Source organism: Pseudomonas sp. WC2 (assembly GCF_050586545.1).
Classification (GTDB): domain Bacteria; phylum Pseudomonadota; class Gammaproteobacteria; order Pseudomonadales; family Pseudomonadaceae; genus Aquipseudomonas.
This window is the reverse complement of sequence record NZ_JBOBDR010000018.1, coordinates 1-113,321: the sequence shown is the minus strand read 5'-3', so window position 1 is coordinate 113,321 and position 113,321 is coordinate 1. Positions and strand designations below refer to the sequence as shown.

General features: G+C 60.0%; 93 protein-coding genes and 1 other RNA gene. 53 read left to right on the top strand and 41 right to left on the bottom strand.

Going from position 1 to position 113,321, the window contains the following annotated elements; genetic code table 11:
- Window positions 1-65: 65 nt before the first annotated feature.
- From ACQ4OE_RS21300 to ACQ4OE_RS21285, 4 genes are all read left to right on the top strand, one after another.
- Complete coding sequence (locus tag ACQ4OE_RS21300) at window positions 66-866, top strand: glucose 1-dehydrogenase (protein ID WP_430947807.1); 801 nt, start codon at window positions 66-68, stop codon at window positions 864-866.
- Window positions 859-2,685 carry a glycoside hydrolase family 15 protein gene (locus ACQ4OE_RS21295; protein ID WP_430947803.1) on the top strand — a complete coding sequence of 609 codons (1,827 nt, stop codon included), beginning with the start codon at window positions 859-861 and terminating at the stop codon, window positions 2,683-2,685. The genes ACQ4OE_RS21300 and ACQ4OE_RS21295 overlap by 8 nt, the downstream gene beginning before the upstream one ends.
- Before the next feature lie 254 nt (window positions 2,686-2,939).
- Window positions 2,940-3,329 carry a hypothetical protein gene (locus ACQ4OE_RS21290; RefSeq protein WP_430947802.1) on the top strand — a complete coding sequence of 130 codons (390 nt, stop codon included), beginning with the start codon at window positions 2,940-2,942 and terminating at the stop codon, window positions 3,327-3,329.
- A gap of 13 nt (window positions 3,330-3,342) precedes the next feature.
- Window positions 3,343-3,975 (top strand): BRCT domain-containing protein, encoded by a 633-nt coding sequence (locus ACQ4OE_RS21285; RefSeq protein ID WP_430947801.1) that lies wholly within the window; start codon window positions 3,343-3,345, stop codon window positions 3,973-3,975.
- 164 nt (window positions 3,976-4,139) lie between these two features.
- Here ACQ4OE_RS21285 and ACQ4OE_RS21280 read toward each other — a convergent pair whose 3' ends face one another.
- Both ACQ4OE_RS21280 and ACQ4OE_RS21275 read right to left on the bottom strand, forming a co-directional pair.
- Window positions 4,140-5,240 (bottom strand): hypothetical protein, encoded by a 1,101-nt coding sequence (locus ACQ4OE_RS21280; RefSeq protein WP_430947800.1) that lies wholly within the window; start codon window positions 5,238-5,240, stop codon window positions 4,140-4,142.
- A gap of 54 nt (window positions 5,241-5,294) precedes the next feature.
- Window positions 5,295-6,266: a GlxA family transcriptional regulator gene (locus ACQ4OE_RS21275; RefSeq protein ID WP_430947799.1), complete on the bottom strand. Its 972-nt coding sequence runs from the start codon at window positions 6,264-6,266 to the stop codon at window positions 5,295-5,297.
- An 89-nt stretch (window positions 6,267-6,355) separates the two neighbouring features.
- On the opposite strand from ACQ4OE_RS21275, the gene inhA reads away from it, so the two are divergent.
- The 4 genes from inhA (at window position 6,356) to ACQ4OE_RS21255 (ending at window position 10,598) form a co-directional block, all read left to right on the top strand.
- Window positions 6,356-7,042: an isonitrile hydratase gene (gene inhA / locus ACQ4OE_RS21270; protein WP_430947798.1), complete on the top strand. Its 687-nt coding sequence runs from the start codon at window positions 6,356-6,358 to the stop codon at window positions 7,040-7,042.
- A gap of 232 nt (window positions 7,043-7,274) precedes the next feature.
- Complete coding sequence (locus tag ACQ4OE_RS21265; RefSeq protein ID WP_430947797.1) at window positions 7,275-8,066, top strand: lysostaphin resistance A-like protein; 792 nt, start codon at window positions 7,275-7,277, stop codon at window positions 8,064-8,066.
- Window positions 8,067-8,168: 102 nt separating this feature from the next.
- The gene (locus ACQ4OE_RS21260; protein WP_430947796.1) at window positions 8,169-9,734 is read left to right on the top strand and encodes a methyl-accepting chemotaxis protein; all 1,566 of its coding nucleotides are present in this window, start codon (window positions 8,169-8,171) and stop codon (window positions 9,732-9,734) included.
- Window positions 9,735-10,124: 390 nt separating this feature from the next.
- Window positions 10,125-10,598, top strand: a complete 474-nt coding sequence (locus ACQ4OE_RS21255) for a hypothetical protein (RefSeq protein WP_430947795.1) — start codon at window positions 10,125-10,127, stop codon at window positions 10,596-10,598.
- 56 nt (window positions 10,599-10,654) lie between these two features.
- Here ACQ4OE_RS21255 and ACQ4OE_RS21250 read toward each other — a convergent pair whose 3' ends face one another.
- Window positions 10,655-11,020 (bottom strand): DUF6124 family protein, encoded by a 366-nt coding sequence (locus ACQ4OE_RS21250; protein ID WP_430947794.1) that lies wholly within the window; start codon window positions 11,018-11,020, stop codon window positions 10,655-10,657.
- Window positions 11,021-11,983: 963 nt separating this feature from the next.
- Window positions 11,984-12,661 carry an alpha/beta family hydrolase gene (locus tag ACQ4OE_RS21245; protein WP_430947806.1) on the bottom strand — a complete coding sequence of 226 codons (678 nt, stop codon included), beginning with the start codon at window positions 12,659-12,661 and terminating at the stop codon, window positions 11,984-11,986.
- A gap of 95 nt (window positions 12,662-12,756) precedes the next feature.
- Between ACQ4OE_RS21245 and ccoN (ACQ4OE_RS21240) the strand changes: the two genes are divergently transcribed.
- The 16 genes from ccoN (ACQ4OE_RS21240) to hemN all read left to right on the top strand — a co-directional run bounded on the left by ccoN (ACQ4OE_RS21240) (window position 12,757) and on the right by hemN (window position 27,824).
- The gene (ccoN, locus tag ACQ4OE_RS21240) at window positions 12,757-14,181 is read left to right on the top strand and encodes a cytochrome-c oxidase, cbb3-type subunit I (protein ID WP_217850964.1); all 1,425 of its coding nucleotides are present in this window, start codon (window positions 12,757-12,759) and stop codon (window positions 14,179-14,181) included.
- A 10-nt stretch (window positions 14,182-14,191) separates the two neighbouring features.
- On the top strand, window positions 14,192-14,800 hold the full coding sequence (gene ccoO, locus ACQ4OE_RS21235; protein ID WP_430947793.1) for a cytochrome-c oxidase, cbb3-type subunit II: 609 nt from the start codon (window positions 14,192-14,194) through the stop codon (window positions 14,798-14,800).
- 5 nt (window positions 14,801-14,805) lie between these two features.
- On the top strand, window positions 14,806-15,021 hold the full coding sequence (locus ACQ4OE_RS21230) for a cbb3-type cytochrome oxidase subunit 3 (protein ID WP_430947792.1): 216 nt from the start codon (window positions 14,806-14,808) through the stop codon (window positions 15,019-15,021).
- Window positions 15,018-15,971 carry a cytochrome-c oxidase, cbb3-type subunit III gene (gene ccoP, locus ACQ4OE_RS21225; RefSeq protein WP_430947791.1) on the top strand — a complete coding sequence of 318 codons (954 nt, stop codon included), beginning with the start codon at window positions 15,018-15,020 and terminating at the stop codon, window positions 15,969-15,971. The genes ACQ4OE_RS21230 and ccoP (ACQ4OE_RS21225) overlap by 4 nt, the downstream gene beginning before the upstream one ends.
- A 481-nt stretch (window positions 15,972-16,452) precedes the next feature.
- A complete protein-coding gene (gene ccoN, locus ACQ4OE_RS21220) occupies window positions 16,453-17,895 on the top strand; it encodes a cytochrome-c oxidase, cbb3-type subunit I (protein WP_034152833.1) in 1,443 nt (480 codons plus the stop codon).
- The gene (gene ccoO / locus ACQ4OE_RS21215; protein ID WP_122592537.1) at window positions 17,895-18,503 is read left to right on the top strand and encodes a cytochrome-c oxidase, cbb3-type subunit II; all 609 of its coding nucleotides are present in this window, start codon (window positions 17,895-17,897) and stop codon (window positions 18,501-18,503) included. The genes ccoN (ACQ4OE_RS21220) and ccoO (ACQ4OE_RS21215) overlap by 1 nt, the downstream gene beginning before the upstream one ends.
- Before the next feature lie 5 nt (window positions 18,504-18,508).
- Window positions 18,509-18,694, top strand: a complete 186-nt coding sequence (locus ACQ4OE_RS21210) for a CcoQ/FixQ family Cbb3-type cytochrome c oxidase assembly chaperone (RefSeq protein WP_003175465.1) — start codon at window positions 18,509-18,511, stop codon at window positions 18,692-18,694.
- Complete coding sequence (gene ccoP, locus ACQ4OE_RS21205) at window positions 18,691-19,674, top strand: cytochrome-c oxidase, cbb3-type subunit III (RefSeq protein WP_016983131.1); 984 nt, start codon at window positions 18,691-18,693, stop codon at window positions 19,672-19,674. The genes ACQ4OE_RS21210 and ccoP (ACQ4OE_RS21205) overlap by 4 nt, the downstream gene beginning before the upstream one ends.
- 161 nt (window positions 19,675-19,835) lie before the next feature.
- Window positions 19,836-20,090, top strand: coding sequence for a type II toxin-antitoxin system Phd/YefM family antitoxin (locus ACQ4OE_RS21200; RefSeq protein WP_430947790.1), 255 nt, complete (start codon window positions 19,836-19,838; stop codon window positions 20,088-20,090).
- Window positions 20,091-20,498: a type II toxin-antitoxin system VapC family toxin gene (locus ACQ4OE_RS21195; RefSeq protein WP_430947789.1), complete on the top strand. Its 408-nt coding sequence runs from the start codon at window positions 20,091-20,093 to the stop codon at window positions 20,496-20,498.
- A 307-nt stretch (window positions 20,499-20,805) separates the two neighbouring features.
- Window positions 20,806-22,221, top strand: a complete 1,416-nt coding sequence (ccoG, locus tag ACQ4OE_RS21190; RefSeq protein WP_430947788.1) for a cytochrome c oxidase accessory protein CcoG — start codon at window positions 20,806-20,808, stop codon at window positions 22,219-22,221.
- 11 nt (window positions 22,222-22,232) lie between these two features.
- Window positions 22,233-22,772, top strand: a complete 540-nt coding sequence (locus ACQ4OE_RS21185) for a FixH family protein (RefSeq protein ID WP_034152840.1) — start codon at window positions 22,233-22,235, stop codon at window positions 22,770-22,772.
- A 135-nt stretch (window positions 22,773-22,907) separates the two neighbouring features.
- Window positions 22,908-25,358 carry a heavy metal translocating P-type ATPase gene (locus ACQ4OE_RS21180; RefSeq protein ID WP_430947787.1) on the top strand — a complete coding sequence of 817 codons (2,451 nt, stop codon included), beginning with the start codon at window positions 22,908-22,910 and terminating at the stop codon, window positions 25,356-25,358.
- A gap of 24 nt (window positions 25,359-25,382) precedes the next feature.
- Window positions 25,383-25,595 carry a cbb3-type cytochrome oxidase assembly protein CcoS gene (gene ccoS, locus ACQ4OE_RS21175; protein WP_122592544.1) on the top strand — a complete coding sequence of 71 codons (213 nt, stop codon included), beginning with the start codon at window positions 25,383-25,385 and terminating at the stop codon, window positions 25,593-25,595.
- On the top strand, window positions 25,588-26,271 hold the full coding sequence (locus tag ACQ4OE_RS21170) for a sulfite exporter TauE/SafE family protein (protein WP_430947786.1): 684 nt from the start codon (window positions 25,588-25,590) through the stop codon (window positions 26,269-26,271). Before ccoS ends, ACQ4OE_RS21170 begins: the two co-directional genes overlap by 8 nt.
- A 170-nt stretch (window positions 26,272-26,441) precedes the next feature.
- Complete coding sequence (gene hemN, locus ACQ4OE_RS21165) at window positions 26,442-27,824, top strand: oxygen-independent coproporphyrinogen III oxidase (RefSeq protein WP_122592546.1); 1,383 nt, start codon at window positions 26,442-26,444, stop codon at window positions 27,822-27,824.
- Here hemN and ACQ4OE_RS21160 read toward each other — a convergent pair.
- Complete coding sequence (locus ACQ4OE_RS21160; RefSeq protein ID WP_430947785.1) at window positions 27,821-28,303, bottom strand: hypothetical protein; 483 nt, start codon at window positions 28,301-28,303, stop codon at window positions 27,821-27,823. The two genes, hemN and ACQ4OE_RS21160, sit on opposite strands and share 4 nt — an antisense overlap.
- 154 nt (window positions 28,304-28,457) lie before the next feature.
- Between ACQ4OE_RS21160 and fnr the strand changes: the two genes are divergently transcribed.
- Together fnr and ACQ4OE_RS21150 are read left to right on the top strand one after the other, a co-directional pair.
- The gene (gene fnr / locus ACQ4OE_RS21155) at window positions 28,458-29,192 is read left to right on the top strand and encodes a fumarate/nitrate reduction transcriptional regulator Fnr (RefSeq protein WP_122592548.1); all 735 of its coding nucleotides are present in this window, start codon (window positions 28,458-28,460) and stop codon (window positions 29,190-29,192) included.
- A 78-nt stretch (window positions 29,193-29,270) separates the two neighbouring features.
- The gene (locus ACQ4OE_RS21150) at window positions 29,271-29,819 is read left to right on the top strand and encodes an adenine phosphoribosyltransferase (RefSeq protein WP_007918333.1); all 549 of its coding nucleotides are present in this window, start codon (window positions 29,271-29,273) and stop codon (window positions 29,817-29,819) included.
- A gap of 110 nt (window positions 29,820-29,929) precedes the next feature.
- Here ACQ4OE_RS21150 and ACQ4OE_RS21145 read toward each other — a convergent pair whose 3' ends face one another.
- The 5 genes from ACQ4OE_RS21145 to dnaX form a co-directional block, all read right to left on the bottom strand.
- Window positions 29,930-31,078, bottom strand: coding sequence for an acyl-CoA dehydrogenase family protein (locus ACQ4OE_RS21145; RefSeq protein WP_430947784.1), 1,149 nt, complete (start codon window positions 31,076-31,078; stop codon window positions 29,930-29,932).
- A gap of 194 nt (window positions 31,079-31,272) precedes the next feature.
- Window positions 31,273-31,875: a recombination mediator RecR gene (gene recR, locus ACQ4OE_RS21140; RefSeq protein WP_122592551.1), complete on the bottom strand. Its 603-nt coding sequence runs from the start codon at window positions 31,873-31,875 to the stop codon at window positions 31,273-31,275.
- Between the two features lie 66 nt (window positions 31,876-31,941).
- Window positions 31,942-32,976 (bottom strand): NADP-dependent oxidoreductase, encoded by a 1,035-nt coding sequence (locus ACQ4OE_RS21135; RefSeq protein WP_122592552.1) that lies wholly within the window; start codon window positions 32,974-32,976, stop codon window positions 31,942-31,944.
- A 275-nt stretch (window positions 32,977-33,251) separates the two neighbouring features.
- On the bottom strand, window positions 33,252-33,590 hold the full coding sequence (locus ACQ4OE_RS21130; RefSeq protein WP_003223337.1) for a YbaB/EbfC family nucleoid-associated protein: 339 nt from the start codon (window positions 33,588-33,590) through the stop codon (window positions 33,252-33,254).
- A gap of 67 nt (window positions 33,591-33,657) precedes the next feature.
- Window positions 33,658-35,754 carry a DNA polymerase III subunit gamma/tau gene (gene dnaX, locus ACQ4OE_RS21125; RefSeq protein WP_430947783.1) on the bottom strand — a complete coding sequence of 699 codons (2,097 nt, stop codon included), beginning with the start codon at window positions 35,752-35,754 and terminating at the stop codon, window positions 33,658-33,660.
- 145 nt (window positions 35,755-35,899) lie between these two features.
- On the opposite strand from dnaX, the gene ACQ4OE_RS21120 reads away from it, so the two are divergent.
- Window positions 35,900-36,649: a substrate-binding periplasmic protein gene (locus tag ACQ4OE_RS21120; RefSeq protein ID WP_430947782.1), complete on the top strand. Its 750-nt coding sequence runs from the start codon at window positions 35,900-35,902 to the stop codon at window positions 36,647-36,649.
- A gap of 18 nt (window positions 36,650-36,667) precedes the next feature.
- Here ACQ4OE_RS21120 and ACQ4OE_RS21115 read toward each other — a convergent pair whose 3' ends face one another.
- The 8 genes from ACQ4OE_RS21115 to ACQ4OE_RS21080 all read right to left on the bottom strand — a co-directional run bounded on the left by ACQ4OE_RS21115 (window position 36,668) and on the right by ACQ4OE_RS21080 (window position 48,625).
- Window positions 36,668-38,638, bottom strand: a complete 1,971-nt coding sequence (locus tag ACQ4OE_RS21115) for a hypothetical protein (RefSeq protein WP_430947781.1) — start codon at window positions 38,636-38,638, stop codon at window positions 36,668-36,670.
- 35 nt (window positions 38,639-38,673) lie between these two features.
- Window positions 38,674-39,213 carry a hypothetical protein gene (locus ACQ4OE_RS21110; protein WP_430947780.1) on the bottom strand — a complete coding sequence of 180 codons (540 nt, stop codon included), beginning with the start codon at window positions 39,211-39,213 and terminating at the stop codon, window positions 38,674-38,676.
- Window positions 39,214-39,430: 217 nt separating this feature from the next.
- Window positions 39,431-39,527: signal recognition particle sRNA small type (gene ffs / locus ACQ4OE_RS21105), an RNA gene on the bottom strand.
- A gap of 134 nt (window positions 39,528-39,661) precedes the next feature.
- The gene (locus ACQ4OE_RS21100) at window positions 39,662-40,825 is read right to left on the bottom strand and encodes a zinc-binding metallopeptidase family protein (RefSeq protein ID WP_430947779.1); all 1,164 of its coding nucleotides are present in this window, start codon (window positions 40,823-40,825) and stop codon (window positions 39,662-39,664) included.
- An 81-nt stretch (window positions 40,826-40,906) separates the two neighbouring features.
- Window positions 40,907-43,264 (bottom strand): NAD-dependent DNA ligase LigA, encoded by a 2,358-nt coding sequence (gene ligA / locus ACQ4OE_RS21095; RefSeq protein WP_430947778.1) that lies wholly within the window; start codon window positions 43,262-43,264, stop codon window positions 40,907-40,909.
- An 87-nt stretch (window positions 43,265-43,351) separates the two neighbouring features.
- Window positions 43,352-44,215: a cell division protein ZipA gene (gene zipA / locus ACQ4OE_RS21090; protein ID WP_105707903.1), complete on the bottom strand. Its 864-nt coding sequence runs from the start codon at window positions 44,213-44,215 to the stop codon at window positions 43,352-43,354.
- A 259-nt stretch (window positions 44,216-44,474) separates the two neighbouring features.
- Entirely contained in the window at window positions 44,475-47,963 is a 3,489-nt protein-coding gene (gene smc / locus ACQ4OE_RS21085) for a chromosome segregation protein SMC (protein WP_401046921.1), read from the bottom strand.
- Between the two features lie 2 nt (window positions 47,964-47,965).
- Window positions 47,966-48,625 carry a GntR family transcriptional regulator gene (locus tag ACQ4OE_RS21080; RefSeq protein WP_158955207.1) on the bottom strand — a complete coding sequence of 220 codons (660 nt, stop codon included), beginning with the start codon at window positions 48,623-48,625 and terminating at the stop codon, window positions 47,966-47,968.
- Between the two features lie 289 nt (window positions 48,626-48,914).
- Here ACQ4OE_RS21080 and xdhA point away from each other — a divergent pair, with 289 nt between their 5' ends.
- The 4 genes from xdhA (at window position 48,915) to guaD (ending at window position 55,057) form a co-directional block, all read left to right on the top strand.
- Window positions 48,915-50,369, top strand: a complete 1,455-nt coding sequence (gene xdhA / locus ACQ4OE_RS21075; RefSeq protein ID WP_430947777.1) for a xanthine dehydrogenase small subunit — start codon at window positions 48,915-48,917, stop codon at window positions 50,367-50,369.
- Window positions 50,362-52,755, top strand: a complete 2,394-nt coding sequence (gene xdhB / locus ACQ4OE_RS21070) for a xanthine dehydrogenase molybdopterin binding subunit (RefSeq protein WP_430947776.1) — start codon at window positions 50,362-50,364, stop codon at window positions 52,753-52,755. The genes xdhA and xdhB overlap by 8 nt, the downstream gene beginning before the upstream one ends.
- A gap of 126 nt (window positions 52,756-52,881) precedes the next feature.
- A complete protein-coding gene (xdhC, locus tag ACQ4OE_RS21065) occupies window positions 52,882-53,739 on the top strand; it encodes a xanthine dehydrogenase accessory protein XdhC (RefSeq protein ID WP_430947775.1) in 858 nt (285 codons plus the stop codon).
- A 13-nt stretch (window positions 53,740-53,752) separates the two neighbouring features.
- Window positions 53,753-55,057, top strand: coding sequence for a guanine deaminase (gene guaD, locus ACQ4OE_RS21060; RefSeq protein WP_430947774.1), 1,305 nt, complete (start codon window positions 53,753-53,755; stop codon window positions 55,055-55,057).
- Window positions 55,058-55,236: 179 nt separating this feature from the next.
- On the opposite strand, the gene ACQ4OE_RS21055 is transcribed toward guaD, so the two are convergent.
- On the bottom strand, window positions 55,237-56,001 hold the full coding sequence (locus tag ACQ4OE_RS21055) for a GntR family transcriptional regulator (RefSeq protein ID WP_105707893.1): 765 nt from the start codon (window positions 55,999-56,001) through the stop codon (window positions 55,237-55,239).
- Between the two features lie 252 nt (window positions 56,002-56,253).
- On the opposite strand from ACQ4OE_RS21055, the gene ACQ4OE_RS21050 reads away from it, so the two are divergent.
- On the top strand, window positions 56,254-57,450 hold the full coding sequence (locus tag ACQ4OE_RS21050) for a benzoate/H(+) symporter BenE family transporter (protein WP_430947773.1): 1,197 nt from the start codon (window positions 56,254-56,256) through the stop codon (window positions 57,448-57,450).
- Between the two features lie 37 nt (window positions 57,451-57,487).
- Here ACQ4OE_RS21050 and ACQ4OE_RS21045 read toward each other — a convergent pair whose 3' ends face one another.
- Window positions 57,488-57,832 carry a YggL family protein gene (locus ACQ4OE_RS21045; RefSeq protein ID WP_007916365.1) on the bottom strand — a complete coding sequence of 115 codons (345 nt, stop codon included), beginning with the start codon at window positions 57,830-57,832 and terminating at the stop codon, window positions 57,488-57,490.
- A gap of 234 nt (window positions 57,833-58,066) precedes the next feature.
- Here ACQ4OE_RS21045 and dacB point away from each other — a divergent pair, with 234 nt between their 5' ends.
- Window positions 58,067-59,527 carry a D-alanyl-D-alanine carboxypeptidase/D-alanyl-D-alanine endopeptidase gene (gene dacB, locus ACQ4OE_RS21040; protein WP_430947772.1) on the top strand — a complete coding sequence of 487 codons (1,461 nt, stop codon included), beginning with the start codon at window positions 58,067-58,069 and terminating at the stop codon, window positions 59,525-59,527.
- 137 nt (window positions 59,528-59,664) lie between these two features.
- Here the strand turns inward: dacB and ACQ4OE_RS21035 are convergent, their stop codons facing one another.
- Together ACQ4OE_RS21035 and rlmKL are read right to left on the bottom strand one after the other, a co-directional pair.
- On the bottom strand, window positions 59,665-62,046 hold the full coding sequence (locus ACQ4OE_RS21035; RefSeq protein ID WP_430947771.1) for a sensor domain-containing diguanylate cyclase: 2,382 nt from the start codon (window positions 62,044-62,046) through the stop codon (window positions 59,665-59,667).
- A 144-nt stretch (window positions 62,047-62,190) separates the two neighbouring features.
- Entirely contained in the window at window positions 62,191-64,461 is a 2,271-nt protein-coding gene (rlmKL, locus tag ACQ4OE_RS21030) for a bifunctional 23S rRNA (guanine(2069)-N(7))-methyltransferase RlmK/23S rRNA (guanine(2445)-N(2))-methyltransferase RlmL (protein WP_430947770.1), read from the bottom strand.
- 532 nt (window positions 64,462-64,993) lie between these two features.
- Between rlmKL and rmf the strand changes: the two genes are divergently transcribed.
- Window positions 64,994-65,209: a ribosome modulation factor gene (gene rmf, locus ACQ4OE_RS21025; RefSeq protein WP_003223300.1), complete on the top strand. Its 216-nt coding sequence runs from the start codon at window positions 64,994-64,996 to the stop codon at window positions 65,207-65,209.
- A 166-nt stretch (window positions 65,210-65,375) separates the two neighbouring features.
- Here rmf and ACQ4OE_RS21020 read toward each other — a convergent pair whose 3' ends face one another.
- Window positions 65,376-66,395: a quinone-dependent dihydroorotate dehydrogenase gene (locus tag ACQ4OE_RS21020; protein ID WP_430947769.1), complete on the bottom strand. Its 1,020-nt coding sequence runs from the start codon at window positions 66,393-66,395 to the stop codon at window positions 65,376-65,378.
- A 222-nt stretch (window positions 66,396-66,617) separates the two neighbouring features.
- Between ACQ4OE_RS21020 and ACQ4OE_RS21015 the strand changes: the two genes are divergently transcribed.
- The 8 genes from ACQ4OE_RS21015 (at window position 66,618) to cobA (ending at window position 78,311) form a co-directional block, all read left to right on the top strand.
- Window positions 66,618-67,829 (top strand): CmpA/NrtA family ABC transporter substrate-binding protein, encoded by a 1,212-nt coding sequence (locus tag ACQ4OE_RS21015; protein WP_430947768.1) that lies wholly within the window; start codon window positions 66,618-66,620, stop codon window positions 67,827-67,829.
- 15 nt (window positions 67,830-67,844) lie between these two features.
- Window positions 67,845-68,420, top strand: coding sequence for an ANTAR domain-containing response regulator (locus ACQ4OE_RS21010; RefSeq protein ID WP_007916390.1), 576 nt, complete (start codon window positions 67,845-67,847; stop codon window positions 68,418-68,420).
- A gap of 338 nt (window positions 68,421-68,758) precedes the next feature.
- Window positions 68,759-69,970: an MFS transporter gene (locus ACQ4OE_RS21005; RefSeq protein WP_122592571.1), complete on the top strand. Its 1,212-nt coding sequence runs from the start codon at window positions 68,759-68,761 to the stop codon at window positions 69,968-69,970.
- Between the two features lie 7 nt (window positions 69,971-69,977).
- A complete protein-coding gene (locus ACQ4OE_RS21000; protein WP_430947767.1) occupies window positions 69,978-71,636 on the top strand; it encodes a protein kinase domain-containing protein in 1,659 nt (552 codons plus the stop codon).
- A 421-nt stretch (window positions 71,637-72,057) separates the two neighbouring features.
- On the top strand, window positions 72,058-74,511 hold the full coding sequence (nirB, locus tag ACQ4OE_RS20995; protein WP_430947766.1) for a nitrite reductase large subunit NirB: 2,454 nt from the start codon (window positions 72,058-72,060) through the stop codon (window positions 74,509-74,511).
- Window positions 74,508-74,825 carry a nitrite reductase small subunit NirD gene (gene nirD, locus ACQ4OE_RS20990; protein WP_008076837.1) on the top strand — a complete coding sequence of 106 codons (318 nt, stop codon included), beginning with the start codon at window positions 74,508-74,510 and terminating at the stop codon, window positions 74,823-74,825. The genes nirB and nirD overlap by 4 nt, the downstream gene beginning before the upstream one ends.
- Window positions 74,825-77,539, top strand: a complete 2,715-nt coding sequence (locus tag ACQ4OE_RS20985) for a molybdopterin-dependent oxidoreductase (RefSeq protein WP_430947765.1) — start codon at window positions 74,825-74,827, stop codon at window positions 77,537-77,539. The genes nirD and ACQ4OE_RS20985 overlap by 1 nt, the downstream gene beginning before the upstream one ends.
- A 13-nt stretch (window positions 77,540-77,552) precedes the next feature.
- Entirely contained in the window at window positions 77,553-78,311 is a 759-nt protein-coding gene (cobA, locus tag ACQ4OE_RS20980) for a uroporphyrinogen-III C-methyltransferase (RefSeq protein ID WP_430947764.1), read from the top strand.
- Window positions 78,312-78,381: 70 nt separating this feature from the next.
- Here cobA and ACQ4OE_RS20975 read toward each other — a convergent pair whose 3' ends face one another.
- The 8 genes from ACQ4OE_RS20975 to ppsA all read right to left on the bottom strand — a co-directional run bounded on the left by ACQ4OE_RS20975 (window position 78,382) and on the right by ppsA (window position 86,536).
- The gene (locus ACQ4OE_RS20975) at window positions 78,382-79,416 is read right to left on the bottom strand and encodes an OmpA family protein (protein WP_064391269.1); all 1,035 of its coding nucleotides are present in this window, start codon (window positions 79,414-79,416) and stop codon (window positions 78,382-78,384) included.
- 107 nt (window positions 79,417-79,523) lie between these two features.
- Window positions 79,524-80,114 (bottom strand): RNA polymerase sigma factor SigX, encoded by a 591-nt coding sequence (gene sigX / locus ACQ4OE_RS20970; protein ID WP_430947763.1) that lies wholly within the window; start codon window positions 80,112-80,114, stop codon window positions 79,524-79,526.
- Window positions 80,115-80,204: 90 nt separating this feature from the next.
- Entirely contained in the window at window positions 80,205-81,029 is an 825-nt protein-coding gene (locus ACQ4OE_RS20965) for a mechanosensitive ion channel family protein (RefSeq protein WP_007916401.1), read from the bottom strand.
- A 2-nt stretch (window positions 81,030-81,031) separates the two neighbouring features.
- Window positions 81,032-81,280, bottom strand: a complete 249-nt coding sequence (locus ACQ4OE_RS20960; RefSeq protein ID WP_008076827.1) for a hypothetical protein — start codon at window positions 81,278-81,280, stop codon at window positions 81,032-81,034.
- A gap of 63 nt (window positions 81,281-81,343) precedes the next feature.
- Window positions 81,344-82,339, bottom strand: a complete 996-nt coding sequence (locus ACQ4OE_RS20955; protein WP_122592577.1) for a zinc transporter ZntB — start codon at window positions 82,337-82,339, stop codon at window positions 81,344-81,346.
- 22 nt (window positions 82,340-82,361) lie between these two features.
- Window positions 82,362-82,853, bottom strand: coding sequence for a ribonuclease E activity regulator RraA (rraA, locus tag ACQ4OE_RS20950; RefSeq protein WP_430947762.1), 492 nt, complete (start codon window positions 82,851-82,853; stop codon window positions 82,362-82,364).
- Window positions 82,854-83,071: 218 nt separating this feature from the next.
- Entirely contained in the window at window positions 83,072-84,061 is a 990-nt protein-coding gene (locus tag ACQ4OE_RS20945; RefSeq protein WP_430947761.1) for an alpha/beta fold hydrolase, read from the bottom strand.
- 99 nt (window positions 84,062-84,160) lie between these two features.
- A complete protein-coding gene (gene ppsA, locus ACQ4OE_RS20940) occupies window positions 84,161-86,536 on the bottom strand; it encodes a phosphoenolpyruvate synthase (RefSeq protein WP_430947760.1) in 2,376 nt (791 codons plus the stop codon).
- 174 nt (window positions 86,537-86,710) lie between these two features.
- Between ppsA and ppsR the strand changes: the two genes are divergently transcribed.
- Window positions 86,711-87,529, top strand: a complete 819-nt coding sequence (gene ppsR, locus ACQ4OE_RS20935; protein ID WP_008076822.1) for a posphoenolpyruvate synthetase regulatory kinase/phosphorylase PpsR — start codon at window positions 86,711-86,713, stop codon at window positions 87,527-87,529.
- Between the two features lie 121 nt (window positions 87,530-87,650).
- Here the strand turns inward: ppsR and ACQ4OE_RS20930 are convergent, their stop codons facing one another.
- Complete coding sequence (locus ACQ4OE_RS20930; protein ID WP_430947759.1) at window positions 87,651-89,060, bottom strand: PLP-dependent aminotransferase family protein; 1,410 nt, start codon at window positions 89,058-89,060, stop codon at window positions 87,651-87,653.
- A gap of 116 nt (window positions 89,061-89,176) precedes the next feature.
- Here ACQ4OE_RS20930 and ACQ4OE_RS20925 point away from each other — a divergent pair, with 116 nt between their 5' ends.
- Window positions 89,177-90,082 carry a DMT family transporter gene (locus tag ACQ4OE_RS20925; protein ID WP_430947805.1) on the top strand — a complete coding sequence of 302 codons (906 nt, stop codon included), beginning with the start codon at window positions 89,177-89,179 and terminating at the stop codon, window positions 90,080-90,082.
- Here ACQ4OE_RS20925 and prpD read toward each other — a convergent pair.
- From prpD to ACQ4OE_RS20895, 6 genes are all read right to left on the bottom strand, one after another.
- The gene (gene prpD / locus ACQ4OE_RS20920; RefSeq protein WP_430947758.1) at window positions 90,075-91,559 is read right to left on the bottom strand and encodes a 2-methylcitrate dehydratase; all 1,485 of its coding nucleotides are present in this window, start codon (window positions 91,557-91,559) and stop codon (window positions 90,075-90,077) included. The genes ACQ4OE_RS20925 and prpD overlap by 8 nt on opposite strands.
- 187 nt (window positions 91,560-91,746) lie before the next feature.
- Window positions 91,747-92,937 carry a 2-methylaconitate cis-trans isomerase PrpF gene (prpF, locus tag ACQ4OE_RS20915; RefSeq protein WP_430947757.1) on the bottom strand — a complete coding sequence of 397 codons (1,191 nt, stop codon included), beginning with the start codon at window positions 92,935-92,937 and terminating at the stop codon, window positions 91,747-91,749.
- A gap of 55 nt (window positions 92,938-92,992) precedes the next feature.
- Window positions 92,993-95,587, bottom strand: a complete 2,595-nt coding sequence (gene acnD / locus ACQ4OE_RS20910) for a Fe/S-dependent 2-methylisocitrate dehydratase AcnD (RefSeq protein ID WP_430947756.1) — start codon at window positions 95,585-95,587, stop codon at window positions 92,993-92,995.
- 134 nt (window positions 95,588-95,721) lie between these two features.
- Window positions 95,722-96,849 (bottom strand): bifunctional 2-methylcitrate synthase/citrate synthase, encoded by a 1,128-nt coding sequence (gene prpC / locus ACQ4OE_RS20905; protein WP_430947755.1) that lies wholly within the window; start codon window positions 96,847-96,849, stop codon window positions 95,722-95,724.
- Between the two features lie 71 nt (window positions 96,850-96,920).
- The gene (gene prpB, locus ACQ4OE_RS20900; protein ID WP_103303868.1) at window positions 96,921-97,814 is read right to left on the bottom strand and encodes a methylisocitrate lyase; all 894 of its coding nucleotides are present in this window, start codon (window positions 97,812-97,814) and stop codon (window positions 96,921-96,923) included.
- Window positions 97,811-98,533 carry a GntR family transcriptional regulator gene (locus ACQ4OE_RS20895; protein ID WP_430947804.1) on the bottom strand — a complete coding sequence of 241 codons (723 nt, stop codon included), beginning with the start codon at window positions 98,531-98,533 and terminating at the stop codon, window positions 97,811-97,813. Before ACQ4OE_RS20895 ends, prpB begins: the two co-directional genes overlap by 4 nt.
- A gap of 291 nt (window positions 98,534-98,824) precedes the next feature.
- Between ACQ4OE_RS20895 and ACQ4OE_RS20890 the strand changes: the two genes are divergently transcribed.
- From ACQ4OE_RS20890 to pabB, 4 genes are all read left to right on the top strand, one after another.
- A complete protein-coding gene (locus ACQ4OE_RS20890; protein WP_008081000.1) occupies window positions 98,825-99,361 on the top strand; it encodes an ATP-dependent zinc protease family protein in 537 nt (178 codons plus the stop codon).
- A 5-nt stretch (window positions 99,362-99,366) separates the two neighbouring features.
- A complete protein-coding gene (locus tag ACQ4OE_RS20885) occupies window positions 99,367-100,902 on the top strand; it encodes an inactive transglutaminase family protein (RefSeq protein ID WP_008080999.1) in 1,536 nt (511 codons plus the stop codon).
- Window positions 100,902-101,888: an alpha-L-glutamate ligase-like protein gene (locus ACQ4OE_RS20880; RefSeq protein ID WP_122592589.1), complete on the top strand. Its 987-nt coding sequence runs from the start codon at window positions 100,902-100,904 to the stop codon at window positions 101,886-101,888. The genes ACQ4OE_RS20885 and ACQ4OE_RS20880 overlap by 1 nt, the downstream gene beginning before the upstream one ends.
- Before the next feature lie 295 nt (window positions 101,889-102,183).
- Entirely contained in the window at window positions 102,184-103,527 is a 1,344-nt protein-coding gene (gene pabB / locus ACQ4OE_RS20875; protein ID WP_430947754.1) for an aminodeoxychorismate synthase component I, read from the top strand.
- A 131-nt stretch (window positions 103,528-103,658) separates the two neighbouring features.
- Here the strand turns inward: pabB and thrH are convergent, their stop codons facing one another.
- Window positions 103,659-104,276, bottom strand: coding sequence for a bifunctional phosphoserine phosphatase/homoserine phosphotransferase ThrH (gene thrH, locus ACQ4OE_RS20870; protein ID WP_016986256.1), 618 nt, complete (start codon window positions 104,274-104,276; stop codon window positions 103,659-103,661).
- A gap of 164 nt (window positions 104,277-104,440) precedes the next feature.
- On the opposite strand from thrH, the gene ACQ4OE_RS20865 reads away from it, so the two are divergent.
- The 3 genes from ACQ4OE_RS20865 (at window position 104,441) to ACQ4OE_RS20855 (ending at window position 108,076) form a co-directional block, all read left to right on the top strand.
- Window positions 104,441-105,175 carry a phosphoadenylyl-sulfate reductase gene (locus ACQ4OE_RS20865; protein ID WP_430947753.1) on the top strand — a complete coding sequence of 245 codons (735 nt, stop codon included), beginning with the start codon at window positions 104,441-104,443 and terminating at the stop codon, window positions 105,173-105,175.
- 578 nt (window positions 105,176-105,753) lie between these two features.
- Window positions 105,754-107,292: an NCS1 family nucleobase:cation symporter-1 gene (locus tag ACQ4OE_RS20860; protein WP_430947752.1), complete on the top strand. Its 1,539-nt coding sequence runs from the start codon at window positions 105,754-105,756 to the stop codon at window positions 107,290-107,292.
- A gap of 55 nt (window positions 107,293-107,347) precedes the next feature.
- The gene (locus tag ACQ4OE_RS20855) at window positions 107,348-108,076 is read left to right on the top strand and encodes an aspartate/glutamate racemase family protein (protein WP_122592593.1); all 729 of its coding nucleotides are present in this window, start codon (window positions 107,348-107,350) and stop codon (window positions 108,074-108,076) included.
- A gap of 119 nt (window positions 108,077-108,195) precedes the next feature.
- Here ACQ4OE_RS20855 and ACQ4OE_RS20850 read toward each other — a convergent pair whose 3' ends face one another.
- On the bottom strand, window positions 108,196-109,122 hold the full coding sequence (locus ACQ4OE_RS20850) for a LysR family transcriptional regulator (RefSeq protein ID WP_430947751.1): 927 nt from the start codon (window positions 109,120-109,122) through the stop codon (window positions 108,196-108,198).
- A 126-nt stretch (window positions 109,123-109,248) separates the two neighbouring features.
- Between ACQ4OE_RS20850 and ACQ4OE_RS20845 the strand changes: the two genes are divergently transcribed.
- Complete coding sequence (locus ACQ4OE_RS20845; protein ID WP_430947750.1) at window positions 109,249-109,995, top strand: 3-oxoacyl-ACP reductase family protein; 747 nt, start codon at window positions 109,249-109,251, stop codon at window positions 109,993-109,995.
- A gap of 67 nt (window positions 109,996-110,062) precedes the next feature.
- Here the strand turns inward: ACQ4OE_RS20845 and ACQ4OE_RS20840 are convergent, their stop codons facing one another.
- Complete coding sequence (locus ACQ4OE_RS20840; RefSeq protein ID WP_122592596.1) at window positions 110,063-110,758, bottom strand: HAD-IA family hydrolase; 696 nt, start codon at window positions 110,756-110,758, stop codon at window positions 110,063-110,065.
- A gap of 246 nt (window positions 110,759-111,004) precedes the next feature.
- On the opposite strand from ACQ4OE_RS20840, the gene ACQ4OE_RS20835 reads away from it, so the two are divergent.
- Window positions 111,005-113,321 (top strand): DUF6531 domain-containing protein (locus tag ACQ4OE_RS20835; RefSeq protein WP_430947749.1); only part of this gene is annotated, 2,317 nt, incomplete at its 3' end.

The following is a 113,321-nucleotide window of genomic DNA, read 5'->3' as shown; positions in this document are numbered from 1 at the left end:
GAGCTGAACTCTCACTGCTCGCCGCCGGTCAGCTTAATAAGCCCTCACTCAAGGCGCGACCCTGCATGCAAATCTCCCTCACCGGCCAAGTGGCCCTTGTCACCGGCGCCAGTTCCGGCATCGGCCACGCCGCCGCCAAAGCCCTCGCCGCTGCCGGCGCCGCAGTCGTCATCAACTACAACCGTCAGGCCGAACCGGCCGAAGCGCTGGCCCGGCAGATCATCGCCGACGGTGGGCAAGCGTTGGCCATCGGCGCCGATGTCTCGAAGGAAGACGAGGTTGAGCGACTGTTCGCCGAGACCGTCGAGGCCTTCGGCTCGCTGGATATTCTGATCGCCAATTCCGGCCTGCAAAAAGACGCCGCCGCTGTGGATATGTCGCTGGACGACTGGAATGCGGTGATCGGCGTCAACCTCACGGGCCAGTTCCTCTGCGCCCGCGCCGCCCTGCGGATTTTCAATCGCCAAGGTATTCGTGAAGGCGTGTCCCGCGCGGCCGGCAAGATCATCCATATGAGTTCGGTGCATCAACGCATCCCCTGGGCCGGCCATGTCAATTACGCCGCGTCCAAAGGTGGCGTCGATCAGTTGATGCAGACCCTTGCGCAGGAAGTCAGCCATCAACGGATTCGTATCAACGGCATTGCGCCTGGGGCGATTCGTACGCCGATCAATGCAGCGGCGACGACCGGCGAGGCTGAACAAGACCTGCTCAAACTGATTCCCTACGGCCGCATCGGTGATGTCGAAGACGTCGCCAACGCAGTCGTCTTCCTCGCCTCCGACGCCTCCGACTACATCGTCGGCACCACCCTGTTCATCGACGGCGGCATGAGCCTCTATCCGGAGTTTCGCGGCAATGGCTGAGCATCACCTCGAACGACAAAGCCCCATCGACGCCCACGGCATCATTGGCGACATGCGCAGTGCAGCGCTGGTCAATGATCGCGGCAGCGTGGATTTTTTCTGCTGGCCGGAATTCGACAGTCCGTCGATTTTCTGCGCATTGCTGGACACGCCCGAGGCCGGGATTTTCCAGATCACGCCGGACTTGCCCGATGCGCGCCGCGAGCAGATTTACCTGCCCGACACCAACGTTTTGCAGACTCGCTGGCTGAGTGAGCGCGCGGTGGTCGAAGTCACCGATCTGCTGCCTATTGGCGACAATGACGACGCCCTGCCGCTGCTGATGCGCCGGGTTCGCGTGGTCAGCGGCGAGGCGACTTTTCACGTGCGCTGCGCGGTGCGCCACGATTACGCCCGAGCTGAAACGCGGGCGCGGATGGACGAACAGACCGTGATTTTCAGCGCCGAGGGTCAGCCGTCGTTGCGCCTGTCCTCCGATCAAGCGCTGCAGATTGATACCGAGGCGGCGGTCGCTTCCTTCACGTTGAAGCAGGATCAGACCGCCGCATTTCTGCTCGGTGGCGCAGACGATCCACGTTTCGAAGAGGGCGCCGCGCAGCTGTGCATGGAACGTACGCTGAAGTTCTGGCGCGACTGGCTTGGCCAGTCCATCTACCGCGGACGCTGGCGCGAAATGGTCAATCGCTCGGCCCTCGCGCTCAAGTTGCTGACCTCGCGCAAACACGGCGCGATCCTCGCCGCTGCCACGTTCGGCCTGCCGGAAACGCCGGGCGGCGAGCGCAACTGGGACTACCGCTACACGTGGATCCGCGATGCCTCGTTCACCGTGTACGCGTTCATGCGCCTGGGTTTCGTCAGCGAAGCAAACGCGTACATGGGCTGGCTGCGCGGACGGGTCAGCGACTGTCACGGGCAACCGGTCAAGCTCAACATCCTGTACGGCATCGACGGCCAACAGGAATTGCCTGAGACCGAACTGGATCACCTGTCCGGGCACGGCGGCGCAAAACCGGTGCGCATCGGCAATGGCGCGTATGACCAGATTCAGCTGGATATCTTTGGCGAGTTGATGGATGCGGTGTATCTGGTCAACAAGTACGGCGACGCGATTTCCCACGAAGGCTGGAAACACGTGCGCGAAGTCGTCGATCAAGTCTGTGAGACGTGGCAGACCAAGGACGTAGGCATCTGGGAAATGCGCGGCGAGCAGCATCACTTTCTGCACTCGCGACTGATGTGCTGGGTGGCGCTGGACCGGGCCATTCGCCTGGCTTCGAAGCGCTCGCTGCCCGCACCCTTCGCGCAGTGGGACCAAACGCGACAGGCGATTTACAACGATATCTGGGACAACTTCTGGGATGAAGAGCGCGGACATTTCGTCCAGTACAAAGGTGGCACGGCGCTCGACGGCTCGATGCTGCTGATGCCGCTGGTGCGTTTCGTCAGTGCCAAGGACCCGCGCTGGCTGTCGACCCTGAAGGCCATCGAGCAGCATTTGGTGCGCGACGGCATGGTTTACCGCTATCGCAACGACGACGCCAATATCGATGGGTTGACCGGGACCGAGGGCGCGTTTGCCGCGTGTTCGTTCTGGTACGTCGAATGCCTGGCCCGCGCCGGCCAAGTGGAAAAAGCCCATCTGGAATTCGAGCAATTGCTGCGTTACGCCAATCCCCTTGGTTTGTATGCCGAGGAATTCGACAGCCACGGCCGGCATCTGGGCAATACACCGCAAGCGCTGACGCACCTGGCGTTGATCAGTGCGGCGAGTTTTCTGGATCGACGTTTGAGTGGGGAAAAGAGTGAGTGGCAGCCGTAATTGCCATCAGAGGCTGTCGGAAATTTCTCTAGCCGCCGCGCATCAGTAGTCCCCCCGCCTACATCTGACGGGGAGTACGCCCCGTCTGCGCGGCAATGGCTTACAAAGACTCAACAACTGTGCTGCAAGTCCCCCCCTGCAACTTGCACTTACACCCCGAAATACCTTGTTGCCAGTAGTGACATCCACCCCTACCATCCACCGCAACGGGCACAGCGGAGCTGTCCAACAAAACCCGAACTCAAGGAAGCAGAATGACTCACCACGTTCACCGCCCCCATTCCACGCCTCTGCGCACCGGCCTCACCCGCACTCAACTCTGGGAAGACGCCGACAAAGGCCTGATCAAGTGCTGGGAAATCGGCCGCCAGCGCGCCACCCGTTTCCCCGAACTCGCCCAACGCTGCCTGGCCGATGAACTGCCGGTGCTGGGCTGGAAAGGTGGCGTGAGCCGCAGCTTGAAGAAAAACCAAAAGTACGGTTCGCTGAAATACCTGGCGCAGTGGCAGGGTTTGCGTGGCGAAGATCTGAGTATTGATCTCACTGAAGAGCGCTCCCTGACCTGTTCGCGGACGAAGATGGTCGTCACGTTTACGCCGGATCGGACGAAATATTTCAATCAGGTGGCGGAAGCCGAGGCTTAAGGGGAAGTCAGCGATGGTCGATTTGCATCAGGAATTTCAAAACAGCGTTTTCTTTCACCAGGCCAGGATCGACCGTCGCTCAGCCGACGCACTGGTTGGTATTGCCGCCGGACTTGCCGCCGACGGCAAGATCAATCAGCAAGAGGCCGAGTTTCTAAAGACATGGATCGAAACGCATCTGGTGCACTTGAGCGATCCAGTCGTGAATATCCTTTATCGACGCTTGTCCGACATGCTTAACGACGGCGCACTGGACGCCGAAGAGTCCGTGGAATTGCTGGAAATGCTCCATCAGTTCACGGGGTTACCGGTCGGCGTCGAACTAACCCATACAGCGTCTACCAGTCTGCCTCTCGACCACCCGGCCCCGGAGTTATGCCTGGTTGACCGGGTATTCCTCTTTACAGGCATCATGGCCTATGGACCCCGAAAGGAGTGTGAATCGCAGATCATCGAGCGTGGTGGACTTATTGGCGGTTCCGTCAGCAAAAAGATTCACTATCTGGTAGTGGGCAGCATCGGCAATGATCAGTGGCTTCACAGCTCTTACGGCACCAAAATCAAGAAGGCCGTAGAACTTAGAAACAGCGGCGTACCAATTGCAATCATCGGCGAAGAGTATTGGCAAAAGGTGCTGTTCGGCTAACCAAGAACTGACGCCGACACGTGCCGCTCCCCGTGGCGAGGGAGCTTGCTCCCGCCGGGTTGCGAAGCGACCCCATACGCAATGGACCTGCTGCCGGCGAATGGTCTAGTGGTGTTTGACGCCATGCCTGGGAGTCTGCACGGGACGTTTTGCAGGTTTGATCGTCACACCGACAGTTGCCATCGCGGATCCTTCTGAAGCGTCGAGGCAATTGTTTCGAAGAACGATTTGCGGATTTCCAACCTCATGCCCTTGGCCGTCTCAATAATCCTCAAATCATTGTCCTGCGGATCTTCACGGTACTGATACCGGGTGAATACCTGCGCCGTCTCGCCCTGTATAAAAAAATGGCAGGTACTACGAGAGTTGTAAGACGGCAAGTCATCAGTATTGATTTCCTGCGCATCCCATACGCCTCCCGGTTCTTGAACCACGTAAAGTTCGTTGCACGTAATTGCTTGTTGATCTGAGTCTTGCGCAGGAAAGCGGACTGGCATGATCATCAAGTTGCGATCCCGATAGAACTGTTTCTGAATATGGAACGGTTTGGAGATACCCACACCATCCGCGCTCACCTGAACATTCCAATAAACATGGGTCACGTCATCCAGCTTGCGAAAAGCCCCTGCTTCTCCCAACACCACTTCGTACCCACCCCCGAAATAGCTGTGCAACGAGGTTGTCTTGCTTTTCAACTCCAGCTCCAGCAGCAGGCCGGCAAATGCCATCGTGGTGACCAGGAAGTCGCCTCGCTCGGCGTCGACCCCCCGGCGGGCTCCCATTTCCAATTGGCACTGGGCGAGCATTTTTTCGAATACCGGTGCTCCTGTGCCAATTACTTGCAAATATGAGCAATGCGGTGTGTCGACGGCGTCGGCCTTGAAATCGATCAGATAAGGCTCTTTCTCGTATACAAAAAATCCCGTCAGCTGCAGGTCCAGCCCCTTCAAGTCTTCCGGCAGCTGCTGCAGAAACGCACTGAGGGACTGCGGAGTCAGCCCCGTGACAGCGAGATCCCGAAGCTCCCGGATCACCATTGTGGCCGCGATTTCATGCCCAGCCCAAGCTATAGCCAAGTCATCACAGATCACAATGACTTTTTGAGTCAATCCAATAATTGAGTATCCGGAGCCTTTGGGGAAAACCTCAGTCACATCGCCCACAGACGGGATGCAAACGTCGTGCTCACGTTCATTGCCCGACAACAGCAAGTCCCCCAGCACAACAAGACGCTGATTGAGGGCATAAGAAACACCTAAGGTCATGCGAGCTCCATGCTAAATAATTTGCGGGCAGTGTGAGCAGGAATACCTTTGTCTTCAAGACTCGGCAGCACTCACCGAAAACCGCTCCCGATAAGCCTGCGGCGTAACGCCAATCGCCCGTAGAAAACTGCGGCGCAAGGTTTCTTCACTGCCAAACCCGCAATTGGCAGCGATGCGTTTGACCGGCAGGCCGGTGTCGCTTAACAGGCGCCGTGCGGTTTCCACCCGAATCAGCTCGATGGCCCGCGCCGGCGTCTGGCCGGTGTCGGCACGGTAATGGCGGATAAAACTGCGTTCGCTCATACCGGCCTGCTCGGCGAGGGTCGGGACGCCGAGGTCGCAGGTCAGGTTTTCGGCGATCCACGCGTGCAACTGATCAAAGCGATTGCCCTGATTCTGCAGCGACAAGGTCACGCTGAATTGCGACTGCCCGCCCGGGCGCTTGAGGAACACCACCAGGTGTCGGGCGACGTCCAACGCGATGTCGCTACCGAGATCTTCCTCGACCATCGCCAATGCCAGATCGATACCCGCCGTGACACCTGCCGAGGTCCACACCGGGCCGTCGTTGATGAAAATCGGGTTAGCCTCGACGTGCAGATTGGGATGCTGCTGGGCCAGTTGTTCGCAACGGGTCCAGTGGGTAACGACGCGACGACCATCGAGCCAGCCGCTGGCCGCGAGCAAAAATGCCCCGGTGCACACTGACGCTACGCGCCGACATTTCGCCGCATGTTCGCGCACCCAATCCACCAGCGGCACGTCTTCAGCGGCCGGATAAATGCCCCAACCGCCGGCAATGATCAGCGTGTCGCTGGGTGCTTGCGGCAACGGCTCGGCCAACACCGCCAAACCTGCCGAGGACATCACCGCCCCGCCGCCGCTGGCGATGACACTCGGTGCATAAGGAACGGGCAGCCCGCGCTGACGGGCGAGGTCATTCGCCGAAGCGAACACCTGCAACGGCCCGGTGACGTCGAGGATCTGCATGTTGGCAAACGCGAGTACGTGGATGGCTTTGGGCATTTGGCGTATTTCGTGGGCTTATTGGCGTATGCGCCAGAACCTACCCGTCTACAGTGGAGCCGTCCACCCTTTTTCATGGAGCAAGAACGATGACGCTGCAGATCGGTTTTCTGTTGTTTCCCCAGGTTCAGCAACTCGACCTGACCGGGCCTTACGACGTGCTCGCTTCGCTGCCAGGCGTGCAGGTGCATCTGATCTGGAAGGATCTGATGCCGGTCACCGCCAGCACCGGTCTGCTGCTGAAACCAACCACCACGTTTGAAGATTGCCCGGATCTGGATGTGATCTGCGTGCCCGGCGGCGGTGGCGTCGGGCCGTTGATGGAGGATGAGCAGACGCTGGCGTTCATCAAACGTCAGGCTGCTCAGGCGCGGTATGTGACCTCGGTGTGCACCGGCTCGCTGGTGCTCGGCGCGGCGGGTCTGCTGCAAGGTAAACGCGCGACCACGCATTGGGCTTATCACGATTTGCTGCCGACACTGGGGGCGATTGCGGTGAAGGATCGGGTGGTGCGCGACGGCAATCTGTTTACCGGTGGCGGGATCACGGCGGGGATCGATTTCGCTTTGGTGCTGGCGGAAGAATTGGTCGGTGCCGACGCGGCGCAATTGATCCAGTTGCAGCTCGAATATGCGCCGGCGCCGCCGTTCAATTCGGGCAGCCCAGACAGTGCGCCGAGTGCGATTGTCGATGAAGCACGACTGCGGGCGGCGCCGTCGCTGAAACTGCGTACGGAAATAACCGAGCGTGCGGCGGCGAAACTCAACTTGAGCTGATCCCAAGCCCTACACAAATCCCATGTGAGAGCGAGCCTGCTCGCGAAGACGGCGGATCAGTCGACATTGATGTTGTCTGACCCACCGCTTTCGCGAGCAGGCTCGCTCCCACATGGGATTGTGTGTGGCCGAGGGTTTGTGTGCCGTCCCTACATTCCGCCGCAGCTTCACTTGTCCCCCCGCCTTCACCCGTGTAGAAAGCCTTTCCACAAATTCTGCACAGGGACTTTCGATGAAGGCGTTGCCTTGGCTCTATCTGGCGCTTCTCAGCCTAGGCTACGGTTTGGCACTGAGCTACGGCCAGCTCGGCTGGCTGGCACTGATCTCCATTGGCCTGCTGGCGTTCGCCGGTTTTGCCGTGCATCTGCAAAAAGTGCCGGTCGCGCGTTTTCTCGGCCATGGCCTGTTCATCGTGTTGGCGGTGGCCTTGGCGTTGCATTGGTTGCCGGGCTTCGCCAATGGCCGGGCGATTGATCCGCAACGGTTCAGCGACGACGCGGTGCGGTATTCGATGTACCTCAACCTGGACAAACCGCTGATTGGTTTCTGGCTATTGCTGGTCTGCCCGTGGATTGTCGCGCGGCGCTCGTTGCGGCTGACGGTCTACGCCACCGCGCTCGCCCTCACGTTGAGCGCAATCCTGGCCCTCGGTGGCGCGCTGTTGATGGGCGTGATCGCCTGGGCGCCGAAGTGGCCGGATCAGGCGTGGCTGTGGGTGCTGAACAACCTGCTGCTGGTGACGTTGGTCGAGGAGGCGTTGTTTCGCGGCTATATACAGGGCGGTCTCAGTCGCCATTTCAAGCATCTGCCTTACGGTGAAAACCTCGCGCTGCTGCTCGCCTCACTGATCTTTGGCCTGGTGCACGCCGGTGCAGGCTGGACCTGGGTGTTGCTGGCAGGGCTGGCCGGGGTCGGCTATGGTCTGGCCTATCGTTTTGGCGGACTCGGCGCGGCGATTGCCACGCATTTCGGGCTCAACCTGCTGCATTTCGGCTTGTTCTCCTATCCGATGCTCGCCGGTTGAAGCAATGACCGTTTTGCGACGGCATTCTTGAATCTGAAAAAAAATTTCAATAAAAAGCTGTCACCGCCGACAACCTTTCAAAGCCTTGCGGATTGAAAAACCATGCGTAACAACCAGCCTATTACACAACGCGAACGGACTTTCCCGGCTCAGCAGCGGTTGATTTCCACAACCGACGCCAAGGGCGTGATCACCTACTGCAACGACGCGTTCGTCGAAATCAGCGGGTTTTCGGGTGAAGAACTGATCCGTGCGCCGCACAACCTGGTCCGTCACCCCGACGTCCCGGCGGCGGTGTTTTCGCACATGTGGGGCACACTGAAACAAGGCTTGCCATGGATGGGCATTGTCAAGAATCGCTGCAAGAACGGTGACCATTACTGGGTTAACGCCTACGTGACACCGGTGTTCGACGGCAATCAGGTGGTCGGTTACGAGTCGGTGCGGATCAAACCCACCGCCGAACAGATCCGCCGTGCCGAAGCGCTCTACCAACGCATCAACCAAGGCAAGTCGGCGATCCCGTCCAGCGACAAATGGCTGCCGGTGCTGCAAGACTGGCTGCCGTTCATTCTGGTCAGCCAACTGGGTTTCGTGATCGGCGCGACCCTGAACTCGCAGTGGGGCTTCGCCCTCGCCGCCGGTTTGTCAGTGCCGCTGGGCCTGATGGGCCTGCAATGGCAGCAACGCGGGCTCAAGCGCCTGTTGCGCCTGGCTGAGCAGACCACTTCAGACCCGTTGATCGCGCAGATGTACACCGACAGCCGTGGCGCCCAGGCGCGTCTGGAAATGTCGATCCTCAGCCAGGAAGCACGCCTGAAAACCTGCCTGACTCGTCTGCAGGACACCGCCGAACACCTGACCGATCAGGCCAAGCAGTCCGACGCCCTGGCGCACAACAGCTCCAGCGGTCTGGAACGTCAACGCGTGGAAACCGAACAGGTCGCCACCGCCGTCAACCAGATGGCCGCCACCACTCAGGAAGTCGCCAGCCACGTCCAGCGCACCGCCGACGCCACTCAGGAAGCCAATCGCCTGACCGGTCGTGGCCGTGACATCGCCGGCGAAACCCGCGAAGCCATTCAGCGTCTGTCGGTCGTTGTCGGTGAAACCGGCCTGACCGTGACTCAACTGGCCAAGGACAGCGACGAAATCGGCGGCGTGGTTGATGTGATCAAAGGCATCGCCGACCAGACCAACTTGCTGGCCCTCAACGCTGCGATTGAAGCCGCGCGTGCCGGCGAGATGGGCCGTGGCTTTGCTGTCGTGGCTGACGAAGTTCGCCAACTGGCGCAACGCACCAGCGAGTCGACCGGGCAGATTCACGCCCTGATCGCCAAGTTGCAGCAGACTGCCTCCAGCGCGGTACAGACCATGGAAGCCGGGCATCGTCAGGCCGAAGAAGGTGTGGCGCGGGTGCTGGAAGCGGATCAGGCGTTGGTCGGCATCAGCGAAGCGGTGGCCAACATCACCGACATGACCACGCAGATCGCCGCTGCGACGGAAGAGCAAAGTGCGGTGGCTGAAGAGATCAGCCGCAACATCAGCAATATCTCGGAGTTGGCGGATCAGACGTCGGAACAGGCGCACAACTCGGCGTTGCTGAGTGAAGAGCTGACGAAGACTGCCAACACTCAATACTCGTTGGTGGAGCGGTTTAACCGCTGACTGGACTGGCGATAACAAAAACCCGGAGAGCGAGAGCTTCCGGGTTTTTTGTTGCCTGTCTGGAATGGATGTTGTCTGGCCGGCCGCTTTCGCGAGCAGGCTCGCTCCCACAGGGTCTTTGCCTGGCATAGAACTTATGCCGTTTGAAGATCCATTGTGGGAGCGAGCCTGCTCGCGAAGAGGCCCGATCGGCTGGTGACAGACAGTAGAGACATACCCTACAACGGCTTCGGATCAGGCTGACTTTTTCGCTCAGAACCTGCGTTCACACTTCTACAACGGCGTCTAGCTGTCAGCTTTTACAGTCGACGGGCGCTAGTTAGTCGTTATGAATGGAGGAGGCAGGCGCTTCGCCTGTTTTCAGTACTGCGAACAGAGAAGGATTTCAGCATGAGTGCAGCACGTTTATTCATCCCGAAACAAAACATGATTCAGCCTGCGGGCAATGATTTTCACTGGAGCCTGGGAGCGGAACCGATCCATGCCGGGCAAAGCCTGTTTGTTTATCACCGCTCTGAAGTCACTGGCGATGAAAGCTGGGTCTTCGGTGGGTCGAACGGCTCCGGGCAGGAGCAGAACTTTTTTGCATTCCATTTGACCGTGCCCTATCTGGACACTGACTTGCTGGAGTGCACCTACAAACTCGGTGATGGCCAGGGACTGCACGTTTCGCACATCCACTCGATTCCTGCCCCGCCGGGGTTCGAGGGATTTCAGACCGTCGATGCCGATGACGCCGAACTGACCATCCGCCTCGACCGCACGACCGGAACCGTTAGAGGCGACTTCATCGCTGCGTTCAAATCCGAGGGTTATCGTTTGTGGCCAAACGGCACGTTCAGACTGAGCAGAACGGATCTGTAAATCCACTTGATGATGCACAGCGAGAGGGCAACTCCCTCTCGCTCGATTATCGGTGCCTACTGAGGTAGACGGAGCCTGTCCAATAGTCGATTGACCAGTAACTCATTCAGCATGATCAGCTGTTGCAGCGCCAGCAGTGGCTTGCGCTCCGGGCCGCCGATTGAGTTGGCGATATTACCGGCCATGGCTTTGGCCGACGACAGTGATTCGCAGGCCTCAACGATCAGCGTTTCGTCATCCAGCGTGGGGTCGACGATATAGATGGGTCGAACCCTGAGCGGGATGGGTGGCGCCGCTAGAGCTTCGGGCTTGAGGTAGTAGTCGAGGGCGCGATCGGTTGCTGCTTTGGTCTTTTGAGACTCGAGCGCTGGGTCGTGCGGGGCTGGCTCGGTGCCCGGGGGATTTGGCGTAGCTTTGAACATAGAGATCTAATTCCTGAACAAGGGCCGCGACCGTTCTCTACTAAAAGAAGGGTGGCGGCTGTGCGCAGGTTAGTAGACCGGAGGAATTAGCAAGACCGGCGCGCTCGAAAGCGCCCTGAGCACAGCCACCATTGAGTGCAGACAAATTCGCCTGACTTAATGGGACTTTATGCACTTACTAAAACCATACGGGCTACTAAACCCGACCACTGATGGGCAGTGGCAGGGAAACGATATAGCCCGCGCTATGGTTGCGTAAGCCGGCGGATTCTGGCGTACGCGTAGGCAACGGCGCAAGGTGTTGTAGGCCCGATGGCGTAACGGTTCGTGTACTTTAAACGCGCTCACAAAATCATGTTTACGCAGAGGAAATGCTGGAGAGATAGCGCTTCCAGTTTTTTATCGTGTCAGCGAAATAGCCCCTCAACCTCACCCTAATCCTCTCCCGGAGGGAGAGGGTACTGACCGAGTGGTTTGGGAGAGCTACGCCGACGTGAAATACCGAGTCGAAATCAGATTCTGAAAAGCCCAAAAATCGGCTCCCTCTCCCTCGGGAGAGGGCTGGGCAGGCGGCGTTCCGATGAGGGGGCGAATCCACCACAAAACTAACGCCCATCAATCCGCTTTTCACCGCTCACAGGATGAGCGTTAGCTCGGTTGCAGCTTTTGATCTTGATCCACGGGCGACGTCGGAAGGCTGAGTGGAGGGATTGATCCGGGCGTGGGAGCGCAGCGACCGTTTGGCGAAGCCAAACACAGCGAGAGGAGGTGCAGCGAAGCAAACCGTAGGCGCTGCGCCCGGATCGATCCCGTAACGAAGGGACCCCGAGCCCCAGCGAGCGGGCCGCACGTAGGAGCAAGCGTTTTTTTGCTTACTTTTTTTAGGCGTTTGTAAAAAAAGTCAGTCGCCGTAAGGGCGAAACCCTAAGAAGCCGTTACCGCAGCAACGGATATACACCCAAATCACCGAAGAAACGAAGCCACCTTCTGCGCAGCACTGGCCAAATGCTGTTCATGGGTAAACCCCGAAACCTTCAACGGCTTCAAATCATGATCCCCCGCCGCCAACCAAAACACCTCAATCCCCGGCGCTAACGCATAACCCTCAACCGCCTCTCGATTGCCCAGCGCATCCCGCTCCCCCTGCACAATCAACGTCCGCGTCTGCAAACCAGCCAAATGCTCAACCCGAGGCTTCTCCGGTTTACCCACTGCATAAAACGGATAGCCCAGACACACCAGCGCATCAGCCCCCAACTCATCAGCAAGCAAACTGGCCATCCGCCCACCCATCGACTTCCCACCAATGGCCAAAACCCCGGTGACATGACGTCGCACCTCGGCATACACCTCACGCCAGCATTCCTGCAATTTCGCAGCAGGATTCGGCGGTCGCTTCACCCCGTCCACCCGCCGCTGCGCCATATACGCAAACTCAAACCGCAACACGTTCACGCCCAGTGCAGCAAGGCGCCCAGCCATATCGTTCATCCACTCGCTATCCATCGGCGCACCAGCACCGTGGGCGAGGATCAACGTTGCCGAAGCCTCACCACTGGCGGCGTTCCAGAGCCATCCATGATCGAGCACGCACTGCGCCCATTGATCCCCGTCAATACTGGCCTTGTGCTGTTTGTCCATGCTTGCCTCGCTTTTAGTCTGCCTATAACTCCAGACGAAGGATTCGTCGCGTGTCTTGCGCGCGCTCACTTCGGCTGAACCGTGGATGGGGAACCATGAACACTTCTATCAGTACCGCCTACAACTACAAGGTGGTCCGCCAATTCGCCATTATGACGGTGGTGTGGGGCATCGTCGGCATGGGGCTCGGGGTTTTTCTCGCGGCCCAATTGGTCTGGCCCGAACTCAACTTCAATTTGCCCTGGACCAGTTTCGGCCGTCTGCGCCCGCTGCACACCAACGCGGTGATCTTCGCGTTCGGCGGCTGTGCGCTGTTCGCCAGTTCGTTCTACTCGGTGCAACGCACCTGCCAGACCCAATTGTTTGCACCACAAATCGCCGCGTTCTGCTTCTGGGGCTGGCAACTGGTGATCCTATTGGCGGCCATCAGCCTGCCACTGGGTTACACCAGTTCCAAGGAATACGCCGAGCTGGAATGGCCGATCGACATCCTGATCACCATCGTCTGGGTCGCCTACGCCATCGTGTTCTTCGGCACGATCATGCAGCGCAAAACCAAACACATTTATGTGGGCAACTGGTTCTTCGGCGCGTTCATCATCACCGTGGCGATTCTGCACATCGTCAACAACCTTGAGTTGCCGGTGAGCTTCACCAAGTCCTACTCGGTGTACGCCGGTGCAACCGACGCCATGGTGCAATGGTGGTACGGCCACAACGCCGTGGGCTTTTTCCTTACCGCCGGTTTCCTCGGGATGATGTACTACTTCGTGCCGAAACAGGCCGAGCGCCCGGTGTATTCGTATCGCCTGTCGATCGTGCACTTCTGGGCTTTGATCACCCTGTACATCTGGGCCGGCCCGCACCACTTGCACTACACCGCGCTGCCGGACTGGGCGCAGTCGCTGGGCATGGTGATGTCGCTGATCCTGCTGGCACCGAGCTGGGGCGGCATGATCAACGGCATGATGACCCTCTCGGGCGCCTGGCATAAGTTGCGCAGCGACCCGATCCTGCGTTTCCTCGTGGTCTCGCTGGCGTTCTACGGCATGTCGACCTTCGAAGGGCCGATGATGGCGATCAAGACCGTCAACGCCCTCTCCCACTACACCGACTGGACCATCGGCCACGTTCACGCTGGCGCCCTCGGTTGGGTGGCGATGATTTCCATCGGCGCGCTGTACCACATGATCCCGAAAATCTTCGGCAAGGCGCAGATGCACAGCGTCGGACTGATCAACGCGCACTTCTGGCTCGCGACCATCGGCACCGTGCTGTACATCGCGTCGATGTGGGTCAACGGTATCGCCCAAGGCCTGATGTGGCGTGCGGTGAACGAGGACGGCACGCTGACCTACTCCTTCGTCGAAACCCTGGTGGCCAGCCACCCAGGCTTCGTCGTGCGGCTGATTGGTGGGGCGATCTTCCTCAGCGGTATGTTCCTGATGGCTTACAACACCTGGCGCACCGTGCGGGCCTCGCAGCCTGCTGACGTCGTTGCTGCCGCGCAGATGGCCTGAGGAGTCGACCATGAAACACGAAACGATTGAAAAGAACGTCGGCCTGTTGATGTTGCTCATGGTGCTTGCCGTGAGCATCGGCGGCCTGACCCAAATCGTCCCGCTGTTCTTCCAGGACGTCACCAACAAACCGGTGGAAGGCATGAAGCCCTACACCGCGCTGCAACTGGAAGGTCGCGACATCTATATCCGCGAAGGCTGCGTCGGTTGCCACTCGCAGATGATCCGCCCGTTCCGCGCCGAAACCGAACGCTACGGGCACTACTCGGTGGCGGGCGAAAGCGTTTGGGATCACCCGTTCCTGTGGGGCTCGAAACGTACCGGGCCGGACCTCGCCCGGGTCGGCGCGCGCTACTCGGATGACTGGCACCGCGCGCACTTGTACAACCCGCGCAACGTCGTACCGGAATCGAAAATGCCGGCCTACCCATGGCTGGTCACGCAAGCGGTCGACAGCAGCCACACCGAAACCAAGCTCAACGTCATGCGCACCCTCGGCGTGCCGTATACCGATGACGACATCGCCGGCGCGGTCGCCAGCCTCAAGGGCAAGACTGAAATGGACGCCCTCGTCGCCTACCTGCAAGTGCTCGGCACTGCGATCAAGAGCAAGAGGTGAGCACGATGATGATTGAGATGAGTGCAGGCCTGATTCGCGGCCTCGGCACGGTCGTGGTGTTCGTCGCCTTCGTCGGTTTGACCCTGTGGGTGTTCAACCGCAAGCGCACGCCGGAATTCGCCGAAGCACGTCTGCTGCCCTTCGCCGACGAGCCACAGCCCGACACTACCCCCGCATGTGAAACAACCCAAGCACCTGAACCAAGGAGTACCCGGCCATGACCACCTTCTGGAGTACGTGGATCTGCGTACTGACCATCGGCAGCCTGATCGGCCTGACATGGCTGCTGATCGGCACCCGCCGGGGCGAGACCAAGGGCAGCGTCGACCAGACCATGGGCCACAGCTTCGACGGCATCGAGGAGTACGACAACCCGTTGCCGCAGTGGTGGTTCATGCTGTTCGCCGGCACGCTGGTGTTTTCCGTGGGCTATCTGATTCTGTATCCGGGTCTGGGCAACTGGAAAGGCATCCTGCCGGGTTACGAGGATGGCTGGACCGGTGTGCACGAGTGGGAGAAGGAAATGAACAAGGCCGACGCCAAATTCGGCCCGATCTTCGCCAAGTTCGCCGCCATGCCGGTGGAAGAAGTGGCGAAGGATCCACAGGCGCTGAAAATGGGTGGCCGCTTGTTCGCCTCCAACTGCTCGGTATGCCACGGCTCCGACGCCAAAGGCGCGTTCGGTTTCCCTAACCTCGCCGACAGCGACTGGCGCTGGGGCGGCGACGCCGAGACCATCAAGACCACCATCATGGCGGGCCGGGTGGCGGCGATGCCGGCCTGGGGCGAAGTGCTCGGTGAAGCCGGGGTGAAAAACGTCGCGGCGTACGTGCGTCACGAACTGGCCGGTCTGCCGTTGCCCGCTGACAACAAGGCTGACCTGCAAGCCGGACAGCAGGCGTTCAGCACCACGTGCGTAGCCTGTCATGGGGCAAACGGCCAGGGCACTGAAGCCATGGGTGCGCCGAATCTGACGCACCCGGCCGGATTTATCTATGGCACCAGCCTCACCCAACTCGAACAGACCATCCGTCATGGCCGTCAGGGTCACATGCCGGCGCAGAACGAACTGCTGGGTAATGACAAGGTGCAATTATTGGCGGCTTATGTGTACAGCCTTAGCCATGGATTGAATACAGAAAAGCTCGTTACTGAAGACAGTAACAAATAGTCATTGCATACAACTTTGCCGCACGTTTTACCGTGCGGCAGTTTCCTGCCCCTTTGCGACGCATTGTCGCACCCCTTCGCACGCTCTCCTTTCGGTTCCCCGAATTCGGGTCTACGCTTGCTCGATGCGGACTGGCTCGTGCCGGTTCCAGGTCGACCCCGAGCGATGTGTTCGATGAATTGGCTGACAGATTCGCCGCAAAGGCCGGTAGATACCGGCTGTCGTGCCGATTGCCATTCATCACCCGAACTGGCCGTTCGAACATCCCTCGTCACGCGTGACCTGAACCCCTCGCTAATTTCGTCCGCTGCGACATTTTGTCAGAGGTCAATTTTGTCCTTACGTGGCGCATGGAAAGGCCGCAGAATCAGCGTTGGAAAGCATTGACTCAGGTCATGGCGCGTTGCATTGACCCCCTGCTCTCTGCATACTTGCGACCGATTTTAATCCTAATAAAACACCAAAACCGTGGAACCTTAGAATGAGCACAGCAATCAGTCCGACTGCTTATAACTATAAGGTAGTCCGCCAGTTCGCCATCATGACGGTGGTCTGGGGGATCCTTGGCATGGGGCTCGGTGTCTTCATCGCCTCGCAACTGGTTTGGCCGGAGTTGAACTTCGGTCTGCCGTGGACGAGCTTTGGACGCCTGCGCCCGTTGCACACAAACCTGGTGATTTTCGCCTTCGGTGGTTGTGCACTGTTTGCCACTTCCTACTATGTCGTGCAGCGAACCTGCCAGACGCGACTGATCTCCGACAGCCTTGCCGCCTTCACCTTCTGGGGCTGGCAAGCGGTGATCGTCGGCGCGATCATTACCTTGCCGCTGGGTTACACCACTACCAAGGAATACGCGGAACTGGAATGGCCGATCGCCATTTTGCTGGCCATTGTCTGGGTCACCTACGGTCTGGTGTTCTTCGGCACCATCACCAAGCGCAAAACCAAGCACATCTATGTGGGTAACTGGTTCTACGGCGCGTTCATCGTCGTGACCGCGATGCTGCACATCGTCAACCACATGTCGCTGCCGGTGAACCTGTTCAAGTCCTACTCCGCCTACTCGGGCGCGACCGACGCGATGATCCAGTGGTGGTACGGCCACAACGCCGTGGGTTTCTTCCTGACCACCGGTTTCCTCGGGATGATGTATTACTTCGTGCCGAAACAAGCCGAACGTCCGATCTACTCCTATCGCCTGTCGATCGTGCACTTCTGGGCCCTGATCACCTTGTACATCTGGGCCGGCCCGCACCACCTGCACTACACCGCCCTGCCGGATTGGGCACAATCGCTGGGCATGGCGATGTCGATCATTCTCTTGGCGCCAAGCTGGGGCGGCATGATCAACGGCATGATGACCCTCTCGGGCGCTTGGCATAAGTTGCGCACCGACCCGATCCTGCGCTTCCTCGTGGTGTCACTGGCGTTCTACGGCATGTCGACCTTCGAAGGTCCGATGATGGCGATCAAGACCGTCAACTCCCTCTCGCACTACACCGACTGGACCATCGGCCACGTACACGCCGGCGCTCTGGGCTGGGTCGCGATGATCTCGATTGGCGCGATCTACCACATGATTCCGCGCCTGTTCGGTCGTGCGCAGATGCACAGCGTCGGCCTGATCAACGCGCACTTCTGGCTCGCGACCATCGGCACCGTGCTGTACATCGCGTCGATGTGGGTCAACGGCATCACTCAGGGCCTGATGTGGCGTGCAATCAACGACGACGGCACCCTCACCTACTCGTTCGTTGAAGCGCTGCAGGCCAGCCACCCGGGCTACATCGTCCGTGCCTTGGGCGGTGCGTTCTTCGCCAGCGGCATGTTCCTGATGGCTTACAACGTCTGGCGCACCGTGCGCGCCTCGAACCCGGTTGAAGCTGAAGCCGCTGCCCAGATCGCTGTCGTTGGAGCTCACTGATGAAGCATGAAGCTGTCGAGAAGAATATTGGCCTGCTGGCCTTCTTCATGGTCATCGCCGTCAGTGTTGGCGGCCTGACCCAAATCGTTCCGCTGTTTTTCCAGGACGTCACCAACAAGCCGGTCGAAGGCATGAAGCCCCGCCCCGCCCTGGAACTGGAAGGCCGCGACGTTTATATCGCCAACGGTTGTGTCGGCTGCCACTCGCAGATGATCCGTCCGTTCCGCGCTGAAACCGAACGCTATGGCCACTACTCCGTTGCCGGCGAAAGCGTCTGGGATCACCCGTTCCTGTGGGGCTCCAAGCGTACCGGTCCGGACCTGGCCCGTGTCGGCGGTCGTTACTCCGATGACTGGCACCGCGCGCACTTGTACAACCCGCGCAACGTGGTGCCCGAGTCGAAAATGCCGGCTTACCCGTTCCTCGTGGAAAACAAGCTCGACGGCAAAGAGACGGCCAAAAAAATGGAAGTCTTGCGCACGCTCGGCGTCCCTTACACCGACGAAGACATCGCCGGGGCCAGGGATGCCGTGAAGGGCAAAACCGAAATGGACGCGCTGGTGGCCTATCTGCAAGGCCTGGGCACCATCATCAAAAGCAAACGGTGATCTGGATGGATATCGGGATGATTCGTGGCCTGGGCACTGTTGTCGTGATGGTGGCCTTCATCGGTCTGGCGTTGTGGGTGTTCAGCCCCAAGCGCAAGTCGGAGTTTGAAGACGCAACCTTGTTGCCTTTTGCGGATGATCCCGAAGCCATCAAGCACGTCGAGCAAGCTTCTAGGAGTAACAAAGAATGACTACATTCTGGAGTCTGTACGTCACAGTCCTCAGTCTCGGTACGATCTTCGCCCTGACCTGGCTGTTGCTGTCGACCCGCAAGGGCCAGCGCAGCGAGCAGACGGACGAGACAGTCGGGCACTCCTTCGACGGGATCGAGGAGTACGACAACCCATTGCCGAAATGGTGGTTCATGCTGTTCGTCGGCACCATCATTTTTGCCCTGGGTTACCTGGTGCTGTACCCGGGTCTGGGCAACTGGAAGGGCCTGCTGCCGGGCTACAACTACCTCGATAACGACAAGCAGACCGCGTTCGCCAACGGCCAGACAGGCTGGACCGGCGTTCACGAGTGGGAAAAGGAAATGGCCCGCTCGGACGCCAAGTTCGGTCCGATTTTCGCCAAATTCGCGGCGATGCCAATCGAAGAAGTCGCCAAGGATCCGCAAGCACTGAAAATGGGTGGCCGTCTGTTCGCCTCCAACTGCTCGGTGTGCCACGGTTCCGACGCCAAGGGTGCCTACGGCTTCCCGAACCTGACCGACGCCGACTGGCGCTGGGGCGGCGAGCCGGAAACCATCAAGACCACCATCATGGGCGGTCGTCACGCGGTGATGCCGGCCTGGGCTGAAGTCATTGGTGAGCAAGGCGTTGCCGACGTCGCTGCATTCGTCGTGACCAAACTCGATGGCCGCAAACTGCCGGAAGACACCAAGGCTGACCCGGAAAATGGCGGCAAACTGTTCGCCGCCAACTGCGTGGCTTGCCACGGTCCGGCCGGCAAAGGCACTCCCGCCATGGGCGCACCTGACCTGACCCACCCGGGCGCATTCATCTACGGCTCGAGCTTCGCGCAACTGCAGCAGACCATCCGTTACGGCCGTCAGGGCCAGATGCCTGCGCAGGAACAACTGCAGGGCAACGACAAGGTGCACCTGCTGGCCGCGTATGTTTACAGCCTGTCCCACGGTGAAAAAGCACCGGAAGCGAACGCCGAGTAAGGCCAACGCCTGAAACAACAAACGGCCCCGCCAATGAGAATTGGCGGGGCCGTTTTGTTTGCAGTCATCGATTGCGCGACCGGCGGTGATACTCGGCGGTTGTCGTCTTTCCAGATAGGTAGTAACGTTTCTACAAATCTGCCTCAGGAGAGGACGCCAGAATGGCCATCACTACCCTTTCAAGCCGTGAATTCAATCAGGACACAAGTGGTGCCAAAAAGGCCGCGCTTCAGGGCCCGGTCATCATCACCGACCGTGGCAAGCCTGCACATGTGCTGCTAAGCATTGAGGACTACGAAAAACTGACCGGCACCAACGCCAGCATTGTCGACCTCCTGGTCATGCCCGAAGCGGCAGACATCGAGTTTGAAACCGAGCGTGCCGTGATCACTCACCGCCCAGTGGATCTGTCCTGAATGTATTTACTCGACACCAATGTGATTTCCGAACTGCGTAAACCCAAGGCCGATAAAAACGTCGTCGCCTGGGCCAATACCGTCATCGCTCCTCGCCTGTTCATCTCGGCCATCACCCTGAAAGAACTGGAAACGGGCGTCCTGCGCATGGAGCGTCGCGATCCGGCGCAGGGCAAAGTGTTGCGCCATTGGCTCAAGCGCCACGTGATGCCAGCTTTCGATGCGCGGATCCTGCCGGTCGATGCCGCCGTTGCCCTGCGCTGCGCCAGCCTTCATGTGCCGGACAGCGCCAATGAAAGTGACGCCCTGATCGCGGCCACGGCGCTGGTTCACGGGCTGACGGTGGTGACGCGTAACACCGGTGATTTCAAATCCAGCGGCGTCGCGTTGATCAATCCTTGGGAGTGATGGGGCACAGTCATATCTGCCTTGGCGGTGGTCGACTGCCCTGATCAATGGGTGAAAGCGGGGCGGCGTACGTGCTGCCCTTCTCAATTGCAGGCGATCCCAGCAACACCCATCGTCTATAGTCAATTGACCTGCATCATGCTTTGCTGCATTCGCTACACCATTCAGGTTTGTTCCCCAACGCGACCAAAGGTCGCACCCTTGATCCAGAGCGACAGGCGTATCATCGCACCACTGCAATAACTCTTTTTGACCGCGGTTGGCACGTATCGACCGAGGCATTTTTCCACTGCCGTGGGATGCAATGATGAGCAACCAGATTCCGGTACACGACGTCACGCCACCGAGCAAAAACGCGAACAACAGCGTTGATCTTTACGCCTCACGAGAAAAAATCTACACCCGCGCTTTCACTGGCCTGTTCCGCAATTTGCGGATGATGGGCGGCGCTGCATTGTTCCTGCTGTATTTCGGCACGGTCTGGCTGAACTGGGGCGGCCATCAGGCCGTGTGGTGGAACCTGCCGGAGCGCAAATTCTTTATCTTCGGCGCCACGTTCTGGCCTCAAGACTTCATTCTGCTCTCGGGCCTGTTGATCATTGCCGCGTTCGGCCTGTTCTTCATCACGGTTTACGCCGGGCGCGTCTGGTGCGGCTACACCTGCCCGCAAAGCGTGTGGACGTGGATTTTCATGTGGTGCGAAAAGGTCACCGAGGGCGACCGCAACCAGCGCATCAAGCTCGACAAGGCGCCGATGAGCGGCAACAAATTCCTGCGCAAAGCCGCCAAGCACGCGTTGTGGCTGTTGATCGGTTTCGTCACCGGCATGACTTTCGTCGGTTACTTCTCGCCGATCCGTGAACTGGTTTTCGAGTTCTTCACCGGCCAGGCCGATGGCTGGTCGTATTTCTGGGTCGGTTTTTTCACCCTCGCCACCTACGGCAACGCCGGCTGGTTGCGCGAGCAGGTGTGTATCTACATGTGCCCGTATGCGCGCTTTCAAAGCGTGATGTTCGACAAGGACACGCTGATTGTTTCCTACGATCCGCGTCGCGGCGAAAGCCGTGGTCCGCGCAAGAAAGGCATCGACTACAAGGCGCAAGGCCTGGGCGATTGCATCGATTGCACGATGTGCGTGCAGGTCTGCCCGACCGGCATCGACATCCGCGACGGCCTGCAGATCGAATGCATCGGCTGTGCCGCGTGCATCGATGCCTGCGACAGCATCATGGACAAAATGGACTACCCGCGCGGGTTGATCAGCTATACCACCGAACACAACCTCTCCGGGCAGAAAACCCATAAACTGCGGCCACGCCTGATCGGCTATGCCGTGGTGTTGCTGGCGATGATCAGCCTCTTGGTCACTGCGTTCGTCATGCGTTCGCTGGTCGGTTTCGACGTCAGCAAGGACCGCGTGCTCTACCGCGAAAACGCCGAAGGCCGGATAGAAAACGTCTACAGCCTGAAGATCATGAACAAGGACCAGCGCGACCACACCTATGTGCTCGAAGCCTCCGGGCTGCCGGACCTGCGCCTGCAAGGCAAACGCGAGATCAAAGTCGCGGCCGGCGATATTTTCAGCATGCCGGTCGAGTTGTCGAGCGCACCGGAACAATTGCCATCAAGCACCAACGAGGTGAAATTCACCCTCAAGGATGCCGATGACGACAGCGTCCACGTTGAAGCCAAGAGCCGATTCATCGGCCCACAAATCCGTTAAGAGAACTGAACATGCCCGCAGCAAACGCCGCAAGTCCCTGGTACAAGCATCTTTGGCCATGGATCATCATCGGGATTCTGGCCTGTTCGGTGACCCTGACCCTGTCGATGGTGACCATCGCGGTGAACAACCCGGATAACCTGGTCAACGACAACTATTACGAGGCTGGCAAAGGCATCAACCGTTCCCTGGACCGTGAGCTGCTGGCGCAGAACCTGAAGATGCGCGCGGCTGTGCATCTGGATGACGTCACCGGTGAAGTCGATTTGCGCTTGAGCGGTGACAGCCAGCCGAAAACTCTGGAGCTGAATCTGATCTCGCCGACCCAGCCAGAGAAGGACCGCAAGATCGTTCTGACTCGCAGCGAAAGCGAAACCGGCCGTTATATCGGTCAGTTGGGCGACAAGGTTGAAGGCCGTCGTTTTGTCGAACTGCTCGGCAGTCAGGATGACCATGTGTGGCGCATGTTCGAAGAAGAACTGGTCAGCCATGACAAGGATTTGCTGCTCGGTGATGAACCGCTGCAAGGCGCGGAAGATCTGAAGAAGTAAGCCAGACTCTGATCGTTCCCACGCTCTGCGTGGGAACGCAGCCAGGGACGCTCCGCGTCCCAGCCGAAGCGGACGCGGAGCGTCCGGGGAGGCATTCCCACGCGGAGCGTGGGAACGATCATCGGAACGCGTGCCATGACCACCCCACTCCCCTGCTACCACTGCGCCCTGCCCGTCCCGTCCGGCAGCCGCTTCACCGCTGTCGTGCTCGGGGAGTCCCGCGAGTTCTGCTGCCCGGGCTGTCAGGCCGTGGCCGAAGCCATCGTCGCCGGTGGCCTCGAAAGCTACTATCAACACCGCAGCGAAGCCTCGGCCAACCCCGAAGCGCTGCCGGTGCAATTGACCGACGAACTGGCGCTGTATGATCGCGCCGACGTCCAGCAACCGTTCGTTCGGCACGAAGGCGATCTGGCCGAAACCACCCTGTTGATGGAAGGCATCAGTTGCGCGGCTTGCGGCTGGCTGATCGAAAAACACCTGCGCACGCTGCCCGCCGTAGCCGAAGCGCGACTGAATTTGTCCAACCATCGCTTGCACGTGAGCTGGGCCGACGGGCAATTGCCGCTGAGCCAGATTCTCGCCGAACTGCGCCACATCGGGTACGCCGCCCACCCGTATCAGGCCGACCGCGCCAGCGAACAACTGGCCAGCGAAAACCGCCTCGCTTTGCGCCAGCTCGGCGTGGCCGGGCTGCTGTGGTTTCAGGCAATGATGGCAACCATGGCCACCTGGCCGGAATTCAATATCGACCTGAGCCCCGAACTGCACACGATCCTGCGTTGGGTCGCGCTGTTCCTGACCACGCCGATCGTGTTCTACAGCTGCGCGCCGTTCTTCAAAGGCGCGATGCGCGATTTGCGTACGCGACACTTGACCATGGATGTCTCGGTCTCGCTGGCCATCGGCAGCGCCTACATTGCCGGAATCTGGACCTCGATCACCGGCGTCGGCGAGTTGTATTTCGATGCGGTGGGCATGTTTGCGTTGTTCCTGCTCGCCGGACGCTATCTGGAACGCCGCGCCCGGGAACGCACCGCCGCCGCGACCGCGCAGCTGGTAAACCTGTTGCCGGCATCGTGCCTGCGCCTCGACGACACAGGCCAGAGCGAACGCATCCTGCTCAGCGAATTGCGCTTGGGCGACAGGATTCTCGTGCAACCCGGCTCGGTGTTACCGGCAGACGGCAAGATCATCGACGGCCAATCGAGCATCGATGAGTCGTTGCTGACCGGTGAATACCTGCCGCAACCGCGCACGCTCGGGGATGCAGTCACTGCCGGTACGCTGAACGTCGAAGGCGCGCTGACCGTTGAAGTGCAGGCGCTGGGACACGACACGCGATTGTCGGCCATCGTACGTCTGCTCGACCGCGCTCAGGCAGAAAAACCGCGCCTGGCCGAAATCGCCGACCGCGCCGCGCAATGGTTTTTGCTGTTATCGCTCATCGCTGCGGCCGCCATCGGCCTGTTGTGGTGGCAACTGGATTCATCGCGGGCGTTCTGGATCGTCCTCGCCATGCTGGTCGCGACCTGCCCCTGCGCGTTGTCGCTGGCAACGCCGACGGCCCTGACCGCCGCCACCGGCACGCTGCACAAACTCGGTTTGCTGCTGACCCGTGGTCATGTGCTCGAAGGCCTCAATCAAATCGATACGGTGATCTTCGACAAGACCGGCACCCTTACCGAGGGCCGTTTGGTGCTGCGCTCGATTCGCCCCCTCGGCGTGCTCGACAGCGAACAATGCCTGAGCCTCGCCGCCGCGTTGGAAAACCGTTCGGAACATCCGATTGCCCGCGCGTTTGGCCGCGCACCGCTGGCCGCGGAAGACGTCCACAGCACGCCGGGGCTTGGCCTCGAAGGGCTGATTGGCGAACAGCGTTTGCGCATTGGCCAGGCGGAATTTGTCTGCGCCCTCAGCGGCGCCACTGTGCCGACGATGCCGAACGAGGCGGGCCAATGGTTACTGCTCGGCGACAGTCAGGGGCCACTGGCGTGGTTCGTTCTCGATGATCGCCTGCGCGACGACGCCCCCGCCCTGCTCGCCGCGTGCAGGGCGCGCGGTTGGCGCACATTGCTGTTGTCCGGCGACAGCTCGCCGATGGTCGCCAGCGTCGCCGCCGAACTGGGCATTGACGAGGCCCGTGGCGGCTTGCGCCCCGACGACAAACTGCAAGTGCTGCAGCAGCTACACAAGGAAGGTCGCAAAGTGCTGATGCTCGGTGATGGGGTCAACGATGTGCCGGTGCTCGCGGCGGCCGACATCAGTGTCGCCATGGGTTCGGCCACCGATCTGGCGAAAACCAGTGCCGACGCCGTGCTGCTGTCCAATCGCCTCGACGCTTTGGTGCAAGCCTTCACACTGGCGCGGCGCACCCGCCGGGTAATCATCGAGAACCTGCTGTGGGCGGCGCTGTACAATGGCCTCATGTTGCCGTTCGCCGCCCTCGGCTGGATCACCCCGATATGGGCCGCCGTCGGCATGTCGATCAGTTCGTTGACCGTGGTGTTGAACGCCCTGCGCCTGACTCGCCTGCCGAGTACGCCGAAGGCCAGCGCCTCGTCAGAAACCCGTCCGCTGCCGGCCTGAGCCGCGCGGACGCCTGGAGTACCGATGCCAGCTCTCTACGTGATGATCCCGGCCGCCCTGCTGATTGTGGCCATCGCCGTGTATATCTTTTTCTGGGCGGTGGACAGCGGTCAGTACGACGACCTCGACGGCCCGGCGCACAGCATCCTGTTCGACGATCAGGACCCGAACCACACCGCGGCGGTGGATGAAGCCAACGCCAACAAGCCGGACGACAAGGCGCCACCCCATGCTTGAACTGGCGCCCCTGCTGGTCTCGGCACTGATTCTCGGCCTGCTCGGCGGCGGCCATTGCCTCGGGATGTGCGGCGGCTTGATGGGCGCGCTGACCCTGGCGATTCCAAAGGAACAACGCAGCCGGCGTTTTCGTTTATTGCTGGCGTATAACCTCGGACGGATTCTCAGTTATGCCACGGCGGGATTGCTGATCGGGCTGGCGGGCTGGGCCGTGGCGAACAGTCCGGCGGCGCTGTTCATGCGCGTGTTGGCCGGTTTTTTGTTGATTGCCATGGGCTTGTACCTGGCCGGGTGGTGGAGCGGACTGACCCGCATCGAAAGCCTTGGACGCGGTCTTTGGCGCTACATTCAGCCAGTGGCCAATCGCTTGTTACCGGTGTCGAGTGTGCCCCGTGCGCTATTGCTCGGTGCGTTATGGGGCTGGCTGCCGTGTGGACTGGTTTACAGCACGTTGTTGTGGTCAGCGAGTCAGGGCAATGCGCTGGACAGTGCGTTGTTGATGCTCGCCTTTGGCCTCGGCACTTGGCCGGTATTGCTCGCGACGGGCCTTGCCGCAGAACGCGTCACTGCGCTGTTGCGCAAACGCAGCGTGCGCATGGCCGGCGGGTTGCTGGTGATTCTCTTCGGCATCTGGACCCTGCCCGGCCCGCATCAGCATTGGCTCATGGGCCATTAAGATCAAAAGATCGCAGCCTTCGGCAGCTCCTACCTTTGGAATGCGTTTCCCTGTAGGAGCTGCCGAAGGCTGCGATCTTTTGATCTTATGCTGTTGATGCAAATCAAGTGCCCCATCGCCGCACCCCGATAGACTCGCCACACTGCCAGCCTATCCGGGGGAATGCCCGCATGCTCGACGCCATTCGTTGGGACTCTGATCTGCTCCGCCGTTACGATCTGGCGGGGCCGCGCTACACCTCCTATCCGACCGCTGTGCAATTTCACAGTCAGGTCGGCACCTTCGACCTGTTCCACGCCCTGCGCGACAGCCGCAAGGCCCTGCGCCCGTTGTCGCTGTACGTGCATGTGCCGTTCTGCGCGAATATTTGTTACTACTGCGCCTGCAACAAAGTCATCACCAAGGATCGCGGTCGCGCCCTGCCGTATCTGCAACGGCTGGAGCAGGAAATCCAGCTGATCGCCTGTCACCTCGACCCGGCGCAGAAAGTCGAGCAACTGCACTTCGGCGGCGGCACGCCGACCTTTCTCAGCCACGACGAACTGCGTCAGTTGATGGCGCACCTGCGCAAGCATTTCAATTTGCTCGACGACGACTCCGGCGATTACGGCATCGAAATCGATCCGCGCGAAGCCGATTGGTCGACCATGGGTTTGCTGCGCGAGTTGGGCTTCAATCGGGTCAGCATCGGCCTGCAGGACCTTGATCCGACGGTGCAGCGAGCGGTCAATCGCCTGCAAAGTCTGGAAGAGACCCGTGCGGTGATCGATGCGGCGCGCACCCTGCAATTTCGCTCGATCAACATCGACTTGATCTACGGTTTGCCCAAGCAAACCCCAGACAACTTCGCCCGCACCGTCGAAGAAGTGATCAGCCTGCAACCGGACCGCCTCTCGGTATTCAATTACGCGCACCTGCCAGAGCGCTTCATGCCGCAACGGCGGATCAATGCCAACGAATTGCCAAGCCCGGCGCAGAAGCTGGAAATGCTCGAGCGCACCATTGAACAACTGACCGCTGCCGGCTACCGCTACATCGGCATGGATCACTTCGCCCTGCCCGACGACGAACTGGCGGTCGCTCAGGAGGAAGAAACCCTGCAGCGCAACTTCCAGGGTTACACCACCCACGGCCATTGCGACCTGATTGGCCTGGGCGTGTCGGCGATCAGCCAGATCGGTGATCTGTACTGCCAGAACAGCAGCGACCTCAGCCAATACCAGAACACTCTCGCCGCCGCGCAACTGGCGACCAGCCGTGGCCTGGTGTGCAACGCCGACGACCGTCTGCGCCGAGCGGTGATCCAGCAACTGATCTGCAATTTCAGTCTGGAATTCGCAGACATCGAGCAGCAGTTCAACATCGACTTTCAGGGTTATTTCGGCGCGCTGTGGCCGCAACTGCAAGGCATGGCCGACGATGGCCTGATTGAGCTGGATCGTGAACGGATCGTGGTGTTGCCGGCCGGACGGCTGCTGGTGCGCTCGGTGTGCATGGTGTTTGACGCTTACCTTGAGCAGCAGAACCGCCAGCGTTTCTCGCGGGTGATCTAGTTTTTCATCAGCAGCGAACCGACTTTGAGGTTCTGATCCGCCGTCAGGCCCGACTGCCCGACCACTTTGGACAAGGCCAGATTGGCGGTGATCAGCCCGCTGTTCAACGCGGCGATGGCGCCGCGCAGTGCCGCGAGTTTGTTGATCTTTTCTTCGTTGGAAAGGCGTTTGTCGGCCATGACCGCTTCGATGAGCGCTTTTTTCTCGGCGATCTGCTTCTGCAGTTTGCGGATCATCTTCAGCAATTGCTGGATGTTCTCCGGCAGCCCGCTGTCGTCGATGTCGCTGTTTTCGCCACCGACACTCGCGGCTTTATCAATCGAGGCACCGGACAGCGACACTTTGACGCCCTCGACCAAGGTCGGGGTTGCCTCTTCGGTCAAGCCTGCTTCGCGTGCAGTGCCAGAAGAAGTTTTCAACGTTTCCGGCATCGCCGCAACGTCGCTGTTACCGGGGCCCAGCGTGCCAATGGCGGTCATCGAAGCCTTCCTTGTATGCGTTCTGATACCTGTTTATCGGCGGCTTGCCGTGCGGCTTGATGGCTGTAGGGCAAAGTCGCCTCAGACTGGCCTGAATGTCCTCCCGTGGGTTACCCTTACGGCTTATGTGTGTTTTCCCACAAGGATTAAAGAAATGTCCGAGCCAGTTAAACTGCGCGCTCACAACCAGGCCCATTGCAAGGATTGCAGCCTGGCCCCTCTCTGCCTGCCACTTTCTCTGAATCTGGAAGACATGGATGCGCTGGACGAAATCGTTAAACGCGGCCGCCCGTTGAAAAAGGGCGAGTTCCTGTTCCGTCAGGGCGACACGTTCGATTCCGTTTATGCAGTACGCTCCGGCGCCCTGAAGACCTTCAGCCTGAGCGACAGTGGCGAGGAACAACTGACTGGCTTTCACCTGCCGAGCGAACTGGTCGGCCTGTCCGGCATGGACACCGAGAAACATCCGGTGTCGGCCCAAGCGCTGGAAACCACCTCGGTCTGCGAAATCCCCTTCGAACGCCTCGACGAACTGGCCCTGCAACTGCCGCAACTGCGCCGCCAGCTGATGCGCGTGATGAGCCGCGAAATCCGCGATGACCAGCAAATGATGCTGCTGTTGTCGAAGAAGACCGCCGACGAGCGCATCGCTACGTTTCTGGTCAACCTGTCCGCGCGCTTCCGCGCTCGCGGCTTTTCGGCCAATCAATTCCGCCTTGCAATGTCGCGTAACGAAATCGGCAACTACCTCGGTCTGGCGGTGGAAACCGTGTCCCGCGTGTTCACCCGCTTCCAGCAAAACCAGCTGATCGCCGCCGAGGGCAAGGAGATTCACATCCTCGACCCGATCCAGCTCTGCGCGCTGGCCGGTGGCTCGATCGAAGGCTGATCTCGATCCGCGGTTGAGCGAAGCGTTTCAGCCGCGGGTATACTGCGCCGTTTGCAGCCCTGCCAGGACACCTCGACGATGGTCTTCGACTCCTTCGACATCAAATCCCTTATCCGCCCCGTGATCGACTTCCCGAAACCGGGCGTGATCTTTCGCGACATCACCCCACTGTTTCAGTCGCCAACGGCCCTGCGCCTGGTGATGGACAGCTTCGCCCACCGCTATGTCGAAGCCGACTTCACCCACATCGGTGCGATGGATGCCCGTGGCTTCCTGATCGGTTCGGTACTGGCCTATCAGCTGAACAAGCCGCTGGTGCTGTTCCGCAAGCAAGGCAAACTGCCGGCGGACGTGCTGGCCGAGGGGTACGCCACCGAGTACGGCGAAGCGTTCCTGGAAGTACACGCCGATAGCCTGTGTGAAGGCGATTCGGTGGTGATGTTCGATGATTTGATCGCCACCGGCGGCACGCTGATCGCAGCGGCCAACCTGATTCGCCGCATGGGCGCGCGGGTGCATGAGGCGGCGGCGATCATTGATCTGCCGGAGCTGCAAGGCTCGCAGCGTCTTGAGGACATGGGCATTCCTACGTTCTGCCTGACGCAGTTTGCCCTGACTGATAAGTAAGCGGCGACTGCCAGATAGCTTTCGCGAGCAGGCTCGCTCCCACATTTGGAATGCATTCTCCTGTGGGAGCGAGCCTGCTCGCGAAGGGGTCGGCAGCCTCACTGCAAAACCTAAAGCCCCATCTGCTTGCTGATGATCTCGTTCATCACCTCTCGCGTCCCGCCGCCAATCGACAAGATGCGGTTATCCCGATACAGCCGCTCCACCAGACTTTCGCGCATGTAACCGAGCCCGCCGAGAATCTGCACCGCTTCGTTGGTGATCCGGTCCGAGGTGTCCGTGGCAAAGTTCTTCGCCATGGAAATTTCCTTGATCACACTCTGCCCCGCCGCCATTTTCGCCGCTTGCCGATAAGTGAATTCCCGCGACACCTCCAGCGCCGTGGCCATCTCTGCCAGCCGATGCTTGATCACCTGAAACTTGCCGATTGGTTTACCGAACGCTTCACGCTCGCGCGCCCATTTCAGGCTTTCCTCCAGCGCCAACTGGGAAGTCATGTTGGCCATCAACGCCAGCGCCAGCCGTTCACTCTGGAAATTGCCCATGATGCAGGCGAAGCCCATGTTCTCGGCGCCGATCAGATTTCCTACAGGCACGCGGCAGTCGTCGAAGAACAATTCCGCCGTGTCCGACGCCCACCAGCCCATTTTCTTCAGCTGACGGCCGACGGTGAAACCGGGCGTGCCCTTCTCGATCAACAACAGGCTGATGCCGCCGAAACCCGGCGCACCGGTGCGCACCGCAACGGTGTAGAAATCGGCGCGCCCGCCACTGGTGATAAAGGTTTTGCTGCCGCTGACCCGATAGACGTCGCCGTCACGTACGGCGCGGGTTTGCAGGTTGGCAACATCGGAGCCGCCGCCGGGCTCGGTGACCGCCAATGCACTGATCTTTTCGCCGCTGAGCACTTGCGGGACAACGCGATCGCGCACCTCGGACCGCGCCCATTTGACGATCGGCGGCAGGCCGATATCCAGCGAGCCGAGCCCTGCGACAAGCCCGCCTGAGCCGCTGCGCATGAGTTCCTCACTGGCGGCGACCTTGGCGAACAGATCGCCTTCATGGCTGCCACCGAGCGCCTCGGGGTAACCGATACCGAGTATTCCGGCGGCGCCAGCCCTCAGGTACAGCTCACGGGGGAAGCTTTCGGCTTCTTCCCACTGATCGATGTCCGGCAGGATCTCGCGTTCGACGAAGCGTCTGACGCTGTCACGGACCATTTGATGGCTGGGGGCGAAGTATTCCTGAAAGGCAGGCATGGGCGAGCTCCACGGAAGGGTTCGCCGAACTTAACCGAGCGCTTGCTTGGTTTTCAACAAGATTGTGTGAGTCAGACAGACCGAGGCGCGCCATTCGCGAGCAGGCTCGCTCCCACATTGGTTTTTGTGTCGTTCACAAATCCCCTGTGGGAGCGAGCCTGCTCGCGAAGGCGTGAAATCAAGCACCACAGAATTTACAGGGAAATCGGTTTCCGCCCGGCAAACGAATGCGCCAGCGTGCCGCCATCGACCAGTTCCAGCTCACCCCCCAACGGCACGCCGTGAGCAATGCGCGAGGCAATCAGGCCTTTGTTGTTCAGCAATTGCGCGATGTAATGCGCCGTCGCCTCGCCTTCCACCGTCGGATTGGTGGCGAGGATGACTTCGGCAAACGTGCCCGCCTCTTCAATCCGCGTCATCAACTGCGGAATGCCGATGGCCTCAGGCCCCAAGCCATCGAGCGGCGACAAATGTCCCTTGAGGACAAAATAACGACCGCGGAAACCGGTCTGCTCGACCGCGTACACGTCCATCGGCCCTTCCACCACGCACAGCAACGTGTCGTCGCGGCGGGTGTCGGCGCATTGCGGGCACAAATCGTCTTCGGTCAGCGTGCGGCACTGGCGGCAGTGGCCAACCCCTTCCATGGCCTGGCTGAGGGCCTGGGCCAGACGCAAGCCGCCGCTGCGGTCACGTTCGAGCAACTGCAACGCCATGCGCTGGGCGGTTTTCTGACCGACGCCCGGCAAAGTACGCAAAGCATCGATCAGTTGGCGAATCAAAGGGCTGAAGCTCATGGATAAACAGTCCGACTAAACAACGAGACGCGGTTTATACCCGCGCCTCTGGCCAGCGTCAAATACTCAGTCCTGCGCAACCCGAACCACCAGTTTGCCGAAGTTACGCCCCTCCAGCAGACCGATAAACGCTTCGGGCGCCTGCTCCAGGCCGTCGACCACGTCTTCGCGGAATTTCACCTTGCCATCGCGCACCCACGGCACCATGTGGCTGATGAATTCCGGCTGACGGTCACCGTAATCGTCGAACACGATGAAGCCTTGGATGCGCACGCGTTTGGTCAGCAGCGTGCGTTGCAGCATCGGCAGACGATCCGGGCCTTCAGGAGCCTCAGAGGCGTTGTAACCGGCGATCAGGCCGCACAACGGAATCCGCGCCTTGGGATTGAGCAGCGGCACCACGGCGTCAAACACATGGCCACCGACGTTTTCGTAATAGACGTCGATGCCATCGGGACAGGCCTTGGCCAGTTGCTCGGCGAAATCAGGTGCCTTGTGATCGATGCAGGCGTCAAAACCCAGCTCTTCGACCACGTACTTGCACTTCTCGGCACCGCCGGCCACACCGACCGCGCGCAGGCCTTTGATCTTCGCCACTTGCCCGACCACCGAACCGACCGCACCGGAAGCAGCGGCGACCACGAGTGTCTCGCCTTCTTTCGGCTGGCCAATATCCATCAGGCCCATGTAAGCGGTCATGCCCGGCATGCCCAGCACACCCAAGGCCATCGACGGGCTCGGCAGCCCGGACGGGATCGGAATGATGTTGCGGCCGTCGCTGATGCTGTGGCTCTGCCAACCGGTAGCACCGACTACCAGATCGCCCTTATGGAATTTTGGATGACGCGAATCTTCGACTCGGCTGACAGCGCCGCCGGTCATCACTTCGCCGATTTGCACCGGCGCGGCGTAGGAAGGTGCGTCGCTCATGCGTCCGCGCATGTAGGGATCGAGGGACAGGTACAGGGTTTTCAACAGCACCTCGCCGTCTTGCAGATCAGGCAGGGCTTCGCGTTCGAGGCGGAAGTTTTCCGGGGTCGGCGCGCCCACCGGGCGTGAAGCGAGAACGAAGCGTTGGTTGAGCGTGAGAGGGTCGGACATGTCAGCGTCTCCTGTGAAGTGTGAATTCAGCGAGTATAGGGAGCAGACCGTTGTGGCTAGGGTGTGTTCGATGTTTCTTCAGGTAGCCGGGGTTGATCGTTCCCATGCTCCGCGTGGGAATGCCTCAACGGACGCTCCGCTTCGGCTCTGTACTTGGGACGCGGAGCGTCCCGGGCTGCGTTCCCACGCAGAGCGTGGGAACGATCAGCCAGAAACAAAAATGCCAGGCGCAATGCCTGGCATTTTGTGTAGCTCATCTGTCGCCGGATGGCGAATCAGAATGGCAGTTTCATACCCGCTGGCAGGTTCATGCCGGCGGTCATGCTGCCCATTTTTTCCTGGCTGTTGGCTTCGATCTTGCGCACGGCGTCGTTGACGGCGGCAGCAACAACGGCTTCAAGCATTTCCTTGTCGTCTTCGCTCAGACCTTCGACCAGGCTTGGGTCGATGCTCACGCTTTTGACGTCGTGACGACCGGTCATCACCACGGTGACCATGTCGCCGCCGGCCTTACCGGTGACTTCAGCGTTGGCCAGTTCTTCCTGCATCTTGGCCATTTTTTCCTGCATCTGCTGCGCCTGCTTCATCAGGCCGGCCATGCCACCTTTCATCATGGGAATCACCTCAAAAGTACTTGGATCAAAACAGCGCCCGGCCAATGCAGCCGAACGCCTTCAGTTATTAGCCCTGAGTGACCAGAGCCTCGACAGGTTCAATAGTATCGTGTCGCACCACCGCGCCGAACTGCTGAACCATCTGCTGGATGAACGGATCGCCGTGAATCGACTCCTCCGCCTCGCGCTGACGGTTGGCACGGCGACGGGACGCAGCCTGGGCCGGGGTTTCCTGCTCGGGCTTGATCAGCTCGATAGTCAGCGTCAGCGTACGACCGTGAAACTGGTTCAGCGCATCGTTGAGACGCCGCTGTTGCGTGGCGTTGAACAGTGCGCTGTGCGCCGGGTCGAGGTGCATCAGCCAGTGGTCGCCATCCACAGCGATCAACGTGCAGTTGGCGGCGATGCTGCCGGTCATGCCGGAAATCGGCAGTTGCGGGAACAGCTCCAGCCATTGCAACGCCAGACCGGTGGCCGGCGCGGCTGCAGGTTCTGGCTCGGGCTCCGGCGCAGGTTCGGCGGCGTGTTCGCTGGCCAGTTCGTCGAGGTAGCTGTAGGCCGAATCCATGTCCGGCTCGATGTAATCCTCGTCCAGCGGCGGCTCGTCGTCCAGGTCCATGCCCGGTGTCGCGGCATCGACCTCGGCGACCGAAGGCTCGGGAATCGGCGCGGCGGCCCACTCAGGCGCCTCCGGGACGACGCTGTCCGGAGTCGGCAGCGGCATCGGCGGCAAGTCGGGTTGCTCGGCGGTGGTTTCCAGCACCGGCTCGACGGCGGGTTGCTGGGCCGGTTCAGGCTCGGACTCGGCTTCGGGCGCAGTCTCTACCGGATCATTCCAAGGCAGATCGACCACTTCTTCAGCGATGACCGGCGCTGGCTCAGGCTCTGGCGCAGCAACAGTAGCCACCGGCGCAGGCTCGGGAGCCGGCGCAGGTGCAGCCACTGGCGCTGGCGCCGGCGCAACAGCCGCAGCGACTACCGGCGCAGGTTTAGGCGCGGCAGCCACTGAGTTTGCGGAATCAACTGTGGCCTGGCTGATCCCCACTGGCTTTAGCGGTTGCCTCGGCGCGTCCGCGGTATCGGCGGGCCTGAAGGCGAGCATCCGCAGCAGGACCATTTCGAAACCGCCACGAGGATCCGGCGCCAGCGGCAAATCGCGGCGACCGATCAGGCCCATCTGGTAGTAAAACTGCACGTCTTCGGCCGGCAAGGCCTGCGCCAAAGCCAACACGCGATCGCGGTCGCCGTGGCCGTTGTCGACGCCTTCCGGCAGCGCCTGGGCGATGGCCACGCGGTGCAGCACGTTAAGGATTTCCGAGAGCACGCCGTTCCAGTCCGGGCCCTGCTCGGCCAGGTGACGCACGGCTTCGAGCAACGCCTTGGCATCGCCTTCGATCAGCGAATGCAGGACGTCATAGACCTGACCATGATCCAGCGTGCCAAGCATCGCGCGCACGTCGGTGGCGAGCACCTTGCCTTCACCGAAGGCGATGGCCTGATCGGTCAGGCTCATGGCGTCACGCATCGAACCGTCAGCGGCGCGACCGAGCAGCCACAGTGCATCGTCTTCGAACGGCACGTTCTCGGCGGTCAGCACGTGGGTCAAATGCTCGACCACGCGTTCCGGCGTCATGTTCTTCAGGGAGAACTGCAGGCAGCGCGACAAAATCGTTGCCGGAAGTTTCTGCGGATCGGTGGTTGCCAGGATGAATTTGACGTACGGCGGCGGCTCTTCGAGGGTTTTCAGCAGCGCATTGAAGGAATGGCTGGACAGCATGTGCACTTCGTCGATCAGATAGACCTTGAAGCGCCCACGGCTCGGGGCGTACTGGACGTTGTCGAGCAGTTCGCGGGTGTCTTCGACCTTGGTGCGGCTCGCGGCGTCGATCTCGATCAGATCGACGAAACGGCCCTCGTCGATTTCCCGGCACACCGAGCATTCGCCGCACGGGCTGGAAGTGATACCTGTCTCACAGTTCAGGCATTTGGCGATGATCCGCGCAATGGTGGTCTTACCGACCCCGCGCGTACCGGTGAACAGGTACGCATGGTGCAGCCGTTGGCTGTCCAAGGCATTGATCAGAGCCTTGAGCACATGGGTCTGGCCGACCATTTCGCGGAACGAGCGCGGACGCCATTTACGTGCAAGAACCTGATAACTCATCGAAAACCGTCGCAGCGAAGGAAGCAGAAGCGGCTAATGCTAGCGGAGCAAGGGCAAAATTGCATCCGGTGTCCTCGTCTAATGTGGCTAAGCTGCATGAGCAGAGGCTTTTATCGGCTCAGGACAGGGAATTACCGGAGCGTTTATGCGTTGGGCCTTGGGGGCACTGCTGGGAATCAGCCTGAGCGTAACGGCAGCGGAAACCCCGTTGCGCTTTGCCATGCCCGACAGTTGGGCGATGCCGATGGTGCAATACGAACGCGGCCGCCCGACCCAAGGCATTCTTTACGACATCATGCTCAGCCTGGCCACCCAGGTCGGCGTTCCGGCGCAATTTCATGTGCTGCCGCGCACCCGTGTGCAGAGCGCCATGGAGCACGGCGAGATCGACGTGCGCTGCTATGCGGCGCAGTCGTGGCTGCCAAACCAGTCCGGGGATTACATCTGGAGCCTGCCGCTGCTGTTTCAACGCGATCTGTTGGTCAGCCGCCAAGGCCCGCCCACCAGCGTTGACGCGAAAACCCTGCCACGCCAATCGATCGGCACCGTGCTCGGCTACACCTACCCCACCCTGCAGCCCTTGTTCGATAGTGGCCAACTGCAGCGCGAAGATGCGCGCAATCAGGAACAGGTTCTGGAAAAACTCCTGGCCGGGCGCTACCGCTATGCGGTGAGCAACCAGTGGACGCTGGACTGGCTCAATCAACGCCTGCCGCCCGAGCAGAAGTTGCAAGGCGTCGCGGTGCTGCAGGAGCAGCAGGTCGGCTGCTATGTCAGAAACGACCCGAACGTACCGGTGCAGCGGATATTGCGCACCTTGCTGCGGATGAAAATGTCGGGGGAGATTGATGACATTATCCGTTTGTATACCGGTAGCGCAGAGGACAAACCTTGATTCCCTGTGAGAGCGCGTTCAATACCCGTGCGACTCGCGGAATTTCGGCTCACGGCTGTCGTGATACTCGATCCACTCGACGACGTCGTAAGGCAGATAAAGCTGTTGCCGCGCACGGGAAATGGCGATGTACACGGCACAGATCCGCTGATCGAATTCGTAGGCATCCTTGAATTTCTCATTGCTGAGCAACGCCCCCGTCAGCAGGACGCGATTGAACTCCATCCCCCCCGCCTGCTCGGCCATCATCATCATACAGGCCTTGCCCGGCTCGCCGACCCGGCCGTTCAAGCGAGTCAAATCAGCCATTCTGAAGCCTTTTCCCAATTCGGCTTCGACCCACACAAAGGCCTCATCGAACTGGTTGGCCTCACGCACCTGCTGCCAATCCACGAGATCGCTGAAATACGGATGCCGGCCTTTTTCGCTGAACTCGGCATCGTAGAATTGTGGATTGAACAGCTCGATAGCGGTGGTCATGAAGTGCTTGAGACCGGCCTGCATGTCCTTGTCGGGAAAGCTGAACGCGCAGTTGGCGTCGTGCAGATGGATGGCCCACATCATCGTGTCCCAAGGCGATGCAGTGAGAATCACGCAGCCCTCGGGCGGCACGAAACCTTGCGGATAGTGCTCGATGTCGACGTCCGCGTTGCGCGCGCCCTCGAACGGCACCTTGCTCTTGTGCGAGTGCCGCGAGATCAGCGGATTAACCAGCCGCTCGACATTGCGCCCCGAGCGCACGGAATAACTGATGTCGCTTTGCCGAACCTCACGCTTGCGCTGCATCGCTTCGCCGCTGGCCTGCTGATACTCATCGCCCAAGGTAATCAGCACCTGCCGTCCGCGCTCGATGATTTGCAGCAGCGACGCCGGCACATCCTGACTCTCGTCGATGATCACATGGGTATAGCGCGCCGGCACCCGGCAGCCCGACAGACTGGCGCGCTTGATCATCAGCAAGGTTTCAAACCCGGTCTGGCTGGCCCACACCGGATTCGTCTCAAGGTAAATCCACAGGCGACTTGAATACTCGAGCAAGACCTGAGTGTCGGCAGGCGACAAGGGTTGCTGGAAAAAAGGCAGGTGCCGCGCCGACAAGCTGTGATCCCGTGAGCCACAGTACAGCGCAAGCACACGCAGACAGACGTCCAGCGTGCCCTGGCCATCGTGGCGGCGGAAGCCGAAGATATTCAGCTCCTGCGCGAGCGCTTGCTTGCTCGGCATCCGCGCAGGTGTTCTGGCCACCGGAGGCCGTGGGCCATACAACTGAGTTCGCGCGAAATGGCGGAAGGTCTGGGCGACGTCCTTGTCCTGCGCTTGCTTGAGGTGCTTGCGCAAGGTTTCCAGCTTGGCCGGCGTGCGGGCCAGGATCAACGTCCGGTCACTTCGCAGGCACTCCACCAGCGCCCCCAGCAGATGGCTTTTGCCGATGCCCGCATAGCCTTGCACATGCAGGTCTTCGTCCAGATTGGCGCGGAAGGTTCTCAGCATTTTGTCCTGCGCATCGCTCAGCCAACGCTCGCGGTGGCGCGGCGTGACCATTTGCTGGATGAACGGATTGTTCTGCTGTTTGTGGCGAATCTTGTAATCCACGTCCCATTTGCCATCGGCCAACAGGAAACCCTGCTCCGCGACTTCGTCAGCCATGAGAAAACGCAGGTTCAGGCCCTTGATCGCATTGAGCCCGAAATACAACTTGCGCGGATCGAACAGGCGCTGCGCCTCTGAGAGCAAACCGGCGGTGGATCCCGTGCCCCGGGCATCGACGGCCCAATCCATCAACTTGGCGAGCGTCTTCTCGGCGGTGCTGGCCGTGAGGTCTTTTTCGCTGGCCTGGGCCAGGTTCTGAATGACGAGGATCGCCGCCAACTCTGGCTCCGTCAGACTGACCAGTGTTTTTTCGCCATCCGCCTGCAACAGCGCCGTGCAGGCATCATGGGTGACCGGCAGGAACACAGGGGTGGATAAATCAAAATGTTCCGGCTGCATACAACCTCACGCCTGGGCAGGGACACATCACCAGGTCAATCCTGGTCATACGCTTCGTTCGTTTCGCGGTTTTGCGCCGCAGGCCTGGCGCCCGCCCCCGCAGAGAATTGGCCAGCGAGGCGCGCGACTTCATTCAGAGCAGGTTTATCGGTACGCTCATCGTTGATGCGCAGCGCGAAGTGGTAATCGCCCAGCGTCCCCGACATGCCGCCGGGATAGCTTCGATCCTGACCTGCGACCACAGGGTTGCCATCAATCTGCGCCTGCACTTCGTAGAGCGCCAGTTCCAGCAGCTTGCGCAGGTCTTCAGGACTGCCGGCAGTGGCCTGCAATTGCACATTGAATTGAGCGGCTATCGGGCTGGATGGTTGCGGTTCGGGCTCTGACTGAGGCGCGCCCTGCTTGAGCGACGCTGCCGCCGCCAGAATCTCCACGTGCTCGTCATCCATCGAGTCGAGCACCTTCGAGAGCTCCAGCGTTCGCTCGGGATGATCCTGCATCTGATCCTTGATCTCCAGACGGCGTAATTGCCATTCCCGGAGCCTTTCCCGGGTCAGATCGTCGAGTTCATCCACTTCCATTACCTCACGATGCCAGGCAAGGGAGTATGCCACTGTTCAACGGCGGCATCCGAGCGAGGCGCAGGACACGACGGGAAATTTCGCATCAGAAAATGACCAGCGCATTCACCGCGGATGATCCCTGAGGCCAAATTGCAGGCATAAAAAAACCGCAGTGGGCAAAACCCATGCAGTTCTGTTTACAGCGTTCGATGTTTCGTTAAGGTGGCGACCCCACCAGCCACACCCCGGCACACAATGTTCCCGCTGTGGCTGCTGCCTTCCGGCTCTGACCAGGTTCACGGGTAATCGTTGCGGGGGGACCGATGGGGTCACCATAACGACGCTTGCCTGTCGGCGAGCCGCGCCATTGTACCTATCTGAGATGAAGTTACAACCGTTGGTTGCAGATTAAAAATATGAAGCGCTTCAAGGACATAAAGATCGCAGCTTGTAGCCCCGCTTACAGAGCCAGCACCTCGTCTGCCTTGCCGCCCGCCTGCTGGATCACCAGATGAATGAAATGCAGCTTGGCAATCGCCGGTGCCGGCAGCACGAAAGGATAGAAATCCGGCTGGCCCATGCTGCGTGACAGTTCATTGAGCATGCCGGCCAGTTCGATCCACGCATTGACGAACGACAGAAACGCCTCGCCGCCGGGATGCTCAGGGTCGTACAGCGTGCTGGTCGGAAACGGCTGATAGTCGAAATCCATTTCCCGCGCGCTCATGCCGAAACCCAGCGCGGTATCCACAGCGTCCATCATGTGCAGGTAATGCGCCCAGGTTTCCGCCCAGTCTTCCCACGGGTGCATGGTTGCGTAGGCGCTGACGTAGTGCTGCGGCCAGTCGAGTGGCGCGCCTTGTTGATAGTGCCGGTCCAGCGCCTCGGCGTAACTGGCGCGCTCGTCGCCGAACAGGTTGCGGAATGAACCGAGCCACGGGCCGTTAGCGATCAGGCGATCCCAATAATAATGGCCGACTTCATGGCGAAAATGCCCGAGCAGCGTGCGATACGGTTCGTGCATCTGCGCCCTCACCTGCTCACGATGCGCGTCATCGGCTTCTTTGATGTCGAGGGTGATCAGGCCGTTGGCGTGGCCGGTCATCGGCGCATTGCCTTGGAGATCGACACCAATGAAGTCGAAGGCCAGACCGGTGTCTTCGTCCACCGTTTTCGGAATCACCGGCAAACCGAGGGTGATCAGTTGCGCCACCAGTCGGCGCTTGGCGATTTCGACTTTGCGCCAGCGTTCGGGGTTTTCCGGGTCGGACAGATCGGGAATGGTGCGGTTGAGGCTGCAAGCGATGCACAGGCTGTCGTGATCGTTGGCCGGCAGCAGCCAGTTGCACGCCGCTGCGGTATCAAGGTTGGCGCAGCGGCGGAACAACCCGGCCTCGGGATCAGCGTCGAGCGTCCAGGTGTTCTCGTACGGGCCCGGTTGCAACGACGTCAGACGGCTTTGTTCGGGTTGATAGCCAAGCAGTGCATTGCAAGCCAGACACTGACTGTTGCGAAAGAAAAGCGACTGGCCGCAGCGGCACGGCCAGACTTTGCTGTTGCGCGAGGATTCGGCCATGAACGGCGCGATGATGCGGGAACTCAGCTGCTCGAAAAAACGGTGCATGGCGATCTCTCCCTGGGGCTTGCAGAGACTAGATCATTCTGGCGCGATGATCGTTCCCACGCTCTGGGTGGGAACGATCAGTCAGGCGGAGATGCCGTGGGTTTTCAGGAAGGCGATGAAGGTTTCTTCGTCCATCACTTTCACGCCCAACTCATTGGCCTTGGTCAGCTTGGAGCCAGCACCCGGACCTGCGACCACGCAATGGGTCTTCGCCGACACGGAACCGGCAACCTTGGCACCGAGGCTTTCCAGATGCTCCTTGGCGACGTCACGGCTCATCAGCTCGACCTTGCCGGTCAGCACCCAGGTCTCGCCGGACAACGGCAAGCCTTCAACCACTTTCTTTTCGCTCTGCCAGTGCATGCCGAAATCACGCAGCTGTTTTTCGGATGCCTCAGCCAGTTGCCGATTCTCCGCGACCGCAAAAAACTCGCGCACCGAATTGGCCTGTTTCTCCGGCAAGGCCTGACGCATGTCCAGCCAGTCAGCGTTCATCACCGCTTCCAGCGAACCGAACTTGTCCGCCAGTTTCTGCGCGCCGCCCGGGCCGACCGAGGGAATGTGCAGCTTGTCGAGGAAACCACCGAGTGTGGTGCTGGCGGCAAACTCGGCGCCCAATTCGCCCTGATCCTGAATCTGCAAACCATGGCCGAGCAACTCGGTGATCACCTGCTGGTTGTGCGCGTCTTCAAAGAAGCTGTGAATCTCATGCGCCACTTCCAGACCGACATCCGGCAGGTAGGTCAGCACTTGCGGCAACGCCTGCTGCACGCGCTCCAGCGAACCCAGCGAGCGCGCCAGCACCTTGGCGGTCTCCTCACCGACGTCCGGAATGCCCAGCGCATAAATAAACCGCGCCAACCCCGGCTTCTTGCTGTCTTCAATGGCGGCGAGCAGCTTTTTGCTCGACACCTCGGCAAAACCTTCCAGATCGACAATGTCGTCGAACTTCAGCGCATACAGATCGGCTGGCGAACTGACCAGACCTTCATCGACCAATTGCTCGACGCTCTTGTCGCCGAGGCCTTCGATGTCCATCGCGCGGCGCGAGACGAAGTGAATGATCGCCTGCTTCAGCTGCGCACCACAGGCCAGACGCCCGACGCAGCGATACACCGCGCCTTCGCTGACGGTTTCCTTGCCTTTGCTGCGTTTGATCAGCTGCGTGCGCTCCACGTGCGAACCGCAGACCGGACAACTTTCGGGAATCTGCACCGCACGCGCGTTTTCCGGGCGACGCTCCAAAACGACTTGCACCACTTGCGGGATCACGTCACCGGCACGGCGGATGATCACGGTGTCGCCGATCATCAAGCCCAGACGCGCGACTTCATCCATGTTGTGCAGCGTCGCATTGGCCACGGTGACGCCGGCGACCTTGACCGGTTTCAGACGCGCCACTGGGGTGACGGCACCGGTTCGTCCGACCTGGAATTCCACGTCGAGCAGTTCAGTGAGTTCTTCCATCGCCGGGAATTTATGCGCGATGGCCCAGCGCGGCTCGCGAGCGCGAAAGCCCAGCTCACGCTGATCGGCAATGCTGTTGACCTTGAACACCACGCCGTCGATTTCATAGGTCAGGGCGTTTCGACGCGCGCCGATATCGCGATAGTAATCCAGGCATTCGTCGATGCCCTTGGCCAGCTTCAACTCGTGGCTGATCGGCATGCCCCACTTCTGCAACTGCTTGAGGTTGCCGATGTGCGTGTCGGAAATATCGTCGGAGACCTGACCGATGCCGTAGCAGCAGAACTCCAGCGGACGATTGGCGGTGATCTTCGAATCGAGCTGGCGCAAACTGCCGGCGGCGGCGTTGCGCGGGTTGGCGAAAGTCTTGCCGCCGATTTCCAGTTGCGAGGCGTTGAGACGCTCGAAACCGGCCTTGGACATGAACACTTCGCCGCGCACTTCCAGGGTCGCCGGCCAGCCTTCGCCGTGCAGCTTCAGCGGAATGTTGCGCACGGTGCGCACGTTGACGCTGATGTCTTCGCCGGTGGTGCCGTCGCCGCGTGTGGCGCCGCGCACCAATACGCCATTCTCATAAAGCAGGCTGACCGCCAGGCCATCGAGCTTTGGTTCGCAGCTGTATTCCACCGCCGCGCCGCCGCCGAACAGATCGCCAGCGGGGATATCCAGACCCTCGGTGACACGGCGATCGAACTCGCGCATGTCGGTTTCTTCGAAGGCATTGCCTAGGCTGAGCATCGGCACTTCGTGACGCACCTGAGTAAACGCCGTGAGCGCCACACTGCCGACACGCTGGGTCGGCGAGTCGCTGGTGATCAGTTCCGGGTTGGCCGCTTCCAACGCCTTGAGCTCGTGAAACAACCGGTCGTATTCGGCGTCCGGAATGCTCGGCTCGTCGAGAACGTGGTAACGGTAGTTGTGCTGATCGAGTTCAGCGCGCAGCTCTAGAATGCGGTTTTTGGCGGCGGTCATGGGTGTTCTCTCATAAAGCAAAAGAGCAGCCGAGGCTGCTCAATTTATATTGCTGATTGCCTCTGATCGCGAGGCAATCTTTTTCAATCAGCGCTTCTGGGTCAGGGCGCGACGTTCGAACTCTACGATTCGCTGACGGTAGTGTTCAATCGTTTGTGCAGTCAGAACGCTGCGCTGATCATCTTTCAGCTCGCCGTTCAATTCCTGCGACAGCTTGCGTGCTGCGGCGACCATCACGTCGAAAGCTTGCTTCGGATGACGCGGGCCTGGCAGGCCGAGGAAGAAGCTCACCGCCGGGGTGCTGAAATGGTCGATGTCGTCCAGATCGAAGATGCCCGGTTTGACCGCGTTGGCCATGGAGAACAGCACTTCACCGTTGCCAGCCATGCTTTCGTGACGGTGGAAAATGTCCATCTCGCCGAATCGCAGACCGCTTTCCAGAATGTTCTGCAGCAGCGCCGGGCCTTTGAAGCCAGCGGCGTCACGGCAGATCACGCTGATCACCAGCACTTCTTCAGCTTGTGGCTGGTCTTTGTCGACCACTGCTGGCGAAGGCTTGGTGTCTTCAACGAAATCATCGTCACGGCTGCTGAAGCTCGGGCCGTCGTCCAGATCCAGATCCAGGTTCAAGTCGCCCTGTGCCGAACCTTTGCCGCCGCGCTTGCCACGTTTCGAGGCGGTTTCGCGAGGCTCGCGTGCTTCGCGGGCCGGCATGCTCACCGACGGCAGGTCGTGCTCGTCCAGTTGCGGTTCTTTGTGGGTATCCAGCACGCGGGCCGGGCCCAACAGCTCAGCGCTGGTGTCCTCGTCCGGCAGATTGGACAAACTTCGGTCAAGACGGAATTTCAGTTTTCCCTTGCCGCCGCGCATACGGCGCCAGCCATCGAAAAGAATACCGGCTATCACAATGATGCCGATGACGATCAGCCACTCGCGCAGACCGATTTCCATGTAATCCCGTGCCTCTATAAAAAATGCTGAAAAATAAGGGGTTTACATTGTGCAAACCGCTTTAAAACGTGGCGCCAACTCTATGTTCTGACAGGCGTTTTGCCCACGTATACGAAAAATTGACATTAAACTAGCACGACCAAAGACAACTTTACACCGTCTGTCTCATTGGCTTGCGCGAATATGTCGATTGGCCAGCAAGTCGAGCCCGGTAAAAAAGTCCTACAAACTTCTCATCCCTGTCCGACACCACGCTGGCTCAGGCGTCCACCATCGCCATCGCCTCCTCGACATCCACGGCCACCAGTCGCGAACAACCCGGTTCATGCATCGTTACGCCCATCAACTGCTCGGCCATTTCCATGGCGATCTTGTTGTGGGTGATATAGATGAACTGCACGGTCTGCGACATCTCTTTGACCAAGCGTGCGTAGCGTCCAACGTTAGCGTCATCCAGCGGTGCGTCAACCTCATCGAGCATGCAGAACGGCGCTGGGTTCAATTTGAAGATGGCAAAAACCAGTGCCAGCGCGGTCAGGGCTTTTTCCCCGCCGGAGAGCAAATGGATGGTGCTGTTCTTCTTCCCGGGCGGCTGCGCCATGATCGTTACCCCTGTATCGAGTAGATCTTCGCCCGTCAGTTCCAAATACGCCCGTCCACCACCGAAAACTTTTGGAAAAAGTGCCTGTAAACCGCCATTGATCTGATCAAAGGTATCTTTGAAGCGGTTGCGGGTTTCCTTGTCGATCTTGCGAATAACGTTCTCAAGGGTCTCCAGCGCTTCGACCAGATCGGCATCCTGCGCATCCAGATAACGCTTGCGCTCGGATTGTTGCGTGTATTCGTCGATGGCCGCGAGGTTGATCGCACCCAAGCGCTGAATCCGCGCATTGATGCGTTCGAGTTCTTCTTCGGCTTCGCGTTCACTGGCTTGCGCGGTTAATGTCGCGAGCACGCCGTTGAGATCGTAGCCGTCTTCGAGCAATTGATCCTGCAAAGCCTTGCGCCGCACCGTCAGGGCTTGCCATTCCATGCGCTGCTGTTCGAGCTGGCCGCGAATCAATTGTGATTGCTGCTCGGCCTGAGTCCGGCGTTTTTCCGCGTCGCGCAATTCGCGATCAGCGTCTTCAAGGGCGATCTGCGCGGTTTTCAGTTCTTCGTCGACGGTCATGCGCTTGTCGAGCAGCTCTTCGAGTTTCAGGCGCAGCTCTTCCAGCGGCGCCTCGCCCTCCTCCAGGTTCAGGCTCAACTGTTCGCGCTTTTCGGTCAGACGCTCGGCCTGCATTTCCAGACGCTCCAACGCCTGACGCGTCGAGTCGTGCTGCGCGCGCAACGAGCCGAGACGCACGGCCAACTGATGCGCGTGATCCTTGTGCTGGCGCGCTTCCTGACGCACGCGGTCGAGACGTTCGCGCAGGCTGTCGCGCTGGGCCAGCAGCAACTCGCGCTGCTCGGTGTCCAGCGCCATGGCATCCAGCGCGTCCTGCAATTGCATGCGCGCTTCGCCGATCTGTTCGTGCTCAAGCTCGCGCTGCTCGCCGAGTTCGACCAGTTCTTCATCGAGACGGGTGCGGCGCAAAGTCAGCTGTTCAGCCTTGGCTTTGCCGGCGGACAATTGCGCTTTCAATTCGCCTTGCTGACGCGCCTCGTCTTGCAGCAGACGGCGCAAATGCTCGCGACCGTTTTCCTGCTGACGCTGTTGCGCGCGCAGGGTTTGCAGACGGGTTTCCATGGCCTCGACCGTGGCTTCTTTCTCTTCACGCTCAAGGTGCAGCGCTTCGATTTCCTGGCCACGGGCGAGCATGCCGCTTTCCGCTTCACTGGCCCGACGTACGCGCAGGAAATGCCGACCGACCCAGTAACCGTCGCGGCTGATCAGGCTTTCGCCGGCGCTCAATTGCCCGCGCAAGGCCAAGGCCTGCTCAAGGCTGTCGACCGGTTTGACCTGACCGAGCCACGGCGACAGATCGATCTGCGCATCAACCTTGTCGAGCAGGCTGCCCGCAACGCGCACGCCATCGCTGGCCGGGCTGAGCAGGCGCAGATCGCCCTGAGTGAAGCCGGACAAATCGAAACCGCTGAAGTCGTCGACCAGCACCGCTTGCAGATCGGCGCCGAGCACGGTTTCCACCGCCAATTCCCAACCGGCCTCAACCTTCAAGCCCTCAGCCAGACGCGGCCGCTCGGCGAGGTTGTGTTCTTTCAGCCATTCGGCGGTGCCGGTGCCCGGATCAAGCGCCGCTTGCTGCAACGCCTCGAGGGAAGCGAGGCGACCATTGAGCCGCTGCAAGTCGCCCTGCGCCTGTTGCTGCGCGGTCAGCGCTTGCTGCAATTCCTGGCGCAGTTGTTCGAGTTTTTCGACCTGCGCTTCTTCGCTGGTCTGCAAATCTTCGAGGGTTGCTTCGGACTCAGCGAGCTGCTCGTTGAGCTCCATGATCGCCGCGTCTTCCGGGTCCGCCGAGAGCAATGCGCGCTCTTCGCCGAGACGCTTTTGCCGGTCAGCCAGACGCTCCATGCTGGTTTCCAGCTGCTGGATGCGCGACTGCTGCACTTCGGCCTGACGGCGCGGTTCGGCGGCGGTCAGGTTGAAGGCGTCCCACTGCTCCTGCCAGCCGTGCATGACCGATTCGGAATCTTCCAGCGCAGCAGCGGCTTCTTCGGCGGCAGCGCTGGTGACTTCCTGCTCGGGGGTGAGCATGTCCAGCTCTTCGCCGAGGGTCAGCAGCAGGGTGCGGTCGTGGCCCAGGTGCGATTCGGTTTCCAGACGCGCGCGCTCGGCTTCTTTCAGATCGTCCTGCAACTGACGCAGACGTTGCTGGCCATGCTGGATGCTCTGCTCGACCCGGGCGATATCACCACCGACCGAATAGAAGCGCCCCTGCACCAGATTGAAGCGCTCGGACAGGTCATGATGACCGTCGCGCAGGCGCTCAATGGCCGCATCGGCATTGCGCTGCTCGGCGACCAAGGCCTCGAAACTGATTTCCTGGGTGCCGATGATCGACTCGCGCTGACCGACCTGATCGTTGAGATCCTGCCAGCGCAGGGCCGACAGTTGCGCCTTGAGCTGACGCTCCTCGGCTTTGAATTCCTGATACTTCTTCGCCGCTTCGGCCTGACGGTGCAAGCGTTCGAGTTGACGCTCGAGCTCTTCGCGCAGGTCAGTCAGACGGGCAAGGTTTTCGTGGGTGCGGCGGATACGGTTTTCCGTCTCGCGGCGGCGCTCTTTGTATTTCGAGATGCCAGCGGCTTCTTCGATGAAGTTGCGCAGATCTTCGGGCTTGGATTCGATCAGCTTGGAGATCATCCCCTGCTCGATGATCGAGTAGCTGCGCGGACCCAGACCGGTGCCGAGGAAGATATCGGTGATGTCACGACGACGGCATTTGGTGCCGTTGAGGTAATAGGTGGTCTGGCTGTCGCGGGTGACTTTGCGGCGAATCGAGATTTCCGCGTAGGCCGCGTATTCGCCCAGCAAGGTGCCGTCGGAGTTGTCGAAGACCAGCTCGATACTGGCCTGACTCACCGGTTTGCGGCTGGTCGAGCCGTTGAAGATGACGTCGGTCATCGACTCGCCACGGAGGTTCTTCGCCGAACTTTCGCCCATCACCCAGCGTACGGCGTCGATGATGTTCGACTTGCCGCAACCGTTCGGCCCGACGACCGCCGCCATATTACTGGGGAAGTTCACCGTGGTCGGGTCGACGAAGGATTTGAATCCCGCCAGTTTGATGCACTTGAGCCGCACGCTTAGGCGACCGTCAGGGCAGACACCACCAGATCGCAGCTGCGCTGGGCGTAAGCCGTCAGCACGATGCGGATCTGCGGCAAATCACGGGCAAGCACGGCGGCCAGCAAGCGTTCAAACAGCTCGAGGAACTCGCTCATTGAGGCCTTGCGCTGTTCGAGGGCGAGAAAGTACGCGCGGCTCATGGCCGGCTGCAGGTTCTCGACGGTCTCTTGCAGGTACGGGTTGTTGGCGAACGGATAGGCGGCGCGCATAACGGCGAAGCTGTCGTCGACGAAGCTGCGGATGTCCTGACGCTCGTAGCTGGTGGTCAGACGCTGCTGGATCTGCACGAACGGCGCCATGTCCGACTGCACTTGCCAGCCGTTGGCCACCGAGTTGCCGAGCAGGATGTACAGCTCGCTCATCAGCGTGCACAGGCTCTGCACCTTGTGCGGCGTCAGTTCGGTGACGTGCGCCCCACGACGCGGCAGGATCGCGATCAGGTGGCGGCGTTCGAGGATCAGCAAGGCTTCGCGGACCGAACCGCGGCTGACATTGAGTGCCAGCGTGACCTTCTGTTCCTGGATGCGCTCTCCCGGCTTCATTTCGCCACGAATGATGCGTTCGGCGAGGTGGTGAGCAATTTGCTCGGCGAGGCTGTCCGGCGCCTTGAACGTCATGGTTGTCCTTCAAACTCTATCGATCTGCACAAGCGGCGCAGTGTAGCGCAAATGCACGGTCATGGCGGAGTGCCCACTCAGCGGTTTTTGGCACGATTCCCGCAGTTTTCTTCAGAAACCAAACAAAAAACCCGGGCGACCGATGTGGGTCAATACTGAATAGACACGTTGTCGATCGACGAAATGCATTTTCCTGACCTTTAAGTCAGAAAACCATTGACCGAAAAGTCAGACCTGCTAAATTCGGCTCAAGTCGGTTAACAACAATAATGAGTCTGCGAGGCCTTCCGTGATCCAGTTTTTACTTAACCAGGAACTCCGTAGCGAGCACGCCCTGGACCCGAATCTGACTGTGCTCAATTACCTGCGTGAACACGTTGGTAAATCGGGCACCAAAGAAGGTTGCGCCAGCGGTGACTGCGGCGCCTGCACCGTGGTGGTCGGCGAGTTGCAAACGGATGACGCTGGCCGCGAACACATTCGCTATCGCAGCCTCAATTCGTGCCTGACCTTTGTCTCGTCGCTGCACGGCAAACAATTGATCAGCGTCGAAGACCTCAAGCACCAAGGCGAACTGCACAGCGTGCAGAAAGCCATGGTCGAGTGCCACGGCTCGCAGTGCGGTTTCTGCACCCCCGGCTTCGTCATGTCGCTGTTCGCCCTGCAAAAGAACAGCGATGCACCGGATCACGCCAAGGCTCACGAAGCGCTGGCCGGCAACCTCTGCCGCTGCACTGGCTACCGGCCGATTCTGGCCGCTGCCGAGCAATCCTGCTGCGGCAAGCAACCGGATCAGTTCGATGCCCGCGAAGCCGATACCATCGCGCGCCTCAAAGCCATCGCACCGACCGATATCGGCGAACTCAACAGCGGCGACAAACGCTGCCTGGTGCCGCTGACCGTCGCCGATCTGGCCGATCTCTACGATGCTTATCCACAAGCGCGACTGCTCGCCGGCGGTACCGATCTGGCACTGGAAGTCACCCAGTTCCACCGCACGCTGCCGGTGATGATCTACGTCGGCAACGTCGCGGAAATGAAGCGCATCGAAACCTTCGATGACCGCATCGAAATTGGCGCTGCCACCGCCCTCTCCGACTGCTACGAAGCGTTGAACGCCGAGTACCCGGACTTCGGCGAATTGCTGCACCGTTTCGCCTCGCTGCAAATCCGCAACCAGGGCACCCTCGGCGGCAACATCGGCAACGCCTCGCCGATCGGTGACTCGCCACCGCTGCTGATCGCCCTCGGCGCGCAGGTGGTGCTGTGCAAAGGCGAAACCCGCCGCACGCTCAACCTGGAAGATTACTTCATCGACTACAAAGTCACGGCCCGTCAGGAAAGTGAGTTCATCGAGAAGATCATCGTGCCGCGCGCCAGCGCCGAGCAGCTGTTCCGCGCCTATAAAGTCTCCAAGCGTCTGGACGACGACATCTCCGCTGTCTGCGCCGCGTTCAACCTGCGCATCGAAAACGGCGTGATCACCGATGCGCGTATGGCGTTCGGCGGCATGTCCGCGATCCCGAAACGTGCGGCGCATTGTGAAGCCGTGCTGGTCGGTCAGCCTTTCAACAGCGCCGTGGTCGAACGCGCCTGCACCGCCCTGGCCGAAGATTTCACCCCGCTCTCGGACTTCCGCGCCAGCAAGGAATATCGCCTGCTCAGCGCGCAGAACCTGCTGCGCAAATACTTCATCGAACTGCAAACACCGCACATCGAGACTCGGGTGACCGCTTATGTCTAACCATCACGGCGTAGAAAAAACCCAAGCTGAACTGGCTGAATTGTTCGCCAAGGACCTGACTTCCGGTGTCGGTCGCAGCGTCAAGCACGACAGCGCCGCCAAGCACGTGTCCGGTGAAGCGCAGTACATCGATGACCGTTTGGAATTTCCGAACCAGTTGCACCTGTATGCACGCATGTCGGACCGCGCCCACGCGAAAATCATCAGCATCGACACCTCGCCGTGCTACGCCTTCGAAGGCGTGCGCATTGCGATCACCCACGAAGACGTGCCGGGCCTGAAAGACATCGGCCCGCTGATGCCGGGCGACCCGCTGCTGGCCATTGATGACGTGCAATTCGTCGGTCAACCGGTGCTTGCCGTCGCGGCGAAAGATCTGGAAACCGCCCGCAAAGCCGCCATGGCCGCGATCATCGAATACGAAGATCTCGAACCTGTGCTCGACGTAGTCGAAGCCCTGCGCAAACGCCATTTCGTGCTCGACAGCCACACCCACCAGCGTGGCGATTCGGTTTCTGCGCTCGCCACGGCTGAACACCGCATTCAAGGCACGCTGCACATCGGCGGTCAGGAACACTTCTATCTGGAGACCCAAATCTCCTCGGTGATGCCGACCGAAGACGGCGGCATGATCGTTTACTGCTCGACGCAGAACCCGACCGAAGTGCAGAAACTGGTCGCCGAAGTGCTCGACGTGTCGATGAACAAAATCGTCGTCGACATGCGCCGCATGGGCGGTGGTTTCGGCGGCAAGGAAACTCAAGCGGCCAGCCCGGCCTGCCTGTGCGCGGTGGTTGCGCACCTCACCGGCCAACCGACCAAGATGCGCCTGCCGCGCGTCGAAGACATGCTGATGACCGGCAAGCGTCACCCGTTCTACGTCGAATACGACGTCGGCTTCGACAGCACCGGACGCCTGCACGGGATCAACATGGACCTGGCCGGCAACTGCGGTTGCTCGCCGGACTTGTCCGCGTCGATCGTTGACCGGGCGATGTTCCACTCGGACAACTCGTATTACTTGGGCGATGCGACCATCAACGGTCACCGCTGCAAGACCAACACCGCGTCGAACACCGCTTACCGTGGTTTCGGTGGCCCGCAAGGCATGGTCGCAATCGAAGAAGTGATGGACGCGATTGCCCGTCACCTGCAACTCGACCCGCTCGCCGTGCGCAAGGCCAACTACTACGGCAAGACCGAGCGCAACGTCACCCATTACTACCAGACCGTCGAGCACAACATGCTCGAAGAGATGACCGCCGAACTGGAAGAAAGCAGCCAGTATCACGAGCGTCGCGAGGCGATCCGTCGCTACAACGCCAATAGCCCGATCCTGAAAAAAGGCCTGGCGCTGACCCCGGTGAAATTCGGCATTTCCTTCACCGCGAGCTTCTTGAACCAGGCCGGTGCGCTGATCCACATCTACACCGACGGCAGCATCCACCTGAACCACGGCGGCACGGAAATGGGCCAGGGCCTGAACACCAAAGTCGCGCAGGTCGTGGCCGAAGTGTTCCAGGTTGAAATCGACCGCGTGCAGATCACCGCGACCAACACCGACAAGGTCCCGAACACCTCGCCGACCGCGGCGTCCAGCGGTGCCGACTTGAACGGTAAAGCGGCGCAGAACGCGGCAGAAATCATCAAGAAACGTCTGGTCGAATTCGCTGCGCGTCACTTCAAAGTCACTGAAGAAGACGTCGAATTCCACAACGGCCACGTACGTGTTCGCGACCATATCCTGACCTTTGAAGCGCTGATTCAGCAGGCGTATTTCAATCAGGTATCGCTGTCGAGCACCGGCTTCTACAAGACCCCGAAAATCTACTACGACCGCAGCCAGGCGCGTGGCCGTCCGTTCTACTACTTCGCCTTCGGCGCGGCGTGCTGCGAAGTGATCGTCGACACCCTGACCGGTGAGTACAAAATGCTGCGGACCGACATTCTTCACGATGTCGGCGCCTCGCTGAACCCGTCCATCGACATCGGTCAGGTCGAAGGTGGCTTCATCCAGGGCATGGGCTGGCTGACCATGGAAGAGCTGGTCTGGAACAACAAAGGCAAGCTGATGACCAACGGCCCGGCGAGCTACAAGATCCCGGCGGTGGCGGACATGCCATTGGACCTGCGGGTGAAACTGGTTGAGAACCGCAAGAACCCGGAAGACACGGTGTTCCATTCCAAGGCTGTCGGTGAGCCGCCGTTCATGCTCGGGATTGCGTCGTGGTGTGCGATCAAGGACGCGGTGGCGAGCCTCGGGGATTACAAGCATCAGCCGCAGATCGATGCGCCGGCGACGCCGGAGCGGGTGTTGTGGGGCTGTGAGCAGATGCGTCAGTTGAAAGCGGTGAAAGCCGTTGAAGCTGAAACCGAGGTTGTTTGATGATCGTTCCCACGCTCTGCGTGGGAATGCAGCCCGCGACGCTCTGCGTCGCATCCTGAACAGCGGACGCGGAGCGTCCAGTGATGCATTCCCACGCAGAGCGTGGGAACGATCTGAGAGGTGTGTATGTACAACTGGATCGACGCCCTCGCCGACCTGCAAAATCAGGGCGAGCCCTGTGTGCTGGTGACGATCATCGAAGAACTCGGCTCGACGCCACGCAACGCCGGCTCGAAAATGGTCATCAGCGCCAACCAGAGCTTCGACACCATCGGTGGCGGGCACCTGGAATACAAAGCCATGCAGATCGCCCGCGAGATGCTCGCCAGCGGCAAGCAGGACACCCATCTGGAGCGCTTCAGCCTCGGCGCCAGCCTTGGCCAGTGCTGCGGCGGCGCCACCGTGTTGCTGTTCGAGCCAATGGGCCAGGTGCAGGCGCAAATCGCCGTGTTCGGTGCCGGCCACGTCGGCCGTGCTTTGGTGCCGCTGCTCGCCAGCCTGCCCTGCCGGGTGCGCTGGATCGATTCGCGCGATGCCGAATTCCCCGAACACATCCCTCACGGCGTGCGTAAAATCGTGTCCGAGGAGCCTGTGGATGAAATCGATGACCTGCCCGCCGGCAGTTATTGCATCGTCATGACCCACAACCATCAACTCGACCTTGAACTCACTGCCGCGATTCTCAAGCGCAACGACTTCGCCTACTTCGGCCTGATCGGTTCGAAGACCAAACGCGTGAAGTTCGAACACCGTCTGCGTGATCGCGGTTTCGACAGTGGCGTCGTGCAACGCATGCGCTGCCCGATGGGCATTGGCGAAGTCAAAGGCAAACTGCCTGTGGAAATCGCCATCTCCATCGCCGGCGAAATCATCGCCACCTATAACGCCAACTTCGGCCAGCAGACTGCCAGCGCCGAACCGATTGCCAAACTGCTGCCGGTTTCGCGGCGCAGTCAGGCCGCCAAACTCAAAGCCTCAAACTGATTAGAGAACCCTCATGCCTCTGACTCGCAAAGCCTACCGTGCCGCCATCCTGCACAGCATCGCCGACCCCGCCGAAGTCGGGATCGAAGCCTCCTACGAATATTTCGAGGACGGCCTGCTGGTGGTCGATGGCGGCAAGATCAGCGCCCTCGGCCACGCCAGTGATTTGCTGCCGACCCTGGCGGCGGACATCGAAATCGAGCATTACCAAGACGCGTTGATCACCCCGGGCTTAATCGACACCCACATTCACTTTCCGCAAACCGGCATGGTCGGTGCCTACGGCGAGCAACTGCTCGACTGGCTGAACACCTACACCTTCCCGTGCGAAAGCCAGTTCGGCGACAAGGCTCACGCCGACGAAGTCGCTGACATTTTCGTCAAGGAGCTGCTGCGCAACGGCACCACCACCGCGCTGGTGTTCGGCAGCGTGCACCCGCAGTCAGTGAACTCGTTGTTCGAGGCGGCCGAGAAGCTCGACCTGCGCATGATTGCCGGCAAGGTGATGATGGACCGCAACGCGCCGGATTACCTGACCGACACCGCCGAATCGAGCTACGTCGACAGCAAGGCGCTGATCGAGCGCTGGCATGGCAAGGGTCGTCTGCACTATGCAGTGACTCCGCGTTTCGCGCCGACCAGCACCCCGGAGCAACTGACCCTCGCCGGCCAATTGCTGACCGAATACCCGGATCTGTACATGCAGACCCACATCAGCGAAAACCTCAAGGAAATCGAGTGGGTCAAAGAGCTGTTCCCGGAGCGCAAGGGCTACCTCGACGTTTACGATCACTACAAGTTGCTCGGCGAGCGCTCGGTGTTTGCCCACGGCGTGCACCTGTGCGACGACGAGTGCGCGCGTCTGGCGGAAACCGGCTCGGCGATCTCGTTCTGCCCGACCTCGAACTTCTTCCTCGGTAGCGGCCTGTTCAACCTGCCGATGGCCGAGAAGCACAAACTGAACGTCGGTCTGGGCACTGACGTCGGCGGCGGCACCAGTTTCTCGCTGCTGCAGACGCTGAACGAAGCGTACAAAGTGATGCAGCTGCAAGGCGCGCGACTGAGTCCGTTCAAGTCGCTGTATCTGGCGACGTTGGGTGGCGCGCGGGCGCTGCGTCTGGAAGACAAGATCGGCAACCTGCAACCGGGTTCCGACGCTGACTTCCTGGTGCTGGATTACAACGCCACGCCGCTGCTGAGCTACCGCTTGAAGCAGGCCAACAATATTGCCGAGACGTTGTTTGTGTTGATGACCCTGGGCGATGACCGCACAGTGCAGCAGACGTATGCAGCGGGGGCTTTGGTGCATCAGCGCTGAGCTCGCCTCGCCCCATGATCGTTCCCACGCTCTGCCGTGGGAATGCAGCCCGTGACGCTCCGCGTCACTGGACGCGGAGCGTCCCCAGAGGCATTCCCACGCAGAGCGTGGGAACGATCAGCCAGGCACAAAAAATCCCCCGCAACTTTTCAGCTGCGGGGGATTTTTCTATTGGTCAGTTAGAGCTTGGCCGCAGGACGCCCCGGCTTCTTGGTCTGCAACAAATGCGAGAACACCGCATGCAAATCATCCGACGCGCCTTCCTCGTCGAGGTTGAGCTTGCTGTCGATATGATCCATGTGATGCATCATCAGGTTCACCGCCAACTCACCGTCACGCTTTTCGATCGCATCGATCAACTGCGTGTGTTCGTCGTACGAACAGTGCGAGCGGTTGCCGCTTTCGTATTGGGCAATAATCAACGAAGTCTGCGAAACCAGGCTGCGCTGGAAACTCACCAGCGGCGCGTTTTTCGCCGCTTCGGCCAGTTTCAAGTGGAACTCGCCCGACAGACGAATACCGGCGCCGCGATCACCGCGAGAGAAACTGTCGCGCTCATCGTTGACCATCTGGCGCAGTTCGGCGATTTGCTCGGCGGTGGCGTGCAGTACCGCCAGTTCAGTGATCGCGCGCTCGACCAGACGGCGGGCCATGAACACCTGACGCGCTTCTTCAACGCTCGGGCTGGCGACCACGGCGCCACGGTTCGGCCGCAACAGGACGACACCTTCATGGGCCAGACGCGAGAGCGCGCGGCGAATGATGGTGCGGCTGACCCCGAAGATTTCCCCCAGCGCTTCTTCGCTCAACTTGGTGCCGGGCGCCAGACGCTGTTCGAGGATGGCCTCGAAGATATGCGCGTAGACAATATCGTCCTGGGTTCCGCTGCGGCCGGCTTTGCCTGCTCGCGGTTGTTTCTTGAGGGGTTGCAACTGTTCGTTCATGGGCACTCGAGTCGGGAGAACTGCGGCGAATAGACCGTGACTGTAATACGGCACAGTAGGTCGCTGGCAAGTATCGCGTAAAAAACAGCGCGATTGTACACAATGAAAGGTGGCAACACGACTGTACGGCTGTTTGTGACTTTGGCTGTATTGCAACGATCCGTTACGAATGAGTTTAGGCTTGTTCGCAGAATCCGCCGCCCGACCACAATCCCCTGTGGGATCTTCATTGGTATAAGGAACACCGCCGTCATGAACGACGCCACCCACACCCAACTCCGTCCACTGGCCGACACGTCGCCGTCGGCCATCGTCGCCGGTTTTATCGCGATGATGACCGGGTACACCAGTTCGCTGGTGCTGATGTTCCAGGCCGGGCAAGCGGCGGGCCTGACCAGCGGGCAGATTTCTTCGTGGATCTGGGCGATTTCGATCGGCATGGCGGTGTGTTCGATCGGCCTGTCGCTGCGCTATCGCACGCCGATCACCATTGCCTGGTCGACACCCGGCGCGGCATTGCTGATCACCAGCCTCGGCGGCGTCAGTTACGGCGAAGCCATCGGCGCCTACATCACTTGTGCGGTGCTGGTGACGATATGCGGGCTGACCGGCAGCTTCGAACGGCTGGTGAAAAAGATCCCGGCGTCACTGGCGGCAGCCTTGCTGGCGGGGATTCTGTTCAAGATCGGCAGCGAAATATTCGTCGCCGCGCAGCATCGCACCGGACTGGTGCTGGGGATGTTCTTCACCTATTTAGTGGTCAAGCGCCTGTCGCCGCGTTATGCCGTGCTCGCCGCCCTGCTGATCGGCACCGCACTGTCGGGCTTCATGGGGCTGCTCGATTTCAGCGGCTTTCATCTGGAGTTGGCGACGCCGGTGTGGACCACGCCGCACTTCTCGTTGGCGGCGACCATCAGCATCGGCATCCCGTTGTTCGTGGTGGCCATGACTTCGCAGAACATGCCCGGCATCGCCGTGTTGCGCGCCGATGGCTACAACGTCCCGGCCTCGCCGCTGATCACCACCACGGGCATCGCGTCGCTGTTGCTGGCGCCGTTTGGTTCACACGGCATCAACCTCGCGGCGATCAGCGCGGCGATCTGCACCGGGCCGCATGCTCATGAAGATCGCAACAAGCGTTACACGGCAGCGGTGTGGTGCGGAATTTTCTACGGGATTGCCGGGGTGTTCGGCGCCACGTTGGCGGCGTTGTTTGCCGCGTTGCCGAAGGAATTGGTGCTGTCGATTGCCGCGCTGGCGCTGTTTGGTTCGATCATCAATGGCTTGAGCATTGCCATGACCGAGGTGAAGGAGCGGGAAGCGGCGTTGATCACCTTCATGGTCACGGCGTCAGGGCTGACGCTGTTTTCCATAGGCTCGGCGTTTTGGGGGATTGTTGCGGGGGTGTTGACGTTGCTGACTCTGAATTGGCGTAAAAGCCAGGCATAAAAAAACGGCGACCCTCAGGTCGCCGTTTTTTTCAGTATCACTTAGCCGCGTTGATCGGCTTTTCCGGATACCAAACGTCCAGCAACGGGCTGACTTCGTACTTGGTCAGCTCGGAGCGGGTTTTCAGCCAGGCTTCAACGGCAGCGCGCTGCTCTTCGTTGACCGAGCCACGCTTCTGCAGGCAAACCAGACCGAAGTCGTCGCCGCCAACATAACCCAGACCGTTGGCTTCCATGGCTTCTTTGATGAATGCTTCGAGGAAAGCGTCAATGGCTTCTTCGGACAAGTCTTCTTTGAAGTCCAGGTTCAGTTCGAAACCCAGCTCTTGAAATTCATCAACGCACAGTTTTTTGCGCAGACGCTGGGAACGGTTAGTCGCCATTGGAACAATCCTCTTAAGTAAATACGGCGGGCACTTTACCAGTTTCAGCAATCGATTGCCCGCCTCTCTGGACACAGCGACCGACCGCCTGTAAAAAAATCAACGAATCGCCACCCCGAGGACGGCACAATCGGTTACACCTTGGGGCATAATGCCGACACTTTCGTGACCACTGAGGACCTTTTCATCCATGTCCTCGTCTTTTTTCCCCTCGGCTGTAGGGTTTTATTTCATATGATCAAATCGTTGCGTCCACTGTTTCTCGCCGGCCTCCTTCTTCCTCTGGCCCTGAATGTTTCTGCCGCCGCCATCAATACTTCCCTGACTCCTAACGTCGAAAAAGCCCTCAAGGCGAGCAAATTGCAGCCTAGCGCCTTGTCGCTGGTGATGGTGCCGCTGGATGGCCCTGGCACGCCGACCGTGTTCAACGCCGACGTGTCGGTCAACCCGGCCTCGACGATGAAACTGGTGACCACTTACGCGGCGCTGGAAATGCTCGGCCCCAACCATCAGTGGAAAACCGAGTTCTACACCGACGGCGACCTCAATGGCGGCATCCTCAACGGCAACCTCTACCTCAAGGGTGGCGGCGATCCGAAACTGAACATGGAAAAACTCTGGCTGCTGATGCGCGACCTGCGCGCCAACGGCGTGACCCAGATCACCGGTGACCTGATCCTCGACCGCAACTTCTTCGTGCAGCCGGTGTTGCCGGAATTCAACGACGACGGCAATGACGAGAACAAACCGTTCCTGGTCAAACCCGACTCGCTGCTGGTCAACCTCAAGGCCTTGCGCTTTGTCGCCCGTAACGACAACGGCCGGGTGCTGATTTCGGTTGAGCCGCCGATCGCCAGCGTCAAAATCGCCAATACCGTTAAAGCCCTGCCATCCAAGCAATGCACCGGCGGCGTGCGCTACAACCCGGTGCCAGAGGCCGATGGCAGCGTGACCGTGACCGTCGCCGGCCAGTTGGGCGAAGGCTGCAGCTCGCAGACCTACCTGTCGCTGCTCGACCACGCGACCTACACCGCCGGCGCCGTGCGCGCGATCTGGAAAGAACTGGGCGGCAGCATTCAGGGCAAGGATCGTCTGGCATCGACCCCGAGCAGCGCCAAACTGCTCGCTCGCGCCTACTCGCCGGATCTGGCGGAAATCATCCGCGACATCAACAAATACAGTAACAACACCATGGCTCAGCAGCTGTTCCTCAGCCTTGGCCAGCGATTCCGCAACGACGCCGACGGTGACGATGCCAAAGCCGCGCAACGTGTGGTGCGTCAGTGGATGGCCAAGAAAGGCATCACCGCGCCGCACCTGGTGATGGAGAACGGCTCCGGTCTGTCCCGTGCCGAACGCGTCAGCGCCCGTGAAATGGCGGCCATGCTGCAAGCCGCTTGGCACAGCCCGTACGCCGCCGAATACATCAGCTCGCTGCCAATCGCCGGCACCGACGGCACCATGCGTAAACGTCTGAAAACCACGGCGATGCGCGGTGAAGCGCACGTCAAGACCGGCACCCTGAACACCGTGCGCGCGATTGCCGGTTTCAGCCGTGACGTGAATGGCAACACCTGGGCAGTGGTGGCGATCCTCAACGACAAGGCGCCGTTTGGTGCGTCGTCGGTGCTGGATCAAGTGCTGCTGGACCTCTACAAGCAGCCGCGATTGCCGCAGACCGCTTCGGTGCTGTAACGCAAGCCAAGCCACAGCACAAAACCCTGTGGGAGCTGGCTTGCCAGCGATAGCGGAGTGTCAGTCAACGAATAGGCTGACTGGAATGACCCTATCGCTGGCAAGCCAGCTCCCACAGATTTGTGGTGTATCGAGGATCAGCTCATCTGCTCGACCCGATCCCGCCCACCCTGCTTCGCCGCATAAACGCCGGAATCCGCGCGCAACAGCAACGCATCCGCGCCCTCCCCCGGTCGCCAACTGGCGATGCCGAAACTCGCCGTGACCACGCCGACCACATCCACCGGTGAACTGCGCAAACCCTGCCACAGCTCAACCGCCAACATGTACGCGTGTTCACCGTCGATATCCGGGCACAGCACCATGAATTCCTCGCCGCCCAAACGGCAGAACACATCGGTGCGGCGCAGACGATGACCAATTCGCTCGCACACCGCTTGCAGCACCCGGTCGCCGACGGCATGGCCGTACTGATCGTTGATGCGTTTGAAGTGGTCGATGTCGAGCATGATCACCGACAGCTCGCCACCGCCGCGCTCGACCCGGGCCATCTCGGTGGTCAGGCGCTCTTGAAAGTAGCGACGGTTATGAATGCCGGTCAGCGAGTCAGTCACCGACAGCGCGCGCAGTTCTTCCTCCACACGCTTGAGGTCGGAAATGTCCGAGATGTAGCCGTGCCACAGCACCCCGCCACCGGGCAGCTCCTCCGGCGTCGCTTCACCGCGCACCCAACGCAGACCGCGCGCGGGCAGTTGCACACGGTATTCCTCGCGCCACGGGCTGAGGCTGTCGGCCGATGCGCGAATCGACGAGCGCACGCGCGTGGTGTCCTGCGGATGGATGCGGGTGAAGATCGCCTCGGCGTTGAGCAGCAGCACATCCGGCTCCAGCTCGTAGATTTCGCGGATGCCATCGCTGGCATAGATCACGCTGAATCGCCCGTCGAACTCCATTTTGAATTGATAGATACCACCGGGCACGTGGGCGCTGAGCTTCTTCAACAGCACGTCGCGCGCCGCCAGCACTTCGTGTACGCGCTTGCGCTCGGTGATGTCGATGCAGATCGCCAAATGGCCGACCCACAGCCCTTGCTCATCGAGCACCGGGGTGGCGAGCATGTTCACCGGCAGATGGCTGCCATCGCTGCGCACCAGCGTCCACTCGCGCGCCTCATGTCCGCCGACTTCGCCGCCCTCGACCAGCATTGCGTGGCAGGTCGGAATGGTTTTACCGTAACGCGTGCTTAATTCGCTGGCACGTGCCATCAGCTCCCGGGGCAGATGAAGGTTTTCCAGGGTCATGTGGCCGACCACATCAGCGCTGGTGTAACCGAGCATCTGTTCGGCGCCGGGGTTGAACGTGCTGATCACCCCGCGTAAATCGGTGGCGATGATCGCCACTTGTGTCGCGGCATTGAGGACGCCGCGCAACTGCCCGTGGGTGCCGCGCAGTTCCTGCTCGCGCTCGTGCAATTCCTGGGTGCGCTGCTCGACCATGCGCAAGGCGCGCTGGCGCTGACTGACCAGCACGTACAACAGCGCGCTGAGTAACACGCTGAGCAAGCCACCCAGAATGACCACGCTGCTGACCGACGAATGGTTGCCCTGGACGAACGCATCGCTCGGCAGGATATCGACCTGATAATCGTGATCGGCCATGCGCAACAGGCGCGTCGCGGCGAGATCACTGGGGGCCGGCTCGTTGGTCGACTCGAACAACACCTCGTGCTGATCATTGGTCGACAGATCCAGGATGCGCACCGACAAGTAGTCATGTAAGGCATCCGGCAAGCCATCGGCCAGCAACTGGCGCATGCTGATCACGGCCATCACGTAACCGAACGATTGCTGCTCACCCTCGCGGATGACCGGTGCCGCCAACAGCACACCGCGCGCATAGGACGGCTCGATGCTGACCAGGTGCAGCGGTTGCGAGACCGCCAGACTGTTGAGTTTATCGGCGCGTTGCAGGGTGTCGCGGCGCAGGGGCTGCGCGAGCAGGTCGTAACCCAAGGGCGAACCGAGGCGGCTCTGGGTCTGGCTGTACAACACCGGCACGTATTCATCGCGGGCGGCGGCCAGTTGCAGTTCGCCCTGGCCATTGAGTTCGCGAATGGTGAAATTGCTCAGGCCTTCATTACGCACGCGCTGCTCAAACGCTGCGCGCTCGGCACCGCTGACCTTCAGGGCAAACGAATAGGCTTGGGTGCGCAGTAATAAAGGGTGGGTGTAACCGTCGAATTCGGCGCGGGACACCGATTCGGAGTTGGCGAAGAAACGGCGCAGACCGTCGAGGCGTTGCTCTTGGTCTTGAAAACGTTCTTCGATGCGGCTGTAACGTTCGTTGGCCAGCAATTGAAAGCGCTGACGCAATTGTTGCTGAAACTGATTGAGCGTGCCCCAAGCGAGCAGCCCCGTGAGAATCCCGCCGGCGAGCAATACCAGCAGCGCGACCAGCCAGGCCGAAACATCTTCGCTGATAAAACCCAGAATCTTCGGGCGCACGGGGTGCAACGACATAAGGGCCACTCATTACGCCAGTATCACGGGAAAACCCCATTGGCCATGAGTGAGTTATAGCTATTAGCCATTAATTTGGCTAGCGCTGAACGGATCCAAGAGCCTTTAAAAATCAAGGCTCTGTGGATCCAGTTCGGCCAAGTGTCAACGGGCCGTGATTTTCCAGGCGCGATGGATCTTGGTGTTGCGGGCAAAATCCGGATCAATGGTCTGCGCGCTGATTTCCTCGACGGCATAACGCTCGGCCAGGTTCTCCTCCAACTGGAACTTGCGGAAGTTGTTGGAGAAGTACAACACGCCGCCCGGTGCCAGACGCGCCATGGCCAGGTCGATCAACTGCACCTGATCACGCTGCACGTCGAAGATGCCTTCCATGCGCTTGGAGTTGGAGAAGGTCGGCGGATCGATGAAGATCAGGTCGTACTCTTCGCGGCAGCTTTCCAACCATGCCATCACGTCGCCCTGCTCCAGACGGTTCTTGTCCGAGAAGCCGTTCAGCGACAGATTGCGACGCGCCCAGTCGAGGTAGGTTTTCGACAGGTCGACGCTGGTGGTGCTGCGCGCGCCGCCCTTGGCCGCGTGAACGCTGGCGGTCGCGGTGTAGCAATACAGATTGAGGAAACGCTTGCCCTCGGCCTCTTTCTGAATGCGCATGCGCATCGGACGGTGGTCGAGGAACAGGCCGGTATCGAGGTAGTCAGTGAGGTTGACCAGCAACTTCACGCCGCCCTCGCTGACTTCGTTGAACTTGCCCTGCGCAGCCTGACGCTCGTACTGCTTGGTGCCGCTCTGGCGCTCGCGGCGTTTAACCACCACGCGGCTCTTGTCGACGTTCAGCGCCTGCGGAATCGCTGCCAGAGCATCGAACATGCGCGCCGAGGCTTTTTCCGGGTCGATCGACTTCGGCGCGGCGTATTCCTGGACGTGCACCCAATCGTGGTACAGGTCGATCGCCATCGCGTATTCAGGCATGTCGGCATCGTAGACGCGGTAGCAATCGATGCCTTCGCGCTTGACCCACTTGCCCATGGCCTTGAGGTTCTTTTGCAGACGGTTGGCAAACATCTGCCCGCCTTCGCTCAAGCGCGGTTGCTCGATCACCGGAGCCGGAGCTGGGGTCGGCTTGATCGGGTTGCCGTTCTTGTTGAATTTGCGTTCTTGCGGCTCGTCCGGGGTCAGATCGTAAGCCGCTTGCTCGCGCTCGGCCTGACGCTGTTCCGGGGTACGGCGCTCGCCAGTGACGAACTGGTCCGGCAGGACTTTGATCAACAGCAGCTTGCACGGCAGCGCGCCGTTCCAGAACGAATACTGTTTGTGGCTGCGGATGCCCATCCGTTTGCCCAGATCCGGCGCGCCGGTGAACACCGCCGCTTCCCAGTTCAGGCAGGCCTGACGCAGACGCTCGCCGAGGTTCTGGTAGAGGTACAACAGGCTGGCTTCGTCGCCGAGACGCTCGCCGTACGGCGGGTTGCAGATCACCAGACCTTTCTGGTTCTGATCCGGACGCGGCTCGAACGTCGCGACTTCGCCCTGGTAGATCTTGATCCACTCGCTCAGGCCTGCGCGCTCAACGTTGTTGCGGCCCGGTTGAATCAGACGCGGGTCGGCTTCGTAACCGCGAATCCACAGCGGTGGATTGGCCAGACCGGCAGCGGCGCGTTCAACGGCTTCTTCATGGAGTTTTTTCCACAGTGCCGGAACGTGACCCAGCCACGCGGTAAAGCCCCACTGCTCACGACGCAGGTTCGGCGCCATATCGGCGGCGATCATCGCAGCTTCGACGAGGAACGTACCGACACCGCACATCGGGTCAGCCAGCGCGCCGCCTTCTGCGGCAATGCGTGGCCAGCCGGAACGGATCAGGATCGCGGCCGCGAGGTTTTCCTTCAGCGGCGCCGCGCCCTGCTGCAAGCGATAGCCGCGCTGGTGCAGGCTGTGGCCGGAGAGGTCGAGGGAGAGAATCGCTTCGCCGCGATCCAGACGCAGGTGAATGCGCAGGTCCGGGTTTAGCTTGTCGATCGACGGACGGTCGCCCTGCGGGGTGCGCAGTTTGTCGACGATGGCGTCTTTGACTTTCAGGGCGCCGAAATGGGTGTTGTCGATGCCCGAGCCGTGGCCGCTGAATTCAACGGCAAGGGTGCCGTCGCTGAGCATGTGATCCTGCCACTCGATGTCGAGCACGCCGTGGTAGAGGTCTTCAGCGTCTTTCATCTGAAAGCGCTTGAGCACCAACAGCACGCGGTTGGCCAGACGCGACCAGAGGCACAGGCGATAAGCGGTTTCCATGGTCGCCATGCCACGCACGGCGGAAGTGTGCTCGCGCGCTTCTTCAAGGCCAAGCCCGACGGCTTCCTCGATGAGCAGGCCTTCAAGGCCTTTAGGGCAAGTGAGGAAGAGTTCGAAACGGTCGGACATGGTATTTCCAGAGCCTTTGGCTAGTGAATCGGCAACGCATTGCCGATCCGGTTTTCAATCAGGCGCTTTTCTAAAAGAACGCCCGCGTGGCACGAAGGTGTGCCGTTCCATCCCCGCTGCTCGGGTTAAAAGAGCTTAGATGCAAGGACAGATAAAAAAGTTGATGCAACAAAAAGTCTTAAAGCGACCCTTCGTCGAATAGTACCCCAGCGCAAACGTGGGTCATTCTCACTAAAGAATTAAGCCCATCATCCAGCGCGGGGCCGATCATACCGGGGTTTGCTCAATAAACATTGAATAAATACGCAGTTACTTATCGCTATAGCACCCTTTTCGTTACGTGCTTATGACAAAACGATCATTCCATCACTGTGACTCATTGGTTAGAACTGAGCACAGGTTGACGTCGCAACGGCGTCAACACCTTGGCTCGCCACGCCGGCAGCGAGCCGCACCATGGCAGGTTTTTTCTGCCAGACCTCAGTTGAGGTCAACGCGACACAAAACAGTCAACAAGTGAGGGAAACACCCTATGAGAAGACTTAAGCGTGATCCGTTGGAAAGAGCATTTTTGCGCGGATATCAATATGGCGTTGGTGGCAAATCCCGTGAGCTTTGCCCATTTACTCTACCGTCGGTACGTCAAGCCTGGATTAACGGCTGGCGAGAAGGACGCGGCGACAACTGGGACGGTATGACCGGCACTGCGGGAATCCACAGACTCAACGAACTTCACGCCGTCGGCTGACACAGGGCATTAATTCCGACACGACAATCTGAATTTGTAACGACTTACCATGCACGTCCTTCCCGGACGGCGGGCTGCGGCCCAGGGGCTCCTTCGAGGAGCCCTTTTTATTGCATGGGTTTTTGCGCCAAGCGCATAACCTGTAGGGAACAGTGTTGTCTATGGATCAGCGCAGGGCGGCGATGGCATCTACCGATTCGCGGATCAGCGCCGGGCCTTTATAGATGAAGCCGGAGTAGATCTGCACCAGACTCGCACCAGCGAGAATCTTCTCCGCCGCATGTTTGCCTTCAGTAATCCCGCCCGCGGCAATGATCGGCAAACGCCCAGCCAGCTCACCCGCCAGCACCTTCACAGTATTGGTGCTCTTCTCACGCACCGGCGCGCCGGACAAACCGCCCGCCTCGTCGCCATGCTCCATGCCTTCAACGCCAACACGGCTCAGGGTGGTGTTGGTCGCGATCACCGCGTCCATGCCGGTTTCGATCAGCGCCTGAGCGACCTGGGCGGTTTCTTCGTCAGTCATGTCCGGGGCGATCTTGATCGCCAGCGGCACATGCTTGCCATGACGCAGCGCCAGTTCGGCGCGGCGCGTGGCCAGGTCAGCGAGCAATTGCTTGAGCGAATCGCCGAACTGCAGGCTGCGAAGGCCCGGGGTGTTCGGCGAGCTGACGTTGACCGTCACGTAGCTGGCGTGGGCGTAGACCTTGTCCAGACAGATCAGGTAGTCGTCGACCGCACGCTCAACCAGCGTGTCGAAGTTCTTGCCGATGTTGATGCCCAACACGCCTGTGTATTTCGCCGCAGCGACCCGCGCCAGCAGGTTATCCACACCGAGGTTGTTGAAACCCATGCGGTTGATGATCGCGTCGGCTTCCGGCAGGCGGAAGATCCGTGGTTTCGGGTTGCCCGGCTGTGGACGCGGGGTCACGGTGCCGATTTCGACAAAACCGAAACCCAGTTGGGCGAAGCCGTCGATGGCCGCGCCGTTCTTGTCCAGACCGGCCGCCAGACCCACCGGGTTCGGGAACTCGAGGCCCATGACCGTCACCGGTTTCTTCGCCGGCGCCTTGCACAGCAAGCCGTTGAGGCCCAAACGCCCACCTGCGCCGATCAGATCCAGCGACAGATCGTGGGAGGTTTCCGGGGAAAGTTTGAACAACAGCTGACGGGCCAGGGAATACATGGGCGGCGATGACTCGGGCGGCGAAAAGAGGCGGCGATTATAGCCGGGCATCGACCTGCCGCGCGAGGCGCACGCGCAAATCGCCGCGACTGGCATATGCCTTGCACCTTCACCGCTATCAGCGCGCAAGCCAATGACGGCGTGCGGGCAAGGACAATGGCGTCGTCCCGGGTTTTGCCTGCGCAAAGTCCGCGGCGACGCTTTTTTTTGAGGTGGCGTTGGATGAATGAACCTTCGGTAGGGCCGCTGGCCTGGGTCAATGGCAGCGATGCCCCGGAAAAGACTGCAATCAACCTCGGCTTCATGGCCCTGAGCGACTGTGCTTCGGTCGTCGTCGCCGCCACTCAGGGCTTCGCCCAGCCTTACGGGTTAACGCTGAACCTCAAGCGCCAGGCCTCTTGGGCGAATCTGCGCGACAACCTCGTCAGTGGCGAACTGGATGCCGCCCACAGCTTGTACGGATTGATCTACGCGGTGCATCTGGGCATCGGCGGCGTCGCCCCGATCGACATGGCGGTGCTGATGGGCCTGAACCAGAACGGTCAGAGCCTCAACCTCTCCCACGGCCTGCAACAGCTTGGCGTGACCAGTCCTGAAGCGCTGGACCGGCACGTGCACCAAAGCCGCGCAAAACTCACCTTCGCCCAAACCTTCCCGACCGGCACCCACGCGATGTGGCTGTATTACTGGCTGGCGAGTCAGGGCATTCATCCGTTGCAGGATGTCGACAGCGTGGTGGTGCCGCCGCCGCAAATGGTTGCGCACCTGCAGGCCGGGCGCATCGATGGCTTCTGCGTCGGCGAGCCGTGGGCGGCCAGCGCGGTGCAGCAGGATCTCGGCCTCACCCTCGCCACCAGCCAGACCATCTGGCCCGATCACCCGGAAAAAGTCCTCGGCTGCACCCGCGAATTCGTCGAGCAATACCCGAACACCGCACGAGCACTGGTGATGGCGATCCTTGAAGCCAGCCGCTTCATCGAGGAAAGTCCGGAGAACCGTCGCAGCACCGCACAGTTGCTCAGCGCGCCGGACTATCTCGACGCGCCGCTGTCGTGCATCGAGCCGCGCTTTCTCGGCGACTACGCCGATGGCCTCGGCAATCGCTGGCAGGATCCCCACGCCTTGCGCTTTCACGGCAATGGCGAAGTGAATCTGCCGTATTTGTCCGACGGCATGTGGTTCATGACCCAATTCCGTCGCTGGGGTTTGTTGCGTGAGGATCCGGACTACCTCGCCGTGGCCCGTCAGGTTCAGCAACTCGAGCTCTATCGCGAGGCCGCCACGGCGGTCGGTGTTGCTGCCTGGGGCACGGACATGCGCAGCAGCCAGCTGCTCGACGGCAAAATCTGGGACGGCAGCGATCCGGCCGGTTATGCGCGCAGTTTCAAGCTGCACGCGATGAGCGACGACGTCGCCCATCTCGCCCGCCGCTGACAGGAGACCGCGAACATGTTGCGCATTCTGCTGATCAACGACACAGCAAAAAAAGTCGGACGCCTGAAAGCGGCGCTGACCGAGGCCGGTTTCGAGGTCATCGACGAATCCGGCCTGACCATCGACCTGCCCGCGCGCGTCGAAACGGTGCGCCCGGACGTGATCCTGATCGATACCGAGTCACCCAGCCGCGATGTCATGGAACAAGTGGTGCTGGTCAGCCGCGACCAACCCCGGCCAATCGTGATGTTTACCGATGAGCATGACCCGGGAGTGATGCGTCAGGCGATCAAGTCCGGGGTCAGTGCCTACATCGTCGAAGGCATTCACGCACAGCGTTTGCAGCCAATTCTCGATGTGGCGATGGCGCGTTTTGAAAGTGATCAGGCGCTGCGTGCGCAGTTGCAGGCACGGGATCAGCAACTGGCTGAGCGCAAGCGGATCGAGCTGGCCAAGGGGTTGTTGATGAAGATGAAGGATTGCAACGAGGAAGAGGCTTACACGCTGATGCGGCGGCAGGCGATGAGCCGGCAGCAGAAATTGATTCAGGTGGCCGAACAAATCATTGCCATGAGTGAGCTGCTCGGCTGAGGTTTTGCTGGGCCTGCACGGGCCTCATCGCTGGCAAGCCAGCTCCCACAGGATTTGTGAACACCACAGAACCTGTGAGAGCTGGCTTGCCAGCGATTGGCCGCACCTCGGTTTCAACCTGTTGGCACAAATCTCGCTATGTAAAACCCACAGGTAACCAACGGCGGTTGCCCCACCCACGACAAAGACGTCGCTCACCCGTTCGCCCCACCCGGCGATTCAGGTAGCGGCGTTTTTGCGTTTTGGCCCCACAGACCGGGGCCGGTGGTGCGGCCGTGGCGGCGCCCCACTTGCTGTTGCATGACTCCTTTCGAGACTCTTTTCAGCTGAGGTGCGCGATGAATTCAAGCTTCTGGAAATCCGGTCACACCCCGACATTGTTCGCGGCCTTCCTCTACTTCGACCTGAGCTTCATGGTCTGGTACCTGCTCGGCCCGTTAGCGGTGCAAATCGCCGCCGACCTGCACCTGACCACGCAACAACGCGGCCTAGTCGTCGCCACACCGATCCTCGCCGGTGCGGTACTGCGCTTCATCATGGGCATGCTCGCCGATCGACTGTCGCCGAAAACCGCCGGGCTGATCGGTCAGGTCATCGTGATCTGCGCACTGTTTGGGGCCTGGAAAATCGGCATTCATAGCTACGAGCAAGCGCTGATATTGGGTCTGTTCCTCGGCATGGCTGGCGCCTCGTTCGCCGTCGCCCTGCCGCTGGCCTCGCAATGGTATCCGCCGCAGCATCAGGGCAAAGCCATGGGCATCGCCGGTGCGGGCAACTCCGGCACCGTGTTCGCCGCGCTGCTCGCGCCGGTACTGGCCGCCGCGTTTGGCTGGAGCAATGTCTTCGGTTTCGCGTTGATTCCGCTGATCCTGACGCTGGTGCTGTTCGCCTGGCTGGCGAAAAACGCGCCTGAACGGCCGAAAGCCAAAGCCATGGCCGACTACTTCAAAGCCTTGGGCGACCGTGACAGTTGGTGGTTCATGTTCTTCTACAGCGTTACTTTTGGCGGTTTCATCGGCCTGGCCAGCGCCCTGCCCGGCTACTTCAACGATCAATACGGTCTGAGCCCGGTGACCGCCGGTTACTACACCGCCGCCTGCGTCTTCGGCGGCAGCTTGATGCGGCCGCTCGGTGGCGCACTGGCTGATCGCTTCGGCGGCATCCGCACGTTGCTGGCGATGTACACCGTCGCCGCCGTTTGCATCGCTGCGGTCGGCTTCAACCTGCCAAGTTCCTACGCGGCGCTGGCGCTTTTCGTCTGCACCATGCTCGGTTTAGGCGCAGGCAACGGTGCGGTTTTCCAATTGGTGCCGCAGCGTTTTCGTCTGGAGATCGGCGTGATGACCGGGCTGATCGGCATGGCCGGCGGCATTGGCGGCTTCGCGTTGGCGGCGGGCATGGGCGCAATCAAACAGAGCACCGGCAGCTATCAATTGGCGTTGTGGTTGTTCGCCAGCCTCGGCGTGTTGGCGTGGTTTGGCCTGCACGGCGTCAAGCGTCGCTGGAGAACCACGTGGGGTTCGGCAGCGGTGACGGCGGCGCGGGTCTAAGGCTTCAATGGCCCTGCAACTGAGTTTCGCCGAAGCCAGCGCCACCGGTCCGCGCGAGGAGAATCAGGACGCCCTGCGTTCGGTGACACCGGCGCCAGTGCTGGCGGCGAGCAAAGGTTATCTGTTCGCCATCGCCGACGGCGTCAGTCAGTGCGCCGATGGCGGGCTCGCCGCGCGTTCGACCTTGCAGGCTCTGGCGCTGGACTACTACGCCACCCCGGAAACCTGGAGCGTGGCCCAGGCGCTGGATCGCCTGCTACTGGCGCAAAATCGCTGGCTGCAGGCCAATGGCGGCGGGCAACCGCTGCTCACCACGGTCAGCGCTGTGGTCATGCGCGGTCGGCGCTTCACCCTCGCCCACGTCGGCGATTGCCGGGTTTATCGCTGGCACGCCGAGCACTTGCAGCGGATCAGCGAAGACCACGTCTGGGAGCAGCCGGGCATGCAGCACGTGCTCAAACGCGCGCTGGGGCTGGATCAGCATCTGGTGCTGGACTTCCTTGACGGTGAACTGCGCGACGGCGAGTGCTTTGTTTTGCTCAGTGACGGTGTCTGGTCGACGCTGGGCGATACCGCCATTGCGGCGATTCTGCGAGATCAGCCGGATCTGCACAGCGCCGCGCAGACGCTGGTCAACGCCGCGCACCTGGCCGGAAGTCAGGACAATGCCAGCGCTTTGCTGGTCCGGGTGGATGCTGTCGGTGAGGCGAACATCGGCGATGCGCTGATTCATCTACAGCAATGGCCACTGCCGCCGCCGCTGAAACCGGGACAATCGTTTGAAGGCTGGCAAGTGCAAAGTATCGTCGCGCAGAGCCAGCAATCATTGCTCTATCGGGTGCTGGATGTCCAAGGTCAGACATGGCTACTGAAAACCCTGCCTTCACGTTCAGCTGACGATTCCTACGCCGGGCAAGCGCTGCTGTCCGAGGAATGGTTTCTGAAACGTGTAGCCGGGCGGCATTTTCCTGAAGTCCATTCGTGCAGCCAGCGTCAGCATTTGTACTACGTGATGCGCGAATATTCCGGCAAGACTCCCGCACAGCTCGGGCCTTTACCCTTGGCGCAATGGCAGGACATCGCCGAACGCCTGCTGCGTGCGGTCGGCCTGCTGCATCAGCGGCAGATCCTGCACCGGGACATCAAACCGGAAAATCTGCATTGGGGCGACGACGGCGAATTGCGCCTGCTGGATTTTGGCTTGGCTTATTGCCACGGTCTGTCCGAAGACGCGCGGTCCACGCTACCCGGAACCCCGAGCTATATCGCCCCGGAAGCGTTTCGCGGTGATCCGCCGAGTGCACAGCAGGATTTGTATGCGGTCGGCGTGACCCTGTATTTCCTGCTGACCGGGCATTTCCCCTATGGCGAGATCGAAGCGTTTCAGCGCCCGCGATTTGGTCTGCCTGTGAGCGCCAGTCGCTATCGGCCTGATCTACCGGAATGGCTCGCACAAAGCCTGGAGCGTGGAGTGGCGGCTGATCCGCAACAACGGTTTGAAACGGCTGAAGAATGGTTGCTGGTGTTGGAACAGGGTGAGCGGCGGAGTTTGAGTGTGCGGCCTCGGCCCTTGCTGGAGCGTGAGCCGTTGAAGGTTTGGCGGACGATGGCGCTTCTGGCATTGCTCGGGAATGTGATGCTGCTGGTTTTGTTGTTTCACAGTTGAACCGCGCCGCGCCATTCGCGAGCAGGCTCGCTCCCACAAGGGATCTGTGAACGACAAAGATCCACTGTGGGAGCGAGCCTGCTCGCGAAGGCGCCCGCCCAATCACCACACATTCAACTGCCTGAATGCCCCACGAACGATCAACCCGCTTCGATACAGTGCATAAAACCCGATATGAGCGCTGACGGAACCCAATAAAATCGCGCTTCGCGTAGTTGGCACAACCACTGCATTACCCCACTCAACACACACATAAAGCCCAACCTTCAACGACGAAGGCTGCGCTTCCCGAGAGAACGGGACCAGGACAAAGGCGTCCTCGCTAGGCAACTAGCGGGACGCCTTTTTTTGTTTGCGCAAAATTTCTCGAGCGAGGCCTGACTGCCCACAAGAGGCCAGCCGCAGCTCCCCGGAGAACCTGATGAAAAAACTCAAACTGGTGATGATCGGCAATGGCATGGCCGGGGTCCGCACCCTCGAAGAATTGCTCAAACTGAGCAACGAGCTGTACGACATCACCGTCTTCGGCGCCGAACCGCACACCAACTACAACCGCATCCTGCTCTCGCCGGTGCTGGCCGGTGAGCAGACTTTCGAAGAAATCGTCCTCAACGACCTCGACTGGTACCTGCAAAACAACATCAAGTTGTTGCTCAACCGCAAAGTGGTGGAGATCGACCGGGTCAGACGCCGAGTCATCGCCGAGGACGGCACCGAAGCCGAATACGATCGCCTGCTGATCGCCACCGGATCGACGCCGTTCATTCTGCCGATCCCCGGCAACGCGTTGCACGGTGTGATCGGCTACCGCGACATCGCCGACACCCAGGCGATGATCGCCACCGCGAAAACTCACAAACATGCGGTGGTCATCGGCGGCGGTCTGCTCGGCCTCGAAGCCGCCAACGGCCTGATGCTGCGCGGCATGCACGTTACCGTGGTGCACATCGGCGAGTGGTTGCTGGAGCGGCAACTGGACAAAACCAGCGGTCAACTGCTGCAAAGCGCCCTCGAATCCCGTGGTCTGCATTTCCGCCTGTGCGAACAGACTCAAGCCCTGCACGACGCCGGCAATGGCCGGGTCGGCTCGGTGCAATTCAAAAACGGCGACATCATCCCCGCCGATCTGGTGGTGATGGCCGCCGGCATTCGCCCCAACACCGAACTCGCGGAAAAGGCCGGTATCCCGTGCAACCGAGGGATTCTGGTCAACGACACCCTGCAAACCTACGACCCACGCATCTATGCCATCGGCGAATGCGCCAGCCACCGTGGGATTGCTTATGGTCTGGTCGCGCCACTGTTCGAACAAGCCAAGGTCTGCGCCAACCACCTCGCACAACTGGGTTTCGCCCGTTATCAGGGCTCGGTGAACTCGACCAAACTCAAAGTCACCGGCATCGACCTTTTCTCTGCCGGCGACTTCATGGGCGGCGAAGGCACCGAGACCATCACCCTCTCCGACCCGATCGGCGGCGTGTACAAAAAACTGGTGATCAAGGATGACGTGCTGGTCGGCGCCTGTCTGTACGGCGATACGGCAGATGGCGGTTGGTATTTCCGACAGATTCGTGAGAATCACGCCATCGGCGAGATCCGCGATCACCTCATGTTCGGAGAAAACGCACTCGGCGACGTAGGACATCAGGGCCAGGACAAAGCCATGGTCATGGCCGACACCGCCGAAGTCTGCGGCTGCAACGGCGTGTGTAAGGGCACCATCGTCAAAGCCATTCAGGAACACGGCCTGTTCAGTGTCGATGAGGTGAAGAAACACACCAAAGCGGCGAGTTCCTGCGGCTCCTGCGCCGGGCTGGTCGAGCAGATCCTGATCAACACCGTCGGCGGCGCAGCCGACGTCAAACCGAAGAGCGAAAAAGCCATCTGCGGGTGCAGCGACCTCAACCACGGACAGATCCGTCACGCCATTCGCGAACAGCATCTGCTGACCATCGCCGGCACCATGAGCTACCTCAACTGGCGCACGCCGAACGGCTGCGCGACCTGCCGCCCTGCCCTCAACTATTACCTGATTTCAACCTGGCCCGGCGAAGCCAAGGACGACCCGCAATCGCGCCTGATCAACGAACGCGCCCACGCCAACATCCAGAAGGACGGCACTTATTCGGTGGTGCCACGGATGTGGGGCGGCGTGACCAACCCTTCGGAACTGCGGCGCATTGCCGATGTGGCCGACAAATACAACGTGCCGATGGTCAAGGTCACCGGCGGGCAGCGCATCGATTTGCTCGGCATCAAGAAGCAGGACTTGCCCGGAGTGTGGAAGGATCTCGATATGCCGTCCGGCCACGCTTACGGCAAATCCATTCGCACGGTGAAAACCTGCGTCGGCAGCGAGTTCTGCCGCTTCGGCACACAAAACTCGACGCAACTGGGCATCGAACTGGAACACGATCTGTTCAACATGTGGTCACCGCACAAAGTGAAACTCGCGGTCTCCGGATGCCCACGCAACTGCTCGGAAGCGGGGATCAAAGACGTAGGAATCATCGGCGTCGACTCCGGCTGGGAGATGTACATCGGCGGCAACGGTGGGATCAAAACCGAGGTCGCCGAATTCTTCGTCAAGCTGAAAACCGCCGAGGAAGTGCGCGAATACAACGGCGCCTTCCTGCAGCTGTATCGCGAAGAAGCCTTCTACCTCGAACGCACCGTGCACTACCTGCAACGGGTCGGCATGGAGCACATCAAGAAAGCCGTGCTCGAAGACCCCGAGCGCCGCAAAGCGCTGAACGAACGCCTGCAATTCTCCCTGTCGTTCGAACAGGACCCGTGGAAAGAACGCCTGGCCCAGCCGCAACTGAAGAAAGAATTCGACGTCATTCCGGTGAAAAATCTGGAGGTGCTGGCATGAACTGGCTCGACATCTGTGCCCTTGAAGAGATCAACGCCCTCGGCTCACGAATCATTGCCGGGCCGAAAGGTGACATTGCGATTTTTCGTACAAGCGACGATGAGGTTTTCGCCCTCGACGACCGTTGCCCGCACAAGGGCGGGCCGTTGTCGCAAGGTCTGATCTACGGCAAACGCGTCGCCTGCCCGTTGCATAACTGGCAGATTGACCTGCAATCCGGTGAAGCCCAGGCGCCGGACATCGGCTGCGCACATCACCATCCGGCGCGGGTCGAAAATGGTCGTGTGCAACTGGCCCTGCGGGACGCTATCTGATGAGCCGCCAGACGACCGCCTCGACCTGCTGCTATTGCGGGGTCGGCTGCGGCGTGCTGATCGAGCATGACGGCGAGCACATCCTCGGCGTCAGCGGCGATCCGGCGCATCCGGCCAACTTCGGCAAACTGTGCAGCAAAGGCTCGACGCTGCACCTGACCGGTGACCTCGCGGCCCGCGCGCTGTATCCGGAATTGCGTCTGGGCAAGGGATTGGCGCGCAGCCGCACAGATTGGGACACGGCGCTGGAACACGCCGCGAATACCTTCGCCGAAACCATCGCCGAACATGGCCCGGACAGCGTGGCGTTCTACATCTCCGGGCAACTGCTGACCGAGGATTACTACGCCTTCAACAAACTGGCGCGAGCGCTGGTCGGCACCAACAACATTGATAGCAACTCACGGCTGTGCATGTCCTCGGCAGTGGTCGGCTACAAGCGCAGCCTCGGCGCCGACGCGCCGCCGTGCAGCTATGAGGATCTGGAGCTCAGCGATTGCGTAATGATCGTCGGCAGTAACATGGCCTACGCCCATCCGGTACTTTTCCGTCGACTGGAGGAAGCCAAATCCCGCCGCCCGCAGATGAAAGTCATCGTCATTGATCCACGGCGCACGGACACCTGCGACCTCGCGGACCTGCACCTGGCGATCCTGCCCGGTACCGATGTCGCGTTATTCCATGGGATTTTGCATCTGTTGTTGTGGGAAGACTGGATTGATCGCGACTTCGTCAAGGCGCACACCGAGGGGCTGGCCGAGCTGAAAAATCTGGTACGCGATTACACCCCGCAGATGGTTTCGCAGTTATGCGGCATCAGCGTCGAGCAATTGCAGGAGTGCGCCGAATGGGTCGGCACCTCGCCGAGTTTTCTGTCGCTGTGGTGCATGGGTTTGAATCAGTCCACGGCTGGCAGCGCGAAGAACAGTGCATTGATCAATCTGCACTTGGCCACTGGGCAAATTGGCCGTCCGGGTGCAGGACCTTTCTCCTTGACGGGTCAGCCAAATGCCATGGGCGGACGCGAAACCGGCAGTCTGTCGAACCTGTTACCCGGTCACCGTGACGCGGCCAACCCTGAACACCGCGCCGAAGTGGCGGCTTACTGGGGCGTGGATCAGCTACCGGAAAGCACCGGCCTCAGCGCCATCGAACTGTTCGAGCAGGTGCGCAGCGGCAAGATCAAGGCGTTGTGGATCGCCTGCACCAACCCGGCGCAATCGCTGCCGGATCAACATTCGGTGCGCGCGGCGCTGGAAGCTTGCCCGTTTGTGGTCCTGCAAGAAGCCTTTCGCACCACCGAAACCGCTGCCTTCGCCGATCTACTGCTGCCCGCCGCAAGCTGGGGTGAAAAGGAAGGCTCGGTGACCAACTCCGAACGGCGCATTTCCCACGTACGCAAAGCCATTCTCCCACCGGGTGAAGCGCGCCCGGACTGGGCAATCACGGTGGATTTCGCAAAGCGTCTGGAGAAACGGCTGCGTCCTGATGAATCGAGCCTGTTCAGGTTCGATCAACCTTCGCAGTTGTTCGACGAATTCAAAGGGCTGACACGCGGGCGGGATCTGGATCTGTCCGGGATCAGCCATGCCTTGATTGACGAGATCGGGCCGCAGCAATGGCCCTTCCCCGTCGGTTCCCGGCAAGGCACCACGCGACTCTATGAAGACGGTATTTTTCCTACGGCCAGCGGGCGCGCGCAGTTCATCACCGACCCGTATCGCGCCGCCAAGGAACAGCGCGATGCGCGCTTTCCGTTGACGTTAATCACCGGTCGTCTGCGCGATCAATGGCACGGTATGAGCCGCACTGGCACAGCGGCGCAGTTATTTGGACATGTCAGCGAAGCGGTGCTGAGCCTGCACCCGGATGAATTGCGCCGGCACCGTTTGCAGCCGGGAGATCTAGTCAATCTGAAAAGTCGTCGCGGCGCACTCATCGTCGCCGTTGGCAGCGATGACAGTGTGCGACCCGGCCAGGCGTTTCTGCCGATGCACTGGGGCGACCGGTTTCTCAAGGGCGGCGTGAACAGCCTGACCCAGCCAGCCTTCGATCCACTGTCGAAGCAGCCGGAACTCAAGCACAGCGGCGTACGTCTGGAAGCCGTCAATCTGCCGTGGCAACTGTTCGCACTCATCGAGGGCGATGTTCAACGGCATTTCGAGACGCTACGACCGCTGTGCGAGGCGTTTTCCTACGTCAGTCTCAGCCTTGTCGGACGTGAACGATCGGCATTGCTGATACGCGCCGCCAGCAGCGAGGCGCCGAATCCACAATTGCTCAGCGAAATCGACCACTGCCTGTCGCTGATCGACGGTCCGGTATTGGCCTACGACGACCCGCGACGCGCTATTGGCAAACGCGTGCGCATTGAAAACGGACGGATTACCGCGATTCGCTTGGCCGGCGAAACCCTCGCCCAGCATTGGTTGCAAGGGTTGTGGCTGGAAGGTCGCGCCGACGAACAACTCAGGCGCTGGTTGCTGGCACCGATGAGTGCTCCGCCGGGAAGCGCCGGGGCGCAGATCACTGCGGATAAAACCCTGTGCAATTGCAAGAACGTCAGCCTCAACGCGGTCTGCGCTGGTATTCGCCAGGGTCTTGATCTGCAGGGTTTGAAAAACAATCTGGGTTGCGGCACGCAGTGCGGCTCATGCGTCCCGGAAATCAAGCGTTTGCTGGCAGCCGAAGTGCAGCCGGCCGCCGTCATCTGATGAGGAAAACCACATGAATGCGAAAGTCTGGCTGGTGGGTGCAGGCCCTGGTGATCCCGAATTGCTGACCCTAAAAGCGGTGCGCGCCTTGCGTGAGGCCGATGTGGTGTTGATCGACGACCTGGTCAACGACGCGGTCCTGGAACACTGCCCTGAGGCGCGAATTATCGCCGTGGGTAAACGCGGTGGCTGTCGTTCGACTCCGCAGGCGTTTATCCATCGGCTGATGCTGCGTTACGCCCGCCAAGGCAAGTGCGTGGTGCGGCTCAAGGGCGGCGACCCGTGCATTTTCGGCCGTGGTGGTGAAGAGGCGCAGTGGCTGCGTGAGCGAGGGGTTGAGGTGGAGCTGGTCAATGGCATCACTGCCGGGCTGGCCGGGGCGACGCAGTGTGATATTCCGCTGACTCTGCGCGGGGTCGCGCGTGGCGTGACGCTGGTGACTGCGCACACCCAGGACGACAGCCAATTGAACTGGCAGGCGCTGGCGCAGGGCGGCACGACACTGGTGATTTACATGGGTGTGGCCAAACTGGGGGAGATTCGCGATCAGTTGTTGGCGGGCGGGATGGCGGCGCAGACGCCGGTGGCAATGATCGAGAATGCTTCGTTGCCGGAGCAGCGGGAATGCCGCAGCGACTTAATGGGCATGAGCGATGACGCAGTTGTTTTCGGATTGAAAAGCCCGGCGATTCTGGTGATCGGCGCGGTCGCGGCCGTTGTTGAAGAGCAACAGATCGCAGCCTGCGGCAATTTCTGCACAGGGGCTGCGTAGTCCTGGAAAGCCAAATCGCAGACAAAGAAAAGCCCGGCCTAAGCCGGGCTTTTCTCAGAGCGGCAGCTAATTACTTAGCTTGAGCTTCAACCTGCGCTTCTACGCGACGGTTAACAGCGCGGCCAGCTTCAGTTTTGTTGTCAGCAACTGGGCGGGATTCGCCGTAGCCAACAGACTGAACGCGGGACGATTCAACACCGTACTGGTTGGTCAGAACTTGCTTAACGGCGTTTGCACGACGCTCAGACAGTTTCTGGTTGTAAGCGTCAGGACCGACGGAGTCAGTGTGACCTTCAACAGTAGTGGTGGTGGATGGGTACTGCTTCATGAAATCAGCCAGGTTCTTGATGTCGCCGTAGCTGTTGGTTTTAACAACAGATTTGTCGAAATCGAACTTAACGTCCAGCTCAACACGAACAACTTCAGCAACTGCTGGGCAGCCGTCAGCGTCAACAGTTACGTTGGCTGGGGTGTCCGGGCACTTGTCAACGTTGTCGCAAACGCCGTCGTTGTCGCTGTCGGAGCAGACTTCAGCTGGTGCTGGAACTGGAGCAGCAGCAGGCTTGGAGCCGCCACCGAAGTTCACACCGATACCGACGCTAGGAGCCCACTCGGTGTCGCCCTGGTCGATGTTGTATTGAGCTTCAACGCCAGCACGGGCGTAGAAGTTGTCGGTGAAGTACAGCTTGGCACCAGCGCCCAGGTTAGCGAAGGTAGAACGGTTACGACCGTTCGAACCATTCTGGTCGATGCTCTGGTCGGAGAAACCGGCCGAGACGTATGGACGCAGCATGTCGCCTGGGTTGTTGAAGTGGTACAGAGCGTCCAGAGCGGTGTTAGCGCCTTTTACGTTCTTGCCATCGTCAGCACGTACGTTGTGAACTTCGTCGTAGCCCAGACGCAGTTCAACGTCGTCGGTCAAGAAGTAACCGATCGAACCGCCGAACAGGTTGCCGTTGTTCTTGAAGTTACGAGCGCTGTCGAATTGCTCTTTCTTAGCGAAGCCTTCGATTTCAACTGCGCCTTGGCCTTGTGCCAGAGCGCCGAACGAAGTGGCGGCAATCAGAGAACCAATGGCCAAGCCCAAGGTGTTTTTCAGTTTCATCCGTTAAATCCCCATCTGGTGATTGTGAAGCAGTCCCGCAAACCGGGGGACAACTCGGCGGCAAGTCTATCAGAACTTGCCTACACGTAAGAGATATTTGCGCTGAACTAAGTTTCAGCAATGCCTGCAAATTTCTCACGCAATTTATCTAGAGCACGTTTGTAACGCATTTTTGTCGCACTCAAACCCATGTGCATGATGTCTGCGATCTCCTGAAATTCCAGCTCTGCGACAAATCGTAGCACCAGAATTTCGCGGTCGATCGGGTTCACATACACCAGCCAGCGATCAAGTCCGCCCTTCTCCTCGGGTTTTGGCGCCTTTTCTTCGGACGCTTCCTCGAGTGGGTCAAGACTCAATGCGTCCATCAAGCGACGCTTTCGCCGTTCCTTCCGATACTGCGTAATACACTCGTTGTACGTGATGCTGTACAGCCATGTCTTGAACTTCGATTTCCCCTCGAAGTTCTTCAGGCCGTACAGCACCTTTAACATGACTTCCTGACAGACATCGTCTGCGTCGCGATCGTTCCCAAGATATCTCGCACAGACGTTAAATAATGTTCGCTGGTAACGCCGCATCAGTTCTTCATAGGCGCGCGTTACGTGAAAAAGCTCGGTATGCGAGCACGCGACCAACTCCTCATCAGAGAGCTCGCGGGGGTCGTAGCGCGTGGATAGCGTTTGGGCTTTATTCAAAACAAGTCGTGCCGACAGTCAGGTCAATGTCCACCGCAGCCAGCATCAGCTGGCATTTTGCGGCGGCATACATTAGCAGGGTTTGCCGGATTAGCGGCTACTCACATGCTGTTCCAGCAGGATCCGATTGGAGAGAGAGACTAGCTCACCCTCATCGGTCAGCAATGTGGTTTTAACCGTGCCGATCTCTTCGATCTGGCCTTCGACCTCGCCAACACGCACTTGTTGCCCAACCTGATACAACTCACGCACATAGATTCCCGCAAGAATCTGACCGGCAATTTCCCGGCTTCCCAAACCCATGGCCAGCGCAACGGCCAGACCAACGGTAATCAGTACGATGACAATCACATGGTTCAGCAGGTCGGTCTTGACCTCGAGCTGACTGATCGCGACCGAGATGCTGATGATGATCACCAGCCCTTGGGCAATTCGCCCCAGCCCCGAAGCGTAGTCCAGGCCAACGCCCTCTGCCGCCCCGCGCACCAGCCCGTTGGCCAATTGTGCGAGCAAAACACCGACCAGCAACACCAGCGCGGCGCCGAATACTTTCGGCAAATACAGCGCCAACATATCCAGCGTAGCTGAAACTCGCTCAAGTCCAAGGGATTCTGCTGCAGAAACCAAAAATATCAGCAGAACGAACCAGTAGACAATTTTACCGATCAGCGTCGAGATCGGCACTTGCAGACCGGCACGCGACATCAACTTGGTCAAACCGGTGCCGCCCATCAGGCGATCGAGACCCAGTTTGGCGAGCAATTTGGACAGCAAGGTATCGAGCAGCTTGGCCACGACGAAACCCAACAGCAGCACGACCAGTGCGCCGAACAGGTTCGGAATGAAGTTGGCCACTTTGGTCCACAACGCAGTCATTGCAGTGACGAGGCTCTGAGTCCAGAGGTCGAGTTCCATATTCAATCAGCCTTATCAGCAGTGCGAGCGGTAGGTTTACGAAGACGGGAAACCGGCGAGACGTGGGCCGATCCGTTATTCAGGGCGATCATCAGCGCGGGCAGCCAGCGGCCCAGCAGGCTGAACAGATCACCGGCGCCAACCTGGCGGTTGGCGGTTTTGAGCACGCGGCCCAGGCAGGCATCGTCGTCGCGGCTGGACGGCGAAGCGTTGAGCATGTCGCGCAAAGACTGTTCAAACGGATCGTGCATACGCACCTCTCGTGATGTCTGTGAAAGACGCGGGCAAATTTGGTCGGGTCACATGCGCCATCGTCAGACCCAGCGCAAACGACGGAACAACCACCACTGACCGAACGCCAGGGCGAGCACCGTCAAACAGGCAATCAGGAAGCCATAAGGGCTGCTGGAGAATGGAATTCCGCCAACGTTGATGCCCAGCAGACCGGTGATGAAACTCATCGGCAAAAAGATGCAGGTGATGATCCCGAAGCGGTACATCGTGCGGTTCATGCGCTCGTTCAAGCGCCGGTCTTCCGCCTCAAGTACAAGCCCCACGCGCTCTCGGGTCAATTCCAGCTCTTCGAGATAGCGGGTCAGGCTGTTGTTCAATTCGTTCCAGTAATCGGCATCGTCATCGACGAACCAGGGCATTTTTATCCGCGTCAGCTGACCGAAAATATCCCGCTGCGGCGCAAGAAAACGCTTCAGCCCGGCCGCCCTGCGGCGGATGTGCAAAATGGCGCCATGCTCGGGTGTATACCGTTCGTCGGCATCCATCTTTTCTTCTTCCTCATCGGCGATTTCCGAGAGGCAAGTGACCAGATCCTGCACCTTGTTAGTGAGGAATTGCGCCAGATAAAGGATGAGTTCGGAGGACGTTTTCGGGCCTTTGCCATCGGCCAATTGCGCCAGCAGTTCATCGGTGGCGCGTAAAGGACGCAGACGCAGAGAAATCACACGCTGAGCGGAAGCGAAAATCCGCACCGAAACCATGTCTTCCGGCTCGGCACCTGGATTGAGATTGACCCCGCGCAGAAACAGCAGCAGCTCGGAATCCGGCAGCGGTAACAGGCGTGGACGCGTGTTCTCTTCGAGCAGCAAGTCGCAGGTGAATTCGTTGAGGCCGCTGGATTTGCGCAACCAGGTCCGGGTTTGCGGATGGCTGCGATCCCAATGCAACCACAGGCTTTCATGGGCCTGCAGCTGCAGATCGTCGAGCTCAGTCCGGGCTATCGAACGCGCGCCACCTTTTCCGTCCAGCACCAGGGCATGCACCAGCCCCCATTGCGCGTTTTCTTCCTCGAACATCCGCATCCCTTTGTCGAAAGGCTTATTCAGGCATCTTCAGCGGACTCGGCGAGATGATCACGCCGTTGTTGTCCGCATAAATGTACTGGCCCGGGTGAAACGTCACACCGGCGAAAGTCACCGGGACGTTGAGGTCGCCGACGCCGCGTTTTTCGGTTTTCATCGGGTGGCTGGCCAATGCCTGCACGCCCAGGTCGGTCTGCGCGATGACGTCGACGTCACGGATGCAACCGTAGATCACCAGCCCTTCCCAACCATTTTTGGCAGCTTTCTCGGCGATCATGTCGCCGAGCAATGCACGGCGCAGCGAACCGCCACCGTCAACCACCATTACTTTGCCATCACCCTTGAGTTCAGCCTGTTCCTTGACCAGCGAGTTGTCTTCGAAACATTTGATGGTCACGATTTCGCCGCCGAACGAATCACGGCCACCGAAATTGCTGAACATCGGTTCCAGCACCTGCACCAGCTCCGGATAGGCGTCGCACAGGTCAGGCGTAAGGTAATGGTTCATCGAAAAACTCCTGTAACAAGGAAGACGATCAAGGATGACGCATTCTGTTGAGACGAGATCCGGCGGTCGCTGTTTACCTTAGTCCATCCCATGGTCGCTGAACGAACCTGAACAAACCCTGAAACGTAATCGCTAAACAGCCACTAAAAATGACCAGAACCGCACAACGCGTCATATCTTAGCCGCAAGCCAATCCGAACGAAATGCCCTTTTCGGTCTCAGCCTGCAGCCGCCAAATCCGCCTTCTCGCCCAGCAGCGGTGTCTGCTGATCGCCCAGCCAGCGCGCCACCAATGGCCACACTTCTGTTTGCGCGGCTTTGCTCACCAGCATTTCGACATGGCCGAAATTGTCGCTGAAGCCCTGCTCACGACCCAGATTGATGAATTGCTTGTGTTCGGCACCGATCTGCTCGAACAGTTTGCGACAGGCCCAGGCCGGATCCTGATGGTCCCCCGCCGCCGTCACTGCCAGCACCGGCACTTTGACGTCGGCCAGGCCTGCCCACCAATCCTTGTCCTTGTCGCCAAAACGGCCGAACAAGCCATACCAGCGCATGCTTTCCAGCGCCAGACCGATCGGTTCATCTTCCGGGCCGCGCTTGAGGCGTGAGCCGGACAATTGCGCGAAACGCTTGAGAATAAAGCGGCTGCTCCACTCCACCGGCGGGATTTTCAGCGGCCAGTAAGTACGGCTGACTTGCGTGCCGAAGAACGCCGCCGAGGCCACGGCAGGCTCGCCGAGGTATTCGCCACCGAGCGCTGCGGCCAAAGTGATGCCGCCCAGCGAATGGCCGATCCAGTGCGGAATCTGCCCGCTCTGCTCACGCACGAACGCGGCAATTGCCGGCAAGTCGTAACGGGCATAATCGGCGACGCGGTTGAGCCGGTAGTCCTCGTTGCGCTGCGACAGGCCGTGGCCGCGCATCTCCGGAATCCACACGTCGAAACCCAGCCGCGTCAGATACGCGCCCAGCCCCAGACCTTTTGGCGAAAACCAGAAGCGTCGGTTGGAAAAACTGCCGTGCAACAGAATCACCGGCACACCGCGCGGCGCCGAATCATCGGCCATGCCCAAACGGGTGACGGCGATTTCCACCGACCAATCGGGGCTGTTGCCGGGTTTCAAACGATAAACGTCTTCGCTCAGATCGCCGCGCCGCTCGGCGCTGATCAGGGCGACAGGAAATAGGTTGCTGCTGCTTTGCATAATGCTCTTGCACAAAAAAGGGCGGCATCCACAGGAGCCCGCCCTACTTCAATCTCAAAGCCCACTCCCACAAAAGGAAGCGGGCCGTTCACATACCGATCAGGCCGGCGCTTGGCCTTCGGCAAGGAAGAACCAGGTTTCCAGCACGGTGTCCGGGTTCAGCGACACGCTTTCGATGCCCTGTTCCATCAGCCACTTGGCCAGATCCGGGTGGTCGGATGGGCCCTGACCGCAGATACCGATGTACTTGCCAGCCTTGTTGCACGCGGCAATCGCGTTGGCCAGCAGCTTCTTGACCGCCGGATTACGTTCATCGAACAGGTGCGCGATGATGCCCGAGTCACGGTCCAGACCCAACGTCAGCTGAGTCAGGTCGTTGGAGCCAATCGAGAATCCGTCGAAGAATTCGAGGAATTCTTCAGCCAGAATCGCGTTGGAAGGCAGTTCGCACATCATGATCACGCGCAAACCGTTTTCGCCGCGCTTCAAGCCGTTTTCGGCGAGCAGATCGACAACCTGACTCGCTTCGCCCAAGGTACGGACGAACGGCACCATGATTTCGACGTTGGTCAGGCCCATCTCATTGCGCACACGCTTCAGCGCGCGGCATTCGAGTTCGAAGCAGTCACGGAACGATTCGCTGATGTAACGCGAAGCGCCACGGAAGCCAAGCATCGGGTTTTCTTCTTCCGGCTCGTACAGCTTGCCGCCGATCAGGTTGGCGTATTCGTTGGACTTGAAGTCCGACAGACGCACGATGACTTTCTTCGGCGCGAACGCGGCAGCGAGGGTGCTGATGCCTTCAACCAGTTTCTCGACATAGAAACCGACCGGATCGCCGTAACCGGCGATGCGCTTGTCGACGCTTTCCTTGATTTCCTGCGGCAGACCGTCGTAGTTCAACAGCGCTTTCGGGTGCACACCGATCATGCGGTTGATGATGAATTCCAGACGGGCCAGACCCACGCCCGCGTTCGGCAGCTGCGCAAAGTCGAAGGCGCGGTCGGGGTTGCCGACGTTCATCATGATCTTGAACGGCAGCTCCGGCATGGCATCCACGGAGTTTTTCTTGATGTCGAAGCCCAGTTCGCCTTCGAAGATGTAACCGGTGTCGCCTTCGGCGCACGAAACGGTCACGCCCTGGCCATCCTTCAGCAATTGGGTGGCGTTGCCGCAACCCACCACTGCCGGAATGCCCAGTTCACGGGCAATGATCGCCGCGTGGCAGGTACGCCCGCCACGGTTGGTGACGATGGCGCTGGCGCGCTTCATGACCGGTTCCCAGTCCGGGTCGGTCATGTCGGATACGAGCACGTCGCCCGGCTGGACTTTGTCCATCTCGGAGACGTCTTTGATGATGCGCACTTTACCGGCGCCGATGCGCTGGCCAATCGCACGACCTTCAACGAGAACGGTGCCGGTTTCTTTCAACAGGTAACGTTCCATGACGTTGGCCTGGGTGCGGCTTTTCACGGTTTCCGGGCGCGCCTGCACGATGTACAGCTGGCCGTCGTCACCGTCCTTGGCCCACTCGATGTCCATCGGGCAGCCATAGTGCTTCTCGATGATCATCGCTTGCTTGGCCAACTCGCTGACTTCAGCGTCGCTCAGGCAGAAACGTGCACGATCAGCCTTGTCGACATCGACGGTCTTGACCGAACGACCGGCCTTGGCCTCGTCGCCGTAGATCATCTTGATGGCTTTGCTGCCCAGGTTGCGACGCAGGATCGCCGGACGACCGGCCTCCAGCGTGCCCTTGTGCACGTAGAATTCGTCCGGGTTCACCGCGCCTTGTACGACGGTTTCGCCCAGGCCGTAGGCGCCGGTAATGAACACTACGTCACGGAAACCGGATTCGGTGTCGAGGGTGAACATGACGCCGGCAGTACCGGTTTCCGAACGCACCATGCGCTGCACGCCAGCTGACAGGGCGACCAGTTTGTGGTCGAAGCCCTGATGCACGCGGTAGGAAATCGCACGGTCGTTGAACAGCGAAGCGAACACCTCTTTGGCGGCGCGGATAACGTTTTCCACACCACGGATGTTCAGGAAGGTTTCCTGCTGACCGGCGAACGAAGCGTCCGGCAGGTCTTCGGCGGTGGCGGAAGAACGCACGGCCACGGCCACGTCAGGGTTGCCGGCCGACAGCGCGGCGAACGCGGTGCGGATCTCGGCATTCAGTTTTTCGGGGAATTCGGCTTCCATGATCCATTGACGGATCTGTGCGCCGGTCTTGGCCAGGGCGTTGACGTCATCGACGTCGAGCGCGTCGAGGGCCGCGTGGATCTGGTCGTTGAGGCCGCTCAGTTCGAGGAAGTCGCGATAGGCCTGGGCGGTGGTGGCAAAGCCGCCAGGGACCGACACACCGGCGCCTGCCAGGTTGCTGATCATCTCGCCCAGGGATGCGTTCTTGCCCCCCACATGCTCAACATCGTGTTTGCCGAGCTTATCGAGGGAAACTACGTACTCTACCAAGGTGATCTCTCCACTAACTGTGTTGGAAAAGCTCAGAAACCGGCAGCTCGGGGGAGCGTTGGCCGGTTGTATGGCCTGGACCTGGAAAATAAGTGAGAATGCGGGCCAGTCGCGGCCGACAAATCGCGCCTATCATATCCAGAAATGCTCATTAGCTTAAGGCCCAAGGTGCAAATGAAACGATCTGCTTTCTTTATCTCCGATGGCACCGGCATCACCGCCGAAACCCTGGGTCAAAGCCTTCTGGCGCAGTTCGAAAACATTACCTTCAGCAAATTCACGCGACCGTACATCGACAGCGTTGAAAAAGCGCGGGCCATGGTACAACAAATCAACAAAGCCGCCGAAACCGACGGCTTCCGGCCGATCATCTTCGACACCATCGTCAATCAGGACATCCGTGAGATTCTCGCAACCTCCAATGGTTTCATGATCGACATTTTCTCGACCTTCCTGGCCCCGCTGGAGCAGGAACTGACCGAGCATTCTTCCTATACCGTCGGTAAGTCGCATTCGATCGGCCACAACTCCAATTACATGGAGCGCATCGAGGCGGTGAACTTCGCCCTCGACAACGACGACGGGGCGCGCACGCACTATTACGACAAAGCCGATCTGATACTAGTGGGCGTGTCGCGATGCGGCAAAACGCCGACGTGTCTGTACATGGCGATGCAGTTCGGCATCCGCGCGGCGAACTATCCGCTGACCGAAGACGACATGGAGCGCCTGACCCTGCCGGCCGCCCTGCGCGCCCACCAGCACAAGCTGTTCGGCCTGACCATCGACCCGGACCGCCTCACCGCGATCCGCAACGAACGCAAGCCCAACAGCCGTTATTCGAGTTACGCCCAGTGCGAGTTCGAAGTGCGCGAAGTGGAAAACCTGTTCCGCCGCGAGAACATTCCCAACATCAACTCCACGCATTTTTCGGTGGAAGAGATTTCGGCGAAGATTCTGGTGGAGAAAGGTGTGGAGCGGCGGTTCAAGTAGGTTAGTGGTACCTGGGCTGAGGCCTTCGCGAGCAGGCTCGCTCCCACAGGATTCTCGGGTGTTTGCACATTTTGCATTCACCCCAACCCCCTGTGGGAGCGAGCCTGCTCGCGAAGAACGATTACACGGTTTCAGTCAATGCCCTGGCCAATGCCTCAAACCCGCCGAGCAACAACCGATCATCCCCCACCGAATTACACACACTTACCCGAATAAACTGCGGCACCGCTGCATGCCCGACCGCAAACGCTTCAGCAGTGGCCAACAGATAATTGTTTTCCTTCAACTCCGCCGCAATTTGCGAGGCGCGCCACAACTCGGGGACTTCCACCCAGAAGTGCGGACTGAAGGCGTGCGTCTTGTAATTCAAGGCCTCCACCACCGGCGAAACCAGCGCTTTGCGCCGAGCGATCTCGCTGATCTGCTCATCCAGCAAATGCTCAGCCATACCGTTTTCGATCCACAGGCTCGCCACTTCCATCGATAAAGGATTGGCCATCCAGCACGTGTTGCGAATGGCTGAACTGATACGCCCGATCAACGCTTGCGGCGCGTGCAGATAACCGACGCGCAACCCCGCTGAAACAGCCTTGCTCAAGCTGCCGATCAGTATCGATCGCTCCGGCGCGAAATAACTGAGCGGCAGCGGGCGCTGACGATCCAGCACCGCATGGGCTTCGTCCTCGATGATCAGCAGATTGTGCTGGCGGCAGACCTCGGCAATCGCCTCGCGCCGTGGGACGGACATCACTGCCGCCGTAGGATTCTGGATCGTCGGCGTGCAATACAGCGCCGAAACGCGATGCTGGCGGCAGATATCCTCCAGCGCTGATGGCAAAAGTCCTTCGTCATCCATCGCTGCGCCGATCAGTTTTATCCCGAGCTGACGAGCGACACTGATCAAGCCGGGGTAGGACAAATGCTCGGTGACAAGCGTATCCCCCGCCTTGAGCAAACCCATCAACGCGCACAGCAAACCGTGCTGGCCGCCGTTGACGCACAGCACCTGATCAGCGTGGGGCACGAATTCGCCATGGCTGAGCCAAACGGCCCCCGCCACCCGATGCCGCGCCATTCCGGCTTCAGCGGTGTACCCGCTCAATTGGCGCAAGACGCCCGGTTCATTGGCCAGATCCAGCAGGCTTTGCCGCATGAATTCGGTTTCCTGCCCGGGCATCGGCTGATTCCGGCTCATGTCCAGGCACGCCGGCGGCTCATCGCTGACATTGCGAAAGCCCTTGTCCTGCAGGCACTCCATCCCCTTCTGACGCACGTAAGTGCCATCGCCTACACGGGCGACGACCAGCCCCACACGTTCCAGCTCACCGTAGGCACGACTGATCGTGCCAATGGTCACGCCCAGGCTGTCGGCCAATAGCCGATGCGGCGGTAATTTGCCGCCAGCCTCGATCACACCCTCCTCGATGGCCTGCGCGACGCCATCGGCAAGGCGTTTGTACTTTACGCCCGAACCATTGCTGAGAGCGTCACGGAGCATTGACACCGTGGCAATACTTACTTTGACAGTCATTCTCGCCCCGAATAGCGTGCTGAAAACAGGTTCAATCAGGAATAGACCGTTTCATCTCTGAGGTCAATTCCACTGCTCGGAGCACGCACATCATGTCGACCGCCGTCAGCACACCGATGACCATCAGCAAACCCTGGCTAGCCGGATTGCTCACCAGCAGCTTGTTTCTGATCGTCTGCCTGAGTTGGGGCACCACATGGCTGGGGATCAAGATTGCCGTGGAAAGCGTGCCTCCGCTAACCGCCGCCGGACTGCGCTTTCTCATTGCGTTTCCGCTGTTCCTGAGTTTCGCGTTGCTGCGCAAGGAACCGCTGCTGTTTCCCCGGCAAAGTCGCTGGTTTTTCGTGTTCGTCACGCTGTCGTATTTCAGCCTGCCCTATTACCTGCTCAACTACGGCGAAATGCATGTGTCATCGGGGCTGACAGCGCTGCTGTTCAGTTGCATGCCGGTGTTTATCCTGCTGTTTTCTGCGCTGTTCCTGCGCGAGAAAATCTACCCGTCGCAGATGCTCGGCATCGCCATTGGTTTCGCCAGTCTGTTCATGATCATTCGTAGCCAGGGTCTGCATCTGGATCAGGCCGAATGGCTGGGAGTGCTGGCTATTCTGAGTGCGGCGGTGATGCATGCGCTGTGCTACGTGGTGACAAAAAAACACGGCAGCGCGATCAGCGTGATCACCTACAACACGCTGCCCATCGGCATTGCCGGGGCGACGTTATTTATCGTCGGTTTGAGCGTTGAGACGCCGGCGTTTCAGGACATCACCACGCGTTCTTGGGCCGCCCTGCTCTATCTCGGGCTGGTGGCATCGGTGGGCGGATTCATCGTGTATTTTCTGCTGCTCAAACGCCTGAGCCCGATCATCCTGTCGTTCGTGTTCATCATTTTCCCGGTGTTCGCCGTGATCATCGGCGCCTGGTACGAGGGGCAAACCCTGTCCCGGGAGCTGATGATCTATTCGGCGATCCTGTTGAGCGGTTTCGCGATCACCAAATTGCCTGTGGAAAAGTGGTTCAGATAACCCACATATCCACAAAGCGATTAACCGGAGTGGCTTCAAGCCGCGCCTGATCCTTGCACAACGCGAAGATCTCGCCGCTGCGCTGACCGGTGAAACGTGTGGCGAGGTTGGCCTTGAACTTGTCCTCCAGCAACGGAATGCCCTCGGCGCGGCGGCGACGATGGCCGATCGGGTACTCCACCACGACGTTTTCAGTGCTGCTGCCGTCCTTGAAAAACACCTGCACGGCGTTGGCAATCGAGCGTTTGTCAGCTTCGAGGTATTCGCGGGTGAAACGCGGCTCTTCGACGATTAGCATTTTCTCGCGCAGCACATCGATGATCGGGTGCGCCTTGTGGAAATCATCCTCGTACTGCTCAGCGACCAGATTGCCGAAGGCCAGCGGCACGGCGGTCATGTACTGGATGCAATGGTCACGGTCGGCAGCATTGGCCAACGGCCCGACTTTGGAAATGATGCGGATCGCCGATTCGTGAGTGGTGATGATGATGCGGTCAATCTCATGCAGGCGATTGCGCACTTGCGGATGCAGCGTCACCGCCGCTTCGCAGGCGGTTTGCGCGTGGAATTCAGCGGGGAAGCTGATCTTGAACAGGACGTTTTCCATCACATAACTGCCGAAGGGCCGCGAAAAAGTGAAGGCACGCTTGTCTGCGGGTTTCAGCGCCAGATCGCTGTTGGTGTGGCTGAACAGAACGTCATAAAAGCCCCACTGTTTTGCCGTCAGAACCCCGGGAATGCCCATCTCGCCCCGCATGGCCATGTCAGCCAGGCGCACACCACGACTCGACGCATCCCCCGCTGCCCAGGATTTTCGCGAGCCGGCATTCGGTGCGTGACGATAAGTGCGCAGCGCCTGGCCATCCGCGAAGGCGTGGGACAAGGCCGACAACAATTGCTCGCGATTGGCGCCCATCAGTTTGGCGGTAACGGCGGTCGAGGCGACTTTCACCAGGATGACGTGATCAAGTCCTACACGGTTGAAGGAGTTTTCCAGAGCGATCACGCCTTGAATCTCGTGGGCCATGATCATCGCTTCGAGCACGTCGCGGATTGTCAGCGGCGCTTCACCGTTGGCCAGGCGTTTCTGCGAAAGGTGATCGGCCACGGCGAGAATGCCACCGAGGTTGTCGGAGGGATGGCCCCACTCGGCGGCGAGCCAGGTGTCGTTGTAGTCGAGCCAACGGACGATGCAGCCGATGTCCCACGCGGCTTTGACCGGGTCGAGGCGAAATGAAGTGCCCGGAACGCGTGCGCCGTAGGGAACCACCGTGCCTTCGACCATCGGGCCGAGGTGCTTGGTGCATTCGGGAAAGCGCAGTGCCAGCAGGCCGCAGCCGAGTGTGTCCATCAGGCAGTTGCGGGCGGTATCGAGGGCTTCGGCAGATTCGGTTTTGAAGGTGAGGACGTAATCGGCGATGTCCTGCAGGACACGGTCGTAGTCGGGGCGGTTGTTCAGGTCGACGTTGGCGCTCATGTTCGATTCACTCGTGAAGTGGTTCGTTGATGGGACCTCGGTTCAGGGCTAACGATTTCTTATTGTTGGAACACATTCCCCTGTAGGAGTGACCCTGCTCGCGATGGCGGTGTGTCTGACGACATTGTGCTGAATGTCAGTCCTCTATCGCGAGCAGGCTCACTCCTACAGTTTGTTCGGTGTTGTATCAGTAAGAATCACCGGGAATGCGCACGTAGCCTTCCATCAGCACGCGCGCACTGCGGCTCATGATGGCTTTCTTCACCACCCACTCGCCGTTTTCCAGGCTGGCTTCAGCGCCAACGCGCAACGTCCCGGACGGATGCCCGAAGCGCACGGCATTGCGTTCAACACCACCCGCCGCAAGGTTGACCAACGTGCCCGAAATGGCTGCCGCCGTACCAATCGCCACCGCCGCCGTGCCCATCATCGCGTGGTGCAACTTGCCCATCGACAATGCGCGCACCAGCAAATCCACATCACCGGCGCCTACCGCTTTGCCACTGGAGGCCACGTAATCCGCAGGCTTGGCAACGAACGCGACTTTCGGCGTGTGCTGACGCTTGGCCGCTTCATCCAGATTGGCAATCAGGCCCATGCGCAGCGCGCCATAAGCCCGAATCGTCTCGAACATCTGCAATGCTTGCGGATCGCTGTTGATCGCGCTTTGCAGTTCGGTGCCGGTATAACCGATGTCTGCGGCGTTGATGAAAATCGTCGGGATGCCGGCGTTAATCATGGTCGCTTTGAAGGTGCCAACCCCCGGCACTTCCAGCTCATCGACCAGGTTACCGGTGGGGAACATCGAACCACCGCCGCCCTCTTCTTCCGCCGCCGGGTCCATGAATTCGACTTGCACTTCAGCCGCCGGAAAGGTCACGCCGTCGAGTTCAAAATCGCCGGTTTCCTGCACTTCGCCGTTGGTGATCGGCACGTGGGCAATAATCGTTTTGCCGATGTTGGCCTGCCACACGCGCACCACCGCGACACCGTTTTGCGGAATGCGGCTGGCATCGACCAAGCCATTGCTGATGGCAAACGAACCGACCGCTGCCGAGAGGTTGCCGCAGTTACCACTCCAGTCGACGAATGGCTTGTCGATAGAGACCTGACCAAACAGGTAATCAACGTCGTGATCGGCCTTAGTGCTTTTCGACAGGATCACGGTTTTGCTGGTGCTTGAAGTCGCGCCGCCCATACCGTCGATCTGCTTGTCGTAGGGGTCGGGGCTGCCGATCACGCGCAGCAACAGAGCGTCGCGAACCGGGCCGGGAACCTGTGCGGCTTCGGGCAGATCCTTGAGGCTGAAGAACACGCCTTTGCTGGTGCCACCGCGCATGTAGGTGGCGGGGATTTTGATCTGTGGTGCGTGAGCCATGAGTGCTCCTTAAGCGCGAACGCGGGCGGTATCGCCCGCGTGCACGAAACGTGATTTAAACGGCGACCGCCGACTCTTCAAGGAAGTCCTGAGCGAAACGTTGCAACACGCCGCCGGCCTCGTAGATCGACACTTCTTCAGCGGTATCCAGACGGCAAGTCACCGGCACGTCAACGCGCTCGCCGTTCTTGCGATGGATCACCAGCGTCAGATCCGCACGCGGTTTGCGCTCGCCGATCACGTCGTAGGTTTCGCTGCCATCGATGGCCAGCGTGTGACGGTCGGTGCCCGGTTTGAACTCCAGCGGCAACACGCCCATGCCCACCAAGTTGGTGCGGTGAATGCGCTCGAAACCTTCAGCGGCAATCGCCTCGACGCCGGCCAGGCGCACACCTTTCGCCGCCCAGTCGCGGGACGAACCCTGACCGTAATCGGCGCCGGCAATAATGATCAGCGGCTGTTTGCGTTCCATGTAGGTTTCGATGGCTTCCCACATGCGCATGACCTTGCCTTCCGGCTCGACCCGGGCCAGCGAACCCTGTTTGACCTTGCCGTTTTCCACGACCATTTCATTGAACAGTTTCGGGTTGGCGAATGTCGCGCGCTGTGCGGTCAAGTGATCGCCACGGTGCGTTGCGTAGGAGTTGAAGTCCTCTTCTGGCAGGCCCATTTTCGCCAGGTATTCGCCGGCGGCGCTGTCGAGCATGATCGCGTTCGAAGGCGACAGGTGATCGGTGGTGATGTTGTCCGGCAGCACCGCCAATGGGCGCATGCCCTTCAGTGGACGAGCGCCGGCCAGCGCACCTTCCCAGTACGGCGGACGGCGAATGTAGGTGCTCATCTCGCGCCAGTCGTACAGCGGCGTGACTTTCGGGCCGGTGTCTTCGTGGACGGCGAACATTGGGATGTAGACTTGACGGAACTGCTCAGGCTTGACCGAGGACTTCACCACGGCGTCGATTTCTTCATCGCTCGGCCAGATGTCTTTCAGGCGGATTTCCTTGCCGTCGACCACGCCCAAGACATCCTTCTCGATGTCGAAACGGATGGTCCCGGCGATGGCGTAAGCGACCACCAGCGGCGGCGACGCGAGGAACGCTTGCTTGGCGTACGGGTGGATGCGGCCGTCGAAGTTGCGGTTGCCCGAGAGCACGGCGGTGGCGTACAGATCACGGTCGATGATCTCTTGCTGGATCACCGGATCCAGCGCGCCGGACATGCCGTTGCAGGTGGTGCAGGCGAAGGCGACGACGCCGAAACCGAGCTGTTCCAGTTCAGTGGTCAGCCCCGCTTCGTCGAGGTACAGCGCCACGGTTTTCGAGCCCGGCGCCAGCGAGGATTTCACCCACGGTTTGCGGGTCAGACCGAGCTTGTTGGCGTTGCGCGCCAGCAGGCCAGCGGCGATGACGTTGCGCGGGTTGCTGGTGTTGGTGCAACTGGTGATGGCGGCGATGATCACCGCGCCGTCGGGCATTTGCCCCGGCACGTCATCCCACTGCCCGGAGATGCCTTTGGCCGCCAGATCCGAGGTCGCGACGCGGGCATGCGGGTTGCTCGGGCCGGCCATGTTGCGCACCACCGAGGACAGATCGAAAGTCAGGCCGCGCTCGTATTGCGCGCCTTTAAGACTGTCCGCCCACAGACCGGTCAGCTTGGCGTACTGCTCGACGAGCTGCACTTGCTGATCTTCACGACCGGTGAGTTTCAGGTAGTCGATGGTTTGTTGGTCGATGTAGAACATCGCCGCCGTGGCGCCATATTCCGGGGCCATGTTGGAGATGGTTGCGCGGTCGCCGAGGGTCAGCGCAGCGGCGCCTTCGCCGAAGAACTCCAGCCAGGCGCCGACGACTTTCTGTTTGCGCAGGTATTCGGTCAGCGCCAGCACCATGTCGGTGGCGGTGATGCCTGGTTGCAGCTTGCCGGTCAGTTCGACCCCGACGCTTTCCGGCAGGCGCATCCACGAGGCGCGACCGAGCATCACGCTCTCGGCTTCGAGGCCGCCAACGCCGATGGCGATAACGCCGAGGGCATCGACGTGTGGGGTGTGGCTGTCGGTGCCGACGCAGGTATCAGGGAACGCGACGCCTTCACGCACCTGAATCACCGGAGACATTTTCTCCAGGTTGATCTGGTGCATGATGCCGTTGCCCGGCGGGATCACATCAACGTTCTTGAAAGCCTTTTTTGTCCAGTTGATGAAGTGAAAACGGTCTTCATTGCGACGGTCTTCGATGGCGCGGTTTTTCTCGAATGCCTGCGCATCGAAACCACCGGCCTCGACGGCCAGCGAGTGGTCGACGATCAGTTGCGTCGGCACCACCGGGTTGACTTGCGCCGGGTCGCCGCCCTGCAACGCAATCGCATCACGCAGGCCTGCGAGGTCGACCAGCGCGGTCTGGCCGAGAATGTCGTGACAGACCACACGCGCGGGAAACCACGGGAAGTCGAGGTCGCGTTTGCGTTCGATCAGTTGCTTGAGGGAATCGGTGAGCGTGGCCGGGTCGCAGCGACGCACCAGGTTTTCCGCCAGCACGCGGGAGGTGTACGGCAGAGTGTCGTAACTGCCGGGCTGAATCGCCTCGACCGCCGCGCGGGCGTCGAAATAATCCAGAGGACTGCCGGGCAGGGTTTTGCGGAATTCTGTGTTCATCGGGTCAGGACTCGGGTCACGGTGGTTGCAAAGGGTGGCTGACACAAACCTGAGTTACACACCATCCACTGTGGGAGCAGGCTCGCTCCCAAAGGGTCTAGCGGTGTTCTCTGGTTCCGGGTCAGCCCACCATTTCAGCGACGTTCGATTGGCACGAACTTGCGCTGTTCGACGCCGATGTATTCGGCGCTTGGGCGGATGATGCGGTTGTTGGCGCGTTGTTCGAACACGTGCGCAGCCCAGCCGGTCAGGCGCGAGCAGACGAAGATCGGCGTGAACAGCTTGGTCGGAATGCCCATGAAGTGGTACGCCGAGGCATGGTAGAAATCGGCGTTGGGGAACAGTTCCTTCTGCTCCCACATGGTCTTGTCGATGGCTTCGGAAACCGGGAACAACACCTTGTCGCCGACTTCGTCAGCAAGCTTTTTCGCCCAACCCTTGATCACTTCGTTGCGCGGATCGCTGTCTTTATAGATCGCGTGGCCGAAGCCCATGATCTTGTCCTTGCGCTCGAGCATGCCGAGGGTGCCTTTGATCGCGTCTTCCGGCGACGAGAAGCGTTCGATCATTTCCATCGCTGCTTCGTTGGCGCCGCCGTGCAGCGGGCCACGCAGCGAACCGATGGCTGCGGTGACGCAGGAATACAGATCGGACAGGGTCGAGGCGCAAACGCGCGCGGTGAAGGTCGAGGCGTTGAATTCGTGCTCGGCGTAAAGGATCAGCGAAACGTTCATCACTTTGACGTGCAGTTCGCTCGGCTTTTTGTCGTGCAGCAGGTGCAGGAAGTGGCCGCCAATGGTTGGTTCGCTGCTCACGCAGTTGATGCGTTTGCCGTCGTGGCTGAAGCGATACCAGTAGCACATGATCGCCGGGAAAGCGGCGAGCAGGCGGTCAGTCTTGTCGCGTTGCTCGGAGAAGTCTTTCTCTGGCTCGATGTTGCCGAGGAACGAGCAACCGGTGCGCATCACGTCCATCGGGTGGGCGTCGGCGGGGATGCGCTCGAGGACTTCTTTCAGCGCTTGCGGCAGATCGCGCAGCTTGCTCAGCTTGCCTTGGTATTCGTCGAGTTGCGCCTTCGTCGGCAGCTCGCCGTAGAGCAACAGGTACGCGACTTCTTCAAATTGTGCATCGGCAGCGAGTTCGCGCACGTCGTAGCCGCGATAGGTCAACCCGGCACCGGTCTGGCCCACGGTGGACAGTGAGGTCTGCCCGGCAACCTGGCCACGGAGCCCGGCGCCACTGAGTACTTTTGCTTCGGCCATTGTGTTCTCCAATCTTTTTAAATTTGTATGGGGAAACTTGTGGGAGCGAGCCTGCTCCCACAGGGTCGTGTTCAGCCTTTCTTTTGTGCAAACAGCGCATCGAGCTTCTGCTCGAACGTGTGGTAATCGATACGATCGTAAAGCTCCATGCGAGTCTGCATGGTGTCGATGACATTCTGCTGCGTGCCGTCGCGACGGATCGCGGTGTAGACATTTTCCGCCGCTTTGTTCATCGCGCGGAACGCCGACAGTGGATAGAGCACCAGCGACACGTCCGCACCGGCCAGCTGTTCGGTGGTGTACAGCGGCGTCGAGCCGAACTCGGTGATGTTGGCCAGGATCGGCGCTTTCACACGATTGGCGAACAGCTTGTACATCTCCAGCTCGGTGATCGCTTCCGGGAAGATCATGTCGGCGCCGGCCTCGATGCACGCCGCCGCGCGATCGAGTGCCGATTCCAGACCTTCCACCGCCAGCGCATCGGTACGCGCCATGATCACGAAGCTGTCATCGGTGCGGGCATCGACGGCGGCTTTGATGCGGTCGACCATTTCCTGCTGGCTGACGATCTCTTTATTCGGACGGTGCCCGCAGCGCTTGGCGCCAACCTGATCCTCGATGTGAATCGCCGCCGCGCCGAACTTGATCATCGACTTGACCGTGCGCGCCACGTTGAACGCCGAGGAGCCAAAACCGGTGTCGACGTCGACCAGCAGCGGCAGATCGCAGACGTCGGTGATGCGGCGCACGTCAGTCAGCACGTCATCCAGACCGGTGATGCCCAGATCCGGCACGCCGAGCGAGCCTGCAGCCACCCCGCCACCGGACAGGTAGATCGCCTTGAAACCGGCGCGCTTGGCCAGCAGCGCGTGGTTGGCGTTGATCGCGCCGACCACTTGCAATGGATGCTCGCTGGCGACCGCATCGCGGAAACGCTGGCCTGGAGTGCTGTGCTTGGAACTCATGACTCACCTCGTTCAGTGGCTGTCTTATTGTGGGCGCCGTCCTGGTAATGACGGGCAATGTTGCGTTTCGAGGCGCCGATGTGACGGCGCATCAACAATTCTGCGAGCTCGCCGTCACGGTCGGCGATCGCATCGAGAATCCGGTGGTGTTCGGCGAAGGCCTGGCGTGGGCGGTTCGGCGTGGTGGAAAACTGGATGCGGTACATGCGCACCAGTTGATACAGCTCGCCGCAGAGCATCTGCGTCAGCGTGCGGTTGCCGCTGCCCTGGATGATCCGGTAATGAAAGTCGAAATCGCCTTCCTGCTGGTAATAGCCAACGCCGGCCTGAAACGCGGCGTCGCGCTCGTGGGTTTCCAGGACCCGGCGCAGTTCGTCGATTTCCTCGACAGTCATGCGCTCGGCTGCCAGACGGCAGGCCATGCCTTCGAGGGATTCGCGGATTTCGTAGAGTTCGATCAACTCGGCGTGATTGAGCGACACCACCCGCGCGCCGACATGCGGCACGCGCACCAGCAGGCGCTGGCCTTCGAGACGGTGGATCGCCTCACGCAACGGCCCGCGGCTGATGCCGTACGTGCGCGCCAGCTCCGGCTCGGAGATCTTGCTGCCGGGGGCGATCTCGCCTTTGACGATGGCCGCCTGAATGCGGCGGAAAACGTTTTCCGACAGCGTTTCAGAATCGTCGCCGCTGATGACCGGGGGATCGAGTTGATCCAGCATGATTGTCGACACCTTCAAATCCAATGCGGCAAAAACTAGCCAATTCGACCGCATCAGTCAAAGGATAAATAGGTATTGTCGACAATCGTCTAATAACAGCCGCTGACATCCCCAAGGGTTATAGACCGCCTCGGGCGCTGGCGCCATAAAACCACCGTGCTAGAATGCCGCCCGCATTTGCTGGCCATTTGTACGGCTTGTCATAAAAAGCTGAAAGGCACACGAAGGGCCTTGCGCAAGTTTTGCCAAGGACCTGAACCGAAAACGGAACGCTGCGCACCAGGATTTATGAGACTCAAGCCCTTCCCTACATTCTTTGCCCTGTTTTGCCTGCCCGGCCTCGCCGCCGCGGGGGAAAAAACCGTGTACGGCCTCAACGAATACGCTTCGCTTGACGGCATCAATCTCGAAGTCGCGGCCAAACTCGACACCGGTGCGAAAACCGCCTCGCTGAGTGCCCGTGACATCAAACGCTTTAAACGCAACGGTGAGTCCTGGGTACGTTTCTACCTGGCCATCGACGCCGCGCATTCGCACCCGATCGAACGGCCACTGGCGCGGGTCAGCAAGATCAAGCGCCGCGCCGGCGACTACGACCCGGAAGAAGGCAAGAAGTACACCGCTCGTCCGGTGATCGAGCTGGATATCTGCATGGGCACGGCGTTGCGCAGCATCGAAGTGAACCTGACCGATCGAAGTGCGTTCCAATACCCGCTTTTGATCGGCTCCGAAGCGCTGAAACGCTTTGATGCGCTGGTCGACCCCAGTCTTAAATACGCTGCCGGCAAACCCGCCTGCACCATCGCCGCTCATACCGCCGAGTAATTTCCATGCGTTCTCTAACCTTCCACCTGAAAATCCTGATCACCATTCTGGTGCTGCTGGGCGTTTCGGTTACGGCCTATCAGATTTTCGTGCTCGGCATCCCGGTGACCGAAGACGCCACCGACGACTTGTGGAACATCGACGCCAAGGTCGAGTTCGTCGCCAGCACCAAAGACCCGGTAAAGATCCAGATGTTCGTGCCGCCGTTGAGCCGCGACTACGTCAGCCTCAACGAGAGCTTTATCTCCAATAACTACGGCGTCGCGGTGAACCGCGTCGACGGCAACCGCAAGGTGACCTGGTCGGCCCGCCGCGCCAAAGGCAACCAGACCCTTTATTACCGCCTGGTGCTGACCAAGCGCTACACCGCCGAAAAAACCAAGATCAAAGGCCCGACCTTCCGCGACAGCATCGCCATCGAAGGCCCGGAAAAAATCGCTGCCGAAGCTCTGCTCGCACCGATCCGCCAGCACTCCGCCGACGTTGAAACCTTTATTGGCGAGGCGATCAAACGCGTCAACAACCTCAACGACGACAACGTGAAACTGCTACTGGCGGGCGATCCATCGACTGCGCACAAAGCCAAAATCGTCGAGTTGCTGCTGTCCATCGCCCACGTGCCGGTGGAAAAAGTCCACACCATCCGCCTCGTCGCCGATCAACCGCAAATGCCCGAACTGTGGCTGCGCAGCTTCAACGGCAACGACTGGCTGTATTTCAACCCGGAGACCGGCGAGCAAGGCCTGCCGACCGACCGCTTGCTGTGGTGGACCGGCGATGAAAACCTGATCACCGTCGACGGCGGCAAGAAAGCCAACGTGACCTTCAGCCTGAACAACAGCGAGATGAATGCGATTCGTCTGGCCAAGCTGACCGACGAGAACACCGACGCCAACTTCCTCGAATACTCGCTGTACGGCTTGCCGCTGCAGACGCAGCAGACGTTCATGATCATGGTGATGATCCCGATTGGCGTGCTGGTGATTTTGATTCTGCGCAACCTGATCGGCCTGCAGACCCTCGGCACGTTCACCCCGGTGCTGATCGCCCTTGCCTTCCGTGAAACGCAACTGGGCTTCGGCATTCTGCTGTTTACCGTGATCACGGCGCTGGGCCTGTCATTACGATCGTATCTGGAACACCTCAAGCTGCAAATGTTGCCGCGACTCTCGGTGGTGTTGACCTTTGTCGTGGTGCTGATCGCGGCGATCAGTCTGTTCAGCCATAAACTGGGTCTGGAGCGCGGCTTGTCTGTAGCGCTGTTCCCGATGGTGATTCTGACCATGACCATCGAACGCCTGTCGATTACCTGGGAAGAACGCGGCGCCAGCCATGCGATGAAAGTCGCCATTGGCACGCTGTTCGCCGCGTCCCTGGCGCACTTGATCATGACCGTCCCAGAGCTGGTGTACTTCGTGTTCACCTTCCCGGCGATCCTGCTGATTCTGGTCGGCTTCATGCTGGCGATGGGTCGCTATCGCGGTTACCGCCTGACCGAACTGGTGCGTTTCAAGGCTTTCCTGAAGAAGGCTGACGCCTGATGTTCGGTTTCTGGAAGACCTGGAAGGCGCTGGAAGCGCGGGGCATCATGGGCATCAATCGGCGTAACGCCGACTACGTGCTCAAGTACAACAAGCGCAGCCTGTACCCGATCGTCGACGACAAGATCATCACCAAAGAACGCGCGATCGAGGCCGGCATTCACGTGCCGGAGCTGTATGGCGTGATCTCCACCGAGAAGGAAATCGACAAGCTCGGCGAGATCATCGGCGGGCGCAGCGATTTTGTGATCAAACCGGCCCAAGGCGCCGGCGGGGACGGCATCATCGTCGTCGCCGACCGTTTCGAAGGTCGCTATCGCACGGTGTCGGGCAAGATCATTGCCCACGAAGAGCTTGAGCATCACATTTCCAGCATCCTGACTGGCCTGTATTCCTTGGGCGGCCACCGTGATCGGGCGCTGATCGAATATCGGGTGACCCCGGATCAGATCTTCAAGAGCATCAGCTACGAAGGTGTGCCGGACATCCGCATCATCGTGTTGATGGGCTACCCGGTGATGGCGATGTTGCGCCTGCCGACCCGGCAGTCCGGCGGCAAGGCCAACCTGCACCAGGGCGCGATTGGCGTCGGCGTCGATCTGGCGACCGGTCTGACTTTGCGCGGTACCTGGCTGAACAACATCATCACCAAACACCCCGACACCACCAACGCAGTGGATGGCGTGCAACTGCCCTACTGGGACGGTTTCATGAAACTCGCGGCGGGCTGTTATGAGCTGTGCGGGTTGGGTTACATCGGCGTTGATATGGTGCTGGATCAGGAGAAAGGTCCGCTGATTCTCGAGCTGAATGCGCGGCCCGGGCTGAATATCCAGATCGCCAATGACTGTGGGCTGACATTGCGGACCCACGCGGTTGAAGCGCGCCTGGAAGAATTGAAGGCGCGTGGCGTGACGGAGACGGTTGAGGAGCGCGTGGCGTTTACTCAGGAAATGTTTGGGCATATTCCAGCCGTCGAAGGCTGATCCCCCCGATGATCGTTCCCACGCTCTGCCTGGGAATGCATCCCGTGACGCTCCGCGTCACAGTGGACGCAGAGCGTCCATGGCGGCGTTACCACGCAGAGCGTGGGAACGATCACTCATATCAAGCCGAACCCAAGTTTTGAAAAGCCCCCGATCTGCTCCCTTTCCCCTCGCCCCCTTGGGGGCGGTCCGACGTCTCGGGAGGGCTGGGGTGAGGGGGTGGCTTTTGACTTTGATCTGGCATCGGAGAGGACTACAATCCCCACCCCGCCTCGATGGCCGATCTGCCCCGCCCATGTTGACCTGTTCCGTACACCCGCTGCCCTACCGTGCCAATCCCGCCGACTACTTCGCGGCCATCCGTCATGCGCCTGGCGCCGTGCTGCTCGACAGTGGCCGGCCCAGTGCCGACCGTGGCCGTTATGACTTGCTCAGCGCCTGGCCGCTGGAACAACTGGCGGTGCTGCCGGACGAGAGCGGCAGCCATTTCCTGCAACGGCTGCGCGACAATCTGAGTCGCCTCGGCGAGGCTGATTTGCCCGCGGGTTTCGAGTTGCCATTCGCGGGCGGTTTGATCGGTTACCTGAGCTACGACTTCGGTCGGCATCTGGAAAACCTGCCGAGCCAGGCCCGCGATGACCTGCAATTGCCGGATGCGCGTTTTGGCCTGTACGACTGGGCGCTGATCAGTGATCACCATGCGGCTACCAGCCAATTGGTTTTTCATCCGTCGGTGCTCGACAGCGAGAAACAGCGGTTGATCGCGTTGTTCACGCAACCAGTCGTCAGTGCATTGGCTCCGTTCAAGCTGAAAACCGCGATGGCCGCCGACCTCTCGGCAGACGAATACCGTCAGGCCTTCGAACGCATTCAGCATTACATCCAGGCTGGCGACTGCTATCAGGTCAACTTCGCCCAGCGTTTCCGCGCGGCGTGTCAGGGCGATCCGTGGCTGGCTTACTGCAAGTTGCGCGAAGCCTGCCCGACACCGTTCTCCGGTTTCCAGAGCCTGCCCGATGGCGGCGCGGTGCTGAGCCTGTCGCCCGAGCGTTTCGTCAAAGTCAGCCAGCGTCAGGTCGAAACCCGCCCGATCAAAGGCACCCGCCCGCGTGGCGTCACGCCAGCCGAAGACGCGGCCAATGCCGCCGAACTGCTGGCCAGCCCCAAGGATCGCGCGGAAAACCTGATGATCGTCGACCTGCTGCGCAACGACCTCGGCCGCACCTGCCGCATCGGTTCGGTGCGGGTGCCGGAGTTGTTCAGTCTGGAAAGTTACCCGAACGTGCATCACCTGGTCAGCAGCGTGACCGGCGAGCTGGCGGATGATCGCGACGCACTGGATTTGATCGCCGGCAGCTTCCCCGGCGGCTCGATCACCGGTGCGCCGAAGATTCGTGCGATGCAGATCATCGATGAACTGGAGCCGACCCGACGCGGTTTGTATTGCGGTTCGTTGCTGTACCTGGACGTGCGCGGCGAGATGGACAGCTCCATCGCGATTCGCAGTCTGTTGGTCAAGGATGGGCAGGTGTGCTGCTGGGGCGGTGGCGGGATTGTTGCCGATTCGGACTGGCAGGCCGAGTATCAGGAGTCGATTACCAAAGTCAGAATCCTCCTCGACACCCTGCAGAACCTCTGAGTAATGATCGTTCCCACGCTCCGCGTGGGAATGCAGCCCGGGACGCTCCGCGTCCCATCCAAGGCCGAACGCGGAGCGTCCGTTGAGGCATTCCCACGCAGAGCGTGGGAACGATCATCAGGTAACCAGGCTTACAGGCTGAGGTCGCGGTTTGAGGCCTTCAAGAATTCCTGCTTCAACTCGGCAAAGGTATGCACCGCCGGAAACTGCGGAAACTCGCGAATCACATTCTCCGGCGCATGGAACAGAATCCCCGCATCGGCCTCGCCCAGCATCGTCGTGTCGTTGTACGAATCCCCTGCCGCAATCACTCGGTAATACAGGCTCTTGAACGCCAGCACCGACTGGCGCTTCGGATCTTTCTGACGCAACTGATAGCTGGTCACCCGCCCGGTTTCGTCGGTAATCAGACGATGGCACAGCAAAGTCGGGAAGCCCAGTTGGCGCATCAGCGGCTGCGAGAACTCGTAGAACGTATCCGACAGAATCACCACCTGAAAGCGCTCGCGCAGCCAGTTGACGAATTCCACGGCGCCGTCCAGCGGCTTCAGCGTGGCGATCACTTCCTGAATATCCGACAGCTTCAAGCCGTGCTCATCGAGGATGCGCAGACGCTGCTTCATCAGCACGTCGTAATCGGGAATGTCCCGGGTGGTGGCCTTGAGGGAGTCGATTCCGGTTTTTTCAGCGAAGGCGATCCAGATTTCCGGCACCAACACCCCTTCAAGATCCAGGCAAGCAATTTCCACAAGACACTCCCGTTTGTATTGATTATTTGAGTCGAGCGAGGCCGAACTCTAGCGGCTCGAATCCGCACGCGCAACGCACAGTGCGCCCCGAGCCGTGCAGCTTTTTGTTACCATCGGCCCCATATAGAGCGCCCAGCGCCACCGACCTGTAGGAAGCCGCCCTGATGAGCCCAACGTTCGACGTCGTGGAACTCGCCACGACCTATGCCAACAAATCCGCGCAAGACATCCTCAAACTCGCGTTTGCCGAGTTCGGCGATGATCTGTGGATATCTTTCAGCGGCGCCGAGGATGTGGTGCTGGTGGACATGGCCTGGAAGCTCAACAAGAACGTCAAAGTCTTCAGTCTCGACACCGGTCGCCTGCATCCGGAGACTTACCGGTTCATCGAGCAAGTGCGCGAGCACTACAAGATCGACATCGAAATCGTCTCGCCGGACTACACGAAACTGGAACCGTTCGTGAAGGAAAAAGGCCTGTTCAGTTTCTACAAGGACGGCCATGGCGAATGCTGCGGCATTCGCAAGATCGAACCGCTGCGCCGCAAACTGTCCAGCGTCAGAGCCTGGGCCACCGGCCAGCGCCGCGACCAGAGCCCGGGCACCCGCAGCGCCGTGGCAGCGATGGAAATCGATACTGCGTTCTCCACACCGGAACGCACCCTGTACAAATTCAACCCGCTGGCGCAGATGACCAGCGAAGAGATCTGGGGTTACATCCGCATGCTCGAGCTGCCGTACAACAGCCTGCATGAGCGCGGCTTTATCAGCATCGGCTGCGAACCGTGCACCCGCCCTGTCCTGCCGAACCAGCACGAGCGCGAGGGGCGTTGGTGGTGGGAAGAAGCGACGCAGAAAGAATGCGGGCTGCATGCGGGCAATATCATCAGCAAGGCATAGCCCCAGCCACACCGGTTCCCCTGTGGGAGCGAGCCCTGCTAGCGATGGCGACTTGTCAGTCAATGCAATGTTGACTGACCGAGTTCCATCGCCAGCAGGGCTGGCTCCCACACTGTTCTATATAGACACAAAAAAAATGTGTACACACGACTGTCACCATCGGTGCCATTTATGTGTGCACTTTTTTGTTTCCGCGCCCTTAAAAGTTACATCCCGCCTGAAAATCCCTCTTCCTCGCCGTCCTCATAAATCTTGCGGCAAAAAAAAATTCCTGTTCAAACGGTCAATTTATAAGCACTTATTTTCAATGGCTTACCCATCATCGATAACTTTTCGAAATGAGCAACGCCACCCATAGATCCGTAACTGGCACAAATCTGGCTTTAGTGCATACATGTTTTGTATACAAAACTGCAAAACATACACACACTTTCGATCCGCAAGCCTGAAGCGCCCTATCCCGTACAGGCTGCAGATGCCCCGTAACCAGTGATGCTTTCACTGCCGCGACGAAGATTTGTCGAGCCTGACGGCTTATGCACAGTCATCGCGGCCCTGAACATCAGGAGCCTGCCGGAATGCGTACAAGTCTCTCCAACAATATCGCGCTCAATCTGCCCGCCTCTGCCCTCGACCAACCGTTACCTCGTGACGGTATGAGCGAGCCGTTACAACTCAGTCCCCGCCTGCACAACAGTGACCTCGCGCCGACCAAGGCCGAAGGTCGCCGCTGGGGCAAATACAGCATCTTCGCCCTGTGGACGAACGACGTGCACAACATCGCCAACTACTCCTTCGCCATCGGCCTGTACGCCTTGGGCCTGGGTGGCTGGCAGATTCTGCTGTCGCTGGGGATCGGTGCGGCGCTGGTGTACTTCTTCATGAACCTTTCCGGTTACATGGGGCAAAAAACCGGAGTGCCGTTTCCTGTCATCAGCCGGATCAGTTTCGGCATTCATGGTGCGCAAATTCCTGCACTGATCCGGGCAGTTATCGCCATCGCCTGGTTCGGAATTCAGACGTATTTGGCGTCAGTTGTCTTCCGCGTGCTGCTCACTGCGGTGCACCCCGGCTTCGCCGAATACGACCACAACTCGATCCTTGGCCTCTCGACCTTGGGTTGGGTGTGCTTCGTGGCGATCTGGTTCGTGCAATTGGCGATTCTCGCCTACGGCATGGAGATGGTTCGCCGCTACGAGGCGTTTGCCGGGCCGGTGATTTTGCTGACGGTCGCCGCCCTTGCCGCGTGGATGTACTTCCAGGCCAACGCGACCATCGCTTGGTCGATCCGCGAACCACTGACCGGTGCCGAGATGTGGCGCAACATCTTTGCCGGCGGCGCGTTGTGGCTGGCGATCTACGGCACGCTGATTCTCAACTTCTGCGACTTCGCCCGCTCTTCGCCGTGCCGCAAGACCATCAAGGTAGGAAACTTCTGGGGTTTGCCGGTGAATATTCTGGTGTTCGCCGCGATTACCGTCCTGCTCTGTGGCGCGCAATTTCAGATCAATGGCCGGATCATTGAAAGTCCTACCGAAATCATCGCCTCGATCCCCAACACGTTCTTCCTGGTGCTCGGTTGCCTGGCGTTCCTGATCGTCACCGTCGCGGTGAACATCATGGCCAACTTCGTCGCCCCGGCGTTTGTTCTCAGCAATCTGGCGCCGAAGTACCTGACCTTCCGCCGCGCCGGACTGATCAGCGCAACCATCGCCGTGTTGATCCTGCCGTGGAATCTCTACAACAGCCCGTTGGTCATCGTGTACTTCCTGTCCGGCCTCGGCGCCCTGCTCGGCCCGTTGTACGGCGTGATCATGGTCGACTATTGGCTGATCCGCAAAGGTCGGGTCAACGTCCCGCAGCTCTACAGCGACGAACCGAATGGCGCTTATTACTACAGCCGCGGGATCAATTTCCGCGCGGTGGCGGCGTTTATTCCTGCGGCGCTGATCGCCATCGTCCTGGCGCTGGTTCCCGGTTTCCACAGTGTTTCGCCGTTTTCCTGGCTGATCGGTGCCGGTATCGCCGGAATGCTTTACCTGATCATCGCCAAGCGTCAGCCGCACTACGCCGATGTCAGTGGCGAATCGATCGCGGTGGACAACGTCTGCCACTAACTCCCTCGCGGCCCGGATTTCGGGCCGCAGAACTGCCCGCTATAAGGATGTCCCCATGCGAATTCTCGTGGTCAACGTCAACACCACCGAATCCATTACCGATGCCATTGCGCGCTCGGCGCAGGCTGTCGCGTCGCCCGGCACCGAAATCGTCGGTTTGACCCCATTCTTCGGTGCCGACTCGATTGAAGGCAATTTCGAAAGTTACCTGGCCGCCATCGCGGTGATGGATCGGGTGATGGCCTACGATCAACCGTTCGACGCGGTGATTCAGGCCGGTTATGGCGAACATGGCCGCGAAGGTTTGCAGGAATTGCTCAACGTGCCGGTGGTGGACATCACTGATGCGGCGGCGAGCACGGCAATGTTTCTCGGCCATGCGTACTCGGTGGTGACCACGCTGGATCGCACCGTGCCGCTGATTGAGGATCGGCTGAAACTGTCTGGTTTGTGGGATCGCTGCGCTTCAGTGCGTGCCAGTGGTTTGGCCGTTCTGGAGCTGGAACACGAGCCGCAGCGTGCGCTGGAAGCGATCGTGCATCAGGCTGAATTGGCCGTCACGCAGGACAAGGCCGAGGTGATTTGCCTGGGTTGCGGCGGCATGGCCGGGCTCGATGAACAGATTCGTCGGCGTACCGGCGTGCCGGTGGTGGATGGCGTGACGGCGGCGGTGACGATTGCGGAATCGCTGGTGCGCTTACGCCTGTCGACGTCGAAAGTGCGGACTTACGCGACGCCGCGACCGAAGAACATTATTGGCTGGCCGGGGCGGTTTGCCCGTTGAGGTCATCATCGTAGACCGAGTCGCTCCATTCGCGAGCAGGCTCGCTTCCACAGGGGGAATGCATTCCAAATGTGAGAGCGAGCATGCTCGCGAAGGCCGCGCCTCGGTATCAAGTTTGCTCAAATCGCACTAAACCGCCGCGCCAACCCGCACTCCGCAAACTGCTCAATCACAAAATCCACAAACGCCCGCGTCTTCCCCGGCAACAATTTATGCTCGGCGTAGTAAATCGAAATATTGCCATCATCGACAAACCAGTCCGGCAACACCCGCTGCAACGTCCCCGCCTCCAGATACCCGACCGCAAACGGCATGCTCACCAGCGCAATCCCCAAACCTTGTGCCGCCGTCCTGCATGCCGCCTCGGAATCGCTCATGGTCATCCGCGCCCGGAGCGTCAACGGCTGACAATTCTGCGGATTGCGCCCGGTCAACTGCCAGGAACGCACGCGCCCGGTTTGCGGTGAGCGGATCAGAATGCCGTCGTGTTGACTGAGGTCTTCCGGCTCGACGATCTCGGGATGAGCCTGTAAATAATCAGCGGACGCCACCAATATCCGGTGCGCCGGGGTCAACTTGCGCGCGATCACCCCTTGCGGCAATTCGAAGCCGCCACCGATGGCCGCGTCGAAGCCCTGCCCGATCAGATCGACTTGCCGATTATCGAAATGCCAGTCCGGATTGATCGCTGGATATCGCCGCAGAAACTCACCGAGCATCGGCACGATGTGCAGGCAGCCAAACGCCGCGCCCATGCTGACTTTCAGCGTTCCCGCCGGCAGCCCTTCGACACTGGACAGATTGGCCACGGCATTTTGAATGGTCGTCAGGCTGCCACTGACCTGATCGAGGAAAAGCTGCCCGGCCTCGGTCAGCGTCAGGCTGCGTGTACTACGCTGGAACAGCCGCACACCGAGCCGCCCCTCGAGCTTGGCCACACTCTTGCCGACTGCCGCCGGGGTCAGACTCAGGCGCCGCGCGGCCTCGGCAAAGCTGCCGACCTCGGCACTGCGCACGAAGCATTCGATGCTGCTGAAGGTTTCCATGGTCGCCACTATAAACTTCTGGTTTACACAGACTATAGCAATCATGGTCTACACAGTTGTCGATACCACGCCGATACTCGGCACCAACACCAAGGCATTTCGCCTTGAATAGTCTGGAGATCGAACATGACCACTCAACACCTCGGCGGCAAAGTCGCTCTGATTCAAGGCGGTTCCCGTGGTATCGGCGCTGCCATCGTCAAACGTCTGGCCGCTGAAGGCGCTGCAGTAGCCTTCACTTACGTCAGCTCCACCGCCAAGGCCGAAGAATTGCAGAACAGCATCACCGCCGCTGGCGGCAAAGCTCTGGCGATCAAGGCCGACAGCGCCGATGCCGCCGCCATTCGCCACGCCGTCAGCGCAACCGTCGAAGCCTTTGGCCGAGTCGACATTCTGGTCAACAACGCTGGCGTACTGGCCGTCGCGCCGCTGGAAGACTTCAAACTTGAAGACTTCGACCAGACCGTGGCAATCAACATTCGCAGCGTCTTCATTGCCTCCCAGGAAGCCGCTAAACACATGGGCGAAGGCGCACGCATCATCAACATCGGCAGCACCAACGCTGACCGCATGCCCTTCGCCGGCGGCGGTGTGTACGCAATGAGCAAATCGGCGCTGGTCGGTTTGACCAAAGGCCTGGCTCGCGATCTGGGCCCACGCGGCATCACCGTCAACAACGTGCAACCTGGCCCGGTTGATACCGACATGAACCCGGCGCACGGTGACTTCGCCGAAAGCCTGATCCCGCTGATGGCCGTCGGGCGCTACGGTACAGCCGAAGAGATCGCCAGTTTCGTCGCCTATCTGGCAGGCCCGGAAGCCGGTTACATCACCGGAGCCAGCCTGACCATCGACGGTGGTTTCGGGGCCTGATTTTCCGGCTGAACGAAAACGCCGCCCCTCCTTTAACGGAGGGGCGGCGTTTTTGTGCATCAGGTGTTTAAGCCCATTCCAGCGCTGGCAAACCACAATCACTCGGGGTGAAGGCTTTGAGCGTACGAAGAATCCCGTCCGCGTGTGCGTATTTTTCATCGGCCATGGCGGCATCCGGAATCGCAATCGCGGTCATACCGGCGGCTTTCGCAGCGGTCACGCCAAACGGCGAATCCTCGAACACTAGACAATCCTCAGGCGCGACGCCCAGACGTCGAGCGGCGGTGAGGAAAATATCCGGTGCCGGTTTCGCTGCGCCGACTTCCGGATCGTCCGCCGTCACGATGAAATCGAACAACGCGAACCAGTCGCGGTGCAGCGTGGTTTTCTGGCCGAACGATTGACGCGAAGAACTGGTGCCCACGGCGATGGGAATGTTGTGCGCCTTGAGATGGCGGATCAATTCCTCGGCACCCGGCATGGCTTGCGCGGTGGGAAAACGCTCGCGCATCAACGGTTCGCGGATCACCAGGAATTCTTCAGCGGTGATCGGCAGATCCAGCGCCTGCACCACGTAGTTCGCCAGGTCGTTGGCACCGCGACCAATGATGTTCTGCTTGATGCTCCAGTCGAAGGTTCGCCCATAGCGCCCGGCAATCAGCGAGGTGACTTCGGTGTAAATGCCCTCGGTGTCGAGCAGCAAACCGTCCATATCGAAAATCACGGCCTTGATCGGGCCGAACGCCTTCAGCGGTGCATTCATCATCGGATCCGTTAACAAAGACATCCCAGGCGACTTGATACAGGTCGCTGCTCGGATCTGATTAAAGGGTTCAGCAGCATAACGAGCCCGACGGACATTGGGCAACGGCCAATGTCCGTTGCCGCGATGAACGACTCGCAAGCATTTAGCGAAACATCCTACAGACTTCACCTACTCGCCCGACTTCTTTCCTGTTTGATCCCCCGCAAAGTCCCCGCACCTTTTTATGTGCGCGAGAGACTGTGAATGTTTCAACCTGATCGACTCTTGGCCCTGAACAACAGCATCGGCTTGCTGATAGTCGCCGCGCTCAATCCTGAACACCCCGATTTTGAAACCCTGATCCGCGAATTTCGCCTGTGCCTGAACAACTACGAGGCTTGGGCCGAGCAGTTCTGGACAGGCACGGCGCTGGACGTCGAACAGGTGTTCACCGTCGGCAATGACGTGCGTCTCAGTGCACCGATCCAATCCCGCCAGCCGATCACTTCCGCGGTGGTCATGTGTCCGGCCAGTGGCGCGCTGACCCTGGTGCACATGTTCGAGGCCGCACGGTTTGTGCCGATCGGCGACACGCCGGTCACGCTCGAACCGGTGATCGCCGATGTCGGCGGCGCGCTGACTTTCGGCGAACCACTGCGCCACACGATCGGCCCGAGCGGCATTCTGCAAGTGCACGATTGCGAGCGGGGCCAGCGTTATCGCATCACCTTTTTTCCCGATGTTTCCAGCGACCATGTGCAGACGCTGTATGCATCTTATGAAGCGGTTCTCGGCAATCTCGAAAGCTGGTTGCGCGGTGAATGGGCGCAATTTCAGCCGCAGTGGAAAGAGTTTTCCAGCGCCGGGTTTGTTGACCGTTACGGGCAGTTGCAGCGAGCCGATTGGCGTGGTTTCGAGAATGCCTTGAATGGTGTCTGGGATGACATCAAGCAGGTTTTCGCCCTCCTTGCCGACTTGCAGGCCAACAGCGAGAAGTTGCTGGAATATCTGAGCGCGGTTGAGCTGGAGGCGCTGCTAAACGCCTCCAGCGAAGCCATTGCCAACGCTCTGCTGATGCTCAGCGATGAACCGCTGTTGTTCATTCATCTGGCCGCGTTCACCAGTTGGCTGAAGATGTTGCCGCCGCAGTATCTGGCCGAAGTCGTGGCCGAGGTTCGGGTCGAACTGCTGATCAGTTTTCTGCTGATGTGTGTGTCGGGTGGTGTCGGGGTTCCGCTGCGTCTGAGCAACAAGGTGCTGGCGAAGGTCAAGTCGCCACGGGCGCGGGAGTGGTTGGCGGCTTCGGCGGTGCGGTTGGCGGAGCTGAACTCGACGCCCGAGCTGAGCAAACATGCGAGCGTTTTGCGGCCCTTGGCGCTCCATGCGCGTGATGCTGAGCTGAAACCGACACCGTCGATTCCACTGAATATTCGTCAGGCCGATTCTGTGGTGTTGACGGTGCCGAATCCAGCGCCTCTTGTGCGGGACAAGCCGGGTGGTTCGACCCGGATGGAACGGCATGAGCCGCACGACGACTCGCCGGATCAGGCGAAAAACCCCAACGGTGATAGCGCCGATTGCGCAGCGCTGACCTGCACCAACGGATGTCCGGTGTCGATGGTCACCGGCGAGGAATTGCTGACCCTGACCGATGGCGTGCTCGATGGCGTGTTGCCGTTTGAGTTCAGCCGTTTGTATCGCAGCAGCGCTGTCGAGATTGATGTTGGGTTGGGGTTTGGCTGGAGTCATTCGCTGGCGCATCGGCTGGAGTTTTTGGCTGATGACGTTGTTTGGGTCGATCACGAAAACCGGCGTACGCAGTTTCCGCTGCCGAACGTCTCGCGACCGGCGATTCACAACAGTCTGTCGCGGGCGGCGATCTTTCTTGGCGATGAACCGGAGGAGCTGATTCTTGCGCTGGCGGGGGACGCGGCGCGGTTTTATCACTTTCGTGCGGGGCGGTTGACGGCCATCAGCGATGCCTATGGCAATCGTCTGACGGTGCAGCGTGATCGGTCTGACAGGGTGCACCGACTGGATAACGGTGCCGGGCGCTCGTTGCTGTTGCGCTATGACCGGGCGCAGTTGATCGCGGTTGATTACCAGGTTTTTCAGCGCGGCGAATGGGCGACTGAGCAGACCCTGGTCAGTTACTGCTACGACGCCCGCCAACGCCTGTTGGCCGCGACCAACGCCGTGGGCGACAGCGAGCGGTACGACTACGACGATGCCAACGTCATCCTCCAACGGCAACTGGCTGGGGGCGCGAGTTTCTTCTGGGAGTGGGAACGCGCTGGTAAGGCTGCCCGTTGCGTAAGGCACTGGGCCTCGTTTTCGCAGATGAACACCCGTTACGTCTGGGGCGACGACGGCCGTGTCACGGTGCATTACGTCGATGGCACCGAAGAGGTTTACGTCCACGACGATCAAGCGCGACTGGTGCGCAAGGTCGAGGCCGATGGTGGTGAACAGCTCAAGGCTTATGACGCTGCCGGGCGCTTGATCGCCGAGCAGGATGCGCTCGGCGCCGTCACCGAATACCACTACGACGACGTCGGACGCCTGATCGCGCTGATTCCGC

Bases quoted from the DNA above. Each gene is read 5' to 3' on its own strand.
- ACQ4OE_RS20840 (WP_122592596.1), bottom strand. From the start codon at position 110,758: ATGAATGCACCGCTGAAGGCGTTCGGCCCGATCAAGGCCGTGATTTTC.
- inhA (WP_430947798.1), top strand. From the start codon at position 6,356: ATGACGCTGCAGATCGGTTTTCTGTTGTTTCCCCAGGTTCAGCAACTC.
- ACQ4OE_RS20975 (WP_064391269.1), bottom strand. From the start codon at position 79,416: ATGAAACTGAAAAACACCTTGGGCTTGGCCATTGGTTCTCTGATTGCC.
- ACQ4OE_RS20855 (WP_122592593.1), top strand. From the start codon at position 107,348: ATGCGAATTCTCGTGGTCAACGTCAACACCACCGAATCCATTACCGAT.
- dacB (WP_430947772.1), top strand. From the start codon at position 58,067: ATGATCAAATCGTTGCGTCCACTGTTTCTCGCCGGCCTCCTTCTTCCT.
- ccoO (WP_122592537.1), top strand. From the start codon at position 17,895: ATGAAGCATGAAGCTGTCGAGAAGAATATTGGCCTGCTGGCCTTCTTC.
- ACQ4OE_RS21280 (WP_430947800.1), bottom strand. From the start codon at position 5,240: ATGACCTTAGGTGTTTCTTATGCCCTCAATCAGCGTCTTGTTGTGCTG.
- ACQ4OE_RS21285 (WP_430947801.1), top strand. From the start codon at position 3,343: ATGGTCGATTTGCATCAGGAATTTCAAAACAGCGTTTTCTTTCACCAG.
- ACQ4OE_RS21035 (WP_430947771.1), bottom strand. From the start codon at position 62,046: ATGTCGTTGCACCCCGTGCGCCCGAAGATTCTGGGTTTTATCAGCGAA.
- ACQ4OE_RS20850 (WP_430947751.1), bottom strand. From the start codon at position 109,122: ATGGAAACCTTCAGCAGCATCGAATGCTTCGTGCGCAGTGCCGAGGTC.
- ACQ4OE_RS21255 (WP_430947795.1), top strand. From the start codon at position 10,125: ATGAGTGCAGCACGTTTATTCATCCCGAAACAAAACATGATTCAGCCT.
- ACQ4OE_RS21005 (WP_122592571.1), top strand. From the start codon at position 68,759: ATGAATTCAAGCTTCTGGAAATCCGGTCACACCCCGACATTGTTCGCG.
- ACQ4OE_RS21055 (WP_105707893.1), bottom strand. From the start codon at position 56,001: ATGAACGAACAGTTGCAACCCCTCAAGAAACAACCGCGAGCAGGCAAA.
- ACQ4OE_RS21150 (WP_007918333.1), top strand. From the start codon at position 29,271: ATGGTCTTCGACTCCTTCGACATCAAATCCCTTATCCGCCCCGTGATC.
- fnr (WP_122592548.1), top strand. From the start codon at position 28,458: ATGTCCGAGCCAGTTAAACTGCGCGCTCACAACCAGGCCCATTGCAAG.
- ACQ4OE_RS20925 (WP_430947805.1), top strand. From the start codon at position 89,177: ATGACCATCAGCAAACCCTGGCTAGCCGGATTGCTCACCAGCAGCTTG.
- nirB (WP_430947766.1), top strand. From the start codon at position 72,058: ATGAAAAAACTCAAACTGGTGATGATCGGCAATGGCATGGCCGGGGTC.
- ACQ4OE_RS21275 (WP_430947799.1), bottom strand. From the start codon at position 6,266: ATGCCCAAAGCCATCCACGTACTCGCGTTTGCCAACATGCAGATCCTC.
- ccoP (WP_016983131.1), top strand. From the start codon at position 18,691: ATGACTACATTCTGGAGTCTGTACGTCACAGTCCTCAGTCTCGGTACG.
- ACQ4OE_RS21245 (WP_430947806.1), bottom strand. From the start codon at position 12,661: ATGGACAAACAGCACAAGGCCAGTATTGACGGGGATCAATGGGCGCAG.
- ACQ4OE_RS21000 (WP_430947767.1), top strand. From the start codon at position 69,978: ATGGCCCTGCAACTGAGTTTCGCCGAAGCCAGCGCCACCGGTCCGCGC.
- ccoN (WP_034152833.1), top strand. From the start codon at position 16,453: ATGAGCACAGCAATCAGTCCGACTGCTTATAACTATAAGGTAGTCCGC.
- ccoN (WP_217850964.1), top strand. From the start codon at position 12,757: ATGAACACTTCTATCAGTACCGCCTACAACTACAAGGTGGTCCGCCAA.
- ccoS (WP_122592544.1), top strand. From the start codon at position 25,383: ATGCCAGCTCTCTACGTGATGATCCCGGCCGCCCTGCTGATTGTGGCC.
- hemN (WP_122592546.1), top strand. From the start codon at position 26,442: ATGCTCGACGCCATTCGTTGGGACTCTGATCTGCTCCGCCGTTACGAT.
- ACQ4OE_RS20945 (WP_430947761.1), bottom strand. From the start codon at position 84,061: ATGCAAAGCAGCAGCAACCTATTTCCTGTCGCCCTGATCAGCGCCGAG.
- dnaX (WP_430947783.1), bottom strand. From the start codon at position 35,754: ATGAGTTATCAGGTTCTTGCACGTAAATGGCGTCCGCGCTCGTTCCGC.
- ACQ4OE_RS21290 (WP_430947802.1), top strand. From the start codon at position 2,940: ATGACTCACCACGTTCACCGCCCCCATTCCACGCCTCTGCGCACCGGC.
- ACQ4OE_RS21050 (WP_430947773.1), top strand. From the start codon at position 56,254: ATGAACGACGCCACCCACACCCAACTCCGTCCACTGGCCGACACGTCG.
- ccoG (WP_430947788.1), top strand. From the start codon at position 20,806: ATGAGCAACCAGATTCCGGTACACGACGTCACGCCACCGAGCAAAAAC.
- ACQ4OE_RS21120 (WP_430947782.1), top strand. From the start codon at position 35,900: ATGCGTTGGGCCTTGGGGGCACTGCTGGGAATCAGCCTGAGCGTAACG.
- ACQ4OE_RS20885 (WP_008080999.1), top strand. From the start codon at position 99,367: ATGCGTTCTCTAACCTTCCACCTGAAAATCCTGATCACCATTCTGGTG.
- ACQ4OE_RS20865 (WP_430947753.1), top strand. From the start codon at position 104,441: ATGAGCCCAACGTTCGACGTCGTGGAACTCGCCACGACCTATGCCAAC.
- ACQ4OE_RS21295 (WP_430947803.1), top strand. From the start codon at position 859: ATGGCTGAGCATCACCTCGAACGACAAAGCCCCATCGACGCCCACGGC.
- ACQ4OE_RS21160 (WP_430947785.1), bottom strand. From the start codon at position 28,303: ATGACCGCCATTGGCACGCTGGGCCCCGGTAACAGCGACGTTGCGGCG.
- ACQ4OE_RS21115 (WP_430947781.1), bottom strand. From the start codon at position 38,638: ATGCAGCCGGAACATTTTGATTTATCCACCCCTGTGTTCCTGCCGGTC.
- zipA (WP_105707903.1), bottom strand. From the start codon at position 44,215: ATGGAAATCGGTCTGCGCGAGTGGCTGATCGTCATCGGCATCATTGTG.
- prpF (WP_430947757.1), bottom strand. From the start codon at position 92,937: ATGGCTCACGCACCACAGATCAAAATCCCCGCCACCTACATGCGCGGT.
- ACQ4OE_RS21100 (WP_430947779.1), bottom strand. From the start codon at position 40,825: ATGCACCGTTTTTTCGAGCAGCTGAGTTCCCGCATCATCGCGCCGTTC.
- rlmKL (WP_430947770.1), bottom strand. From the start codon at position 64,461: ATGTCCGACCGTTTCGAACTCTTCCTCACTTGCCCTAAAGGCCTTGAA.
- pabB (WP_430947754.1), top strand. From the start codon at position 102,184: ATGTTGACCTGTTCCGTACACCCGCTGCCCTACCGTGCCAATCCCGCC.
- ccoP (WP_430947791.1), top strand. From the start codon at position 15,018: ATGACCACCTTCTGGAGTACGTGGATCTGCGTACTGACCATCGGCAGC.
- prpC (WP_430947755.1), bottom strand. From the start codon at position 96,849: ATGGCCGAAGCAAAAGTACTCAGTGGCGCCGGGCTCCGTGGCCAGGTT.
- ACQ4OE_RS21135 (WP_122592552.1), bottom strand. From the start codon at position 32,976: ATGTCCGACCCTCTCACGCTCAACCAACGCTTCGTTCTCGCTTCACGC.
- acnD (WP_430947756.1), bottom strand. From the start codon at position 95,587: ATGAACACAGAATTCCGCAAAACCCTGCCCGGCAGTCCTCTGGATTAT.
- ACQ4OE_RS21020 (WP_430947769.1), bottom strand. From the start codon at position 66,395: ATGTATTCCCTGGCCCGTCAGCTGTTGTTCAAACTTTCCCCGGAAACC.
- xdhB (WP_430947776.1), top strand. From the start codon at position 50,362: ATGTCTAACCATCACGGCGTAGAAAAAACCCAAGCTGAACTGGCTGAA.
- ACQ4OE_RS21130 (WP_003223337.1), bottom strand. From the start codon at position 33,590: ATGATGAAAGGTGGCATGGCCGGCCTGATGAAGCAGGCGCAGCAGATG.
- ACQ4OE_RS20965 (WP_007916401.1), bottom strand. From the start codon at position 81,029: ATGGAACTCGACCTCTGGACTCAGAGCCTCGTCACTGCAATGACTGCG.
- rmf (WP_003223300.1), top strand. From the start codon at position 64,994: ATGAGAAGACTTAAGCGTGATCCGTTGGAAAGAGCATTTTTGCGCGGA.
- ACQ4OE_RS21080 (WP_158955207.1), bottom strand. From the start codon at position 48,625: ATGACGTTCAAGGCGCCGGACAGCCTCGCCGAGCAAATTGCTCACCAC.
- ACQ4OE_RS21260 (WP_430947796.1), top strand. From the start codon at position 8,169: ATGCGTAACAACCAGCCTATTACACAACGCGAACGGACTTTCCCGGCT.
- prpD (WP_430947758.1), bottom strand. From the start codon at position 91,559: ATGAGCGCCAACGTCGACCTGAACAACCGCCCCGACTACGACCGTGTC.
- ACQ4OE_RS20960 (WP_008076827.1), bottom strand. From the start codon at position 81,280: ATGCACGATCCGTTTGAACAGTCTTTGCGCGACATGCTCAACGCTTCG.
- ACQ4OE_RS20845 (WP_430947750.1), top strand. From the start codon at position 109,249: ATGACCACTCAACACCTCGGCGGCAAAGTCGCTCTGATTCAAGGCGGT.
- ACQ4OE_RS20860 (WP_430947752.1), top strand. From the start codon at position 105,754: ATGCGTACAAGTCTCTCCAACAATATCGCGCTCAATCTGCCCGCCTCT.
- ACQ4OE_RS20890 (WP_008081000.1), top strand. From the start codon at position 98,825: ATGAGACTCAAGCCCTTCCCTACATTCTTTGCCCTGTTTTGCCTGCCC.
- cobA (WP_430947764.1), top strand. From the start codon at position 77,553: ATGAATGCGAAAGTCTGGCTGGTGGGTGCAGGCCCTGGTGATCCCGAA.
- ACQ4OE_RS21045 (WP_007916365.1), bottom strand. From the start codon at position 57,832: ATGGCGACTAACCGTTCCCAGCGTCTGCGCAAAAAACTGTGCGTTGAT.
- rraA (WP_430947762.1), bottom strand. From the start codon at position 82,853: ATGAACCATTACCTTACGCCTGACCTGTGCGACGCCTATCCGGAGCTG.
- ACQ4OE_RS20955 (WP_122592577.1), bottom strand. From the start codon at position 82,339: ATGTTCGAGGAAGAAAACGCGCAATGGGGGCTGGTGCATGCCCTGGTG.
- ACQ4OE_RS21195 (WP_430947789.1), top strand. From the start codon at position 20,091: ATGTATTTACTCGACACCAATGTGATTTCCGAACTGCGTAAACCCAAG.
- ACQ4OE_RS21170 (WP_430947786.1), top strand. From the start codon at position 25,588: ATGCTTGAACTGGCGCCCCTGCTGGTCTCGGCACTGATTCTCGGCCTG.
- ACQ4OE_RS21265 (WP_430947797.1), top strand. From the start codon at position 7,275: ATGAAGGCGTTGCCTTGGCTCTATCTGGCGCTTCTCAGCCTAGGCTAC.
- recR (WP_122592551.1), bottom strand. From the start codon at position 31,875: ATGAGCTTCAGCCCTTTGATTCGCCAACTGATCGATGCTTTGCGTACT.
- ACQ4OE_RS21145 (WP_430947784.1), bottom strand. From the start codon at position 31,078: ATGCCTGCCTTTCAGGAATACTTCGCCCCCAGCCATCAAATGGTCCGT.
- ACQ4OE_RS21300 (WP_430947807.1), top strand. From the start codon at position 66: ATGCAAATCTCCCTCACCGGCCAAGTGGCCCTTGTCACCGGCGCCAGT.
- ACQ4OE_RS21010 (WP_007916390.1), top strand. From the start codon at position 67,845: ATGTTGCGCATTCTGCTGATCAACGACACAGCAAAAAAAGTCGGACGC.
- guaD (WP_430947774.1), top strand. From the start codon at position 53,753: ATGCCTCTGACTCGCAAAGCCTACCGTGCCGCCATCCTGCACAGCATC.
- ACQ4OE_RS20930 (WP_430947759.1), bottom strand. From the start codon at position 89,060: ATGACTGTCAAAGTAAGTATTGCCACGGTGTCAATGCTCCGTGACGCT.
- ACQ4OE_RS21250 (WP_430947794.1), bottom strand. From the start codon at position 11,020: ATGTTCAAAGCTACGCCAAATCCCCCGGGCACCGAGCCAGCCCCGCAC.
- ccoO (WP_430947793.1), top strand. From the start codon at position 14,192: ATGAAACACGAAACGATTGAAAAGAACGTCGGCCTGTTGATGTTGCTC.
- prpB (WP_103303868.1), bottom strand. From the start codon at position 97,814: ATGAGTTCCAAGCACAGCACTCCAGGCCAGCGTTTCCGCGATGCGGTC.
- ACQ4OE_RS21210 (WP_003175465.1), top strand. From the start codon at position 18,509: ATGGATATCGGGATGATTCGTGGCCTGGGCACTGTTGTCGTGATGGTG.
- xdhC (WP_430947775.1), top strand. From the start codon at position 52,882: ATGTACAACTGGATCGACGCCCTCGCCGACCTGCAAAATCAGGGCGAG.
- ACQ4OE_RS21180 (WP_430947787.1), top strand. From the start codon at position 22,908: ATGACCACCCCACTCCCCTGCTACCACTGCGCCCTGCCCGTCCCGTCC.
- ACQ4OE_RS21200 (WP_430947790.1), top strand. From the start codon at position 19,836: ATGGCCATCACTACCCTTTCAAGCCGTGAATTCAATCAGGACACAAGT.
- ligA (WP_430947778.1), bottom strand. From the start codon at position 43,264: ATGACCGCCGCCAAAAACCGCATTCTAGAGCTGCGCGCTGAACTCGAT.
- ACQ4OE_RS21185 (WP_034152840.1), top strand. From the start codon at position 22,233: ATGCCCGCAGCAAACGCCGCAAGTCCCTGGTACAAGCATCTTTGGCCA.
- nirD (WP_008076837.1), top strand. From the start codon at position 74,508: ATGAACTGGCTCGACATCTGTGCCCTTGAAGAGATCAACGCCCTCGGC.
- ACQ4OE_RS20985 (WP_430947765.1), top strand. From the start codon at position 74,825: ATGAGCCGCCAGACGACCGCCTCGACCTGCTGCTATTGCGGGGTCGGC.
- ACQ4OE_RS20880 (WP_122592589.1), top strand. From the start codon at position 100,902: ATGTTCGGTTTCTGGAAGACCTGGAAGGCGCTGGAAGCGCGGGGCATC.
- ACQ4OE_RS21230 (WP_430947792.1), top strand. From the start codon at position 14,806: ATGATGATTGAGATGAGTGCAGGCCTGATTCGCGGCCTCGGCACGGTC.
- ppsR (WP_008076822.1), top strand. From the start codon at position 86,711: ATGAAACGATCTGCTTTCTTTATCTCCGATGGCACCGGCATCACCGCC.
- ACQ4OE_RS21015 (WP_430947768.1), top strand. From the start codon at position 66,618: ATGAATGAACCTTCGGTAGGGCCGCTGGCCTGGGTCAATGGCAGCGAT.